This window comes from Aquimarina litoralis (assembly GCF_019295435.1).
Taxonomy (GTDB): Bacteria; Bacteroidota; Bacteroidia; order Flavobacteriales; family Flavobacteriaceae; genus Aquimarina; species Aquimarina litoralis_A.
In genome coordinates, this window is record NZ_WEKL01000003.1 from 115,343 (window position 1) to 213,401 (window position 98,059).

Here is a 98,059-nt window from a genome sequence, read left to right on the forward strand (position 1 = left end):
AGCATTTCCAAAATTATGAAAAGCGTCTTGTGCTATTCCTGTAAAACCAGCTGCTATCGTAAGTATTCCTGTTAGTATTGATCTTAAATTTGACATTTTATTTGGGGTTTTTCCTTTTTCTTTACTGTAAAGATAGTTGAGGGAAAACCGTATTATTAGCTTATCTGGATAGAGCACCAATTACTATCTATGAATGGAAAAATGCTCCTGTTAAACGGTTATTTCACCATTTAACGAAGTAAACATCGACGAATGGTATCGACGAATCGATGAATTTTTTAATACTTAGTTAGCCTGACCGAATATCAACAAGATTTATTTAAGAAAAACATATAAAAGGTTAATAGATAGTATCTTCGTAATTATTCAATCCTAAGGAAATTATTATGGTTATGAAATATCAAATCATTAGACTTATAGTTTTTATTTTTTTTCTAAATCAATCGATTTCTGCACAAGAATCTAATCTTGAAATATTCCAAAATCTTATGAATAAAGAATGGAAAGCAGAAGGGAAATGGGGTAATGGAACCGTTTTCAAGCAAGAAATTATATTCAAGTATGATTTAAACAATACTTTGGTAATAGCTCGATCAAAGGGATTTACAAATCAAGAACAAACTGAATATGGATGGCGGAATCATGGCATACGAAAATTCGATACCAAAAGTAAAACTTTAAGATTTTGGGAGTTTGATATTTTTGGAGGAGTTACAGAAGGAAAAATAATAATCGATGGAAAAAACATACTTTATCAATATCAATACGGAGAGTCATTAGTAACCGATATGTGGGAATATGTCGATGACAACACCTATAATTTTAAAGTAGGATCTTATGAAAATAAGACTTGGAAACAAATATATCTAGAAACCCAGTTTAAAGCCGTTTCCATGTAGCATCTTAATTTTAACAAAAAACCTCTAAACGAATTTACGTTTAAAGGTTTTTTGAAATAATATTTGAAATTTCATTTAGATCGAGGCAGAAATTGTTTCCATTGATCGATCTACCTTTTTAACCAATCCAGACAATACTTTACCCGGTCCAACTTCGGTAAATGAAGTAGCACCGTCTTTCATCATATTTTGTACACTTTGTGTCCATTTTACAGGAGCCGTTAACTGTGCTATCAGATTCTTTTTAATTTCTTCTGGATCCGTTACTGCTGTTGTCGTTACATTCTGATAAATTGGACATTTAGGAGTACTAAATGCTGTAGCCTCAATTGCTGCAGCTAATTCTTCTCTTGCAGGCTCCATTAAAGGTGAGTGAAATGCTCCTCCAACAGGTAATACTAAGGCTCTTCTAGCTCCTTTTTCCTTAAGAATTTCGCAAGCCTTTTCTATAGCTGCCACTTCTCCTGAAATAACTAATTGACCTGGACAATTGTAATTTGCCGCAACTACAATTCCGTCAATTTCTTCACATACTTTTTCTACAACCTCATCCTCTAATCCCAAAACTGCTGCCATTGTAGAAGACTGTAATTCACATGCTTTTTGCATTGCTAACGCTCTTTTTGAAACTAATTGCAATGCGTCTTCAAAATTCAATGCGCCGCTAGCTACTAAAGCAGAAAACTCTCCTAAAGAATGCCCAGCAACCATATCTGGCTGAAAAGTATCACCCAATACTTTGCTAAGAATCACAGAGTGTAAAAATATTGCTGGCTGCGTAACCTTTGTTTCTTTTAACTCTTCCGCAGTACCTTCAAACATGATTTTAGTTATTTCAAAACCTAAAATATCATTGGCTTTATGAAAAAGTTCTTTTGCTACTTCTGAATTTTCATATAAATCCAGTCCCATTCCTGAAAACTGAGCCCCTTGACCTGGAAAAACATATGCGTTCATGTATTGTGTCTTTTAAAATTTTAACAAAAGTAACTATAAAGTTAAAAGTGATTATTATGAAGCTATAGAATTTTAACCAATCTGAAAACGAATATCGAAATGTACCACCATAGACAGGAGGATCTATAATTCCCATTATGACTGAAAGTCTTCTTTTTTTGACATCAATTTTGTTCTTAGCTTTTTGCGCTTGGCTATTAGCTTTTAAAAGCTAATAGCCAAGAACTAATTGCCAACAGCACTCGATAACATTTGTAGAAACTAAAAGTAAAATACACTATAGTGTATAGTTTTAACTATTCCTGAGACCAATAAAACATATAGTAATTATTGATATCTGTTAATAATCTGCTGTACACGATTATAATAGGAACTTCCAAAAATATTAAGATGGACTAATACATAATACAACTGCCAGAGAGACATTCTGTCTTTCCAATTTCCCTGAAGTGGATAGATCTCATTATAAATCAAGAACAATTGTGGGTCAAACCCACCGAACAGATGCATCATAGCAATATCCATTTCTCTAGGAGCGTAAGCTACTGCGGGATCGATCAAAGACGGAAACCCTTTAATACCTATTGTATAATTCCCATTCCAAAGATCTCCATGAATAAGACTTGAGAGTTCATTAGGTATTTCTTTTTCAATATTTTTATAAAAAACATCCAGATTTTGAAAAGAAAAGCCTTTTTGAGAAGCTAAAATAAACTGTGGTTGCAGTCTTTGGGTAATATAGAAATCAACTGATGAGTTACATAACTTATTATACTGCCATAGACTTCCGATATAATTATCACTTTCAAAACCAAAATGAGATGTTGAATTTTGATGCAATGAAGCCAACTGAGATCCAAATATTTCCCAAAAATCTTTATGTTTTTCTTGAGGTTGAATATATTCTAATAATAAAAATGAAGTATCGCTCAAAGCCCCAATTCCTAAAACTTCTGGAATGGTAAATGTTTTTGTGTCTCGAAGCACTTTTAATCCTTGTGCTTCTTTTTCGAACATATCTGGAAAACGTGAAGCACTATTCTTTTTAACAACTACTTGTAGATTAACTGTATCAAGTAAATAAACATCATTAATATCACCACCGGAAAGCGGTTGGCTTTGCTTCACCTTATCATTTAGTAAATCTTCAATGTATTGTATTTGAAGGGCTGATAACAAAAGAGAAATTACTTTTTCCTGTATGTTAAATACGTAAATCCATATTCATGTCGATCATCTGCACTATGTAATTCTTTATTTTCCAAAATCCATAGTCCAGGATCAATTTCTGGAAAAAAAGCATCTGCTTCAAATCTCCCATGAACTCTTGTGAGCTCTATACTATCGGCATACTCCAATCCAATCTTATAAATCTCTCCACCACCAATTATAAATGGTTGAGGATCATCTTTTGCAATTTCTAGCGCTTCATCCATAGAATGCACCACTATAACTCCTTCAGGTTTATATTCTGGATTTCTTGTAATTACTACATGCACACGATTTGGTAATGGTTTCGGAAATGATTCAAACGTCTTTCGTCCCATAATAATATGGTGTCCAGTTGTTAATTGCTTGAAACGTTTAAAATCATTTGGCAAATGCCAGACCAAATCATTGTCTTTGCCTAGTGCATCGTTTTCTCCAGCAGCGGCAATCATTGTAATGTTCTGTTTCTGCTTTTTGACAGGAGTTACTACCTCTTGAGTGGTTTTAGATTGCCCTTGTATGATAAAGTCTTCCTTCTTTTTTAAAAGTTCATCTTTAGGATACATCTTATCAACATCTTTCTGAATTAGTTCTATTTCTGCCTTTTGCTTTGCAATCAAACGCTCCATTTGTCTACTAGTCCAATCCGTACCCATAAATTTATGGAACAACCAAACATTACAAAAGTGCAGAACAAATAAAAATGCCCAACAAATAACCGCTACAACAGACCAATTCAAGCCAAAAAAAGTGATCTCTTTACCAAAACCAATTAAAAAATCGAAGATCAACAAGAATAATACTCCCACTAAAAACACAATAAAATGTTGAAATAGCCTTTTTTTCTGAACAACACGTTTACGAGCATGTTCATATAATTCCCTTTGAACTGGATCAATTTGTGGAGTATCTTTTCTTTTTGAAAACATTTTAATAGTACCTTAGTAATGCTTGATTAATCTCAAAGTAAATATAAAGGTTTTGCTAAAAAGCCCTAAACGAACTTATGAAGAATTTACAAAAAGAATTTCCCGTACTATCTCAAAACACCTACCTTAACACCGCTGCATCAGGATTATTATATGATTCATTACTAGATTATAGACAGGAGCATGATCTTGATTTTTTGATTGGAGGAAGTATGTTTCGAGAAAGGCAAGAACAATTTCTAAATACAGTTAGAAATTCAGTTGCAGATTTTTGTGGTGGTTCATCTGAGAACACTGCCCTAACTCCTAATTTTTCTATTGGGTTCAACACTGTCTTAAACGGTTTAGAAAAGAATAAAAAAGTGTTATTATTAGATGAAGATTATCCCTCAATAAATTTTTCTGTAAAAAATAAGGGATTTAATGTGTACTATGCTAAAGTTAATGCTTCACTAGAACAAAACATTTCAGACGCAATTGCCGAACATTCACCAGACATTTTTGCTTTTAGTTTAGTACAATATATAAGTGGAATTACTATCGATCTAGATTTTTTGAAGGCTCTAAAACTAAAACATCCAAATTTGCTGCTCATTGCAGATGGAACACAATTTTGTGGAACAAAGGTTTTCAATTTTGAAAAATCTGGAATTGATATTTTAGGATGTAGCGGTTATAAATGGTTGCTAGGTGGTTATGGAAACGGCTTTTTAATATTCAAAGAAGGAATTTTAAAAAGTATTACACCTAAAAACTACATAGAAACTGCTACGAATACTTCTTACGACTCTTCGTATACTAATTTAAAAGCAAGATTTGAATGTGGTCATTTGGACACCTACAATTTCGGGAGTTTACAATTTTCACTACAATTTCTGTCTAAAATAGGTCTTTCGAAAATTGAAGACAAAATTACCCAGCTATCGAGCTATGCTAAAAATGAGTTTATGAACTTAGAGCTATTAGATCAAGATGTTATACAAAGAAAAAATCATAGTTCGATTTTCAACATTAAAGGAGATCAAAAATTACATAATACCCTTAAAGAAAAAGATATTATTACCTCTCTCCGAGGAAATGGTATCAGGGTAAGTCTTCATTTTTATAATTCTGTAGATGATTTAAACCAACTTGTTGAAATACTACATCGTTATCGTTAACATTTAATTGTTAATTGTTCATTAAATTATTGAAAATCTGACTCTTTCCACTTTTGTTTTTTAATGTTTTGTATTAATTTAACAGATAATTTTATTAACTAAAGATTAATTATAAACAAGAATTATGGCAATAACCAAACAATATCTAAAGTCAAAACCAATTTGTAAAGTTACTTTTTCTGTTCCTGCAAAAGAAGCTACTAGTGTTTCTGTAGCTGGGGAATTTAACGAGTGGGATACGAAAGCAACAATATTGAAAAAATTAAAAAACGGTACGTTTAAGGGGACTTTAGATCTTCCTAAAGATCAAAAGTTTGAATTTAAATATGTAGTAGATGGAGAGTGGACAAATGAAACGGAAGCTGATGGATATCAGTGGAATGATTTTGCTGCTGCTGAAAATAGCTTACTAGTACTATAATTATAAAACATAAAAATTGAGGTTGTAATTATTCTACAACCTCAATACCTTTCCAAAATGCTACATATCCTTTGATTTGCTTGGCTAAATCACTTGTTTCCGGATAGTACCATGCAGCATCTTTGTTTTCCTTACCATCAACAGATATGGTATAGTAGGATGCTACACCCTTCCAAGGACAGTTAGTATGAGTTTCGCTCGATTTAAAGAACTCTTTTTTTATCGCTTCTGGAGGAAAATAATGATTATTTTCTATCACTTTTGTATCATTGCTTTCTGCAATCACTTGATTATTCCATATAGCTTTCATAATTTTTATTTTTTAATTATTTGTCTATTCTGACTTCTTAAATACATAGTTTTTATAATACTTGTCTTTATCTGAAAAAGCATCTGTAATAACAAATCCTGATTCTTCTGCCAGCCACTTAACTGTATCATCATCATACTTTTGAGAAATTTCTGTGTGAATACTTTCCCAGGCTTCAAATTGAACTTGTAATTCCAAACAATCAATATCTACCGTCTGTTTTTTTGTGCTCACCAAATAACTTTTTGCCGTACCACTTTCTGGATCATATACCTCCCAATGGATAAAAGCGTCTAAATCAAAATTACCTCCAAGCTCTCTATTAATTCTGGTTAAAATATTTTTATTAAATGCAGCTGTTACTCCAGTTTTGTCGTTGTAAGCATCTAAAACTTTCTGCGGATGTTTCTTTTGATCAAATCCAATAAAAACTTCATCATCAGTATTCATTACTGAATTCAATTTTTTCAAAAATTGAATTGCTCTTGGATGCAGTAAATTACCAATATTAGATCCTAATACCATGATTACTTTTTTTCGATCACTGATATGTTTTAATCTATCTAATACTTCAAAATACTCTCCAATCTGACCTTGCACCTGAAGCTCTGACAATTCTGATGCAAGATTATCTACTAATCCATCTATCGCATGTTTACTAATATCAATCGGATGATACGTAACTGGATAGCTCTCTTTTAATAATTCTTTTAGTAGGACTTTGGTTTTTTTTCCATCACCGGCACCAAGTTCGATTAAATCAAAACCTTTCTTACTAGCATCAAAACTCTTTAAAATATTAGTCTTATGTAATTGAAAAATATCATATTCCGCATTTGTAAGATAATACTCAGGTAAGTCCATTATCTTTTGAAAGAGTTTATCTCCTAATTCATCATAAAAAAACTTAGAAGACAGATATTTTGGAAAACTGGTCAATCCTTCATGTACTTCTTTTCCGAAAGTACACATTAGTACATTTTGATCTTTTGAACTCATCTAAAAAAGGGGATTATTTACTTTTTACTAATCGCAATCCATTGAATTGCCATCTTAGCTGTGGGTGAAAAAAATTACGATATGTTGGCCTTGTATGATTTTGTGGAGTTGCAATGGATCCTCCGCGAAGTACTTTTTGATTTACCATAAACTTCCCATTATACTCGCCAAGTGCTCCTGGAGCTTTTGAATAATTAGGGTATGGTAGATAAGCACTCTCAGTCCACTCCCATCGTAATCCCCAATCAAAAAATTTGTGAGCGACTTCCCATTCAAATTCTGTTGGAAGACGTTCTCCTTTCCATTGTGCAAAGGCAAAAGCTTCATAATAAGAAATGTGTGTTACAGGTGCGATTAGGTCAAGTGTTTTCAATCCTTGTAACGTATATTGTTGATACTGACCATCCATTTTATGCCAATATAAGGGACTCTTTATCTGTTTGGAGTTAATCCAATCCCAAGCCTCTGCATGCCATAATAGACTATCCTCATATCCTTTATCTGTAATAAAATCTAAATACTCCTTGTTTGTTACTAAACTATCTGCGATACTGTAAGCTTCTAAAAATACTTTATGTACACCTAACTCATTATCATAACAAAATTCATCTCCTTTATAACCTATCTCATAAATACCTTCATTTATATCATGATAAACATTTGAAGAATTTATATTTGGACTTTCACTAAAGGTATCGCTGTATTTTGGCAATAAAGGGTTGTTCCCTAATATAAATTTAATATCAGTAAGTAATAGCTCCTGATGTTGTTTTTCGTGATGAATACCAATCTCTAGGAGAGATCTCAACTCTTCACTAACATTAATATCTTCTAACAAAACTTGTAGATGATTCGTTACATAGTCCCTATATTCATATACTTCATTCACTGTAGGGCGAGATAGATTTCCTCTATTCGTTCTCACTACACGTTTTCCAATACTTTCATAATAACTATTAAATACGAAAGCGAAATCTTCATGAAATCTCTTATAATCAGTTTTGTATTTAGTAAGAATAAATTCTTCGAAGAACCAAGTAGTATGTCCTAAATGCCATTTCGGAGGAGAGACATCAACTATGGGTTGAACAACATAATCCTCGGTTTGAAGAGGAGAACATATTTCTTCTGTATGAGCTCTTGTCTCTAATAAAGAAGAAAGCAAATTATCAGTAATTACCATAAAAAAGAGTGTATCCGATTTACGAATACACTCAAATTTAATGCTTTTTACGCTGTCATCATTCAACAACGGAGTTAATCCAATGTTAAATAATAGAAGTTTATTTCTGTGGTTTTACAAAAGTAATCGGCACCTCATACGCTATGGCAATTGGTTTTTTACCCCACTTCCCAGGTTTCATTTTAGGAATAGCACGAACTATTCTAACCGCTTCTCTTTGCAAATGCCTATGTCCCCCTTTTACATCAATTACTTCTGCTTTACCTTTATTATTAATAATAAATTCTACTGTAACTGTACCAGCTAAACCATCTTTCAAAGCTTCTTCAGGATATCTAAAATTACTTATAATGTGCTTTCTCAAATTATTATCAAAACACTTTATAGGAGTTTGTCTAGATTTTTCACACTTAGGCCACATCGGTGTAATTCCTTTCTCATTTGCATTTTCTTTGGACAGGATAATATTATCCTGAGCAAAGGCAAAAGTGGAACATAAAATCGTTATAATAAGTAAAAATTTCTTCATAGTATTTCAGTTTAAATTTGGGGGCTAAACTGCAACTGCACCTTTAATATGAGGGTGCGGATTATAGTCTTCCAAAGTGAAGTCATCAAAAACAAAGCCAAAAATATCTTTCACCTCAGGATTGATCTTAATCGTTGGTAATTTTCTTGGTGTTCTTGACAACTGCAATTCTAATTGTTCTTTATGATTATTGTATATATGGGCATCTCCAAAAGTATGAATAAATTCCCCTGCTTCATAACCACAAACCTGTGCCATCATCATAGTAAATAATGCATATGACGCGATATTAAAAGGTACTCCTAAAAATATGTCTGCACTTCTTTGATATAATTGACAAGACAGTTTTCCATCAGCAACATAAAATTGAAAAAATGCATGACAAGGAGGCAAGGCCGCCTTACCATTAGCTACATTTTCAGAAAAAGACTTTGACGTATCTGGCAAGACACTTGGATTCCAAGCAGATACCAACATTCTCCTGCTATTAGGATTGTTTTTCAACGCTTCTACAATTTCCTGTATCTGATCAATTTCATCTCCATTCCAATTTCTCCATTGATACCCATAAACAGGTCCTAGATTACCATGCTCATCTGCCCATTCATTCCAAATACGAACACCATTTTCCTGTAGATACTTAACATTTGTATCTCCATTCAAGAACCATAATAACTCGTATATTATAGATTTTAAGTGTAGTTTTTTGGTGGTAACCATTGGAAAACCTTCACTCAAATCAAAGCGCATTTGATAGCCAAAAACGCTTTTAGTTCCTGTTCCCGTTCTATCACCTTTTTCGTTTCCATTTTCCAGTACATGACGTACCAGATCCAAGTATTGCTTCATATTCCCTTTCTGACTTTCTTTTGAGTTTGTTAAAGTTATACTAATTCCGTCAAATATACGAAAAATAGGTAATGGGAAATCGTTAAATAATCAGATTATGAAATACTTGTAAAAGTTATTCTTGTATTATGGTTTTAACAAAAAAAATGATCTTATTTTAACCAATAATCATTCCTGCTATTGTTGCAGATAAAAGCGAAGCAATTGTACCGCCAATTAGTGCTTTCATTCCGAACTCTGACAATGTTTTTCGTTGTCCAGGAGCAAGGGATCCAATACCACCAATTTGTATTCCTATAGATGCAAAATTCGCAAAACCACACAACATATACGTTGCCATAATTACTGACTTATTATATGTTAAATGAATAGGATTTGTAGGGTTTTTCAAATCTGCTAATTGTATGTAACCCACAAATTCACTAGCAGCGAGTTTTATACCTAGAAGTTGTCCCATCAGCATCATATCTTCTTTTGCTACTCCTATCAACCACATCAATGGTGCAAAAATAGTTCCCAAAATAGATTCTAAAGAAAATCGATCATAAGGTGTGTTTTCCGCTATAAAGGAATTAAAAGTAGTTATTTCTCCAACCCAACCCAAAATTCCATTAAGCATAGCTATCATAGCCACAAATACTAATAACATAGCACCAACATTTGCTGCCAATTTTAATCCCTCAGTCGTACCATTAGAAATAGCATCTAAAACATTAGAACCTATTTTATCTTGAGTGACTTCTATATTTGAATCAAATTCTTCTGTTTGTGGATACAAGATTTTGGATATCACTATTGCTCCTGGAGCTGCCATAACAGAAGCAGCCAACAAATGCTTAGCAAAAACTAACTTCAAAGCTTCATCATCCCCACCAAGAAACCCTATATAAGCCGCTAAGACTCCACCAGCTACTGTTGCCATTCCTCCAACCATAACCAAAAGTATTTCAGAACGATTCATTCTTTCTAAATACGCTTTGATCATTAGTGGTGCCTCTGTTTGACCTAGAAAGATATTTCCAGCAACACTCAAACTCTCAGCTCCTGAAATTCTTAACAACTTGGTAAGAATCCAAGCTAAAAGCTTTACAATTTTTTGAATTATTCCAAGATAAAAAAGTAAAGATGTCAATGCGGAAAAGAAAATAATAGTAGGTAAGACTTGAAAAATGAAAATGAAACCATAAGAGTTAACATCCATAATACCTCCTAATAAAAACTCACTTCCCGCAACTGTATAATTAAGTATTGCTACAAAAATTGCTCCAACAAACTCAAAAGCCGCTTGGACAAAACCAACTTTAAGTACTCCAAACGCCAATAATAGCTGAGCTACCAACCCTATAATTGTTGTTCTCCAGTTAACAGCTTTTCTATTATTACTAAAAAGGTAAGCTATCAATAGCAGAACAATCATACCTAACGCTCCTCTCCAAAGACTTGAAAAGGAAAAACCTTGACTTGCAATAATTTTATCCTTAATAGTTTCCAGTTTGACAAATGTTGGATGCGATTCTGAAATCAAGGAAATTACTTCACCACCCTTTCTAAGAATAAGAGAATTTGACGACTCCTTGATTACCTCGTAATATACATCTACAACTTTAGGGACCTTTTGTTTTAGAACGATTAAATCATTGTTCTGAATCCAATAACCACTTGTAAAAACTCTATTAACCAAAGAACTATAAGTTCCATCATCATTCAACTCTAAGAAATCCTTTCCCCTAATAAATGGTATATTATTGGAAATACTATCTGGATAACTAAAGTATGATTTATAATCAGAAACCTGCCAAAAAGATACTCGTGAAAAAGTCTTTTTATTAGAAACTCCAACAGCATCCTTATGTGTTTGCGCTGAGATTATTGTAAAAGCAAAAAATGATAATAGGAAAGATAGTAATCCTTTTTTCATAAAAATAAAAGTAACATTATAATATTTCGAGATGAAAACAAGTAAAAGTCAATTTACCCTCTTTTTGAAATTTCATCTCTTATTCTAGCAGCTAATTCATAATCTTCGTTAGCCACTGCCTGTTCTAACATACGATTTAGCTCTTCTAAAGACAAGTCCTGATAGCTGGTTTCTTTACCCACCATTTCCACATCATCAGAAACCAGTTCGTCAACCAAAAGGCTTTCTGATGAGCTATCTTCATCATCCTTTTTAGGATTGACTTTCAAATAAATACCTGCTTGATCAAGGATATTTTTATAGGTAAAAATCGGTGCTTGAAAACGAAGTGCCAATGCTATTGCATCGCTAGTTCTGGCGTCGATAATCTCTTCGATTTTATCTCGTTCACAAATGATGCTCGAATAAAAAACACCATCTACCAACTTGTGAATGATCACCTGCTTTACAACCACATCAAATCGATCTGCAAAGTTTTTAAATAAATCGTGAGTTAAAGGTCTAGGAGGTTTGATTTCCTTTTCTAAAGCTATTGCAATAGATTGGGCTTCAAACGCACCAATTACAATCGGCAATTTCCTTTCACCATCTACTTCACTTAAAATTAGTGCATACGCCCCATTTTGGGTTTGACTGTAAGATATTCCTTTTATGTTCAGACGAACTAAACTCATAGTAATTTCAATAAAAAAAAGGCTGTTTGAACAAATGGACTTTTTCCTGAGTTCAAACAGCCCTTGATTGGGCACAATTTATGAAAATTATGCGTTATTCGCCTTAAATTCCTTTAATTTTTCAATTAACTGAGGTACTACCTCAAAGGCATCACCTACAATACCATAATCTGCTGCCTTAAAGAATGGAGCTTCTGGGTCATTATTAATTACTACTTTTATCTTACTAGAATTAATTCCCGCAAGGTGTTGGATTGCTCCAGAAATACCTACCGCAATATATAAGTTTGTAGCTACTGGTTTTCCAGTTTGACCAACATGCTCTCCATGCGGTCTCCACCCCATATCACTAACAGGTTTTGAACAAGCTGTTGCAGCACCAAGTACGTCTGCTAACTCCTCTATCATCCCCCAGTTTTCTGGTCCTTTAAGACCTCTACCTCCAGATACCACAACTTCAGCATCTGCAATAGAAACTTTATCTGTTGCCTTATCCACAGAAGTTACATTAACAGCAAAATCTTCTTCTGATAATGACGGATCAAAACCTTCTCCAGCAGCTGCTCCAGATGCTTCTTTTAAACCAAATGCATTACTAGACAATCCAACAATTTTAACATCTGTTGAAATTTCGGTAATGTTAAATGCTTTATTTGTGAAAGCTGTTCTTTTTACCGTAAAAGGTGAAGCACTTTCCGGCAGTGCTACTACATTAGAAGCATATCCTGCATTAAGATTAACTGCTAAAAGAGATGCTAAAAACTTACTATCAGCACTAGAACTAACTACCACCACCTTTGCAGCTTCCTTTTCAGCAGCTTGCTTTAATGCATCTGCATATGCCTTTGCATTAAAAGTACTTAACTTATCATTTTTAATTTCTAATACTTTATCTACTCCGTATGTTCCTAATTCACTACTATCATCTACATTAACGCTAACAGCAGTCACTGTAGTGCCAAGCATATTAGCCACTTCTTTTGCATACGATGCAACTTCAAAAGCAGCTTTTTTTAATTTTCCTCCTTCGCTTTCTGTATATACTAAAACTGACATATTTATTTTTTTATGTGGAACCTTTATAATAAGGTTTTACTTTAAATTTTTTATATTCTTAGATAGCTTTTGCCTCGTTATGCAATAAATCTACTAATTGCCCTATGTTATCTGGAGAAACCAACGTAACATCTCCTTTTGGTGCAGGTTTCTCAAACTTAACTGCTTTAGTTTCCTGAGTTGCTTCAACTGGCTCAACAACAGTAAGAGGTTTTTTACGTGCCATCATAATTCCTCTCATGTTCGGAATACGAAGATCACTTTCTTCTACTAAACCTTTCTGTCCACCAACAACTAATGGTAATTTTGTTGTAGAAGTTTCTTTTCCTCCATCAATCTCGCGAACAGCAGTAACCGCATCTCCTTCTATTTCCAGACCGATACAAGTATTAATAAAGTTAGCACCTGTAAGAGCGGCTAACATTCCTGGTACCATTCCTCCATTGTAATCTATAGATTCTCTACCTGCAATTACAAGGTCATATCCTCCATCTTGTACAACTTTAGCTAACTGTTTAGCAACATAAAAACCATCTGTAGCTTCAGTATTTACTCGTATCGCATTATCCGCTCCAATAGCTAAAGCTTTTCTTAAAGTAGGTTCTGTTTCTGCTCCTCCAACATTTACAACATCTACAGATGCTCCTTGTTTTTCTTTGAACCACATAGCGCGCGTTAATCCAAACTCATCATTAGGATTAATTACAAACTGTACTCCATTTGTATCAAACTTAGTATCTCCTTCTGTAAAATTAATTTTAGAAGTAGTGTCTGGTACATGGCTAATACATACTAATATTTTCATTTTATATAGGTATTTTTTGAGAATTTAATAATAAAAGCGAAGGTACAAATAAAATGTCGAATTTACTATGCATGCATAATAAATTTTTCAATTTTCTGTATTTGGTAAAGGCTTTTAATTGCTACTTTTGCCTTTCGTGTAGCACAAAAATAATTATTTATAAATGAAAACGATACAATTCAGAGAAGCTATTTGCGAAGCAATGAGCGAAGAAATGAGACGTGACGAATCTATTTATTTAATGGGTGAAGAAGTTGCTGAATATAATGGAGCTTATAAAGCCAGTAAAGGAATGCTTGATGAGTTTGGGCCAGATAGAGTTATAGATACTCCTATCTCTGAACTTGGATTTTCTGGTATTGGAGTTGGAAGTGCCATGAATGGCAACCGACCTATTATTGAATTTATGACATTTAACTTCTCGTTAGTTGGAATTGATCAAATTATAAATAATGCTGCCAAAATGCGTCAAATGAGTGGTGGTCAGTTTAATATCCCAATTGTTTTTAGAGGTCCAACTGCTTCTGCAGGGCAACTAGGAGCCACACATTCGCAAGCTTTCGAAAATTGGTTTGCTAACACACCTGGATTAAAAGTTGTTATCCCATCGAATCCTAAGGATGCGAAAGGATTGCTAAAATCCGCTATCAGAGATGATGATCCTGTTATTTTCATGGAAAGCGAGCAGATGTATGGTGATAAAGGAGAAGTTCCTGAAGGAGAATACACTATTCCTCTTGGAGTTGCCGAAACTAAAAGAGAAGGAAATGATGTAACAATTGTATCTTTTGGTAAAATTATTAAAGAAGCTTATAAAGCTGCCGATGAGTTAGCAAAGGAAAATATCTCTTGTGAGATCATCGATTTAAGAACAGTAAGACCTTTAGATTTAGATGCAATTTTTGTTTCCGTTAAGAAAACTAATCGATTAGTGATCTTAGAAGAAGCTTGGCCTCTTGCTAATATTGCTTCAGAAATCACTTATCAAGTTCAATCGAACATTTTTGATTATTTAGATGCTCCAATTATTAAAATAAACACAGCTGATACTCCTACACCATATTCTCCAGTTTTATTGGAAGAATGGTTACCAAATAGCAACGATGTTGTTAAAGCTGTCAAAAAAGTGATGTATAAGTAAAAAGAACCTTTTTTCTTTGCGATTCGAATTCTGAGTCGCTTTTTATAAATGTTGGCTCGAAATTTGATAAAACAATGTGAGTTTGCACAATCAATGAATAGGGTACTTTGAAATACTAACACAATAATGTCACCGTTGAAATCTTTTGTATACTTGGGTATGCAAAAGATTTTTAAATTTGAAGGGCAAAAGTGGTAGGGTATTTTTTTATTGATGTGTTTTAGATAAAAAAACAACATTTAAAACTGACTGAACAATATAAGATTCAGTACTGGTAAACTTTTAAAAGAAAAAGAGAGTGAAATTTCTTTTCGGTTACGATTATGCCAGTATTTTAGAATTTATGTTTAGTCTGAACTATTTTTAAAAATATTAGATGAGATATTGGGTTTTAGGGTTTTTACTTTTTACATTAAGCAGTTCCTCAATTTTTGCACAGACCAAAGTAAGCGGTCACGTTTACGATAGCAACAAACAAGCAGTTCCATTTGCCAACATTGTTTTTGTTAATTCCACAATAGGTACAATTACCGATGAAAATGGTAAATTCTATATGGAATCGGACCAAAATCATAGTAGTATCAAAGTTTCTTTTATTGGTTTTGAAACTAAGACCATAAAATTATCCAAAAGAACTACCTATAATATGGAAGTTATTTTGGAAGAAGAAGCCGCTTCTCTTGATGAAGTAGTAATCTACAAAGGAAAAACTTCCAAGAAAAATAATCCTGCTATTGATATACTTCGTAAAATTTGGGAAAACAGAAGAGAAAATGGTGTTAAGAAATTCAAACAATACAATTATGACAAGTATGAGAAATTAGAGTTTGATCTTAATACTATTGATAGCGCTTTAGTAAACAGTAGGATTTTTAACGGTATGGAATTCATTTTTGAAGACATTGATACTTCTCGAATTACTGGTAAAACCTACTTACCTATATTCCTTAACGAAGCAATTTCTAAAGTATACGGAGATAATGAAATAAATGAATTGAAGGAAGTCCTCAAAGGAAACAAAAATGCGGGATTTAGTGATAATCAGACATTAATAGCCTTTGTAAAAGATTTGTATTCTGATTATGACATCTACGATAATTATTTAAAATTTTTCGATAAGAGTTTTACTAGTCCATTATCAAGAACCGGGATTAATGTATATAATTATGTTTTAACTGATAGTGCATACATCGGAAACAAATGGTGTTATAATATTGTTTATTATCCAAGACGTAAAAATGAGCTTACATTTAAAGGAGACTTTTGGGTAAATGACACGACTTGGGCAATTAAAGAAATTAATTTAGAGGTAACCAAGAGTGCAAATATCAACTGGGTAAAAGATCTTTATATTGAGCAAGAATTTGATGTACTTAATGATTCGATCTTTTTAATAACAAAAGATTATTTTCAATCTGATTTCGCTTTTAACAAAAAAGAAAAATCAAGAGGGGTTTACGGAAAGAGAACAACGCTATACGACAATTATAAATTCGATCAGAAAAAAGACAGAAAGTTTTATCAAAGTCAGGTAGATCCTTATAATCAAGACATTTATAATCGTGATGATTCTTTCTGGGCGAATGCCAGAATGGAGGATTTAAACAAGGATGAAAAGAAGGTATATAAACTTCTGGACACCCTTAGAACGGTAAAAGCTTTTAAAAGACTGTATAACATAGGAACCATTTTAGCTACAGGTTATGTAGAATTTAATGGATGGGATTTTGGTCCATTATTCTCTACTGTAGGATTTAATGCTATTGAAGGTTTTAGATTAAGAGCTGGAGGTAGAACTTATTTCACTGCAAACGATCGATGGAGAATTGAAGGATATGGAGCTTATGGTCTAAGAGATAATAAATTCAAATATGGAATTTCTGGAAAGTATCTTGTAGACAGAAAATCGCGACTAATTGTTTCTGCTGGTAATCGTAGAGATGTAGAGCAGCTGGGAGCCAGTTTAACCAATACCAATGATGTTGAAGGTAGAAGTTTAGCTTCTTCCTCAATTGTGGCAACAGGAGACAATAATCGTCTTACTTCTATAAATTTATCCGCATTGTCTATGCAAATTGAACCGAGGAAAAATTTCACTATTGGTGTTGCGGGATCCTATAGAACTTTAAAACCTGCGGATAGAGATTTATTTAGCCTAGATTTCTTTGATCCTGATACTGGAGAGGTAAAATCTGAAATTACCCAAGCAGAAATATCTACTACGCTAGCCTATTATCCAGGACGAAAAACTACAGGATATGGAGTAGATAAAATCACTGTTAATGATGGAGATTACGCACAATTATTCCTTAATTATTCTGTTGGTCTTGATCATATTTTGGAAAGTGATTTTGAATATCAGAAATTACAATTTTTCTACCGTCAGCCATGGAATATTGGTGGATTTGGGGTTTTAAATAGCTCTATAGAATTAGGTAAAACATTTGGCGAAGTACCTCTTGGATTGTTAAGTGTCGTTCCTGGTAACCAAACTTATTTATCTATTCAAAATACATTTCCATTACTTAATTTTTATGAATTTGTCACGGATACATATGCTGCTGTGCATATTGAGCATAATTTTAATGGTAGAATCTTCTCCAGAATTCCTTTATTACGAAAGCTTAACCTTAGAGAGTTGGTAGGTGTAAGAGCGGTTTGGGGTGAATTATCTGATGAAAATATTGCCTTAGATGCTTCAGGCTTCTTACAAAATGTTGGAGCTCCAAATGATGAAGCATATTGGGAATATAGTCTTGGCGTTGGAAATATTTTCAAAATATTTAGAATTGATTTTCACTTTAGAGGTAATTATTTCGATAATCCAGATGCTCGTGATTTTGGAGTTACAGGGTCTTTTGGGTTCTATTTTTAGCATCTAATCCCATCATAAACTAAGTTTAAAAACCAAACTAGGCGACATTAATTTATTTTATAAAATTGGAGAATTGGTTTTTACGAAAACCTTTTAGGTTATCTAATCATTAAAAATTAGTAAAAAACAGTGTTATTTTTGGTTATAAATTTTAACCAACCCCTTGTAATACTTATCTTTGCCGCCCATAAAAATGAGAATTAGAATATGAGCGCAGCAACTCGCGAAAGTTTCGATGTACTTATCGAAATACCAAAAGGAAGTCGTAATAAATATGAATACGATTTTGATATAAAGAAAATCCGTTATGATCGTATGATCTTTTCATCTATGATGTACCCAGCTGATTATGGTTTTATTCCAGAAACGATGGCATTAGATGGAGATCCTTTAGATGTACTAGTTTTAGTTACGGAACCTACTTTTCCAGGATGTGTAATTGAAGTAAAACCAATTGGAGTTTTCCATATGACAGATGAAAAAGGTCCTGATGAAAAAATCATTTGTGTACCTGTTGCTGATCCTATAGCAAGTCGTTTGGCAGATCTAAAAGAAATGAACCCGCATTTAATTAAGGAAATAGAGCACTTTTTTCAAGTATACAAAGATCTTGAAGAAAAGAAAGTTGATGTTGGTGGTTGGGGCAATATTGATGAAGCAAAAGAAATCATTAAAGCTTGTGTAAAGCGTTTTGAGGATTTACCAGATAAACCTAAAGGGTTATTTAGYATATACTAAAGTAAGCCTATAAAATACTAAAAAAGCGCAATGTTTATTCTAAAACATTGCGCTTTTTATATTTATATGAATTTACTACATTTAGCGACTAATTAACTAAAAAGACTTTTAATGGAATCAAACATGATCTATATGCCAATTGTTTTGGCAGCACTGGGGCTTATTTATATGCTAATTAAAAAATCTTGGGTAATGAAACAAGATGCTGGAGATGGTAAGATGAAAGAAATTTCAGATCACATCTATGAAGGTGCCTTAGCTTTCCTAAACGCAGAATATAAATTACTTTCGATATTTGTTATAATAGTAAGCATATTGCTTGCCATTGTTTCATTTATAGTTCCTACTACTCATTGGTTAATTGTAATTGCTTTTATTTTCGGAGCTGTTTTCTCTGCTTTTGCCGGTAATATAGGTATGAAAATAGCAACAAAAACAAATGTTAGAACTACGCAAGCTGCACGTACTAGTTTACCAAATGCACTTAAAATATCATTTGGCGGAGGTACGGTAATGGGCCTTGGTGTTGCAGGTTTAGCTGTATTAGGTCTAACCGCTTTCTTTATCATATTTTTTCACTTTTTTATGGGTGGAGAATGGACCAACACTATGGATATGACCGTTGTATTGGAAACATTAGCAGGGTTTTCATTAGGAGCTGAATCTATAGCATTGTTTGCTCGTGTAGGTGGTGGAATTTACACTAAAGCAGCAGACGTTGGGGCAGATCTTGTAGGTAAAGTAGAAGCTGGTATTCCAGAAGACGATCCTCGTAACCCTGCTACGATTGCTGATAATGTTGGAGATAATGTTGGAGATGTTGCCGGAATGGGTGCCGATTTGTTTGGTTCTTACGTAGCTACAGTATTAGCAGCTATGGTATTAGGAAACTATATTATTAAAGATATGGGCGGAAATATCGTTAATGAAGGATTTAATGGTATCGGACCTGTATTATTACCTGTAGCAATTGCTGGCGCTGGAATTATCATTTCCGTGATTGGAACAATGCTGGTAAAAATAAAATCCAATGAAGCCAAAGAAGCTCAAGTAATGGGAGCTCTTAATATAGGAAACTGGACTTCAATTGCACTAGTAGCGATTTCTTGCTTTGCTTTATGTACATATATGCTTCCAGAAACCATGAAAATGGAGTTTTTTGGAGAAGGTCTTGTTGACATTTCTTCGATGCGTGTATTTTATGCTACTTTAGTAGGATTGTTCGTAGGTGGTGTTATCTCAGCAGTTACAGAATATTATACGGGATTAGGAAAAAAACCAATTTTAGAAATTGTTCAAAAATCAAGTACTGGGGCAGGTACTAATATCATTGCTGGATTAGCGACAGGAATGATCTCTACTTTCTCTTCCGTATTATTATTTGCTGGGGCTATATGGGCATCATATGCATTTGCTGGATTCTATGGAGTTGCCATGGCAGCTTCAGCTATGATGGCTACAACTGCAATGCAATTAGCGATTGATGCTTTTGGACCTATTGCTGATAATGCAGGCGGAATTGCTGAAATGAGTGAACAAGAACCTATCGTAAGAGAGCGTACCGACATTTTAGATTCAGTTGGAAATACTACGGCTGCAACAGGAAAAGGTTTTGCTATTGCATCTGCGGCACTAACCTCATTAGCACTATTTGCTGCGTACGTTACCTTTACTGAAATTGATGGAATTAATATTTTCAAAGCACCTGTATTAGCGATGTTATTTATTGGAGGAATGGTACCCGTAGTATTCTCTGCATTAGCAATGAATGCTGTAGGTAAAGCTGCAATGGAAATGGTATATGAAGTTCGTCGCCAGTTCAAAGAAATTGCCGGAATTATGGAAGGAACTGGAAAGCCCGAATATGATAAATGTGTTGCTATATCCACAAAAGCTTCATTAAAAGAAATGATGCTACCAGGATTATTAACTATAGGTTTCCCATTAGCAATAGCTTTTGTTCCGATGATTTTCGGAATGGACCATCAAGCGATCGCAGAAATGTTAGGTGGCTATATGGCTGGAGTAACCGTAAGTGGTGTTTTATGGGCTATTTTCCAAAATAATGCTGGTGGAGCTTGGGATAATGCAAAAAAATCTTTTGAAGCTGGTGTAGAGATTAATGGAGAAATGACGTACAAAGGTTCAGATGCGCACAAAGCTGCTGTAACCGGAGATACTGTAGGAGATCCTTTTAAAGATACTTCAGGACCTTCAATGAATATTTTGATTAAATTAACCTGTCTTATTGGACTTGTTATAGCACCAATTTTAGGTGGTCATACCAGTGAAACTGCAGTAGCAAAACAAAATATAGAAATCATATCTCCAACTGAAAATAATACTACAGATGATATCAAAACTAAAAAATTATCTGATGTATCAGTTGAATCGAATGAAAGAGCTGTTCAATAATTTCAAAAAAAATAGTATCAAAAACCCCGCAAGATAGCGGGGTTTTTATCTTTATTTTAATAGGATTAACTCAATGTTCAAGAAAAAACCGTTACGAATTAATACGTACTTAGGCTATGGAACTAAGTCTAGACTTAGAGCTACAGGAAGAGCATTAGAAGATGAGAATATTGACTTTGATGGAAATACCAAAATATTAAAAACCTTATACAATATCTTTAAACAATTTGAAAGTGATGAGCTCAGAAAGACACCTGTTGAATTAAAACTTTCTAATGGTCAAACATTTAATACAACAACTGATTTAGAAGGTTATTATCATTTTGATGAAGCAATAGACATTGAGAATTTAGTAGATGCTGATAATTGGATTTCCTATATAGTTTCCTACAAGACGGATATTCAAAGGAAAATTATCCAATCAAATATTTTTAACGGTAAGATGTTAATCCCATCAAGTCGTGCTTCCTATGGAATAATCAGCGATATTGATGATACTATTTTACATACTGGTGTGGCTTCATTATTTAAATGGCGTCTTATAGTAAATACTTTTTTTAAAAATTTTGATAGACGACTTCCTTTAGAAGGTACAGTTCAATTTTACAAGAAATTAAAATCTGGTAAAACAAATGAATCTGTAAATCCTTTTTTTTATGTAAGTAATAGTCCTTGGAATTTATACGACTATTTAAGCGCATTTCTAAACATACATGATTTTCCAAAAGGTCCAATTTTATTAAGGGATTTTAGAACACCTTTTGACAAAACACCAAAACCAGTCGCACCTCATAAACACATGGAAATAATCAATCTGCTAGAGCTTTATCCTACACTAAAATTTATCCTAATAGGAGATAGTGGAGAAAAAGATGCAGATATATACACTAGTATTACAAGAAAATATCCTGATAGAATATTAGCTATTTATCTAAGAAGTGTACATCACAAAAGAAAAGAAAAAAGAATTCAAAAAATTATAAGTTCCTTTGATATCACTCCAATACTTCTTGTACGTTCATCTAATGAAGCAGTCGAACATGCTAAAAAACATGGGTTTATAACTTAATTCTTTAAGCTTCTCACCTCTGAAGTAAGTGCCAACATTGCATCCTGCAACTGTTTAATACTTGCTGTATCAGAATTAGCATCAATATTAAAACTAAGTTTACTATTTACTTCCCAAAGCTCCACTATTTGATGTGCATTAATAGAATATGGTAAATAATCAGAATTCAATGAGATTAAAGTCAAAGTCGAAGAATCTTCATTTTTTCTGACCTTCTTAACCACTACACTATCTTGCAAAACAACGACGTACAGTGCATTGCTCCGTAATTCAGAAAGATTATTTACCGCTTTTCCTATAACCCACTCTTTAGGTTCTAAAACAGGTAGCATACTATCACCTTCTACTTGAAAACCTCTATAAGTAGCATTCCTGTATTCGGGAAGTGGTATATCAAATGCTGGTAATTGCTGATACCAATCCACATCCTGTACATTATGTGGATAGCCTGCTGCAGCTTTAACGTTCACGAGAACAATATTTTCATTATTCTCGGAGTCTACCGTTACAATTTTTGGTGCAACATCACCATTATGTAACTGAATTTTCTTCTGATCACTTTCACCAAACAACCAAAGAGGATTTACTCCAAATTCCTGTAGCAATTTAGAAACAACTTTTCCTGAAATTTTAGTTTTCCCTCTTTCAATATCCGCTGTAGAATTCTTAATATCCAAAACTCTGGCAAAACCAGATTGGGTAAAATGATTTTCTTCACGAATAGTTTTAAAGCGTTGAATGGTTTGGTTGGTAATATTATCCATACAACTATAATTTATTTATTAGCATACATTTCTGTTACCAGTATTTGAGGCATTCTTTAACAAATATACTATTTTTTGGAATATTTCCAATTTTAACACAATTTCATTTTCATTTATATGGAATATTTCCATAAATTTGGAAAAATTACTAGTTAACCATTAATCCTATGAGATCACAAATCTTATTACATCAACCAGAATCTGAAAAAACAATACGTTATTCTTTAAATAATTCTATCGCTGTTCGAGAAGAATTATTTAAAAGGCTAACGGAAAAAGAATTCTTCTTTCTTAAGGATTATAAAATCAACAATTATACTTTTGATTTTTATTGTCCAACTTTTAAGATTGCCATTGAGATAGATGGATACGCCCACGAGTTTTCTGATGTGTATAATTTAGATGCTCCAAAAAAATTACATATCCATTCACTAGGAATTACTGTTCTGCGATTTACAGATTATCAAATCTTAGTAGACATTGAAGAGATTTTCAGGGCTATAAAGTATCAGATAAAACTATTCAATTCTACATCATATGTCGTTTGACAGAGTTCGCGAGAAGTTATCGATTCTAGCCGACGCAGCTAAATATGATGTATCCTGTGCGAGTAGTGGTGGAAAACGATCCAATAGTAAAAAAGGTCTTGGAAATAATACTGCTATGGGGATATGCCATAGTTACACTGAAGATGGTAGATGTGTATCATTATTGAAAATTTTATTAACTAATCATTGTATATTCGATTGTGCTTATTGTGTTACTAGAAAAAGTAATGATATAAAAAGAGCAGCTTTTAAAATCCAAGAAGTTGTAGATCTAACTATCAATTTTTACCGGCGTAACTATATCGAAGGTTTATTCTTGAGTTCTGGCATCTTTAAAAACTCCGATTATACAATGGAGAGACTCATCGCTGTAGCAAAAAAATTACGTTTGGAAGAGAATTTTAATGGCTATATTCATCTAAAATCGATACCAGGCACTAGTGATGAATTAATGAGAGAAGCTGGACTCTATGCTGATAGATTAAGTGTTAATATAGAAATTCCCACAGTATCTGGGCTAAAGCTTTTAGCTCCAGACAAAAAACATCAGGATTTTATTCAACCTATGGAGAAGGTTAAAAATGAAATCATACAATACAATGCAGAACGAAAAATAATTAAAAACACTCCAAGGTATGCTCCTGCTGGTCAGAGCACACAAATGATCATTGGAGCTACAGGAGAGAGCGATAGAGATATAATGTACTCTGCCACATATTACTACAAGAAATTTAATATGCGTAGAGTATACTACTCCGGCTATATTCCTATCAGCACAGACAATCGCTTACCATCTTTACAAACCGAAGTTCCCATTCTTAGAGAAAATAGATTGTACCAAACGGATTGGTTACTTAGATTTTATGGATTTTCGGTTAGAGAACTTTTAAATGATGAACATAAAAATCTGGATTTAGATATTGACCCTAAACTGAGTTGGGCGCTGCGAAATCCAAATATCTTTCCGATAGATATTAATAAAGCAGAAAAAAATCTTCTAGCTCGTGTTCCCGGAATTGGTATGCAATCCGTATATAAAATTATTCAAGCCCGAAAATTTAGAAGTTTAAATTGGGAACATCTCAAAGCAATTGGGATTTCTCTGAATAGAGCGAAATATTTTATCACCTGTAACTCGAAAGAAAACTTCCATCAAGATATATCTCCCTTGCAACTAAAAAGTATAATTATGCAAGCTTCTAAAAGTAAGCATCGTAAATATTTCAATAATCAATTGAGTCTTTTTCCATAGATTACACATGAATCCACAAACTATTTTACAATATGATGGCAGTTTTGATGGATTTTTATCTAGTGTATTTCTCGTATACGAGCAAAAAATAAACGCTCCTATTATCCAGAAACAATATGAGCAAAACAATCAATTATTTACTATTTCTGAAATTGTATATACTGATGAAGCAAAGGCAAAACGAGTATGGAGAGGTTTGCAAAAGAAAATTTCAAAATCTCAACAAAAGGTTATTTTTAAGGCTTTTTTAAGCGAAATAAAAGGTGTAGAAAACACCTTGTTATCTTATATTAAAAAAATATTCAAAGAACCAAATAGCAACTATTTGGATTACGGCGATAAAGATATTCTTAAAATTAGTCAAGTTGCTAAAATGGTAGAGAGAGAAAAGCATCGAATGGAAGCATTCGTGAGATTTAAACAAACAAAAGATAATACCTATATAGCCACTGTTGAACCTGACTTTAATGTTTTACCATTGCTAATTCATCACTTTAAGGATAGATATGCTGATCAAAAATGGTTAATCTATGATATAAAACGCGCTTATGGTATTTACTATAATCTTCATAAAGTAGAAATTATAACACTAAATTCCATATCTAAATTAAATCCAAACATTGAAAAAGATACATTTTCAGAACGAGAACTTGATTTTCAACAGCTCTGGAAGTCCTATTTTAATAGCGTTAACATCAAATCTCGAAAAAATTCAAAGCTACATATACAGCACCTTCCCAAACGCTATTGGAAATACTTGATCGAAAAAAACGAATTCTAAAATAAAATGTTAAATTTGACGTTCAATAACCCAATTAACTATATCTATCAATTATGAAAAGATTATTTTTAGGAGCAATTGCTCTAATGTTTGCAGTATCAGTAACTTCTTGTAAGGACACAAAAAAAGCCGAAGAAGCTGTAGAAGAAACTGCTGAGAAAGTAGAAGAAGCTGTAGAAGAAACTGCTGAGAAAGTAGGAGAAGCTGTAGAAGAAGCTGCTGAGAAAGTAGAAGAAGCTGCTAGTGGAATTCCTAGTTTTAGTGACGAAGCTATTCAGGAGTATGTAAACTCTTATGAAGAGTATGTTGCTGAATACAAGAAAATTGTAGAAAGTAAAGACATGACTGCTTTTGCTGGACTTAGCACAAAAGGTCAGGAACTTGCTACTAAAGCTCAGGAAATCTCTGGAAAATTAACTGGAGATGATGCTAAAAAGTGGACTGATTATATGACTGCAAAATCTAAAGAAATGCAGGAATTAGCTGCTAAAATGACTCAGCAGTAATAGTTCTAAAAATTTATAAAAAGCTATCTTCTAAAAAGAAGATAGCTTTTTTTTTAATCCATCCAAACCACCTTTTCATCAATATTTGTACGTTTAGAACTGATGTCATCCTCTTTGTCGTAATTTCCAACGTATAGAAAACCCAGACATTTTTCTCCTTCTTCCAAATCAAAAAATTCTCCCATATACTGTATTAAAGCAGGGCTACTCCAGTAACACCCAATGCTATTAGCAGCACAAGTTAGCCACATATTTTGTACTGCCATTGCTGTAGATGCAATTTCTTCCCATTCAGGAACTCTTTCCTTTTGATCCCTTTGCATGCATATGACTATAATTGCACTAGCTAAAGAACAGTTATTTTTAATCTTTTTATGCTTAAAAGGAGAAAAGCTTTCTTCAGGAGTAATATCAGTATACGTATCAGATAAAAAAACACCTAAACGATCCTTTGCTTCTCCTCTAACTACCTTAAACCTCCAAGGTTCTGTTAATCGATGCGTAGGAGCCCAATTTGCATTTTCTAATAACCTCTTTATAAACTCTTTAGAGACCGGTTGATCATTATATTGAGCTGGAAAAACGGATCTTCGTTCTCTTATTAATTGGTTTAAATACTCTTTATCCATTAATTTTATCTTTTTTATGTAAAGTTATTATTATTATTGAGACGAATTGAAATAAATACCAAGTTATAAATTTTGAATTTCCAAGTTCGTCTTCATACTTCAGAACAGTTAGATAACCTATCCCTATCCGGCATTATTTTATATAAAACATTAGGAAGTCTTAGATTAGTTAACACCTTGTTTGGCAATCATAGACAACTAACAAGAGCTGTATTGGATTACTGTTCGCAAAAGTCTGAGACCGAGTTTTTAAAAATAGTTGATTTAGGTTGTGGAGGTGGAGATAGTGCATTTAAAATTTACAATCGTCTGAACGAAGAAGGCATAAAGGTATCTATACTTGGAATTGATGGTAATCAAGAAAGTATTAAGTATGCAAATTCCAAATATGGATCACATGAACATATTAATTTTAAAACTGCCGACGTACTTGATAATTCATTTGTAATTCCTGATTGTGATATTATTGTAAGTAGCCATTTTATATATCATTTTAAGGATGATGAATTGGTTAATTTTATTCAAAAAGTACAGCAAAAAGGAATTAAGCATCTTATCTTTAGCGAACTAAAAAGAAGCAAAATTGCTTATTTATTATTTAAGATATCAAGTTTTATCTTACCCATCTCTGATATGGCTAAAAAAGATGGACTAATTGCCATAAGAAGAGCATTTACAGAAGAAGAACTTGATTCTATTTTAAATAAAGCTAGAGTAAAACGTTTCAAAATTTATAAAAAATTCTGGTTTAGAACATTAACAAAAATTGATTTATACTAATGAAAGAACTCTTCGTTAATAGTATTCATAAAATAAAAACAACACCAAAAACCTTACTAACAACCTATATAATGGTTTATTTTTTATGGGGATTAGGAATGAATGCTTTTGGCGCTGAAATGGAAATAGCAAGATTCACATATTGGTGGCAAGTGATTAGTTGTTATATTTTGTATATGATACCGATTTCTATTTTACTTAAAGACTACAATTTTTTTAATCAGTATGCATACGGATTGGTGGCTATGGGAATATTAGAATTTTTAGGTTACTGGTTACAAACTTCCTATGTGTATCCGAATAATATTTTAGATAAATTATTCAACCCGCAAAATTTTAGCTTGGGAATGGCCTTATTTTTTGCTTTGTATTTTCCTGCAGGAAATTGGCTAGTCCATAAAATTCATGGTATGATTTTCAAAAAACAGGTAAAGATTACTTCTTAATAAGAATAAATTGTTGTTTTCCTTGTTTTTTAACTCTGTATTTTTCTTGAATATCATCAGCTCCTTTTAGATCCAATGAGTCTTTGACATAGGATATCCAATCTTGTCGGTGTACGATTACGTTATCTAACACTATATCTGTTAAATTTGCATCCTCCAATTTGGTTCCCCACAACGTCGCCTCTGTTAAATCGGCTTCAGTTAGGTTTGCTCCAAACAATTTTGCATTAGTTAGATCTGCACTTAATAATTCGGAATATTTTAGATTTGATTCTGTCATATTTGCTCTTTTTAATATAGCATCTGAAAGATTTATCTTTTCCAAATTTGCTGACACTAACTCACTTCTTTCCATATTGGCAGCAGGCAGATTCACTTCGGATAAATTGGAATGACTTAAATTGATGTATTTTAGATTTACTCCTCTTCCTAAGAATATATCTTTGAAATATGTATAACTAAAATCAGAAGCATCCAAAATTTCTCTATATGATTGATCAGCAAGATTACTTCTTATCAAGCTAAATAATAACTGTCCTTTCTCTGGGCTTATTTTTTCATCTATCAATTCTCCGTCTTCTTCATATTTATATGGTTTCATCGCTCTAGTCAAACTCGCTATCCGCGCTTCTAAAACCGGACTAATGTTTCGTTCGCTAGATCCTTTATACTTTAATTCCTCACTTAAATCAGACAACAAATTATCCATAATAAACACTAATGAAGATCTCCTTTCGGCCTCTATTAAAGCATTTTGATTTCCTACCAAAGTATTTTGATTGATCACCAACCAAGTTTGGAACATCAATATAATCGAAGGAATCAAAGTAATTAATACACCAAATAAGCCAATCCGTGTTATTCGCCAAATGATATTAGAAGAAACGTCAGAAACTGTATCAACTGAGACTGAACTTGTTTCTTTATATTCATGGATTGCATTGTTAATACTTTTTTTAAGTCGAACTCCTAACAGAGGAACGCTAGATTTCTTAAGTAACCAAAAACCAACACTTTTTTTCTTTTCTCTTCTCTTTTTGATTTGATCTAGTTGATCCTGAAGAATTTTATTTTCTTTTTCTAACTGTTCAATTCGCTCTAGTTCGGACACTTTATTTCGGAGTTTGGATTATCAGTTTTCAATATATTAAAGTTATTCGATTCATTCCAAATAAAAAAGAAAGCCTTTTTATAAAAAAGGCTTTCCAAATCTAACATAATAAAATATAGTCCAAAACTATACCCTTACTTCATGTAGTTAGTGATATCATCTGAAATACTTTGTATTAAAGAAGCTTGCTCTTTTTCTTCTACTTGATTAATAATTTTAGCTAATAGTAATACATAACTTTTTACATATTCACATTTATCATCATCATTTACATACTCCTTCCCTTCTATAACGATAAAAGTAATTAGGTTACGTATAACCTGTCTTAAATCCGAAATATTCAACTCCTCGCTCATACGCTATATACATTTGCAGCTAAAACCTTTAATGAAAATAGTATTCTAATTAGCTAAAAATGAATATGTAGCTTCTTAAAAAAAGAAGATTTCCGATAAAAAACACTTTTTATCGATTTGAGTAATTAAGCATCATAATTTAAAAATGAATCCTAAAATTTTAGAAATTCGATTAAAGAGAAAGTAATTTATTCTATTTAATAAATTACAGCTAGGTTTACTATCAATTTTATTCATGTTTTTGACTTTCTTCTTATCTATCCATCAATAATTAAGTTCAAAATCAACAGTCAAAAAATTTTATAAAGGATATTTTTGTCCTTTATAAAAATATTATATAGTTTTGTATCAAACTTTATAGTATGTTTTCAAAATCTTGTGAATATGGTCTTAGAGCTATTATTTTTATAGCTCAACAAACTTCTCAAAATAATAAGGTTAGTTTGAACATTATTTCCGAAGAAATAAATTCACCACAAGCTTTTACCGCTAAAGTTTTGCAACAACTCACTAAAAACAACTTAGTAAAATCTATTAAAGGTCCTTATGGAGGTTTTGTTATAGAAGAAGAAAATATGGATACTAAACTTAGTGAAGTTGTAAGAGTATTGGATGGTGACTCGATATATACAGGATGTGGTTTGGGATTAAAGCAATGCGATGCTAATTCTCCTTGTCCTCTACATCACAGATTCGTAGCAATACGAAATGATCTTAGAAATATGCTTGAAAACACATCATTAAAAAGTTTGGCAAATGATCTAAATGCTGACCTAGCTATTTTGAAAAGATAAAAAATTTAATATAATAAAGGATAAAAAGATCCTTTAATCTTTTATGAAAAAAAATTATATAAATACCACTATCGCAATTACCTTTATTTGGATAGGTTTTATTGGTGCAATAAGTTTCATGGAGGCTTGGTTAAAATTTCAAGCTCCTGGTGTTACCAAAGAGATTGGTTTAAGTATTGGAAAATTAGTCTTTGGAGCCTTAAATACTATTGAAATTGCATTTGGACTAACACTACTATTCTTCCTCTTAACTAGAGCTAAGAAAATCGAAACACTTCTCATCATACTATCAATACCACTTTCTATTGTAATTGTTCAAACCGTATGGTTATTACCGGCACTAGATCAAAGAGCTGAAGATATTATTCAAGGAAAAGAAGTAACTAAAAGCTTATTGCATTTGTGGTATGTGCTATTGGAAATTATAAAAGTGATCGGTCTGATTATTTACGGAATTAAGAACCTTAGAAAACCCAAAAGAAATGAAGAATCCTTTACAGGTAACGATAATTGACTCGTTCAAAGAGGTTCATAAAATCAATTTTAAGCGCTATGAATATCCTAATCTTATGGAATTGATTATCGATAATTATTGCGAAGAAATCGGTGACTGCGGTGGGAGAGGAATGTGTAAAACCTGTTTTGTAAAACTGGTTAAAAACCCTAATAAAGAAGATAAAGATTCACTTAAGATCAATTTCACACAGGATCCCAATACAATGGACTACTTACTTGCTTGTCAAATCATAGTAGACGATTGTATCAATGAAATGACCTTTAAAATTTTAAATGATAATTAATATGAATGTAGCCTCACTAACCAAAGATGTGGTGTACAAAGAAAATAAACCCGCCATCACAGTTTTACTAAAAACCAAAAACATTAAAGAAGTAAGAATTGCAATGAAAAAAGGGCAATCAATGAAAGAACATAAAGCACCTTTTCCGATAGTGATTGCTGTATTTGAAGGTGTATTAAATCTTGGTGTTAATGGAAAAAAAACAATCCTCAAAAAAGGAGACTTAATAGCCTTAGATGCAAACATCCCTCATGATTTAAGCTGTATTAAGGATTGTATCATTCGTTTATCGATATCCACAGCAGATAGTATTGAAAGAGTCAAAAGTATAGCATAAATAATATTATAAAAAGTAACTAATGAAAAATATTTGGATTGGATTTATCAGTGTTGTAACACTCTCATTTATTGCACTAATATGGGTAGGAACAGAAATTTATCAAACCCAACCACCTATTCCTGACAAAGTGATTGTAAAAGAAACCCAAGAAATCGTATTGACCAAGCAAGATATACAAGAAGGACAAAATGTTTGGGAATCTATAGGAGGTATGGAAGTAGGGTCAATTTGGGGACACGGAAGTTATGTAGCTCCTGATTGGACAGCTGATTGGATTCATAAAGAAGCTGTGTATATGCTAGATGCTTGGGCTCAAGAAGAGTTTAAAGATCTTTATGAAAACTTAGACAACGAGAAAAAAGCTGCTTTAAAAGCTCGATTAATAAGTCATGTTAGAACTAATACATTTAATCCATCAGAGAATAGTATTACAATATCATTAGCAAAATATGACGCCTTTAAAAATAATAGTTCTCATTATGCTTCAATTTTTTCTAAAGGGCATGAGCAATATGCTATTCAAGAAGGTGCTCTAATCGATGTTAAAAAGCTAGATCAACTCAATGCATTCTTATTTTGGACCTCATGGGCTGCTAGTACTAACAGACCAAATAAAGATTACACCTATACTTCTAATTGGCCACATGAACCTTTGATAGACAATACCATTACACCAGATTCACAAATTTGGTCTGGTTTCTCTATCATTTTACTGTTACTATTTATTGGAATACTAGTGTATTACTATGTAAGAAATCATGAGAAAGGAGAAGCTATTAAACATCCTGAAAAAGATCCTTTAAAAAGTATAAACCTATACGCATCCCAAAAGGCAGTTTTGAAGTATTTTATCATTATTTCATTGCTTATAGGATTACAAATCATCTTAGGAATTCTTACTGTGCATTATACCGTAGAAGGACAGGCATTTTTTGGATTTGATTTGGCAAGTATTTTACCTTATTCCATAACTAGAACATGGCATACTCAATTAGCGGTATTCTGGATAGCAGCAACTTGGTTAGCCACAGGTTTATTTCTAGCTCCAATGATTAGTGGTAAAGAGATGAAATACCAGGTTTTTGGGATTAACTTTCTTTTTATCGCTCTTTTAATAATAGTTCTTGGCTCATTACTCGGAGAATGGTTAGGAGTGCATCAGTTTTTAGACACTACAACCAACTTTTTCTTTGGTCACCAAGGATATGAGTACATGGATTTAGGGAGGTTTTGGCAGATATTTCTCGGTATTGGTTTGGTGCTCTGGGTATTTATGGTCGGTAGACATATCGTATATGGTATCAATAGAAAAGATGACTCTAAACATCTATTAATTATACTTCTTGTATCTGTAATGGCGATAGGAATGTTCTTCTTTTCAGGATTAATGTACGGAGAGAATAGCAGTCTGCCAGTAATCAATTACTGGAGATGGTGGCTGGTACATCTTTGGGTTGAAGGCTTTTTTGAAGTATTCGCTACAGTAATTATTGCATTTATTTTCTTGCGAATGAAAATTTTATCTGCAAAAACTGCCGGTAAAGCTTCTATTGCTTCGGCAACCATATTCTTAGCAGGAGGAATTATAGGAACACTTCATCACCTGTATTATTCTGGCACACCTGTACAAGCCATCGCCCTCGGAGCAACATTCAGTGCCTTAGAAGTTGTGCCATTAACTCTAATGGGGTTTGAGATTCGTGAGCACTGGAACCTTCTGAAATCAACAACATGGATGCAAAAGTATAAATGGCCAATATTTTTCTTTATTGCTGTAGCCTTTTGGAATATGCTAGGTGCAGGAGTATTTGGTTTTTTAATCAATCCACCAATTGCGCTATACTACATTCAGGGATTAAACACTACGGCTGTTCATGCACATACTGCCTTATTTGGTGTATATGGAATGCTAGGAATGGGGTTTATTATTATTTGTTTACGATTTTATTCTGACAGATCCTGGGATTCTCCAAAACTAAAAAGAGCATTCTGGTTCTTGAATATAGGGTTAATTGCAATGGTAGTTCTAAGCTTATTACCAGTGGGCATAATTCAAGCATATACTTCTATAACAAAAGGCTACTCTTTCGCTAGAGATGCAGAACTATTGTATTCTCCAACAGTACAAACGCTTAAATGGCTTCGCATGATTGGAGATATTCTATTTTCAATAGGAATCTTCTATTTCTGCTGGTTTGCTATACAAGAAACGTGGTATTGTATAAAAGGAAAAAGAAAAACCATTAAAACATCAGCTTATAACACTAATAGCAATTTTAAAGCTTCTTTAAAAGCAGAAACGAAATGAGAGAAATAAAAAGTAGAGATGATGTTTTTGTATTGGTATCTAGCTTCTATAAAAACATAAGACAGGATGAAACCTTAGGTCCCATATTCAATGCACATATACAGGAAAAACAGTGGCCTGAGCATATCGAAAAACTTACTGATTTCTGGGTAACAGCATTATTTGGAAAGGTTTGTTATAAAGGAAATCCTGCAAAAGCCCATAAAAAAGTAGATCATAATCTGAATCATTCTATCAATCAAATTCACTTCGGGAAATGGTTACAGCTTTGGTTTTATACCATTGATAAATTTTATGAAGGAGCCATAGCTCAAAGAGCTAAGGATGCTGCTCGTAAAATGGCTACTAGTCAGTACTTATCCATCTGGAAAAACAGACCCCATCAAATAGAAATTAATAATTAATACATAATCCGAAGTCCAGTTGAAACTCCTTACTGAGCGGACTTCCATAAAAATAGAATTATGAAAATTTATCAAAATTATTTAGAAGAATATACAAAAGGAATTATTGGCTATTCTCCAATAGCAATTATTGGTCAAAGCTGCCTGGGATCGGTTGCAGCAATGTTTATTTTAATGAATGGAAATTCTACCATTCAAATGATACAGCTATTTATCATAACCATATTATGTATGTTTTTTAATGGTGCTATTTTATCACAACAAAAACCAAGAATAAGCTTTAACCTACTAATCCTAAGCACGGTATTTAGTATACTTTTTGTGGTTTTAAATCTGTTATAATCGATGTTCAACCAGCATACGAATTAAGTCAATTTAAAAAATTATAAATCAAAAAAGTAAAACAACTATGGAACAAAAAGAAATATGGCTTCCAAGCTTAATAACTGCTACCCCTCAAGAAGGTTTTGAACTAGCAATACAACTTTCTAGAAAAGGAGTTAAGTCTACACAACCTGATATAGAAGTTTTAAAAAGATTACGAAAAGATTATGCTAACAATGCATCGAGTCTAACCGCAGCTTCTCAAGTAATCGCCATAAATTTCCAAACAATTTCTGCGGCGAATAATTATTGGAAATAAGATAAATAAAGTAGTTTATGATCATAAAAAAAAGAGTCTGGAATAATATCCTATTCCAGACTCGTATCTAAACACCTACTTAAAACTACAAAAGGAGCTTGATTTCGTTGAGTTAATTAATTATTATTCTTTTATGACTTTGAGATTTGTTCTTATTCCAAGTTGTAATAAGATATACACCTCTTTCTACTCCTTGTAAATTCAAAGTAAATTCTGAAGTGTCATTATTTTGAACTGGTGTTGTTTTAATAATTCTTCCATTCAGATCTGTAACTCGTATCCTGATGATATCATCGTTCTTAATATACATCAATCCGTTATTTGGGTTTGGATATACTTTAACTGGTTTGGAGTCAGCATCATCCTCAATAAAATCAGAAGATCTTTGTGTATTCAAACCAAGAATGGTATTTAGGTTACTACTACCATGAATCCATCCGGATTGTGTTATTTGATTTACCCAATTATTTTCGATAGTATTATTCACCTGAATTCTGGTATCTCCCCAATATCCTTGTTCATATGGAGCATCCCAAAGACCTTGAGAATCCCAATCAGCATTTATATAGGTAATTGCTTTGATCACATCATCATTATTATTGATAAAATCAAAATAAGGCACATACCATTCATTCCAAATCTGAGAACCTGTTTTATTAAGAGTTCCTTGAGCTTCACTACCATCCCAAACCCTACTTATATTAGAGTTCGTTAATTGTTGATTGTCATATCCCTGATTCGCCGCTTCAGCAATCATAACAGCTTTTCCTCTTTCTCTTGCAAGACTTACCAATTCATTTGCCAGTGATAATTGCGTTGAAGGAGTATTATTATTCACAGTAGCTGTTTCATTGGGTCTTAAGAACCAAGACATTCCAAACCAATCCACATAGTTATCTCCAGGATAATAATTTAACAGATTTTCTATTCCTCCATCTAATATATCATCTATTGGAGATGTGGATGATTGCCATACATAAGCTACATTGGTTACTCCTTCTGCTCTTAAGATATCTACAATTCTTCTATATGCATTAATATAAATAGGTCCTGAATAGCCATTCCAATTCCCATCAAACTCATATCCTACTCTAAGATAAAAAGCAGTTGTATTTAATGCTTTGAAAAAATCTGCCATTTGTCGTATTTCGGCATCTCTACCTCCACCAGCAATATTATCTGTTTCTCCAACTAAGTATAAACCAATCTGAACAGCGGAGTCAGAAAATCCTACTGCCGCGCTATGCGCATTTAAAGGACCTCCACCCCAATCGATATCAACACCCAAGGGTTGATCACCTTGAGTCCATCCAAGAGCACCATTATTTCCTGATAGTAACACATTCGCTAAGTTTACATAGGTAGCAATACCAGTTGGTGTTGGACAATTTTGACAATCACTTATATAATCCGATACCGACAGTAAATCTTGACCAATAAAAATCATTTTTTCGCCAGTACTTGGCTCTAAATAGCTTCCCGTCGTACCTCCTGGAGGATTCGAACTACCTGCTGAAATCGTAACTGAATTTAAGCTTTGAGCACACTCATTATTACCCCATCTTACAAAAGTGTTATAAGTTCCAGGAACAAGATTTGACACTGTAGTAGCATTACTATTATCCGGAACATTATATGGGTATGTATTTCCTCCATCGATACTAAACTCAATATTGCTTCTGTTCGGATTATCATTAAAGTTGAAAGTAATACTTCCATCATTTGCTCCTTGCTGAGTTTCATTGGTTGATGACACTGTAGCTGATGGTATATCTCCATTACCACAAGGTTCATTTCCTGTATCTCCATCCTCAAAAATCCTTACATTTCTGAAGAAACTTGTATTTCCAGAACCATTATCGTTATCATTTACTAATACAAGGTTCATATTGGTACCTGTATAATAATCTCCTACACGAATACTAAAAGACTGATATCCGGATTGTGTATAGTCAAAATCTCTGTTCCCCCAATTTTGTGTACCATGCAATTGGAAAATTTGGGTAGCAGACAAATTCTCATCGCTATCAAAACCAATACCATGAATTTCACCTTGTGAAGTACTTTGAAATTCGAATTCAATAACCGTATTTGCTGTTATATTATATGAGGTATTGGTTTGTCTCCAAGTATTATCAGTTAGTACTGCAGTAAATCCATTATTCTGGATATTGATATTTGAYGCATTATCCTGATTACTAAAAGATGAAGTACCTGTTTGATTAAAGTTAATACAGTCATCGCAATTGGATCCTCCACTATCATTACCAGCAGCTATAGTAATTTGTTGTAAACTTCTAGCACATTCGTCATTACCCCACCTTACAAAAGTAGAATAGCTTCCTGGAGCGAGATTTGATACAGTGGTAGATCCACTATTATCTGGAACATTATAGGGATACGTATTACCACCATCGATACTAAACTCAATATTAGATCGATTATTGGCATCTGAAAAAGTAAAAGTAATACTACCATCATTTGCTCCTTGAGAACTTTCATCTGTTTTAGCTACTGAGGCATTTGGAATATCGTTTCCTGTACAAGGCTCGGTTCCGCTTCCACCATCATTGTCGATAAAGTTTAAATAATCAACATTTAATGCTTGATCACCTCCTCCTTGATTAATAATTTGGAATGAAGCTCCTGCAGCTACATTCACGTCAATAGATGTTGTAGTATACGATCCTACCCAAGCTCCGTTCGAACTGAAATTTAGTGTTCCAACATCTTGTCCATTTACTAACACCGATATTCCTCCAGAATTTTGTGAGGCATAGATCACTTCAACTTTTTGTGCTTTTGGTGCATTATTTATGGTAAATCCATTTCCATTTTGATCTAGAAAAGCAACTCCTTGTCCGCCACTGGCTGGTCCATCATTATAGTACTGAGCCTGACCAGAAAGACTTCCAGTTTCAGCTTCTATTTTTGTGGTTGTTTCTTCACCACCAGTATCACAAGGTGTGCAACTTCCTCCACAATCGATTCCTGTTTCGTCTCCGTTTTGGATACCATCTGTGCAAGTTGGATCTGGTGGAGGATTATTGGTAATCCCTAAATCATTTAGTAGATTAGGACCTCCATGTAAAAAGTTACCATTATTGATATAATTAATCCAGTTAGTCGTAATCAATTGATCTGTTTCAATTCTAGTATCTCCCCAATGAACTCCTGAGTTTGCCCATAAAGGTTGTGATTGCCAATCTGCATTAATCCAAGCCACAGCTCTAATAACATCTCTGTTATCATCAATAAACGGAATGAATTGATCTCTAAAAAACTGATCCCATATGCCTTGACTTCCAAGAGTAGTAACTCCACCGAAATGATAGGTTCCCTGATCAAATTCATAATATTGAGCAGAAGCTTCTGCCACCATCATAGGTTTATTCTTATTTCTGGCAAATTCTAATGCGTATTCTAAATTTGCTGCATTAAAATCCTGTGAATAAAAGAAAAAAGATAATCCTACATAGTCTACATAGGCATCTCCAGGATAATATCCATCAATAATGTTTGGTGCATTTTCTCCCCAAGTGGCAGACTGCCATACATAAGCAACATTGGTTACTCCTTTTCCATTCAGATAATCTACAATATATCGGTAACCTGCCTTATATCTGTTTTGATCATATCCGTTCCATGGACCATCAAATTCATATCCGATTCTTAGATAAATTGGTCGTGGACTATTTCGCATAGCAAAATCCGCGAACTTATCTAATTCATCATTATGAAGACCATTTACCAATTCAGTAAGTCCATTTGGATGATCTTCTCCTTGACCATCCGCTTCTTCTCTCATCCAAAATCCAACAGAGAGTCCAGAATTTGGATATCGATTCATGGCTTCMTGTAATCCAATATCACCTGCATCATAATTGGTAATATCATTTAACCCTGCCATGGTATACAGATCCGTATACATAGTTACTCCTGCTGGAGTAGGAAACTGACCCGAATTTACATATCCTTGAACAGAACCTAAATCCTGACCAATAATTAACAGGGTTTTTCCATCTACAGGAGCAAATTTTCCGGGTATTGTATTTTGTGAAAATAATGAGGCATACCCTATAACAGATATAAGTAATAGCAATATGCGGTTTGTGTTAAATGTGAGCATAATAATTGTGTTAAATTAAGGGCAATACAATCATCTTGTGATTTTATTGACATATTATCAAAATTATTAACGCTTTATTACAAATCCATAAATACTACTACTCAGACAATACAAATTAACTACAGTTTTACTACGCAAATCATTCTAGGTAAGATTTACATTTTTATTTTGCACTAATTGTATTTAAAATTTAATGATATAGTCCGTCAAATTGGTGGTTGTGTCCAATTCCATTTTTTTCCTGATTCTAAAACGTAAAGATTCAATTCCTCGGTAAGAGATCCCCATCAAAGGAGCAATTTCTTTACTTGATAAATTCAATTTCAAATATGCACATAATCTTATTTCTCTGTGATTAAGATCAGGATATGTTTCTCTTAGACGCTGTAATGAATTATCATGGATTTGGTTAAAATGAGTTTCAAAATTTTTCCAATTATTATCTCCTTTAATTTGGTCGTCTAGAGATTTTATTATTTTTCTTAGTTGCTTTCTATTTTCTCCTTCAGAAGTGGCATACACCTGATCAATAGTCTTTTTGAGTTGTAATAAATGATTGTCTATTTGCACGATTTGCATAGCAGAAGATGCTAGTTCTTTGTTTTGACCTTCTAGATTTTGCTTTAGAAGTTTATTATCTCTCTTTATTTTATCATTCTTTTCTTTGAGTCTTTTTTCTTCAAACTTTACTTGCTGTAACTCCATCTCTTTCTGATGAGCTATTTTCAACTTTTGAATACCTTTTTTCCTTTGTTCATTCTTAATACGAAGTATAGAATACAAGACCAATAACACAAACAAAATATACACAACCCACATTGGAGAGGATTTATACCAAGGAGGTTTAATGACAAACTTATATTGTGCTTCATCTCCTATTTTTCCATAAATATTTTTAGCTCTTACTTTGAAGATATAAGAACCGTAAGGTAAAAAATTATATTCTTTTTGTGTTTCTGGACTCCAACTGGACCAATCCTCTTCCAAACCTTCTAAATAGGTTTGATATTGTAATGAACTAGGGTGTTCATAAAATGGCGCTGCATATGAAAAATTTAGTTTATTCAAACGGAATGGAATAGGTTTCAAAACACTATCTTTCTGAATATCCGTAATATAATTCTTCACATTCCCGTATACAATAGAATCCTTTATTTTGACATTTTTCAATAAGGTCTTGAACTTAGAATCATAGTTTAATTTCACATCTTTATTGTATATGATTACACCATTTTTTGATGTAAAACCTAAGTCTCCATTTTTAAATTTTATTATTTTTTCAAAAGCTGGTATCAGCTGATTTTTTAATCGTTGAAAAGGTTCTCGTATGATGGTATAGTTCCCAGTTGGATCAAAATCTATGATTCCAATATCATCATCTCTGTCATACCCTTGAATAAAAAGAATTTTAGTATCAGAAATCTTCTTTAATCTTCTTATTAATTGCTGATCCGTAAGAATACTTTCATACTTATCATTTATCATCATAGAATCTAGCTGTTTATTATATTCATAGATACCTGATTGAGTTCCGAATAGTTGTTTTTCTGTACTTACCTCATCTAGTAAATTAATAAATAGATTACTAGGAAATCCTTTTTGTTGGTCGTAGAAATTGATTTCTAAGGCTTCTTCATAGGTAGTATTTAGTTTTAATTTATAAATACCTTTATATCCATGAGATATCCATACTGTATAGTTATCATCAATAGTTACTTCTCTAGCTACGTCATCAAATCCTTTAATTTTATGTTTTAAAATCCAATTTCCTTCGATTTTTTCATAAACCACTAAACCTGAATAGGTTCCCTGTAACAAAAGATTTTTTTGATTTGGTATTTCAACAAAGTTCCATCCGCCCGGAATATTACTTATGGTAGTAACTTTTCCATTTTTAATACTATAAGATCCGTCATGTCCTCCTACTAACAATTGCTCATCAACAATTGACAAATCCCAAATCTGTCCTTGAATTTCAGATTTTTTCTTAAAACGATCAGTAATTTGCGGTAGCGGCCAAGGACTATAATAAACACCATTAGAAGTAGCTACATATAAGGTATCTTTATGATTTTTTATATCATAGGTGGTTCCATAAATTCCATCATCTTCAGAAAGTGTATAAAAAGGTGAATTTAATTCTAAATAACTAATACTCCCATCCAAAGTTGCCCAAAGATTGTTTGTTTTATCTAGAAATAAATCGATTACATTATTTCCTAATAATTTATTATCTCTATCAAGTTTTTGTAAAATTTCTCCAGACCTATTCAAAAAGAGAATTCCGTTATTTGTAGTACCTATACAATAGATGCCATTATTCAATAATATCGCCTTAGATATATTCAAATTTTCCAATCCATACTTCTCATTTGCTCCCCAAGGAAATAACGTATTATTTCTAATTAAAAAACCACCTTTTTTTTGTGTAAAAACTAAAACAGTATCTGCATCATAAGGAAGCATATGCTTAATAGCATAACTGGCATATACGTTTTGAGAAAAAACATGTTCAATTTCATAATCTATTAATTTCCTGATGTTATTTTCATTATCAATAAAATAGAGCATGTTATTAATCTTATAACCATTTTTTGCTCCATATGGATTAGGAATACATTGAATACTATTATTTAAGGTATTGAATTTTATAAAAAGTGTATTTGTACAGAAATAAACTTCATCCCTGATTTTAAAGATTCCCCAAACGAGAGAAAAATTTGTACAATTCTTGGCTAAAAGTTGATTTAATGATCTATAGTAAGCCTGATCAAATGAATTTTTTTCTACAAATCCGATTTCGTTATTACCACCAATATATATTCTAGAATCATCTGCTAATATGGAGCTAATATGTGATCTATTATTGGGTTGCAATAGTATATCCCAAGAAGTACCATCATATTCTAATAAACCATATTCATTGGCAAAATATAAAGTCCCTTGTTTAGTTTGAGTAATATCATATGTTTTAGGGGCAGCATTACCTATATTCTTGCTAGAGTAATTTCTAATTTGGGTAATTTTTTTCCATTCATTCTGAGTAGTTCCTTGCCAAGGCAAAAAAAAGGATATGAAGAAAAGTGTAAAATATGTTTTATAGCAGAACATTTGTTTTGAGGTCTTTTGTTTTTGAGGATAAAATATTTTCAGGGATACAAAATTCTGAATAACGCTCTTAAATAATTAAAATTATATTAAAATACTAAAACGTATCCTAAGAAGAAAAGATTTTACCGCCCAAACCAAAAAACAATATACGGAAAAACCATTAAAACGTTAAAGCTACTATAAATACTTAATGTTTTGCACTTTAAAATTCAACGCAAACGTTTGAGTAAATTCGAATAAAAGATTCATAATTAGTGGCACTTAACCAAACCAACGACAGTTATCCACTGATCATATTTCAATATATCTTCTGTATTACTTATGGTTCAAGTAATTTGGTTTATGAAATAAGTAAAACAACTTATTCTCTTGATAATAAAGAACATAATTTTGTACTAAATCATTAAAACTTAAAACTATGTTCGGAAAAATGATCTCAGATATGATGGTAAAACCTGGTAAATCACCAGTGTTTGAAACACCGGAAAAATATAATCTTGATTTTGAAGATGTAACCTTTGTGGCATCCGATGGTATTACACTTTCGGGATGGTTGATAAAAGGAGGAACAGACAAAGTAATTATCCAATCCCATTTTGGTGTTCAATGTTCTCGTTGTGGATTTACGCAAGAAGGAAAAGGAATGATGAAAAATGTATTGTGGACTAGCGATATTCACTTCTTGGATCAAGCAAAATATTTAGTGGAAGCTGGATATTCAGTTTTAATGTATGACATGCGAAATCATGGCAATAGCGAACAAAATGGTTGGGTAACTTGGGGATTAGAAGAAAGAAAAGATGTAGTTGCCGCTTTAAATTATATATCTAATCATAAGGATTATCAAAATGCAAATATCGGATTACTATCCATATGCATGGGGCAAGGCGCAAGTACCTTCGCTTTCGGGATGGAAGATATGAAACAGTTTTCTAACCTAAAAACTATGATTTCGATTCAACCTCTTACCTATGATTATTTTGTAAAAGCAATGGGATTACCCAGTTTTTTAATAAAATCAGGAAATACCTACAATAAACAAAAACGCAATATTTCGCTAGATGGAGATTCCTTTTTACCCTACGTAAAAGATATTTCAGTGCCAACATTGGTCATACAAAACAATAACGACCCTATGACGAATATGGGGATGGTACAGCAATATTATGATAGCCTAACTGTAGAAAAAGAAATGTTATTTCWTGATTTAAAGAAAAAAAGAGGAGCAACCTATGCTTGGTTAGGCAAAAATCCTGAGCCAATCATTAATTGGTTCGATAAATTTTTGAAACTATAAAAGAGCAAATTAATACCTTCAAGAACAATGAATGAAGATAATTTATGGCTTCCGTCATTGATTACAAACAATCCTCAAGAAGGGTTTGAGCTTGCTATTAAATTATCCCAGATGGGTATAAAAGCTAGTAACTCCAACAACGAATTATTTAAAAATACAGAATTAAATTACTACCCCAATGTGATTAGAGCATCAAACCTTTCACAACTAATAGCGCTTAGCTTTCATACCATTGCTTTAGCGAACAATTATTGGAAATAATCTTTTTACCAAAGAGCATTTAACGATATTAATAGTGATGATTGTATAAGGTTTTTGATATTATTACTAAATTTAAATACCCTCTCATATTGCCTTATTTTCCAAATTAGAAATGATAAAAATTTAGATTAAATAGACATTCGAAAATTTATTGTACATACGAAAGGAACACCTTCCTAATTTAAAGAATAGAACTGTTTTTTTTTAAGAAAACAGGTAAGAAATAATAACATATTTGACAACTATAAATTAGTATTGCACATTTATTAATAATTATTTTAATCAAATTGGCAGTAGAATAACTAAACATTAAAACTTATGTTCAATTCAAAAATTTTGATAGTTATAATAGTACTATTAGCTATCCTTATTATCTTATATTTCACTGGTAAAAAGTCAGTACATCATGAAATTACTATCAATGCAAATCCAGAAAAAGTTTGGACAGTATTGACAAATACTAATGATTATGATATGTGGAATCCAGTAATGAAATTGTTAGAAGGTGAAATAAAAGAAGGTAACAAAGTGAAATATCAATTTACCCAAGACACCAATACTATAAGTCAAATTCCTTCTACAGTAAAAAAAATAATTCCAAAAGAGTTACTTAACCAAGCTGGAGGCATGCCTTTGATATTAACATTCGATCATAAATACATTTTAGAATCATCTCTAGAAGGAACCAAGCTAATCATTCATGAGGATTATAGAGGTATAGGAGTTAATTTCTGGAATCCAAAACCAGTCGAAGAAGCGTATACAAGGCTTAATAAAGCTATTAAACAAAGAGTAGAATCATTATATTAGTAGTTATGCAAGAGATTATAAAAATTGAGTCTATAAGCCAAGTACACGACTTTTTTCAACTACCTAAACCGAAACATCCACTGGTGTCTGTGTTACCTATTACAGATGAAATGACCAATTATGATTATGGGGACTACTCTTATACTTTTGGGTTTTATCAAATAAGTTTGAAGAAAGGAATTTCGGGTTCTCTTACCTACGGAAGAAATTCGTATGATTTCCAAGAAGGTACTATGATTTTTATGAAGCCTAATCAAGTAATTAGAATAGAAAATAATCAAGAATATAAAGGAGCTTCAGGATGGACTTTGCTTTTTCATCCAGATTTAATTAGAAAATCTGAGTTAGGAAGAATTATAAACTCATACTCTTATTTTAGTTATGAAACTAATGAAGCACTTCATTTATCAGATATTGAAAATAAATCACTTACTGAATTAGTTTCTAAAATTGAAAAAGAATACAATCAAAATATAGATAAACATAGTCAAGAATTAATTATAGCAAATATCGATTTGTTACTTAAATATTGTAAACGTTATTATGATAGACAGTTCTATACCAGAACTAATATTAACAGAGATTTCGTGACTGTTTTCGAAAATATAATGAACGATTACTTTAGTTCTGAAAAAGCTAGAGAACTTGGGGTATTAACCGTAAGTTATTGCGCAAAACAAATGAATATGTCTGCTAATTATCTAGGAGATTTAATACGAAATGAAACCGGGACAAGTGCCAAAGAATACATCCAAAATTTTTTAATAGAAAACGCTAAAACAAAAATATTAAGCTCTAACAAGCCTATAAGTCAAATAGCATATAATTTTGGATTTGAGTATCCTCAAAGTTTTAATAAACTATTTAAAGCTAAAACAGGGCTTACACCTACACTCTATAGAAATCTTAATTAGTACTAATTTACTTTAGATTCATGATATATTTCTTCGGTGTGATTCCAAATTTCTTTCTGAATGCTGTAATGAAATGACTTGAAGTACTATACCCTATTTCCAATGCTACTTCCTGAATTGTAAGATTATTTCTTTTTAACAATTGCATTGCTTGCATCATCTTGTAATGACGTAAGTAATCATACAAAGTGTATCCATATACTTCTTTAAAACCTTTTTGAAGCTTTGAAAATGGCAGCAATACAATTTTAGATAACTCAACTAAACTAGGAGGTTCACTGATGTTATTTTCTAATATCTCCTTTGCATTTTTTAATTTTTCAAGATTCTCTCTACATTTGAAATATGTACAAACGTTGTTTTCTTTACTCATAAATTGATGAATAAAAACACATAATAATTCATACGCTTTAGCTCTAATATAAATGCCGTTTTTATTTTGAGTTAAACTCTGGACAATTTGAGAAAGAATCACGCAATTTACGGGTGAAGTTTTTCCAGAAAAAAAAACATCTTTTTCAATAGGTTGATTTGCAAAACCCCTTGTTAGTGCTTTTCCCTCGGCAAATATTCTATGAAGTTTATGATGATTTATAGATAATATAATAATTCTTGTATTTTTATGAATAGCTACATCTAAAAGCCCCATATTACATATCAAAAAAGTACCTTTTAATAATTCCACATTTGATCTATTGTTTGCACTCACTTTACAACTTCCTGCATCACAGAAGTGAAGATGTATGCTGTTTTTAGTGTTATTTTGAAAGGAAAAAGACTCTGGTATTGTATTCTTATTTTCGTAAACCATTAATTCAAAACCTTCTTCTATTTTTATTTTATTTTTAGGCAAATGGGGAGTACTCCTAATGACATTTAGGTCCGATACATCACTTCTCATAATAACTAAAGATTTGAAAAAAAAGAGATTATCCGAAACATATTATTTTCCGATAATCTCTTTATTGATTTAGAACACTTAAAGCGTTCTTATGAATTTAATGAGTTTTGCTTTATCACTTCCACTCAATGCATTGTACTGAGAACGAGAATCGCTTGCCTCTCCTCCATGTGCCTGAATCGCAGCTTCTAACGTTGTCGCTCTACCGTCATGCATAAGAATCAAAGCTTTTCCGTTTCTTTCTAGAAGATCCATATTTCTTCCTAGACCCCATAAAGGTGGAGTTCGGTAAGGCTCGTCTGTAACAGTATGCATTTTCATATCGGTGTATGGTCTAATCACTAGATTACGGAATTTTGCCGGTGCAGAGTTACTTGTTTTTTGTGTAGGTTGATGACAAGTAGTACAGGATACTTCTCTAAAAATCCGATCCCCATCTACTACATCAGGATCTAAATAAGCAGCTGCATTTCTGTTAGGAACCGTTAAAAATTCAGTATAAGCTACTAATAAATCGAAATCATTTCCGATTGACGAAGCATTAACGCCATGATCATTGGCTAAAGCATTGCTCACTTGATCTCTAACCGTAGTTACATCTCCGTTCCAAGTAAGACCTGCCTCTGCTCCTTCTATGTATTGTAACAATCCAGTTCCATATACAGGTGGTGGCACTCTCATTTCTCCATCACCCGTTAGTTCAACTTGAGAACCTCGACCATCTCTAAAGTGACAATCTTGACAAGCTTTATCCCCAATTTTAGCAGATCCAAAGTTTGGTCTTGCCTGCACAACTTCAAATTGATCCTGTAATCCATGAAATAAATGATGTCCTTCCAAAAAGTCATCAACATCTTGAGCAGAAGTCAGTGTTGTTAAATGTTGCGTGAAAATAGCATCCATTTCTAGATCTACATGTGATCCAGAAGTAGAAAACTCCATTGTAGTAGATGCTTTACCTGCCATAGTTAATCTTGGATCTCCAAGAGAACTATCAAATCCTTTTCCAACTACTATATGCTGAAATGTATTATAAATCTGAGAACTAATCTGAGCCCCAGAACCAATGGTAATTTCATAGGTAATTACATTTCCATAGTCAAAATTGGTTCCGCAACAAGTATTTGTATTATAGACATATGCAGGGTTAGCATTTCTGATAAGTCCATTATCAAGAGCTTCAAATCTTAAGATATTAGGCAAATCTGCATTAATAGTAGTTCCACTTCCTCCAGTAGATACCGAAGTAGTATATCGATCCAGTGCTCTTACTCTTCCGGCATTGTTTTGAGAATTAAATATAAGCTCAGTATTACCATCATGTGCTCTTGGATGTCTAAAACGCATCCAATTGGCTGAATTACTTGTAATTTGACCTTGATTTGCTGGGTTTATTCTGTCATTTGGATTACGCTYATCATATTCAAACAAAGTAGAATACACCATTTGTGTTCCAAGGTCATCAGTTGGCAGACCTGCTTTTTTATACCTGAAGAAATAATAAAACTTATCATAACAATTCCCAGGTATTTCCACGGTCATTTGCCCATAATCAGTAATGGTCATTTCTGCTTCATAAAATTCTACTTGATTACAAGAACAAACAAACGTCCAGTCTGGATCTCCAAAGCCTGTGAGTACAGATCCTACACCTCCAACGTATTGAGAGGCATGAAATTGTAATTGAAGTAACGAACCGGCTCTTACGGATACATTTCTTCCGGCAATGTCATGAACCCAACCAAAATCACCTGGTGTACGACCATTTATAGGTGTTTTGAGGGCACTCATTAAATGTWTAGCATCAGGTGCTTTTGGTAATCTATCCACATTAGCTATTCTCCAAGATCCAAGATTATGTCCATCCGTATCTCCTGGAGCATTATCTCCACTATAAAAATACAGCTTTTCCCCATCTAAAGTTGCATGGAATTTTGGTGTACAATCGATTTCTCCAAACGGAACAGCTCCAACCGTATTTGTTATTCCTCCTGGATTATTTACTAGATCTGGGTCATCTACTAATACTGGTGGCCAATTATCCAAACAATCTCCTGTACATCCTCCAGATGTGGTATACATTGAAAAACCAGGTTTTTCCGATCCAGAAGCACCAATTAAGAATGCTCCTAATTGTGTGTTACTACCAACCGCCAAAACAGGATCAGGTAACGCAACTGGAGGATTATCTCCACCACCTGTTCCAGTAGTACAAGGTGTACTATCCACTCCTTGACCCAATTGAACTTGAATACTATGTATACACTGTCCCGTAGCATAGTTATCACCTTGAATTCTCACTTCTAGCGTATAGGTCTGTCCTGGTGTTAAACCATTAAATTGTGCTTCTCTCCTTCCTTTCTCATTATTAAGGACCACGTTTCCTCCTTGTCCATTTAAATTTATAACAAAGAAGCTAGGGTTATGTGATACGTCTTGATGATAAGCCACACCATCGGAGTTTAATCCCATTATAAAGTTATCCCCTTCAGTTCCCGGATCTGGGTTCGTATCATCACAGGGATCTGAATCATTTCCAGCACTAATCGTTATATTTTGCAGGAATGTAGGACATTCATTATTTCCCCATCTTGCATAGGTTTGATAGGTTCCAGGCGCGAGATCATTTACAGTTATAGATCCGCTGTCATCTGGAACATTATACGGATAGGTATTACCGCCATCTATACTAAATTCTATGTTGGTTCTTGAACCTCCATTATTAGCATCATCTTCAAAATTAAATGTGATGCTACCATCATTAACATTTGGAGCAGTTTCATCTGTCTTAGTAACATTTGCCGTTGGAATATCTGTACCAGAACATGGTTCAGGATCATCTTGATTAGTTACCAAATGCCATACTTCATTTACATTATCTCCATTAGTATCTCCTGGATTATTATCATTTGCATAGAAGTAAAGAGGTTGGTTATCATAAGTTACTTGTAGTGTTCCGTCACATCTAGCTGACAGTCCAAAACCATCAATAAAAGTATTATTTACTTGATTCGTAATAATCAGATCTTCTGGGGTTTCTACAGTAACTGGTGGCCATGTCGTGGCGCAACCATCGTAACAATCACTAAAAGGTAATGTGGGATTATCATTATCGAAAGTATATATGCTAAATCCCGGTTGACTCGAATCTTCTCCTCCAATTAGAAAAGTTCCCTTCTCCGAATTATTTGCCAATGCTATAACAGGACCTGAAACAGGTGGAGGATTGTCGTCGCAAGGCTCGCAATTAGGACCTCCACAATCGATATCTGTTTCACCATTGTTTAATATTCCATCGTCGCAGGTAGGATCTGGATCTTGTCCTTCTCCGATAAATGTAAGTTCATCTACATTCATAGCAGCATCACCATTCTGATAGATGATCTCAAAAGTAGCTCCTTGAGGAACATTTACTTCAATAGTTGATGTGGTATAATTTCCAACCCAACTCCCGTTAGAAGAAAAGCTAATGTTACCAGCATCATTTCCATTCACAAAGACTGATAACGTTCCAGATTGTTGGGAAGCATATTTGATAACTACAGAACTAGCACTAGGAACTCCTTCTAATCTGAAACCAGCATTTACAGAACTTATATAGGCAACTCCTTGACCATTTGCTGCACTTCCATCATTATAATATTGCGCGCTTCCTAGCAAACTCCCAGATTCTGCTTGTATAGTAGTTTCACTATCTCCACCGTCGGTAGTACAAGGAAGGCAATTAGGCCCTCCGCAATCAACCTCGGTCTCTCCGTTATTCAAGATACCATCATCACAAGTTTCTACTGGCGGGGTATCACATGGAGCACAATTAGGACCGCCACAGTCTATTTCTGTCTCACCGTTATTTAAGATCCCATCATCACAAGTAGGATCAGGATTATTATCTCCAGCTTGTTGTGCGGTTACCGTAAAAATATCAGAAATATACTGTCCTCCAATTGAAGAACTGATTTTAATCTGGATCTGGTAGGTCTCACCAACGGAAGCACTAACCTGTCTTTCCCAACGATTTGTTGAAGTATTAAGCTCACCAGAAATACAAGCGTTATTTAAACAAAGAAAATTAAAGCCATTTGTCCATTCAGGTTGGTTTTCAAAATATAACGTAGCCACGCCACCGTCTATCTCAATACCACTATTGGTAGTATCACTTTGGGCATAAAAAGTAATTGGAAATATTAAAAGAATTAAAGTTATTATTGTTTTTTTTAGCAGGTTTCCCTTCCTAAAAATATCGTATATATGAGTTTGATTATATAAAGACATACTCATGAAGTTAAAATTGTTGTAAGAGTAATGAAAGAGAGTATTTATTTTAATTTAGGACATACTAAATTTATTGAATCCTAAAAATCAAAAAACACAAAAAGGCTATAAACACTATCTTTCTTAGTAATATATACAACTAAAAAAGATAGTGTATTGAATGGTCTTAAAAGTTGTTGCGATAGTCTTAAAGAAATGATTTTTCTGGCTATCCTAACACTATTTATTTGTAAAAAGTAATTTCTTAGTTACTTTCTCATTACGTTTATAATCGTAATACACTAAGAAATATAGACCAGATTCAAGATCTAATTGTATATCTAAGTGATTAGATTGGTTATTTTTAAGATCTACGGATTTTACCATAGCTCCCAACTGGTTATAAATTTTAATTTGACCAGACATTTGCATGGAAGAAACTATAGATACATTACCGTCTAAAATTGGGTTTTTCTGAACCGTAAGAGTGAGTCCTTCGTCTGATTTGATATCTTCTTCATTAGGATTTAATCTATTCTCTTCACATTGATCAGCCTGTTGTTGATTTTCCCAGCATATACCACATCCTTCTATTGGTCTACATGGAGGACATGCAACTGTGGCATTTACACTAACTTGAGCAGAGATACCCAAAGAAAACATTAAAAATAAAAGGGTTATTATATGTAGCTTTTTCATGATTTATATGTTTTAATAATAAAACCAGGTTGGTTATATAATGAGAACAGTAACCTGGTTTTATTAATGTTGGTTAAAGAGTTTTTAAGAATTTAATTAGATTATCTTTCTGTTGCTGGCTCAGATTATTATAAGCAGCTCTTGAGCCACTTGCTTCTCCTCCATGAGCTCGTATTGCTCCTTCAAGGGTTGTAGCTCTACCATCATGCATTAGGATTAATGCTTTTCCATTTCTTTCTAGAAGATCTATGTTTCTTCCCAGTCCCCATAATGGTGGTGTTCGATATGGTTCATCGGTAACAGTATGCATTTTCATATCCGTATATGGTCTTATGGTAAGGTTTCGAAATTCAGCAGGAGCAGAACTACTTGTTCGCTGTGTTGGAGCATGACAACTTGCACAACCAATTCTATTAAATGTCTTGTCTCCTTCTGCTACTCCAGGTATATCATAAGCACCAGGACTTCTTGTTGGTACGGTTAAGAATTCTGTATACGCAACGAGTTGTCTTAAATCTTTTGCAGATAAATCGGTATCAGGGTTTACACCATGATCGGCTATTAGGGCATTTCGAACTTGATCTTCTACTGTGTTTACATCTCCATTCCAAGTTAAACCAACTTCGGCACCAGAAATATGCTGTAGAATACCTACTCCATATACAGGAGGAGGAACCCTCATCTCTCCATCACGAGTTCTTTCAAGCTTTGAACCTCTACCATCTCTAAAGTGACATTCTTGGCAATTCGTTGTCCCTATATTGATCTCTCCAAGTATATTTCCTGGATCATTTCCATTTCTTCTGTGACGAACTCCATGGAATAAATGATGCCCTTCTAGGAAATCATCTACATCATCTTCACTAGTTAAGGTAATAATGTGCTGTGTAAATATAGCATCTGCTTCCTCCCTCACATGAGATCCAAATCCAGGCAGCACCATATATGTACTAGCTCTACCAGCTAAGGACAATCTAGGATCACCCAGCGTATTCAATCCTTCACCGACTACATAGTTTTGGAATGTATTATATGTCTGAGCTCCACTACCACCTGTTACCGCAGTAATTTCGTAAGTAACTATATTACCATAACCCCATTTACCTGAATCTTCTCCAGCGCTTTTTGCATAGGTTGGAGGAGAAGAATCTCCTTTTTCCATATAGTCAATACGCACCACAGCTGCATTATCTACATCTCCATGAGGATGYACAGAGTTTGCGTCACCTCTTGTTAATCTTGGATTTATAATTAATCCACTAGCAGCATCTGTGAATGTCGTATTAAATCGATCTAAGTTTCTTAATAGATCAGAATTATGTTGCGCATCGAAAACCGCTTCGGTTATACCATCTTGAGCATGTGGATGTCTAAAACGCATCCAATTTGCTCCTTCTCTCGTAATTGTTGGTCTATTATCTGGATCGATTCTTTGACCAGCAGTTGTAAACAAACCTGAGTATACATAGATATCACCAGGATCATTGGTAGTGTTTCCTTGCTTTTTATATCTAAAGAAATAATAGAAATCTCCAGCATTTCTACATTGACTTGGAACCGCTACTCCACCACCTACATTTACTCCAAAAAATTCTACTTGGTTACATGAACAGAAGAATTCAAAATCAGGATTTCCACCAGACTGAATCTGAACAACATTTCCTATTCGAACACTTACTGTACTTAAATCAGTGGCAAGATCAAAAGCAAAACCTTGTGCTGCATCCGATCCAATAATTGGAGTGGGTAGTGCAGGTCTAGGATAATTCACTAATGGAATATCACCACAAGGATCATCTGGACAAGGTGCACAATTAGGACCTCCACAATCTACTCTTTCTTCACCTTGATTAAGGATACCATCACTACATGTTGGAGCTGGTCCTCCTTCTAGAATTTTATATTCTCCTAAAAATATTGGACATTCATTATTACCCCATCTTACCCAAATATTATAAATAGCGGGAGAAATATTATCTATGGTAAAAGAACCAGCATTATCTGGTGTGGTATATGGATAACTATTTCCATTATCGATACTAAATTCTAGATTGCTTCGATCCGCCACATTATCGAAAGTAAACTTGATAGTTCCATCATTTAGATCTTCTACAGTTTCATTAGTAACAGAAACTACAGCGTTAGGGTTTGGAGTACCATTACATACTTCATCACAACCAATGGTACAATTACTTCCTCCACAATCTACTCCTTCTTCGTCTCCATTTTGTATTCCGTCATCACACGTTGGACATACACCACAATCAGGACCTCCACAATCTATTCCTGTTTCGTTTCCATTTTGAACTCCATCAGTACACGTTGCCACAAAATAACAACGATCATCTCCAGCTGTAACTGTAAATGTAGTATTTGGTCCTCCTTGTATTCCAAGTTCATATGTTTCGCCAATAGTTATATTGATGACTCTTTGGTAGTATCCATTTTCTAGTTTATCTGGAGCTACACAACCATTAAATCCTGGACCCGTACACATATAAAGTACCTGACCTAATTCTTCTCTTGAATAAATAACACCTTGTCCATCTACAATCGTAAGTCCATAATCACCGCATGTACCTCCATCAGCAGGAGGATTCGTTTCACATGGTTCACAGTTTGGACCTCCGCAATCGATTTCAGTTTCCCCATTATTAAGGATTCCATCATCACATGTAGGCTCTGGATCACTTTGAGTGGTTATCAAATGCCATACTCCACCTACATTATCTCCATTGGTATCTCCTGGATTATTGTCATTTGCATAAAAATATAAGGGTTGGTTATCATAAGTTACTTGTAGTGTTCCGTCACATCTAGCTGACAGTCCAAAACCAGCTGTAAAAGTATCGCTTACTTGATTCGTAATAATAAGATCTTCCAGATTCTCTATAGTAACTGGTGGCCATGTTACTGCACAATTATCATAACAATCACTAAAAGGTAGTGTAGGATTATCATTGTCGAAAGTATATATACTAAATCCTGATTGACTTGCGTCTTCTCCTCCGATTAGAAAAGTTCCTTTATCTGAGTTACTAGTTAAGGCAATAATGGGTTCTGAGACAGGCGGTGGGGGATTATCCTTCCACGGATCACATGTTGGATCTGGATTTTGCCCTTCGCCTATAAAGGTAAGCTCATCTACATTCATAGCAGCATCACCATTCTGAAAGATGATCTCAAAAGAAGCTCCTTGAGGAACATTTACTTCAATAGTTGCTGTAGTATAATTCCCAACCCAACTCCCGTTAGAAGAAAAATTAAGGTTGCCAGCATCATTCCCATTAACAAAAACTGACAACGTTCCAGATTGTTGGGAAGCATATTTTATCACTACCGAACTAGCTGTAGGAACACCTTCTAGCCTAAAACCTGCATTTACAGAACTAATATAAGCTACTCCTTGTCCATTGGCAGCACTTGTATCATCATAATATTGTGCACTTCCTAACAAACTACCGGACTCAGCTTGTATGGTCGTTTCGCTATCACCACCATCACTAGTACAAGGATTACAATTCGGACCTCCACAGTCAATTTCTGTCTCACCGTTATTTAAAATCCCATCATCGCAAGTAGGATCAGGATTATCATCCCCTGCTTGTTGTGCGGTTACTGTAAAAATATCAGAAATATACTGCCCTCCTACAGAAGAGCTTATTTTAATCTGTATTTGATAAGTCTCCCCAACAGATGCACTGACTTGTCTTTCCCAGCGATTAGTAGTAGTGTTTAGTTCTCCTGATACACAAGCATCATTCAAACAAAGAAAATTAAAGCCATTTGTCCATTCTGGCTGGTTTTCAAAATATAATATAGCAACGCTACCATTTACCTCAATACCACTATTAGTAGTATCGCTTTGAGAATAGAAGGTTATGGAATAGAACAAACAACAAAATAAAAGAAGATGTTGCTTGAGTTTTGATCTAGAAAAAGAGTCGAGAAACAACTCTTTAAACATCGTAAAATGGTGTGGTTTTTTACTTGTCATGTCTTAGTTGATTTGTGTAATATTTGATTTTTATAAACCTTAAGTGGTTTATTTTCAATTTTTTAACAAATTTAGTTCGGTATCTGTAAATTCAGGAAATTATCAACACTTCAAAGACTTGTATGAACTACGTTTTCACTACGCAAACGTTTGAAAAAAGGTTAAATTACCACTCTAATAAGCTCTCAGGGTTTTTAAAGCAAATTGTTCTCTGTACTTTAGAACTGTGTTTCATTCTTCGCACAATTCACAAAGCATCATTTTTATATTATATAAATCAAATAACTTATGAGGGTTTTTCTTTTAGTAATTTTTTCTGTAGTTTTAATCTGTTGTCAAAAGCAAAGGGAATATGAAATTATTGAGAACAACATAGATCTTAGAAATAATGATTACATGAACAGTTTTGGTATCTATTCTTTAGAAGATGAAAATTTACCATCTCATGAAGAAGTTGATTCTTTATTTAAGTCAATTCTACCAAATTATAACAAATACAATTATAGAAATGAAAGAAGGTCTGAATCTGGATATTACATTGAATCATTAAATACTCTCAGCGGAATATTAACCCCTCCAAGTATATCATACTTACAAACATATGGATATGGGCTCACGGACAGTGAAAAACAACGGTTACAACAATGTAAAAACATCTATGCCATTACAACATATGGAGGAAAAAAAGATGCAATAAAGGAGCAAAAAGAAGTTTATGAATTATTGCTTCAGTTAGCAGAAAATAAAAAATACATATTAGTTGATTTTGGAACCTTAGAATATTTTAATCCTAATAGTTGGATACAAAAAAGAATTAAACCATTTATGAGTAAAACCCCTAATATTGCAAGTCAAATCCGAATAAAAATCAGCCAAAGAACTGAAACCAATACTTGTAGAGCAGTGACTTTTGGAATGGAAAAATTTTGTTTGCCAGATATTACTATTCCAGATTTTTCTTGTAACAATAAAGCTGATATAAAAACAATTCTTGAATTGATATCTCAAAAATTATCTGAAAATTCATTTATATCAAGTGACTCTACTCTTAGTATAACTCCGAAAGATATTCGTAATACTCATTTTAATTCTCTTATTAAAAAAAGACTAGCTGTAGACTTACTCAACATCAAACTATCAGCGATCAAACCAATAAAAGGTGATAAAAACAACAATCAATATAGAATAGATTTTGTAAATCCTGAATTGATAAATCAACTATTAAAGGATAACGAAATACAGTACATTAATCACACTAATGAGATTTTAAGATTAAGTAATGAGGCAAAAAAAAGGTTACCAGATCTAAAAATAGCATTCAATAATCACCAACTAATAGATGATTTCCTATTGGTAAAAGCACCTTTTCAGCATAATGAGACAAAAGAATGGATGTGGGTCGAAGTCACAAAATGGGATAACATGACCATTATCGGAAAACTCTATAATTCATCTAATACGGTAGAACATTTAAAAAATGGTGTGCTTGTTTCTGTAAATCAAAAAGATATTTTTGATTATATCATTAAAAAAGAAGATGGAAGTTTTGAGGGAAATGAAACTGAAAAACTAATTAGAGCGAAATAAAAAACGAACCTCATAAGTTGGATTAGTCATATATATCAAAAAACTTTGAATACATACTCCTTAAGATTAAGTTTGACTTTTGATATTTATCTTAAAATCCATTACAAACTTGCTAGACTTTTGTTAAAGGCTTTCTCCTTTAGATAGGGGACTAATTTATCATATAAAGGAATGAAAACCTTTTCCTTTATATTCTCTGCATCTTGTGAATAATAGACTTTATTTACTTCATATCTTGCACTACCCAATAATTGATGCATATGTAACATTTTAAAATCTACAACTTCCTTTATATTATTACCTAAACCTTCACACCCAAATACTCCAGGAGAATTTGGAACAGCTACCAATATTTGATACGCCTTTTCATCTTCAATTATCAGATCATATAACACTTGAAGAAATACTTGCTCGTATAAATCACCAGCTCCCAAACTCCAATCTGTTTTCGGTTCTTCCTCTTTTGCTAAAGTACCAAGCGAAAATGCTTCTTTTGGATCCACTCCTAAAATTCTGAAAGCTTCGTCTAAATTTCCTTTTTGACCTCCAAAACTTTTAATGATTTTATTAATTTCCTGTTTTTCTATATCGCTTAATATGTTTGGTACCATATGTTCATAACCTAACAACAATAGAACTTCTCTCATTTCTTTATATAACGAAGGAGTCTTTTTCTTTATTCTTGTATATACTCCTCTGGCAGTTGCAGTTCCCATAGCCATATTGGATACTAGTAACTCAGCTCCGAATGCATGGTCTGCAATTCGTCTGATACCACCAGAAGTTAAGGGTTGATCTGACCATTTTAAAAAATCAAATCGATCAGAATAGGTATTTCCTTCTATAATTTCCTTCATTCTAACAACATGTCGATATGATAATGCTTCACCATTAGGGCCAGCAGCTTCATTATCTCCAAAAACTCCAGGCCAATCCATATTAGATCCCCAAACGGGTCTAGGATTATCTCCATGACATCTAATACAAGAAGAAGGGTTTCTATGAAGTTGTGGTTTTTCGGCTGTAAAATCAAACTGTGAAAACTCCCAAAATCCTGAATCTTCATTCAATTCTGCACAATCCAAGAGATCATATTTTGGATCATCAGGTTTGGTACTAATATTCATCAAAAATGTACCATCAGATCCAAATAAAACTATTCTTGGAAAACGTAAATTGGATTGTCCTTCTCCCTTTGTATGTTCTACCAGAGAAAAATTATTTTTAAAATGTGACGGTAGATGATTTAGTAAATCTGTCATCAAAGAAATTTCATTTTCTTGAATAAATTTCATTACACCATCAATGCTCATTTCCGGTTCTCCAACTTTAGTCATTGGATTCAAACTTTCTAAATTAACTATTACATCATTAACTTCTTGAGGACATAGTATTTTCCCTTTTACGATTCCACCAGTACTTACATATTCCTTTTCCTGAACAGCTAGATCTTGATATACCTTTTGATCACTTTTAGACCCACACCCTAAAAATATTACCGATACTAATGTTATAAATAACAGACGAAATGAAGATTTCATAAACCTAATTTTTTAACAAAAAAACATGTTTTTGTCTATAAAAAGCATCGAAAATCATCAAATACCTGAAATGCGTGGTAAAAGTGTAGTGTCGAAGTACTATAAAAGTGTCGTGCTGTAATAGTAAAACCTTCTTTAATAACGAAATTAGCTCAAACGTTTGAGATAAGATATTTCAACACAAACTCGAAGTAAACTTTAACTAATTATCAAATTCAAAAACTAATGAAAAGAGTATTTAAATTGTTTTTATTCTCAGTAATGTTGGTTGGTCTTACGATTTCTTGTGAAAATGAAGAATTCGGAGTTACGGCATCATCTGTACCCAAAATTATTGATGAAAACGGAAAAGCAGCATGTCCTTCATCTCACCCTTACGAAGCTTGTGGAGCTTGTTGGGTAGATGCCAATCAAGCACAATCTGGAGGTTGTACAGATACCAACGGAAATGATGGTGGAAACAATGGAGGTGGAAATAACGGCGATAGTCAAAATAACTGCCCTTCTTCTCACCCTTATTCTGCGTGTGGTCAATGTTGGACGGATGCAAATCAAGCTCAATCTGGAGGTTGCAACGACGGAGGAAATGGAGATAATGGAGATGGAAATGACGGCGACGGGAACAATGGTGATGGAAATAACGATGGTGGTACACCATGTGGAAATTTCATTTATAACCCGAATAATACAGCCTGCGTAACTTCTGTAGCTAATGGAAGTGGATGTATGAATAGTGATGGATTATTTGTTAGCTCAAGAGGTGTTGTTAGTAATCCATGCAACACGGTAGAAGCTGTTTTAGATATTGAAAGAAATTTAGGTATCAATATCGATGATCAGTTTATCGCTCAAAGTGGGTATCAAGGGTCTGTTCCATCCATTAACCCTACAATGACCAAAAGTGATTTCTTAATTTATATGAAAGAATTATTAAAAGGAATCAACATTGATGGTAAATCCGGTGATGAATTCGCAACTGAATTTACAAACCTTTTGGATACAAATAATGATGGGATTTTGACTAGAAACGAAGCGAGTCAGGCAAAAGGTTCGGATCCTCGTCAAGTATTAAATCTTGAACCAATTTTCACTATTAATGGTGGATTGGCTACTGATGATGTTCTTGCATATGTAGGATTATATTTGGGTGATGGAGCATTAGACAAATATGCTGGTGATTTACCACAAATAGTTCAAGATAATATGGCAAAATTCACAAGAACGTGGCAACCTGGTGTTAACGCTTCTTCTAGAAGGTATGACTCCAAATAAATAAGATCATTTAGCTTATTTTTTATAGATCAATCCTTATCTAAAGGATACTAATATTGAATATGTACTGGTTTGAAATTTTCAAACCAGTACATATTAGTTTATATAAATTACAAACAACTAATACAGCTGATGAGCAAAAAGAAAAGAATAACATTAAAAGATATTGCTAATGAGTTTAATGTTTCTATAGCTACAGTTTCCAAAGCTCTAAATGACAGTCATGAAATAAGCAGTAAAACAAAGCTTAAAATACAAGAATACGCTCAGGAGCATCATTATAAACCAAATAGCTTAGCATTAAATCTCAAAAACCGTAAAACAAAAACGATAGGTGTTATCATACCTAATTTTCTCAATCATTTCTTTACTAAGGTTTTCGTTGGAATTGAAAAAATAGCAACTCAGAAGGGATATAACTTGATCACTTGCATTTCAAACGAGTCTTATGAAAAAGAGGTGAGTGCTATGGAATTGCTTAAAAATTCAGCTCTGGACGGATTTATCCTCTCCATTGCAGAGGAAACACAGATTAAACAGAATTTTGATCATTTTCAAAATACAATAAATCAAGGTATTCCTATTGTAATGTTTGATCGTGTTACTGAAGAAATAGAATGTGATAAGGTAATTGTTAATGATAAAGAAGGTGCTTATAATGCTACTAAATATTTTATCGAAACTGGATGTAAAAACATTGCTTTAGTTTCTAATATACATAACACTAGCGTTGGTAAATTACGTCTAGAAGGGTATAAAAAAGCATTAAACGAAGCTGGAATCCTGATTGATGATGCGTTAATTCTAAAAGTTGATGAATTCAATAATATCGATACCTCCCTTAAAATTTTGTTAGGATCTAGAAAAGTAGATGCCATGCTATGTCTAGAAGAAGATTCTGCTGTCAATACACTACGAATAGTTCAATCACAAGGATACAAAGTTCCGGATGACATTTCTATCATTGGATTTACCAATGGAGTTCTGCCTAGGCATGTAACTCCTGCTATAACAACGATTAGTCAACATGGAATATACCTGGGAGAAACTGCTACAAGAATGTTAATAGATAAATTAGAAAACGAGGATTCTGAAACATCTCATACTACAAAAGTCATTAAAACTAACTTGATAGAAAGAAATACCACTTTGCCTATTCATTACTAATCAATACTACTAAATTTAAAAGTCATACTATTATCGTATAATTCTCCTGCTTTTAACTGGACAGATGGGAAATTCCATTTATTTGGCGCATCTGAATAATTCTGCATTTCAAAACAAATAGCCGGAAATTTTCCATATGACACATTGTTTCCGTAGTAGTTCCCTTCTGGTAATTTCTTAGGAGTAAACAGCACTATTCCTGGTTGATTACTAAAAAACTCCATTTTAATTTTAGTTTTTGGAGATATTAGTACTCCTTTTGAGTTCATATTTTCATCAAAAATAAGCGTATCATCTATAGTTCCTTTATATTCTAAAAACTCTAAACATTTTGAATTAGTAAAGTCTAATTTTGTCTCCTCTACTGGTTTTAAAATACCTGTTGGCAGCAATTTATCATCTACTTCTAAATAATGGCTACAATGCAACAGCAATTCATGATTTAGAATATCATCTGAACCATTTAAATTATAGTATGCATGGTTTGTTAGGTTCACGAAAGTGTCTTCAGTCGAAGTTGCGTCATATCGTATCTTTAATTCATTAGTATCGGTAAGTTGATATGTAACTTTCACCCTTAAACTGCCGGGATATCCCTCTTCTAAATGCTCACTAAGATAGGATAATGAAACCGATAGTGAATCTTCGTTTATATACTCGATATCCCAAACTTTTTCATCAAAACCTTGCTTCCCGCCATGTAAATGAACGCCTTCTTCCTGGTACAAAGGATACTCTAAGCAATTCATGGTAAATTTTCCTCCAGAAATTCTTCCGGCATATCTTCCTATTGAAGCTCCTAAAAACCTAGACTCCTTATTTTTTGATTTCTCTATATATTGTTCCAAAGAATCAAAACCAACAATCACATTGATCATATTACCTAAGTGATCTGGCACTTCTAAACTCATTATAGTGGCACCATAATTAGCAATTCTCAATTTCATTCCACTACCATTGGATAAAGAAAGAACAAACAGCTCTTTGTTTCCATGAAATCCAACAGATTTTTGTTTTATGTTTCTTTTTAATGTTTCCATCAATTATTTATTTATAGTTTTCCATAATTGATCGTATAAATCTGGAGATGATTTAATATACTTTGGATCCGAAGTTACTTCTACCCATCTCTTACTTATCGTATCGCTAAGCTGTAACCTCGCATCAATTCTTTTAAAGGTAGGATTATCAACCCACATAGGGTGAGAATCCCAATGACAATTGATATAATGAACAGCCTTAACTACATCTGGATTCTCATCAATTGTTTTAAAAAATGGAACAAACCATTCTTGCCAAGCTTCTTCTGCCTGTTCTGGATTACTAAGTTGAGTTTCCTTTGTATTCCCCGTATTTTTATCAAAATCAGGACTTGTTATTGTCGGTGATGCTTCTGCAATAAAAACGGGTTTTCCTTTTTTTCTGGCAAAATCTATCATTTTTTGATCTGCCCATCTATTAAAAAATGAAAAGCCTAACCAATCTACATATTCATCACCAGGATACCAAGATTCTAAATCCCCTTCATTAGGAGACATAAATCCTGTTGACTGCCATACAAATGCAGTATTTTTCACTCCTTTATCTCTAAGCATAGTGACCATTCGGATATAGGCTTTTTTTGTAGCTTCTTTATCATAATGATTCCAAGGTTCTCCATCAAACTCATATGCTATTCTCAAAAAAACTGGCCTTTTCCCAAGAGACAATAAAAAATCAGCTAGTTTATGAATATAGGCATCATGAGTTCCGTCTGCTACTTTTTCTTCATGATTTACAAACTGAAGTCCAATCGCCAAAACCATATTATCATAATCGTCATCAGCCAATTGTAAACTTGCATTGTAATCATTATCACCCCAATCGTGCGTCTCATATATTCCATCTAATCCTTCCTGAACTCTACCAAATGAATTTTCTCCTGGATTTATATTCGTATACGTTGTCCAACCTGCAGGTTTATCAAAATGATCTAAATACCCATCATTATATTTTTCTAATCCACCAACAGCTTCTAGCTCCTGCCCTACAAATAGCAATACTTTACCATCTTGTGGTTCAAACTTAGCTAAGGCTTTTTCTTGTTTTACTTCTGCTTTTTCAACTTCTTTTTCTGAAACTTCTTCAACCTTTTTTGAGTTTTCATTGTCCTTACATCCCCATATAAGAAACATAACAGTCATTATACCTAAAATTTTTCTATACATCTTTTATATTTTTAATTAATCTCTTTATAGTCAAACCAATCGAAATCAGCATGCTTTTTGTTACTTGCTAGATCTTGGCAGCAAATTCCAACAAACATTCCTGTAAATGCCGGACGATAACGTTCGTCTCGCTCTCTTACATAATCATCGGATAATATGCTCGCATCCAAAACCTCTCCAATTGGAGAAAAAGTACTTTCTTGATCCGTGCTGTAGTAAAATTGAAGTTCTTCATGATTCAAAACTCCTTTTAACACAATAGCAGTTTCTCCTGTGATATCTACTTCTTTCTGTTCGGTCATGGCAAAATGATCCGAAGAAATAATTCTTAATATCTTTACAGTTCCTTCATAATTAGAAGTCACATGTAAATAGTGATAGTGTCCTGTGTTATAGTAAAAAACCAATCCCGCCATCTCATGGATGTTATTTGGATCAAACTCTAATGAGGTACTAGCTTCAATTACAAAATGTTGCACTCTCCTCGCAATTAATGCCTGCGTATGCGTAGACGAAAGACTTTCTTTTCCTTTTAATCTTATATATCCTTTTCGATCCGTTAAAGAACACCAATCTTCTGTTCTGGGAATTCGTAGTGATTGAAAATCTATAGATAAGTTATCAGACTCAAAATCATATCTTTTATTATTATCCCCAATTATCGAATCCTTTTTATCCAATCCCGGAATTTCCAATCTTGGTAGTCTGGAATCGCTTTTTAAATAAGGCCAATCATTATCCCAAAAAAGTTCTTCAATCGCTGTTTCTCTTCCTAGAATACATCTTCCTCTTTCTTTTAAAGGTCGACCTACTAAAAACGTAACAAACCACCTTCCATCTTCAGTTTCAACGATATCTCCATGACCTGCTTTTTGCAGTTTATAAGGTTTGCAGTGTGATGAAGAAACGATAGAAGTATTAGGATGCAATTCATATGGTCCCAATATTGATTTAGAACGAGCAATAGAGACCGCATGATTGTATTCTGTACCGCCTTCTGCTAAAATCAGATAGTAAAACCCATCCTTTTTAAAAATATGGGGTCCTTCGGTACAGCCTAAATATGATCCTTTGTGTATATAATGCACATCTCCAATCAATTGTTTCTTCTGAGGATCATATTCCTGTAACTCTATCCCACCAAACATTTTATTAGCCCGATGATCTAATAACATATTTAAGAAGTATTTCTTTCCATCATCATCATGAAATAAAGATCCATCAAAACCTCTAGAAGACAGATAAATTGGTTCTGACCACTCTCCTTGAACATCTGTAGTTGTAATCAGATAATTTGGTGTGTCTTTCCATACGCCATCAAAAGATTTTACATTAGAATATACTAGGTAAAAAACACCATTATCATATGATAAACATGGCGCCCATACTCCACATGAATCTGGGACACCTTTCATATCTAATTGAGAAATACGATTGATAGGTTGCGCTATTACTTTCCAATTTTTAAGATCCTTGGAATGATGTATTTGTACTCCTGGAAACCATTCAAAGGTTGATGTCGCGATATAATAATCGTCTCCTACTCGAATTATTGAAGGATCTGGATTAAAACCTTTTAAAATTGGATTCTGAATAAGATTCATATATTATTCTTAGTTTTTTACAAGTTCTTTTTCGATTTGTTCAAGTGATTTTCCTTTGGTTTCTGGCAAATATTTAAAGAGCACTACAAAACCTATCAAAGCCAACGCTCCAAAAATGAAATATGAGGTACTACTACCAAGTGTCTCAATTTCCCAGTTAAATGTTCTTTGTACTATCCAACTTGTGAAAGAGTTCACAAAACCTACAAAAGCGATCATTAAGCTTCTAACTCTATTCGGGAATAACTCCGATAACAATACCCACATCACAGGTCCTAATGAAAAGGCAAAGGATGCCACAAAAGTGAGTATCCCTATTAAAATTAAAATGGGATTCAGATTTCCAGCTAATTCGATAATCTCACCTTGTTTGTTAGCCAAAACTTGCTCTCCCAAAGCACTTTTTAAGGCTTCCTTAAAGTCTACATCATTTTGAAAAACAATATTTTCGACACTTCTAAACTTTGTAGCATCTACCCCTTCAATCTTAGCAATATCTTCTGTAGTAAGTTCATAAGTTGCTTTTGCAAACCCATAAGATGTAAGAAACATACCTGCTGCTGCTCCAATTAGACCGATTAACATTAGAGGTTTTCTTCCCATTCGGTCGATCAAAATCATTGCTAATACAGTAAATACGATATTAATCACACCGACCAAAACTGAGGATGCAAAAGCGGCATCAGTACCTATTCCTGATTGTTTAAAAATGGATGTAGAATAGAAAAAAATCGCGTTGATTCCAGTTATCATTTGAATCACACCTACAAACAATCCTAAAAAAAGAACAAACCTCAATGATTTTTTAAATATTTCGGAAATGGAAACTTTCTCCTTTTTACTACTTGCATTCAGATTCTCTTGAATCAACTGTTCTTCTTCTTTCGCTTTCGCATTCCCGTGAAGTTTTTGAAGCACTTCAAACGCTTCAGAATTTTTACCTTTAACGTATAACCATCTTGGGCTTTTAGGAACTAAAAAAAGTAAAAAGAAATAGATAACAGCTGGAATCAATTCTAAGCCAAACATCCATCTCCAGACATTCTCTTGATTTATATTTTCATTGGTATTTGCTACATCCGCAATGGACTGCTGTAAAAAATAACCTGTAAAATATGCAACGGAAAGACCAATTACAATATTCAATTGTTGTACAGATACCAACTTTCCTCTATTTTTTGCAGTAGAAACTTCTGCTATGTACATAGGTGCAAGAATTAATGCTGCACCGAAAGCTGCGCCTCCAATAAATCTGGCCCACCAAAGTATCCAATAGGATGTTGCATAAGCTGATAAAAATGCTGATAATGCATATACGAAAGCTACGGCAATCAGAACTTTCTTTCTTCCTATTTTATCACTTATCCAACCTGCAATTAACATTGCAAACATCGCTGCAAACGTAGGAGCTGCGTTAATACTCGCCACCTGATCTCCAGAAAAGCCAAAATAAGGACCAAAAAACTCTTGAGCTCCTGATATGATAGCAGCATCAAAACCAAACAAAAAGCCTCCTAAAGACACTACAAAGGCAATAAAAATAGATTTTCTTGACATTCTTTTATATTCTAATTATTGGAAAACTTTAATCCCGTTTGTTTTCTAACTTCATCAACAATAGTTATTAGATTTAGACTATCATCATGAGACCATAAATTGCTTTCAATTTTATGATCTAAAATGCATTGATGACATTCTTCTATTTCATATGAAAACCCTTTACCAACTGTTGGAAACTGATAATCCACTTCATGGTTATTTTTTATAACTGTATATGATTGGGTTTCATGCCAAATAGCATTTAATCTTATTCTCCCGTTTTCGCCACTTATCAGAGCCTTCATATCAGACGGAGAAATAAAACTACTGTGTAACACAGCTTGTGCTGTATCATAGTGTAAAATCATGGATGTTTGTTGATCTGCTCCGGATTCATAAAAGTTAGCTGCCGCAAGGATCTTTTTAGGCATACCTAAAACCAGATAACTTAAAAATAAAGGGTAAACTCCCATATCCATTAAAGAACCGCCTCCTAATCTTGTATCAATCATTCTTCCTTCTGCTATTCCTATATTGAAACCAAAGTCTGCATTGATATATTTTATTGCTCCTATTTCTCCGCTTCTTATTTTTACTAATGCTTCTCTTACAGAAGGGTTAAAACGTGTCCAAAAAGCTTCCATAAAAAACTTATTATTTGCTCTGGATGCTTCTACCATTTGTAAGGTTTGTTCTTTATTAAGTGCCACTGGCTTTTCGCATAGTACATGTTTACCAGCATTTAGTGATTTGATAGTTAAATCCGCATGAGAGCTATGCGGAGTAGCGATATAAATGATATCTAATTCATTATCATTAATTACTTGATCATAGCTATTGTAAGCTCTTTTAGCACCATATTTTTGTGAAAAATCCAAGGCTTTTTCGGTATTCCGAGATCCTACAGCAGATAATTCGGCATTCGGGATCAACGCTAAATCCTTTGCAAATTGATGCGCGATATTGCCTAAACCAATGATTCCCCACTTAATCTTATTCATTGTATTCATCTTATTAATTTGCTACTAAAAAAGGTATATTACCTCCTCCTGCTTTTCCTTTTCCGTCATAGACATATGCAAAAATTCTGTACTCACCTTCTTCTGGTGTTATAAATGTAAAAGCATCATCATTCTCGATAATTTTTACATCTACTGTTGCGGGTTCAATTTCTTTTTCTCCTCCTTGACTACGTATATCAACTTCTTTAGAAATAACCCATTTATAAGTCAATGTATCTCCATCATGATCATAAGCGTAGACTTTTGAGGTATATTTCTGATTTGGTTTTAGTTTTATATTTTGAACAGATTTTTTACCGTTTAGCATTATCGAATCAACTCTAGGCGCTCTATTTTTCGGATAGTTCCCGGTCCATAGTTTTGTTAGATTATCGATTGTTTCTGTTTGGCTTCCATCTTTATGAAACATGCCATACCATGTTGGTGTTCTCTCTTGTTTTTGCCCCCATTCAAAAGCAAATCCTCCAAGGCATTTTCCTGATGTGTTTCCAATTAGTCCTTTTTCCATTCTATTCAGGATACCATCGGCTTTTGGACCACTAACTTCTTCTATTTCTCTATTCCAATCTGTTTTTGGCATTTCCCAGAATCCTCTAGGTCCGAATTCTGTAATCATATATGGCTTAGAAATTCCTGTATTTTTCATTAGTTCTTCAACTCGTTCTAAGTCACCATACACTTGTACTGAAATTATATCCAATTGTGGTAAACGTTTCAAAGCCACTTCTAAATGATCTTCTATAACTCCAGCAAAGGTAGTAGTAACAGGATGATAAAGATCTTCTTTATGGATATAATCTACCATTTCGGATACGGCGTCATATACTTTTGGATTTACTTTTTTAAGAGATCCATCTTCATTAAACAGTAAGTTCAACTCATTTCCCAAAACCCAACACAGAACATTTGGATGATCTTTATATTTTTTTACAATGCTTTTTACTTTTTTCAACTGTTTTGCTACAGCTTCCTCATCATTATAATCAAATCCCCATAATTCTTTCCCTAGACTAATCCCTAAAGCCACCATAAAACCATATTTTTTAGCTGCTTCCAGTTCTTTTTCTACATTTTTTGTTCCCCAAGTCCTAAATGCATTTCCTCCTGCTTGGTGCAATGCCTCAAAATCATGACCATCTACATAATTAATCCCAACACCTTTAAGGTCGAATTTTTTGTCATTCACATAAAACTTATAAACTCCTTCTATCTGTTTTACCACAACTTTTGAAGCTTCTTGAGCTTTTATTTTACCATTGTTCTGAAATAATGAAAAACAGATAAAAAAAGTAAGAGTCATGATTTTAGTATAAGATTTCATAACCATTATTTTCTTTCTTTTAAAACTTCACTAGTGGAAAACTTGTACAACATATTGCGATACACACATATGTCAGTGATATCCTCAGGTGTGCCTTTAGGTATCGCTCTGAAGTTTGATGAAATTCTATCTTTTTTAACAGGCATTACCTTATGCCAACAATGTCCGTGTAGGAAAATTACTGTCCCTTTTTTAGGTCTAAAAACCAATTGTCCATTTAAATCTTCATTGGGTATTCCTACAGACAATATTCCTTCTTTATGTGTTTCGGGAAAAATGGCAATTTCACCTCCAGTACTATCGTCTATATCATGTGTATACACTAATCGATTTAAGTTATATTTAGTTTTATCTTCGGGAGGGCAATCCTGATGCCATGCCTGACCTTTGCTTCCTGCTTTAGAAAACATCATCATACAATACAAATTTTCCCAACCACCATTTAAAATATGATCTGTAATGGTATTGAAACGTTCATCTTTATCAATATCATCAAAATATGGTTTATTTTCTCTGTAGGGGAACCAGGGAATTACTTCTACTGAAGATTTTTGGATAAACTCATCAGTATGTTCCCAATTCGGATTTAAACCGTAGTGATCCAATATTACATCATTGTATCTATCCATTAGTTCTGGTTCAAAGAAGTTTTCTATGACAACAAAACCATTTTCCCAAAATTGGGTTACTATATTTCCATAGTCCATACTACTTAGTTTATATAATTAAACATTCATTGATTGTGCATCAGCTAAAAACTTTTCTAAACCGCTATCGGTTAGTGGATGTCTTAATAATCCTTCGATTGCACTTAATGGGCCGGTCATTACATCTGCACCAATTTTTGCACAATTCACTACGTGCATGGTATGCCTAACGGATGCAGCTAGTATCTGGGTCTTTACATTATAATTATGATATATTTTACGAATCTCATCAATGAGTAATAATCCATCTGTAGAGATATCATCAAGTCTTCCTATAAATGGAGAAACATAGGTAGCTCCTGCTTTTGCAGCTAGAAGTGCTTGACCACTCGAAAAAACTAATGTACAATTGGTTTTAATTCCACGATCCGTAAAATATTTAATAGCTTTTACCCCATCCTTTATCATTGGTATTTTCACAACAATTTGTGGATGTAATTTTGCAAGTTCTTCACCTTCCATAATCATCTCCTCAAAAGAAGTTCCAATTACTTCAGCAGAAACATCACCATCCACGATTTCACAAATCTTGAGATAATGATTCAGAATATTTTCCTTTCCTGTAATCCCTTCTTTTGCCATTAATGATGGATTGGTAGTTACACCATCTAGCACTCCTAACTCCTGTGCTTCTTTAATTTCATCTAAATTTGCTGTATCTATGAAAAATTTCATTTGTTTCTTTTTTTATCCTACGAAATAGGATAGTATGGTTATTACAATGAGCACCATCACTACTGAAAGGACAATATCAGATAGTGCAATACTTTGTTTATTGTCTAATTTTTGTTCTTTGGTTAATGTTCCAAATGACAAGCCCTTAATTGCTGCATAATCTGGAGGGTTGGTAAGTAAACTTACGGTTATACATATTATCACAGAAATTAGGAACATAAAGATGGCCATATGTGCAAAGTTTATAGTAGCAAAACTTAATAGAATTCCTGATAAACTATCCTGAAATATTTCTGCACATATCCTAAGTGCTGCTACAAAAAGACCTGAAAATAAGGTGACAATGGCAGCTTTAGAATTAACTCGTTTCCATAAAATCCCTAATAGAAAAACCGCGGTTATTGGTGGCGCAATGTATGATTGCACACTTTGTAAATATTTATATAAAGTTCCTCCTCCAATTTTTTCCATAATTGGGATCCACAAAATGCCAAGAAATACAACAATGGCAGTTGCGACTTTACCGATATTTAGTAACTTTTTTTCTGGTGTTGTTGGTTTTAGTTTTTTATAGATATCAATCGTAAAAATGGTAGAGCATGAGTTAAAAACGGAAGCGAGTGAACTCATCAATGCAGCCATTAAACCTCCTGCCACCAAACCTTTAAGACCAACAGGTAGAAGTGTCTTTACTAATACAGGAAAAACCTCATCGCTTTTTTCATAAGTAAGCACTCCTTCTTTTGCTAAAGCAAAAGCTATGATTCCAGGAATTAGAAATATGAAAATTGGCAAAAGCTTAAGATATGCTCCAAACATTGCTCCTCTTCGTCCTATAGTGATATTATTGGCTGCCAATGTTCGCTGGACTATATATTGATCCGTACACCAATACCATATCCCGACAATGGTTCCTCCGAATAACAATCCTGTCCAAGGGAAATCTGGGTCAGAAATTGGTCTCCACATATTAAAATGATTACTCCCTGCTATTTCTTTAAGGTTTTGCCAACCACCCACTTCTTGTAATCCTAGATATGTGATAATAAGGGATCCAACAATTAAAATTACGGTTTGTAAAGTTTCGGTGTAAATCACCGCTTTCATTCCTCCAATTACTGTATACAAACCAGTAAAAACAACAATACCAATTGCTCCATACCAAAAGTCAATTCCTAATAACTGAGAAACTACAATACCTCCTGCATATATAGTTACAGAAATTTTGGTAATAACATAACCCAATAAAGAGAATACCGATAAAAACCATCTTGACCTACTATCGAATCTCTTCTCTAGAAACTCTGGCATGGTAAAAGCTTTACTTCTAAAATAAAATGGGAGAAATAACCAACCCAAAAGCAAAACAATCCAAGCGTGTAATTCATAATGCGCCATGGGCATACCAGATTCGGCCCCAGTTCCTGCTAATCCTACCACATGTTCCGAACCAATATTAGAGGCAAAAATAGAGGCGCCTATTACAAACCAACCTACATTTCTGCCTGCCAGAAAATAATCTTCAGTGTTTTTATTTTTTTGCAACACGACCCACACAGCCACGGCGATCAAAGCCGCAAAATATAATGCTAACACCCACCAATCTTCTGTTTCTAATATTGAACTCATAACTTTAGTTAGATATATTGGTTAAGGATATTTTCAAAAAGTTCTTGTTTACCACTTTGTAGTTCAAGCTCACCAGTTTCTTGAGCTATTTTATAAAGGTCTTCCAAATTCAATTTCCCAGCTTCAAAGGCCTTTCCTTGATCTGAATGGAAGGATTCATATCGTTTCTCGCGTAGCTTTTCATACGGAGATGATGTTATAATTTTATTAGCTGTGATTAAGGCTCGAGCAAAAACATCTGCACCACCAATATGCGCAAGAAATATATCTTCAAGGTCCGTTGAATTCCTTCGGATTTTTGCATCAAAGTTTACTCCTCCTCCTTGTAATCCTCCTGATTTTAGAAACACAAGCATTGCTTCTGTTACTTCTAAAATATTATTTGGGAATTGATCTGTATCCCAACCATTTTGATAATCACCTCTATTGGCGTCAATACTGCCTAACATTCCTGCTCCAGCTGCAACTTCTAGTTCATGCTGAAACGTATGTTGTGCCAATGTAGCATGATTTACCTCTATGTTGATTTTAAAATCATTTTCTAATCCATATTCTTTTAAAAACCCAATTGAAGTTGCAGTATCAAAATCATACTGATGTTTGGTAGGTTCCATAGGCTTTGGTTCTATGAAAAAAGTTCCTTTAAAACCTTGACTTCTTGCATAATCTCTAGCCATCGTTAAGAACTGTCCCATATGATCTAGTTCTCGTTTCATATCTGTATTTAGAAGAGACATATATCCTTCTCTTCCTCCCCAGAAAACGTAATTTTCTCCATCGAGAGCAATGGTAGCATCTAATGCTAATTTCACTTGCCCGCCAGCTCTGGCTACCACATTAAAATCAGGATTGGTAGCTGCTCCATTCATATAACGAGGGTTTGAAAAACAATTTGCAGTTCCCCATAAAAGCTTAATACCTGTATCTTGTTTTTTTTGCCGAATATAATCTACAATAGTGGCTAATCTTTTTTCTGATTCTGCAAAAGAATTTCCCTCTTGAACCAGATCATAATCATGAAAACAGAAATAATCAAATCCCATTTTTGAGATAAACTCAAAAGCAGCATCTGCTTTATCTTTTGCGGCTTGAATTGGATCCGAAGAGGTATCCCAATCAAATTTATGTGTTCCAGGACCAAAAGGATCTGCTCCTAATCCACAGAACGTATGCCAATAAGCAACTGCAAATTTGAAATGCTCTCTCAACGTCTTACCTGCAACTATTCTATCTGCATCGTAGTATTTAAAAGCTAATGGGTTATCAGATTCTGGACCTTCATACTTAATACTATCTATTCCTTTAAAATATTCTTTACCTATTAATACGGCCATTTTTTATTACTTGTTTATTAAAATTCTATTCAATTCTTTCTTCCAATTAGCATATGCTTCTTTATAATCGTCTCTATTTTGCAATGGGTGATAGGTCATCACATGATCATTTTTAGTAATCATAGTCCCGAAATCCTCAAAAGTACCATCACTTAACCCTGCTGCTCTTGCAGCACCAATTGCCCCTGTAGTATTATAAATTTCAATTTCTTGGTTGATTAGCGTAGCTACGGTATTTGAAAATATCTCTGAACGAAACAGATTGTCATTCCCAGCTCTAATAACTTTAATATCCGCATTGTCATTTTTTAGAATTTCCAAACCATAAATGAATGAAAATGCAATACCTTCAAGAGCCGCTCTAAAAATATGAGAACGTGTATGTTTGTTTAGATTTAAATTACAGATATGAGTTCCTAGAGTTCTATTGTTAAACATTCTTTCTGCACCATTCCCAAAGGGAATTAATTGTAAGTCATTAGAACCCACCTGTATTTTAGATGCATGAGAATTCATAGTTTGGTACGAATTCGTTTCTAAATTTAAATTATTCTTTAACCAACGATATTGAATTCCAGCTCCATTGATACATAACAACTTACCAATACTTGAGTGTTCTGGGGTATGATTTACATGTGCGAAATTGTTAATTTTCACCCCTTCTTTAGCTTCTAAATCATCGGTTATTGCATATAAAACTCCGGAAGTACCACCTGTAGCGGCGACTTCACCTGGATTAAATACATTCAATGACAAAGCGTTATTAGGTTGATCTCCTGCTCTATATAAAACAGGGATTCCAGCCTTTAATCCACTCTCTTTAGCTCCAGTTTCCGAAAGTATACTTTGTTTGGAAAAAGTTGGAACAGCATCAGGAATTATATTAGGATCTATCTCATAATGTTCCAATAACCAATCCGCTGGAGTTCCTTCCTTAAAATCCCATAAAGTACCTTCTGATAATCCAGAAATGGTAGTGTTCAAAACTCCCGAAAACTTAAATGCAATATAATCTCCTGGCAAAAGGAATTTATAGATTTTAGCAAAATTCTCAGGCTCGTTATCCCGTACCCATTTTAGCTTAGACGCGGTAAAATTGGCAGGTGAATTCAGTAAATGATTTAAACATCTATCCTCTCCTAAAGTTTTAAGAGCTTGTTCTCCAATTTTCACTGCTCGACTATCGCACCATATAATAGAATCACGAATTAAATTAAGGTCATGATCTACAAGCACCAAACCATGCATTTGATACGCTATCCCGATGCCTTTAATCTGATCTGAAGTAATTGAATTCTCTTTTACTAATCTTTTAGACGCAGCACATACATATTGCCACCATAACTCAGGATCTTGTTCTGCCCAATCTCTTTGGATAGCTATGATATTCATTTCTTCTTCGGGTTCGCTTAAAGACGCCACAGACTTGCCTGTATTTGCATCAACCAATGCTGCTTTTACCGAAGAACTTCCTATGTCAAATCCTATATAGTACATGCGTTATTTTATTTCCAATACAAAAGTTCTATTTCTCTAGAAGAAACGAAACTGATTTGTTAAGTATCACCGAAAACTAGGTATATTAGTTTTCGTAATTTATAGCAGATTTAAGCTCATATAAACAGAAATACTTTCAAAAAATATCCATCTTTTAAGCGAAACCAAAGAGTTTTCAAAATCCACTTTTTATATTTTTATTTTGATCTTGTTAATTTTGTTGATAGACTCTGATGTAATCAATAATTAGATAATCGGGATACTCTGAAACTAATGGATTTGCTAGTAGATTTCCTGCTTTCGACATATTCATCAACAAATAAAATTCGTCATTAAAAGGATACGGTTGTCCATTCGCTTGAACCTCTTGAGGAGTAAATGAACAGGATTAGTTCCATCATCCCCTGATGAACAGGAGATAATGATAACTAAACCTATGAACATAATTATGATAGACTTCATAAACCTCATACCATGAGCAAAATTTTATTAAAATTTGAGCCTTTCACATCTTTTACATAAAAGGGACAAAATCTTTTACAAAAAATTCTCCTGCATCTGGATGCCCGCTACCACCAAATCGCAACGTAAAATTATCGTAAGTTGTGCTGGCAGGTAATAATATGCCTGTATCTATTGCTGCTGCATTAGAACCGTCAAATTCTAAGGTAACCCAAGTATCAAACTCAGTTACGGTTTGTTCTATAAAGGTCCATCTTTGCCAGAAATTACCATCTACATTATCATGCAAAATCAATTCTACTGTTGGGGTAAGAGATCCAGAGAAATCATTACTGGATGGGATGTATACATCTACTCTAAACTTATTGTATACAGAAAAATCTATTGGTTCGGCTTGCGGTTGAAATTTAAAATCTTCAAAGCCTCCGAATGGACCATTTTCTGGCCTGTATATTCTAGCAACACCATTTTCACTTCCTGCAGGATCAGCAACTCCATAAGTGGGTTGTACTCCTTGAACTGAAGTTTCATTTGGTATCAAATTCATACCAGAAGAAGCGTCTCCTGTTTCAAAAGTGTAGAAATATGGCAATCCGCTTCCTGCTAAAGCATCTGCTCTTGGAGTTCCTGGAGCTACAAAACTATCAACAACTACAAAATCTCTTACAAAAAACTCTCCTGGAGCAGTATGTGCACTTCCTCCAAAACGTAAAGTCATATTATCATATGTTGTGCTGGATGGCAATAGCACTCCAGTATCCGCAGCAGCTGCATTTTCTCCATCAAATCTTATAGTTATCCATTGATCAAAATCACTAGGATCAATAGTTATAGGAATCACCGTCCAACGTTGCCAAAAATTACCATCCACATTATCATGCAGAATTAGTTCCACTGTTGGTTCTAAAGTTCCACTAAAATCATTACTTGAAGGAATATAAACATCCAAGGTAAATCTGTGATATTCTGAAAAATTAATTGGTGCTGATTGTGGTTGAAATTTAAAATCTTCAAATCCTCCAAATGGACCATTTTCAGGTCTTAAAATCTGACCTACTACTTCATCTCCACCTGCTGGATCAGCCACTCCAAAATTAAAAGTGACTCCTTGGCTTGCAGGATCCAATGGTTCTAAATTTCTACCTGCCAAACCATCATTGGTCTCAAAAGTATAGAAATAYGGTGATGACCCCATATTTAATATATCAGCTCTAGGAGTTGATATACATTCTGTACAAGGTCCACCGCAGTCTATTCCTTCTTCTCCTTGATTCTGGATTCCATCACTACATGAAGGACATGCTACACCACTACTTCCTCCACAATCTACTCCGGTTTCGTCAAGATTTTGAATTCCATCACTATGGGATGGTAAAATTTCAAAATTGAAAGGATCATCTTCTTCGCAAGATGCGCTTATTAGCAGTAAACCTACTACCAAAAAGACGTACTTAATTATATATTTTAATTGAATACTATTTTTCATTTTTTTGGATCTTTATTAATAACCTGGGTTTTGAGTAAGCATTCCTTCAGGATACGTATCTATTTCCTGTTGTGGAATAGGCAACAATAGGTCTCTTGGAGCTGAAAAATCTGTTTTTCCAATTGCGTTAAGTGCTGGTGCAATTACTCCTCCACCATCTGTTCTATCCCAACGTACTAAATCAGTAAAACGATTCCATCCTTCTGTAGCTAATTCTCTACGTCTTTCATCTCTTACTCCTTGCATAGTATAGGCAGGAGCTGCCGGATTTCCTGATCCATAGGCTCTATCCATTACTTCTTGAAATGATGCGGCACCATTTCCGCCACCACCCATAATGGATGCTTCGGCATGCATTAATAAAACATCTGCATATCGTATGACTTTTTCATTTAAAGGAGATTGAAACTCTGTAAGTAAATCCTGAACTTCCTCAAAAGTTAAAAAGTACTTTCTAGCACCTGTATTCACTCCTATTGCATAGCCAAAACTATTAGGTACAGGATCCCAACCTAACGCTTCTAGACCTGGTGAATTAGTAGGTTGCCCTGGAAGTAAGAATGTTGCAGCTTTTCTTTGATCACTATCATCAAAAAAATCAACCAACGTTTGTCTAGGAATAAAATTATTGAAAGATTGATATCCAGTTAAGAAAGGGAAACTCCATTTCCAAGATCCAGAACCTTCCTGTGTTTGTTGTGAATTATTAAAATCATTTGCATCCAGTCCATCTACATAGTTAATTTCAAAAACAGACTCTACTCCAAACTCGTTAGTTTGTATAAAATTATCTCCAAAATTAGCTTCAAGACTATATACACCTTGATTGATTACTTCTTCTGCAGAAGAAACCGCATCACCCCACTTGTCTTGATATAAATATACTTTTGTAAGTAAGCCTAATGCTGCTCCAGAAGTAGCAGAACCTTCAACTCTTTCTCCTCCTTTATTAGGTAAAGTATTCGCTGCATTTCGTAGATCTTCTTCTATAAAAGCATATACCTCAGCTTCCGTAGATCTTGGTTTAAACTGTTCCTGATCTGCAGAAGTTATCGCCTTATCAAATAGAGGCACTCCACCAAAAAGCCGTACAAGTTCAAAATAGTAAAATCCTCTTAAAAATTTCGCTTCAGCAATAATCTGATCTTGTAGTCCAGGAGTTTCAAAATTTTCAAAACCTTCTGCTAATTCTATTGTAAAATTAGCCCTTGCTACTCCTTGATACCACTTGCTCCATACAGATGCCACTGACGGCAATGTAGGACCGATAGTATTAAATTGATCATATTGGGCTCCTATCTGCCAGAAGGCTGCTGATTGAGAATGTAAATCATCCGCTCTTACTCCTTGCTGCATCAGTGGAAAAGTTTGATTTCCCGCAACGTTTTGCCATTGTAATGCATCATATGCCGCATTAAGACTTGATACTACGTCCTGTTCGGTATTAAAAGCTGTATCTGCAACAATTTCCGTTATAGGAACTTTGTCTAATATTTCATCTGAGCAAGATGACATTAACGCCAATCCTCCAGCTAATGAAAGCAGAAACTTTTTTGATATATAATTTAATATTTTCATAGTTCTTAGAAATTAAAATTAAAGCCCATTAAGAAATTACGTGATTGCGGAAAGAATCCTTGGTCTATACCGATATTTAATGGAGTACCAAGGTTATTTTGTCCTATTTCAGGATCCAATCCATCATATTCTGTTAAGAAGAATAAATTCTGACCCGAAACATAAATCCTTATACTTTCAGCACCAATTGAGCTAGAAGCTACTTCTGGTAGGGTATATCCAATGGTCACATTTTTAAGTTTTAAATATGTTCCATCCTTAACATGAAAATCCGAAATTAACTGTTCACCATTAGTAGAAGTAGTGGCAGCTACATTCCTAGGAGCATCCGCAGCAAGATATGATGAAGGTCTATTGGTTCCTACAGCATCGTATCGTATTGTGGCATCAAAAATATCGTTACCAGCAGTTCCTGACATAAAAGTTGAAAAATCAAATCCTTTATATTCGAATCCAAAATTGAAACCAAAAGTAGCGTCTGGATTAGGATCTCCAATAATTGTTCTATCCCCTGCATCTGGAGTCAATTGGTTATTACCGCTATTATCTAAATCAGCAAAAAGCAAGTTTCCATTGGCATCAACACCTTCTACCACAAAACCAAAGAAGCTTGCGATCGGGTCTCCAACACGTGTTCTAGAAGCGAATCCCTGAAACTGTGGTTGTATTGGAGCGCTATCGATAAATGAAGTTTCTCCTAAACTAGTAACTTCATTTTTATTTAACCCAAGATTAACACTTGCATTCCAACTAAAACCACTCTCATAATTATCTCTCCAAGAAAGAATAAATTCAAAACCTCTATTCTCTATATCCCCTGTATTTTCCACAGAAGGTTGTAAACCTGAGGTTAAAGGAGTAGTAGCTTGCAATAATATATCACTAGTCTTTTTCGTATAATAATCTACGGTAAAACCTAATCTATCCCTAAATGCATTAATATCTAACCCAACATTAAACTGAGTAATTTCTTCCCACTTCAAATCAGGATTTGCTAATCCTGTCAATACAATTCCTTGTTGTCCAGCATAGCTTACCTGAGTATTCACGGAAGATAAATACGCTAAAGCTCTTGGAGAACCGTCATTTCCACTGATACCCCAACTACCTCGTACCTTCAATAAATTTATAATTTCACTATCTACTAAAAAGTTCTCCTCGGAAATTACCCAACCAGCAGATACTGCAGGGAACCAACCGGATCTTTTATTTGGCCCAAAATTAGAGGACTTATCATTTCTAATAACAGCACTAAATAGATATCTTTGATTATAGTCGTAGTCGAGTTTTCCAAAATAAGATTCGAGTCCTATAGCAGAAGAAATTCCTGGAGTTATGATTGCATCTGTACTATCTTCGGATAGAGAGAAGTTTACACTATCAAAATCGTTTACTAAAAATTGACCAGGATCTCTCACAACAGCACCTCCATCAAATCTCGTTTCTACCACTTCATATCCTCCTAAAATATTAAGGTTATGATCAGATGTCTCTGCTAATTTTCCAAAAAAGTATTCCACTGTTCCTCCATACTGTCTGTTTCTAGTTTTGTTTAACACTTCCTGGTAGAAAACTCCAGTAGTCGTATCATATTCTTGATCCAATTGCTGGATAAGTGGCTGGAAAGATCTATTAAAAATAGCATTACTGTAAATACCATAAGAACCTTTAATTTTAAGATTGTCTATTGGTTCCCAACCTAAAGAAGCTGATAAATTAAGAACATCCTGATCCGTTTGAGAATCCAATAGTGCAAGAGAAAATAAAGGGTTTTGCACAGCTCCTAAACTATTTAAAGGCACTCCATTTACCGTTGGACTACTATTTTGAAGACCAGGGTTAAAGAAATTACCTTGTTCATCAAATGCTGGATAAATTGGAGGAAGCGCATTAATAAAACTACTTAAACCAACACCGGCTCCTCCATTGTTTTGAACTACATTAAAACGTTCTTGATTCTGAAATTGTGCAACTAAGCTAAAATCAATATTTTCTGTAATATCACCACTAAGAGTACCTCTTATATTTCGTCTATTAAACTCTGCTTTATCATCTCCTCCTAATATTCCTTCCTGACCAAAATAACCTCCAGAAACAGAATATTTTATTTTTTCACTACCTCCTACAACGGAAGCATAAATATCCTGAATGGGTGCATCATCAAATAGCACATCGTACCAATCAGTGTCTGGTAACAAGGCACGCTCTGCATCTGAGAACGCTCCTCTGAATCCTGTTGCCAAATTTGCTCCTGCAGCTGTAACACCAGCATTGTAATACTCGACATATTCATCTCTATTCATTAAATCTGGTTTGTTTGCTAGACTCTGAATACCATAATATCCGTTGATGGTTACCTGTGGCTTTGAAGATGCTCTCTTCCCTCTAAGTGTCTCCACCAAAATAACCCCATTACCTCCTCTAGAACCATAAATAGCACTTGACGCTGCATCCTTTAATACCGTTTGTGATTTGATATCATTAGGATTTAAAAATGTAAGATTAGGAACTTGAACCCCATCCACAATGTATAAAGGAGCTGAACCATTCGGAGTACCAACACCTCTTACTCTTACGGTCTGAGGAGATCCCGGTGACCCAGAGTTTTGCTGAACCACAACTCCCGGTACTGTTCCTTGTAATGCTGCTTCCGCCTGAGATATTGGCAATTGCTTTATTACATCTGGATCTATCGTAGCTATTGAGGTGGTTACCGATTTCTTATTCTGCACCTGTCCATAAGCCAAAACCACAACCTGATCTAATGCTTCAGCATCTGATTTTAAAGAAACATTAATAACTTCTTGTCCTAATACTTGAATTTCTTGGGTCTGAAACCCTAAGAAGCTGAATACCAGAATAGCATCTTGAGTTACATTTGTAACCGCGTATTTACCGTCAAAATCTGTAGAGGTACCATTAGTCGTTCCTTTAACAATTACGTTAACCCCTGGAACTGGAATGCCGTCCTCTCCAGTAACTGTACCCGAAACACTTTGTGAATAAGTGTTACTTACCATCATAAAGATCCCTATAAAAAGAATCCTCAGTAAGTTATTTTTCATACTGACTTAATTTTTGTTGATTATTCATTTTTGTTTGTTCGCGAATTCGTGTTTCTAAAGTACTTGTTACCCGAAAGCGTTCAAAAAAAACAGTATCAAATGGGATTTGTTAATATTTATTTACAAAACGTAAACAAAAGGTTAACAAAATCACAACTATTTGAAAATCAGTATTTTAAATCACATTCTAAATCAACAATAAATATATCGCAAACGTTTAAGTAAATTTTTAAGCTTTTTTTAATTTTAGATTTAGAAAATTGAACAATTAACAAATTGAAAAAAAATTACCAAGACTATTTTGCTTGCAAAAAAGAGTAAGAATCGAAGTTAAGTTAAGACGAAGTTAATATTCATAAAGTAGAAAACCTTTTCATAAAAATGAAGTTCTGAGCCTTTCCTTATTCAAAAATTAATAGATTAAATACTTTATGACATTTTCAGACAAGTTATTTCATATCCTACAACGTACCTTTATAACATGAAAGATTATACAATGAAATATATCCAATCTGGAGATTTAATAATAGCTGTTTCTTGCGAAGCAACTTCAAACAAAATTACAGAGGTATATAGTCCAAGTACTTTATTATTATATACGCAAATAGGAACCTTACATGTGCAGATTGGTGATAAGAAATTCGATATCCGAAAAGGTCAATTTGCGCTTCTAAGAAAATACACTGAAGCGAAACTGTATAAGACATTGGATGAAGAAATGGGTTTTGCAAAAACGTATGGTTTTGGACTTACAAATGACTTTATAGAAAGAGTAATTCATGAAATTGCTTTACCCAAAATAAAGAGTACTACAGAAGCTTTTTTTGATGTTCCGAATACTCAAAAGCTTAACTCACTTATGCTCTCATTAATAGAATACATAGACAATGGAGAAGAAATCGATATTGATACTATAGAAAGTAAGACTTTGGAAGCATTAAGAGCGATAGCCGAAGCTAATACAGATCTTCTGAAAATATTTAAAGAGTTTTCCAACAATGAAAGAGTAAGTATTGAAAAAATTATGAAGCATAATTTTTTATACAATATACCATTAGAAACAATCGCCAAACAATCCGGAAGAAGCTTATCTACTTTTCATAGAGAATTTAAAACTATTTTTAACGAAACACCTCATCGTTGGATCATGAAACAGCGATTATACCATGCTCGAAACCTAATGAAAGTAGAAAGAATGAAACCGTCAAATGTATATCTAGAATCTGGTTTCGAAGATTTAGCTCATTTTAGCAAATCCTTTAAAAAACAATTCAATATTACTCCATCAGAATTCTATAATTCCCTGTAGTTCAAGTCAAAAAATGACATTTTTAGACAAGTATTTTCGTTTTATTTTAAATAATTTTAATAAAAATTACTTGAAAACATATTTAGAATCTTTATGAATAGAGACTCTATCTTTTAAGCATAACGAAAAAAGAGTACATTAAAGAACCTTTGAATCATTCATTTTAAAACGCTTAACTCATTAAACAAATAACAAAATGAAGAAAACTTCAATTGCCTATCTTATACCTATACTTATGATTACAGGTATATTAATAGCTTCTAATTTTAAAAAACCTCCAAAATACATTTCTGTTTCTTCGAACGATTTTGTCAAAGAAAGTTCTTCTGATGAAAACTATAAGAAAATGATGGACGTTTTGGTAAGTCCTCGTTGTATCAATTGTCATCCTAATGATAATATTCCAAAACAAGGAGATGATGGACATCCTCATTATTTTGGAATGTCAAGAGGAGATAACAATCTAGGATATCAAGCTACTAAATGTACCACTTGTCATCAATCAGAAAACAACGATTATTCAGGTGTTCCCGGAGCACCAGAATGGAGTTTAGCTCCTGCTAGTATGATGTGGGAAGGTTTATCTAGAAAAGAAATTGCCGAATCGATGCTTGATCCAGAACGCAACGGAGGCAGAAATCACGAAGAATTAATGCATCATTTAACCGAACATGCCTTAGTTCTTTGGGCTTGGGAACCAGGAGTTAGAGCAGATGGTACTCCACGAAAATTACCACCTGTTCCTTTAGATGAATATATCAAAGCAGTAAAAGAATGGTTTGAAGATGGTGCAATAATCCCTGCCAAATAATTACTAACAACTAAAATTAATATTTATGAAAATAGCATTTACTATTAACGGAAATCTACAAACCGTTGACATAGAAGATGGTAACACACCTTTATTATGGGTAATACGAGATATGTTAGACCTAAAAGGGACTAAATTTGGTTGTGGTAAAGCAGCATGTGGAGCATGTACCATTATGGTTGAAAATGAAGAAGTACGTTCTTGCTCGTACGCTGTTAAATTTGCTGAAGGAAAAAAAATTACTACTATAGAAGGTTTAGGAACACCAGAAAATCCACATCCAGTTCAACAAGCGTGGATTGAAGAAGTAGTACCACAATGTGGTTATTGTCAACCTGGATTTATGATGGCTACAGCAGCATTGTTAGAAAAAGTTCCTAATCCTACAGATGAAGACATTGACCAAAATATCATAAACATTTGTCGTTGTGCTACCTATTACAGAATGCGAAAAGCGATCCATCGCGCTGCCGAACTAAAAAATAACTCCAATAGCTAAAATTACGATTATGAGTAAAAAAGAAAAAAAATCAAAAGGAATCTCTCGTCGTAAATTTTTAGTTCGAGGAGGTCTAGGCACTTTGGGAGTCTTGGCAGTGGGTACTTATGCATTTAGAAACCCTTTACGTCGTTCAATGCTTGAAATGGCGGAGACTATGGCTCCATCATATATGGGAAGCGGAACAGAGCCCAATCTTTGGTTTGAATTAACTAAAGAAAATAAAGTGATTTTTCATTCCCCTAAAGTTGAAATGGGACAAGGTTCATTTACCAGTTTTGCACAAATGATAGCAGATGAAATGGATCTAGATATTAACCAGATTGAAGTTATTGGTGCTGCTACAAAAACAGGAGTTATTGATATGATGAGCACAGGAGGAAGTTTATCTGTTGGAGGATTATGGCAACCACTCCGTGAGTTATCTGCAACCATGAGGGAAATGTTAAAAATAGAAGCTGCGAAAAAATTAAATGTGGATGTTTCCAATTTAACCACTAAAAAAGGAATCATTTCTGGAAAAGGAAAAACAATAACCTATGCTGAAGTTGCTAATGATATTACTGAATGGGATATCCCGGATACACCAGAATTAAAACCAATGAAAGACTATAAATTCATTGGAAAACCTGTGAAGCGTATTGATTTAAGCGCCAAAGTATTTGGTGATCCTATTTTTGGTTTGGACGCGGAAATGTCGGATATGCTCCATGCAGCTATCATCAGACCCAGTGTTGTTGGAGCGAAATTTAAAAATGCAGATGTTAGTAAAGCAGAAAAAATGCCTGGAGTGATTAAAGTCGTTCAGATGGATGATTGGGTAGGAGTTGTTGCAAAATCATACGCCCAAGCTTTGGCTGCTAAATATAAAATCGACGTAGAATGGACTATTGAAAAACGTTATACAGAAGAAGATTTGCGCAATATGCTACAAGTAGGTAAAGGAAATCAAAGTATTACCCAAAAAGCTGGAGAAGCACTAAACTCAGATGATAGTGATGTTATCTCAATGGAATTCACTAGTCCTATAGGTGCTCACGCCCAAATAGAACCTAATGGGGCTGTTGCAGATTATAATAACGGAGATATTACGATTATCCTTTCTACACAAGTTCCTGGCGCTACTCAAAAAGTGGTTGCCGAAGCTTTTGATGTTGATGCAGAAAAAGTAAATATTATACCTACCTATTTAGGAGGTGGGTTTGGAAGAAGATTAAATACAAATCATGCTGTACAAGCTGTTCAATTATCGAAAGAAGTTGGTAAACCGATAAAGTATATTTTTACAAGAAAGGAAGAATTTCAACATGATCTATTCCGACCACCTACACATCATATAATGAAAGGCAAGCTAAATCGGGACGGTTATTTACATTCCTTAGAACATCATTATGCGAGTGGAGATGTAGCGGTTAATGCTTTGATTATGCCTGGATTTTTAACATCAGCACTCGGTACAGATATAGGAGCTATGCGTGGAGGACAAATCATGTATGATAAAATACCAAACCATAGAGCAATACAATGGCACACTACCTTGCCCTTTGCTACTAGCTGGTGGAGAAGTTTAGGTTTATTAGCGAATACTTTTGCGATTGAAAGTTTTATAGATGAAATGGCCATTAGTGCGGATAAAAATCCTATCGATTTCCGCTTAGCAAGTATCACTAATGAAGGTAACAAGAAACGATTATACGACGTTATAAAATTAGCTGCAGAAAAAGGCAAGTATAATGACAAACCCGTTAATGGCCGTGCTATGGGTTTTGCGGCGTCTACTGATGCAAATTCACCAGCAGCACATGTAGTAGAGGTTTCTATAGAGAATAACAACATAAAGGTACATAAAGTAACTTGTGCATTTGATTGTGGAGTGGTTGTAAACCCTGATCAGGTAAAAGCACAATGTGAAGGTTCTATCATTATGGGAATGAGTGGTGCTATGTTTGAAAAAATGACCTTAGAAAATGGTGAATTGACTCCTACGATTTATGGCCCTTATGATATGGCATTAATGAAACATGCTCCAAAAGAAATTGATATACATTTTATTCAAGGAGCGGACATTCCATTACCTGTTGGAGAACCTCCAATGGGTCCGATCGGTGCTGCGGTTGCAAATGCAGTTCGTAGATTAACTGGAAAACGATTAACAGATTTACCTTTAAAGCTAACCTAAAATAAAATATATCAACGTATTTATAAGGCATCGTTCTATTTTTAAATTGTTTTGGTGCCTGTTTACTTTTTGATAAGAAACTACCAAAAACAAAGAAACCTCTTGAATAATCAAGAGGTTTTCTTCTGTACTCGGGACGGGACTTGAACCCGTACGAACTAATGTTCATTGGATTTTAAGTCCAACGTGTCTACCAATTCCACCACCCGAGCGTGATATATATTTTCTCAGAGCGAAAGACGGGATTTGAACCCGCGACCCTCACCTTGGCAAGGTGATGCTCTACCCCTGAGCTACTTTCGCAGTTTTTAAGAACTTCGCAATTCGTTATTGCGGATGCAAATTTAAAACATTTCTTATAATACCAAAGCCTTTTTTAAAAAAAGAATAAAATTTTATTTTAACTAACAATATTTCAACACAATAAGATCAAATCTTTCTTTCAATAATCAGATCCCGTTTTTCAACGGAATTTGTTACACTAGCTGTTTTAAAAAAGTTGTTTCTCCAATTTTCCAAAACAAAGTCTCACTAAACCTGAGAAGCTTTCTTCCTGGTTAACATACGTTTAATCTCATTTAATTTCATCAAAGCTTCTACCGGAGTAAGGGTATCAATGTCAATATTTACAATTTCCTCTTTAATTTCTTCTAATAATGGATCGTCTAAATTGAAAAAACTCAATTGCAATTCATCTTCTTCCTGAATCCCTTTTATTTTATCAGTAAGCTCTTCACTACTATGAGATTTTTCCAACTTTTTAAGCATTTTATTTGCTCTATGTAATACCTGCTGAGGCATTCCAGCCATTTTAGCTACATGAATTCCGAAACTATGTTCACTTCCTCCTGGAACCAGTTTTCTAAGAAAAAGAACATTATCTTTTAATTCTTTGACCGCTACATTATAATTTTTGATTCGATGAAAGGTATCACACATCTCATTTAATTCATGATAATGTGTTGCAAATAGGGTTTTTGGTTTCGCAGGATGCTCATGAAGAAATTCACTTATTGCCCAAGCGATAGAAATTCCATCATAGGTACTTGTACCACGACCAATTTCGTCTAATAGCACCAAGCTCCTATCCGATATATTATTCAAAATATTCGCAGTTTCATTCATTTCTACCATAAAAGTAGATTCTCCCATCGAGATATTATCACTTGCTCCTACTCTCGTAAATATTTTATCTACCACACCTATTTTGGCTTCGTCCGCTGGGACAAAACTTCCCATTTGAGCTAATAGGACAATTAATGCTGTTTGTCTTAAAATAGCTGATTTACCACTCATATTAGGACCTGTGATCATAATCATTTGCTGATTTTCTCTATTTAGAGAAACATCATTGGCTATATATTGTTCTCCTGGTGGTAATTGCTTTTCAATTACAGGATGTCGACCATTTTTAATTTCAAGAGTAAAAGAATCATCGATAATCGGACGCTTATATGAATTTTCATTTGCTAATTGCGCATAGGAACATAAACAGTCTAATTGACCAATCAAACTAGCATTTAATTGTACTGGTTTTATGTATTCGTTCATCCATACAATTAAGTCACCAAACAATTGTTGCTCTAATAGTAGAATTTTTTCTTCTGCTCCTAAAATTTTGGCTTCATATTCTTTTAGTTCTTCAGTGATATATCGCTCTGCACTCACCAAAGTTTGTTTACGAATCCAATTCTCAGGAACTTTATCTTTATGCGTGTTACGTACTTCAATATAATAACCAAAAACATTATTGGAAGCTATTTTAAGAGATGTAATACCCGTAGCTTCAGTTTCTCGCTCCAACATTTTATCTAGATAATCCTTTCCAGAAAAAGCAATGGAACGAAGCTCATCTAACTCATCCAAATAACCATCCGCAATTGTATTTCCTTTTAAAATATTTACAGGAGCATCTTCATTAAGTGTTTCTTTGATCTTATTTCGTAATAACTCGCAATCATGCAAGGTATCTCCTATTACCTTTAAAGCTTCATTTTTACTATTGGTAGCTTGAGCCTTTATTGGTACAATAGCTTCCAATGAGTTTTTTAATTGGATTATTTCTCTAGGATTTACTTTTCCAGTGGCAACTTTAGAAATCAGACGTTCTATATCACCAATCTGTTTAATCTGATGTTGAATTTTCTGATGTAAATCTGCATTATCTAAAAAATATTGAACCACTTCATGCCTTTTATGAATGTTCGCAATATTCTTTAGCGGTAACGCTAACCATCTCTTTAGCGTTCGACCTCCCATAGGTGAAATGGTCTTGTCTATGACATCAATTAAAGTAACTGCATTGACTGCATTAGGATTATATAATTCTAAATTACGAATTGTAAAACGATCCATCCAGATATATTCATCCTCCGCAATTCTCTGAATAGAAGTAATATGTTGTAATTTATGATGCTGCGTTTCACCCAAATAATGAAGAATTACACCAGCAGCGATAACTCCTTCTTGTAAATGATCTACTCCAAACCCTTTAAGCGATGTTGTTCCAAAATGTGTTTGCAGCGTTTCGTTGGCATAATCAGTTTTAAAAACCCAATCCTCTAGAAAAAAAGTATGAAAATCACTTCCAAAATCGTTTTGAAAGGATAGTTTTTTAGGTTTTGGAATTAAAACTTCACTTGGATTAAAGTTTCGCAAAAGTTTATCCATTTGCGCAAGATCTCCTTGAGCTGTTAAAAATTCTCCTGTAGAAACATCTAAAAAGGCAACACCTAATTCTTTCTTTCCATAATGCAAAGCACATAAAAAGTTATTAGTTTTACTTTGCAACACCTCATCATTCAATGCAACACCTGGAGTCACTAGTTCTGTAACTCCTCTTTTTACAATGGTCTTAGTTTGTTTAGGGTCTTCTAATTGATCACAAATTGCTACCCTTTCTCCTGCCTTTACTAATTTTGGTAAATATGTATTCAAGGAATGATGAGGGAACCCTGCTAATGCAGTTTCATGCTCACTACCGTTTCCTCTTTTCGTTAATACAATATTCAGTATTGCCGCCGTCTTAATAGCATCTTCTCCAAATGTCTCATAAAAATCACCTACTCTAAATAACAACAATGCATCAGGATACTTTGCCTTGATCGCATTATATTGCTTCATCAAAGGGGTTACTTTCTTTTCTTTCTTTGCTTTTTTTGCTGCCAAAGGGATATGATTTTGTGTAACGGCTAAAGTAGGTATTCTCTATTTTTTTTTGAAAATAAGCCTACAGGAGTTATTCATTTTTATTCACAATCTTCTTTCCTTGATGAATGATATAAATCAAATAATGAATAAATCATATTTTTGCTGCAATGGAAAAGAATCGAAAACTCAAAAACAGTGAACTAGACCGCAAAACGGTTACTGAATTCAAAGACGCAAAGAAAACTCCACTAATTATCATTTTAGACAACATTAGAAGTCTTAATAATATAGGGTCTGTTTTCAGGACAGCTGATGCCTTTTTAATTGAAAAAATATATCTCTGTGGTATTACAGCAACTCCTCCGCATAAAGATATTCAAAAAACTGCTCTAGGAGCTACAGACACAGTTGAATGGGAACATAAAAAAAGTACACTTGAATTAGTTGATCAACTGCAACAAGAAAATGTGCAAATTCTATCTATAGAACAAGCCGAAAATGCGGTAATGCTAAATGAATTTCATCCTCAACCTGATCAAAAATATGCCATCATTTTTGGCAATGAAGTAAAAGGGGTACAACAAGATGTTGTTTCTAAAAGTGATATAGTCCTAGAAATTCCTCAATATGGCACCAAACATTCTCTAAATATATCTGTAAGTGCTGGCGTGGTAGTTTGGGATCTATTTACTAAAACAACATCAAGTTGACATCCATATTTAGGAAGCAACTAACTGATTTAGAACCCAAATATAATCTTCTCGGTTTTTCACAAAATCTTTTTCAGAGATATCAATAATTTTCACATTAAGTTCTGGCTGAGCTTTGATAAACTGCAAATATCCTTGATTGATCTTATTTAGATATTCTGCTGGAATTTTCTGTTCGTAATCTCTTCCTCTTTTTTTGATATTTTCTAAAAGACGTTCTGTGTTTTGATATAGATAGACATACAATCCAGGTTTTGGTAAATCTCTATACATAATATCAAAAACCTTCTTGTACAATTTATATTCATCCTCTTGCAATGTGACCTGAGCAAATATCAAAGATTTAAAAACGTCATAATCACTCACTACAAAATCTTTAAACAGATCTAACTGACCGATATCATCCTGCAGACGTTGATATCTATCTGCTAAAAATGACATTTCCAGAGGAAAAGCATAGCGTTCCATATCTTCGTAGAACTTTGGTAAAAATGGATTGTCTGCAAAACGTTCTAAAACTAATTTTGCATTCAATTCTTCGGAAATCAAATGTGCTAAACTTGTTTTTCCAGCTCCAATATTCCCTTCAATTGTAAGATATTGAACACTTGATAAAGAAAATTTTTCTTTCGGATTTAAAATTCTCTCATTGACTTTAACAACTTTTGAAACATCTGAAGTGCTCTGTAATAACTCACCTACTGTTCGTTTTTCTATAGGATGTACTTCATCTTTAGCGATCTCTTCCAAAGGTATTAAAACGAACTTCCTATCCTGCATGGAAGGATGTGGAACCATTAATCTTTCAGTGTTACTAACACCTTCTGAAGAGAAAATAATATCCAAATCAATAGTTCTTGCTTCATATTCATCAGAGTTATTTCTATTTCTGCCTAATGAGGTTTCTATTGCCAAGAGCTTTTCTAAAACTTCCGAAGTGCTATATGAAGTTTTTATCAGAATACATGCATTATAAAAATCATCGCTATTAAAGCCCCAAGCTGGAGTTTGATACACACTAGAAACTTCGACAATATCTCCTAGCGCATTATACATAGCATTTACTGCCTTTTGAAGATATTCTAATCGATCTCCTATATTACTTCCTAAAGAAATATGTATACGATGCTGTGTTTTCAAATTTGTTTTTTTTATTCTAGTCAGAACTCCGTACTTTTAAGAGCAAATTAAGGAAAACAAAACCACTTCACCTTATTTTTGTGCGGAGTATTATGAACTATTTTTATTTTGAATTCAACTTCCCTAAATCTTAAAGACAAAACAACAGCGTATCGAATTTATCTTGTTCTTGGAGCTTTATTTATCTCCTCGCTTGTTGTATGTAATCTTATTTTTCAGAAATTCTTTCAATGGGATTTTTTTGGAGTATACACCTTTACCATAAGTGTAGGTCTTATACCCTATCCTTTAACCTTTCTTATTACAGATATCGTAAGTGAAATCTATGGAAAGAAAAAAGCAAATCTTATGGTTACTGCCGGTATTTTTGCTTCTATTTTTTCTCTTTTAATTATTTATGCTGCAGCCTCTGTGAATGCCTATATAGATCCCGGAACGGATCCAAACATTCAGGTAGACAATGATACTTTTAATCTCGTTTTCGGTAAAAGCCTTATTTCCGTATTTGCTTCTATGACTGCGTATCTTTTTGCGCAGTATATCGATATAAAGGTTTTTCACTTTTGGAAACGAGTTACCAAAGGAAAACATCTTTGGATACGAAATAATTTTTCTACCTTCCTTTCACAGTTCATTGATAGTGTAACTATTATTTCACTTTTATGTCTTAACGGAATTTTTTCGTGGGATAATTTTGTCCCTTTTGTAATGAGTGGTTTTCTGTTTAAAGTAATTGTTGCTACTATTGACACTCCACTATTATATTTGACAGTTTTTGGACTTAGAAAAAGGTTTCAATTACAACCAGGTGAAGAGTTAAACTTAGATTATTAAAATCTAACAAATAGTTAACTCTTACATCGCAACATTATAACCTGTTAAATCGTTACTTTACGTAAAAGCATTAAAAATGATCAAGAAGGTCCTCAAAATATTCGGTATAATCATTCTAATTTTAGTAATAGCTCTTATATCCATCCCATTATTATTTGGAGGAACGATAAAAGATAAAATTCGCTACTTAGCTAATGAACATGTAAATGCAAAAGTTGATTTTGCAGATGTAGATATTAGTTTGATCAGAAGTTTTCCAAAGGCCTCTGTAATTATTGATGAGCTTTCTATTATCAACTTTGCTCCTTTTGAAGGTGATACTTTGGCATATGCCAAAAAAATATCTTTAGACATGTCTATCAAAGAATTGTTTAAAGATGCATCAGATCCGATTAGTGTACAAAAGTTTATCATTGATGAAGCTAATATTGCTATTAAAACAGACTCTTTAGAAAATTCGAACTTCGATATTGTAAAAGCTTCAGAAAAAGAAGAAACTGTAAAAGAGGAAGAAAGTAGTTCTTTTACATTTGAATTAGAACATTATGAAATAAATAACAGTAAACTTCTATATCAAAACGACCTAAGCAAAATCGCTTTATTGATGACTAATGTAAACCATAGTGGAGATGGAGCTTTGTCTGGAGAAAAAATTCTATTAGATACAAAATCTAACTCTGAAGTTTCTTTCAGTTTGGACAACATCAAATATCTAAACAAAAATGCCTTACAGTTAGAAGCAGAATTAGAATTGGATCTAGAAAATCAGCGATATGCGTTTAAAGAAAATAAAGCCTTAGTAAATCAACTCCCTTTAGAATTTAAGGGGTTCGTACAACTATTCGAAGCATATACAGATGTCGATATTAGCTTTGAAACCCCAACGTCTGATTTCAAAAACTTTCTTGCCGTTATTCCAGAAGTATACGCCAAGAATTTAGATGGAGTACAAACTACTGGAGAGTTTTCTATAAACGGAATGATTAAAGGAAAATCTGATGATACTTATATCCCTAAAATGGATATCAAAATTGCTTCAGACAATGCTTCTTTTAAATACCCAGATTTACCAAAGAGTGTTCAAAACATCACTATCGATACTCAAATTAAAAATGATACTGGTTTAGCTGATGACATATATATCAACATAAACAATCTTACATTTAGAATTGATCAGGATACTTTTGCTGCCAAAGGAAGCTTGAAAAATATCACTTCAAATATGCTTGTCGATATGGCTGTGAAAGGAACTTTAAATCTTGCTAATTTGGATAAGGCCTATCCAATGGAACTAGAACAACAACTTAACGGAATATTGAAGGCTAATGTAAATACTAATTTTGATATGCAATCTTTAGAGAAAGAGCAATATCAAAATGTAAAAAGTTCTGGAACTATTAGTCTAGACAAATTCACATATGCTTCTGCAGAATTGCCAAATGAAATAAAAATTGAAAATGCCAATGTCAATTTCCAACCAGAAACCATAACCTTGGATAAGATGCAGGTAACCACAGGAAAATCTGATCTTACTGCTGAAGGAAGTATACAAAATCTAATGGGTTTCTTGTTTTCAAAACAAGATCTTAAAGGAAATTTTGATGTAAATTCTGAAGTTTTTGCAGTGAATGATTTTATGGTAGCTGGAACTGAAACTATAGAACAAGAAACTTCTGAAACACAAACTGATGAAGCACTTAAAATTCCGTCCTTTATAGATGCTACTTTAAATTTCAATGCCAATAAAGTAATTTATGATAATTTGGAATTAAAAAATACTAAAGGAAGCGTAAAAATAAGTGATGAAACTGCTTATTTACAAAATGTAACATCCAATATTTTTGACGGTGGAATTGCTTTTAACGGGAAAGTGTCTACTAAAACCGACACTCCTAATTTTGGAATGAATTTAGATCTAAGCAAAATCAATATTGCTAAGTCTTTCGCTAGCCTGGAATTATTACAAGGCTTAGCACCTATTGCTAAGGCCTTAACAGGAGCATTGACAACACAAATCAAACTTAACGGGAACCTAAGTAACGATCTTACTCCAGTCCTTAATTCTTTAAAAGGAAATGCGCTAGCAGAAATACTCAACGCCAAAGTAAACACTTCACAAACTCCTTTATTATCGAATTTAGATAATCAATTGAACTTTGTGGATTTAAATAAATTGAATTTAAAAGATATTAAAACATCTCTAAATTTTGATGACGGTAAGATCAATGTAAAACCTTTTGATTTTGATATCGAAGGAATTAAAATAACTGCAGGAGGAAGCCATAGCTTTGATATGAATATGAATTACAACGTATCCCTCGATGTACCCGCGAAATACCTTGGAAATGAAGTAGGTGGATTGATTTCTCAACTAAGCGCTCAGGAAACCAATGAGATGAAAGTTGCTCTTCCTATTGGAATCTCCGGGAATTTCTCAAATCCAAAAATTAATCTGAATACTGGAAAAGCCGTAAAACAGCTTACACAACAGATAATAGAAAAACAAAAAGACAAAGCTAAAGACAAAATTGTAGGTGAAGGAACAAAAGTGTTAACCGATTTACTTGGAGGTTCAGGAAAAAAAGAAGATTCTACCAAAACAACAACCGATAAACCTGAAGATAAACTAAAAGATGCTGCCAAAGATATTTTAGGAGGTTTTCTGGGCAAGAAAAAGAAAAAAGACACTACTAAAACAAAAAACTAGGTCTATAATAACTAAATAGTTATAGCTCTTTTTTAACATTTTATTAATTAATACAAGGTTACACTCAGTAATGTGTAAAAATATACAGCTTATCAGAGCATATGCAATAATTAATTTTTTTTCCGTTTATTTCTTAGTACTTTAGTTCTGGGAAACTTCAAAAAAAGCATTGGGTTTTAATTGGATATATGAAATATTATAAACCTTTAAAAAAACCGTCTTATCGAAACTTCACAGATAACATCTATTAGTTTATATATTAATTTTTCAAAAAAAATAATCGTAAACTGAGTATTAAATTTATTAAAACTAGATTAACTATTTAGTAAAGTTAGATCTTACACGTCTACTGCTTATAGTTATAATTTTACCCTAAAATTAATCCCCACCCAAAAGTTATGAAACTAGTTATTTTCCCTATTGTATTTCTTTTATTTATTCCATCTTTATTACAATCTCAAAACTCTCTAAACGAAAGTTCTATGGGATGGACAAAAGGATGGACAAATTTTGATCCAAATCATGAAGCATATCCGAACCCTGATCGGGATATCCCAAATATTATAGATAAAGACACTCATTTATCCAATGAATCTGTATATCTTCTTTCAGGAAATGTTTATGTAATTAATGGAGCTACATTGAGTATTGAAGAAGGTACCATAATAAGATGTGACACAGAGACTCCAACAAGTTTAGTTGTTTCAAAAGGATCTAAATTAATTGCCAGAGGACTAAAAGGACAACCTATTGTATTTACATCAGACAAATCTCCAAAATCCCGAAAAGCTGGTGATTGGGGAGGAATTGTTATTGCAGGATCAGCAACCATAAACTCTCCTGCATCTTCAGGTGTTCTAGAAGGTAACTTCTTACCTCAGTACTCACTATATGGTGGAGAAAATGATGATGAAATGACTGCGATAATGACCTATGTTAGAATTGAATACGCCGGTAGAAAAATTAATCAATCTAAAGAACTTAATGGCTTATCTTTATACGCGGTTGGTAAAAAATCAATTTTAAATAATATAATGATTAGCCATTCTGCAGATGATTCTTTTGAGTTTTTCGGAGGAACACTAAACATCAATAATTTGGTTTCTTATAAGGCAAAAGATGATGATTATGATTTTACTCTAGGATATAGAGGTGAACTATATAATATTGTAGCAGTAAGACATCCTTATATTTCAGACATTAGCGGTTCTTATGCTATTGAAATCGATGGTTATGATAAAAAGGCTGGACTTACCTCCAAAAAATTATCTACCGTAAAAATCCAAGAAGCCACTTTGATAAATCTTTCGGATCAAACAAATTACCAACATACTCATGCTGCAATTTCTTCAAAAAATTTAGCACAATTAAACTTTTCGGACTCCAGAATATCTGGTTTTTCTAATGTTGTTAAATTCGATAACTCCTACACATCTTATAGTAATCTTCAGGAATCATTTTCTTTAGAAAATAGTATTTTTAATGTTCATGATACTAATGTAGTTTCACGTTTTTCCGAAACATCAGATGTTCAAAAATTATTAAAATATAACATGTTTACCACTCAGTTTAAAAGTGTAACCGATCTATTTGAAGATCCTCTAAACAAAAAGAACCCAATATTCACCTTAAAACAATCCCGTGATAGTTATACCGTTATGCAGTAAATTTTTAAATTTACGCTAACTAATTAAAATTCTGACAATGAAACCGATTACTGTAGTATTTTTCTTCTTTTTTGTAGCAACCGCAAGTTTTGGACAAACAAAAAACAACATTTTGTTTGATCAAAGTACCTTAATTAAAAAATTTCACACAATTGATCAATTAGAAGGTCTAAAAAAAGGAGAGCTTGTAAAACTATATATAGAGAGAGCAAATGAAGTTATAACTGTCTTACCATATATTGCTTTATCCAATGAAGCAAATGTAAGTCTATCTGATATTGGAATTAAAGAGAATTCTGATAATTTAAAGCTTTTAAAAAAGCACCATGAAACTACTACCGAAGCATTTGAAAGCACCAGTAATCTAATAACGGAGTTTATACCATATGCAGACACTGAAAAAATAATATGGTCTATTCTTTATTATGAAGAAATGATCAAAAAAATTCGAATTGGAGTCAACGGGAATTTTTAAAAAAAGATCTATTTAAATAAAAAACAGCCATAAAGGCTGTTTTTTTTGTTCTTATTGCTACCTATTAACCTATACAGGCATTAATAGACAACTTCCTTATACATTTAAAAATCAGTTTTATAACAATTTTATCATTTGAAATATCAAAAAAATGTTAATAAATCACTTTTCATGTAATCTTTCTCCTATAAGGACGAACTAAATGATGTTACCAATTTATAAATCACAATTTATAATACACAAATTATCAATATTAGTTTAATGAAAGTAGAACTTAAAATAAGAGTTATGAAGACAAGAGATTTACTAAGTTTATTTTTATTTACTGTAATTACAATTACAGCGTTCTCCCAAGACAATTTTAATATAAATAACACCAAATGGATGAAGGATTGGACAAATTTTTCTCCAAATAAAACGAACTACTCTGATTATGAAGAGCAATTGCCTAACATTATCAATAAGGACACTTATTTAAGAAGTGACATTGTATATTTCATTTCTGGAGATGTTTATGTAACAGATGACGCTACGTTAACTATCCAAGAAGGAACGCTTATAAAAGCGGATACAGAAACAAATACCAACCTGATCGTAACAAGAGGATCAAAACTTATTGCCGATGGAACTAAAGCGTCACCAATCATTTTTACTTCTAATAAGTCTAGCAATTCGCGAAAAAGCGGTGATTGGGGAGGAATTACAATCATAGGTTCTGGAAAATCTAACACTATAGAAGGTGAAGGTACCATTAAAGGGAAATTCAATCCACTATATACCATATTTGGTGGAAATGAAATTCATGAAGAAACAACCATTTTAAGATATGTAAGAATAGAATATGCAGGTAAATCTACCAATGGTCTTTCTCTATACGCATTAGGAGATACATCTATTGTCGAAAATATTATGATCAGCTATTCTGCAGATGATTCTTTTGAATGGCATGGTGGAGCATCCACCTCCAGAAATCTGATTTCTTATAAAGCAAATGATGATGATTTTGATTTTACACAAGGATATCGAGGTGAACTTATAAATATTCTTGCCGTTAAACACCCATACATAACAAGCAACAATGGATCCTATGCTATAGAAGTTGATGGTTACAATAAAAATATTGGTTTTGATAACTCAAAGATTCTATCAAGCATCGATATAACTGGAGCAACTTTAATCAGCTTGGTGGATGACAGTAATTATACACACACTAGAGCTGCTATCTCCATAAATAATTTAGGCGAGCTCTATTTAAACAATTCGCATATATCTGGTTTCTCTGATGTTGTTCAGTTGGACAAAACATTTTCAACCTTAAGAATGATAGAAACTGCATTCAAACTTGATAACAGCTTCTTTAATGTTCATAGAGAGGGAGTTGTAACATATAACAATATCGAGAACGACACTTTTAACTTATTAAAATACAACAGATTTACAAAGACATTCAAACAACCTGAAGAAATTTTTAATGCACCTTTTGATCGTTCAAACCCAGACTTTTCACTAAAAAATTCTTTAAATAACTATATGGTAGTTCAATAAGGAGTACCCCTAACAAACCAATAACCATGAAAAAAACAATCATAATATTCGTAATACTTTTATCAGTAATGAGTTCTTTAAATGCTCAGGTCAAAAAGAAAGGCATTCTTTTTGACAATAGTAAAATGATTAATAGATTTCATACAATAGACGAACTACAAGGTCTTAACAAAGGAGAATTAATCGAATTATACTTAGAAAGAACTAGAGAAATATTCGTCGTGCTACCCTATTTATCCTTATCTAATAAGCCAGGAACTAGTCTTAGTGATATTGGTATCAAAGAAGATTCTGATAATTTAAAAGTGGTAGAAAAAAATAACGAAATAGCTGATAGAGCATTCGTTTATACCACAAATACCATAAAAGAAC

80 protein-coding genes and 2 tRNA genes (1 of these 82 only partly in view) are annotated in these 98,059 nt (G+C 33.5%); 40 read left to right on the forward strand and 42 right to left on the reverse strand.

The window, feature by feature from the left end; genetic code table 11:
• Positions 1-96, reverse strand: partial view of a gliding motility-associated C-terminal domain-containing protein gene (locus GBO31_RS02650; RefSeq protein WP_219006763.1) — the 5' end (the start) only. Its footprint begins 1,065 nt before the window's first position; only the first 96 of its 1,161 coding nucleotides appear in the window; its start codon is at positions 94-96; its stop codon lies off the left edge, out of view.
• 296 nt (positions 97-392) lie between these two features.
• Between GBO31_RS02650 and GBO31_RS02655 the strand changes: the two genes are divergently transcribed.
• A complete protein-coding gene (locus GBO31_RS02655; protein WP_219006764.1) occupies positions 393-899 on the forward strand; it encodes a hypothetical protein in 507 nt (168 codons plus the stop codon).
• Positions 900-974: 75 nt separating this feature from the next.
• Here GBO31_RS02655 and fabD read toward each other — a convergent pair whose 3' ends face one another.
• From fabD to GBO31_RS02670, 3 genes are all read right to left on the reverse strand, one after another.
• Positions 975-1,856, reverse strand: coding sequence for an ACP S-malonyltransferase (gene fabD, locus GBO31_RS02660; RefSeq protein WP_219006765.1), 882 nt, complete (start codon positions 1,854-1,856; stop codon positions 975-977).
• A gap of 327 nt (positions 1,857-2,183) precedes the next feature.
• Positions 2,184-3,035 (reverse strand): fructosamine kinase family protein, encoded by an 852-nt coding sequence (locus tag GBO31_RS02665; protein WP_219006766.1) that lies wholly within the window; start codon positions 3,033-3,035, stop codon positions 2,184-2,186.
• Positions 3,036-3,043: 8 nt separating this feature from the next.
• The gene (locus GBO31_RS02670; protein WP_219006767.1) at positions 3,044-3,994 is read right to left on the reverse strand and encodes a dihydrofolate reductase; all 951 of its coding nucleotides are present in this window, start codon (positions 3,992-3,994) and stop codon (positions 3,044-3,046) included.
• Between the two features lie 77 nt (positions 3,995-4,071).
• Here GBO31_RS02670 and GBO31_RS02675 point away from each other — a divergent pair, with 77 nt between their 5' ends.
• Both GBO31_RS02675 and GBO31_RS02680 read left to right on the forward strand, forming a co-directional pair.
• The gene (locus tag GBO31_RS02675; RefSeq protein WP_219006768.1) at positions 4,072-5,154 is read left to right on the forward strand and encodes an aminotransferase class V-fold PLP-dependent enzyme; all 1,083 of its coding nucleotides are present in this window, start codon (positions 4,072-4,074) and stop codon (positions 5,152-5,154) included.
• 124 nt (positions 5,155-5,278) lie between these two features.
• Entirely contained in the window at positions 5,279-5,575 is a 297-nt protein-coding gene (locus GBO31_RS02680; RefSeq protein ID WP_219006769.1) for an isoamylase early set domain-containing protein, read from the forward strand.
• A gap of 28 nt (positions 5,576-5,603) precedes the next feature.
• On the opposite strand, the gene GBO31_RS02685 is transcribed toward GBO31_RS02680, so the two are convergent.
• The 9 genes from GBO31_RS02685 to GBO31_RS02725 all read right to left on the reverse strand — a co-directional run bounded on the left by GBO31_RS02685 (position 5,604) and on the right by GBO31_RS02725 (position 13,898).
• Positions 5,604-5,885, reverse strand: a complete 282-nt coding sequence (locus GBO31_RS02685; RefSeq protein ID WP_219006770.1) for a DUF427 domain-containing protein — start codon at positions 5,883-5,885, stop codon at positions 5,604-5,606.
• Positions 5,886-5,909: 24 nt separating this feature from the next.
• On the reverse strand, positions 5,910-6,884 hold the full coding sequence (locus tag GBO31_RS02690; RefSeq protein ID WP_219006771.1) for an L-histidine N(alpha)-methyltransferase: 975 nt from the start codon (positions 6,882-6,884) through the stop codon (positions 5,910-5,912).
• 13 nt (positions 6,885-6,897) lie between these two features.
• Positions 6,898-8,067, reverse strand: coding sequence for an ergothioneine biosynthesis protein EgtB (gene egtB / locus GBO31_RS02695; RefSeq protein WP_219006772.1), 1,170 nt, complete (start codon positions 8,065-8,067; stop codon positions 6,898-6,900).
• A gap of 100 nt (positions 8,068-8,167) precedes the next feature.
• Positions 8,168-8,596 carry an energy transducer TonB gene (locus GBO31_RS02700; protein ID WP_219006773.1) on the reverse strand — a complete coding sequence of 143 codons (429 nt, stop codon included), beginning with the start codon at positions 8,594-8,596 and terminating at the stop codon, positions 8,168-8,170.
• 24 nt (positions 8,597-8,620) lie between these two features.
• Positions 8,621-9,445 (reverse strand): thymidylate synthase, encoded by an 825-nt coding sequence (locus GBO31_RS02705; RefSeq protein ID WP_219006774.1) that lies wholly within the window; start codon positions 9,443-9,445, stop codon positions 8,621-8,623.
• Between the two features lie 157 nt (positions 9,446-9,602).
• Entirely contained in the window at positions 9,603-11,363 is a 1,761-nt protein-coding gene (locus GBO31_RS02710; protein ID WP_246615751.1) for a NupC/NupG family nucleoside CNT transporter, read from the reverse strand.
• Between the two features lie 53 nt (positions 11,364-11,416).
• On the reverse strand, positions 11,417-12,037 hold the full coding sequence (locus GBO31_RS02715) for a bifunctional nuclease family protein (RefSeq protein WP_219006775.1): 621 nt from the start codon (positions 12,035-12,037) through the stop codon (positions 11,417-11,419).
• A gap of 87 nt (positions 12,038-12,124) precedes the next feature.
• The gene (locus GBO31_RS02720; protein ID WP_219006776.1) at positions 12,125-13,093 is read right to left on the reverse strand and encodes an electron transfer flavoprotein subunit alpha/FixB family protein; all 969 of its coding nucleotides are present in this window, start codon (positions 13,091-13,093) and stop codon (positions 12,125-12,127) included.
• A gap of 58 nt (positions 13,094-13,151) precedes the next feature.
• A complete protein-coding gene (locus GBO31_RS02725; RefSeq protein WP_219006777.1) occupies positions 13,152-13,898 on the reverse strand; it encodes an electron transfer flavoprotein subunit beta/FixA family protein in 747 nt (248 codons plus the stop codon).
• A gap of 163 nt (positions 13,899-14,061) precedes the next feature.
• On the opposite strand from GBO31_RS02725, the gene GBO31_RS02730 reads away from it, so the two are divergent.
• The 5 genes from GBO31_RS02730 to GBO31_RS02750 all read left to right on the forward strand — a co-directional run bounded on the left by GBO31_RS02730 (position 14,062) and on the right by GBO31_RS02750 (position 22,136).
• Positions 14,062-15,039, forward strand: coding sequence for a pyruvate dehydrogenase complex E1 component subunit beta (locus GBO31_RS02730; protein WP_219006778.1), 978 nt, complete (start codon positions 14,062-14,064; stop codon positions 15,037-15,039).
• Between the two features lie 376 nt (positions 15,040-15,415).
• Positions 15,416-17,914, forward strand: a complete 2,499-nt coding sequence (locus tag GBO31_RS02735) for a DUF5686 and carboxypeptidase-like regulatory domain-containing protein (protein ID WP_219006779.1) — start codon at positions 15,416-15,418, stop codon at positions 17,912-17,914.
• Positions 17,915-18,121: 207 nt separating this feature from the next.
• Positions 18,122-18,652, forward strand: a complete 531-nt coding sequence (locus GBO31_RS02740; protein ID WP_219006780.1) for an inorganic diphosphatase — start codon at positions 18,122-18,124, stop codon at positions 18,650-18,652.
• A gap of 111 nt (positions 18,653-18,763) precedes the next feature.
• Positions 18,764-21,067: a sodium-translocating pyrophosphatase gene (locus GBO31_RS02745; protein WP_219006781.1), complete on the forward strand. Its 2,304-nt coding sequence runs from the start codon at positions 18,764-18,766 to the stop codon at positions 21,065-21,067.
• Between the two features lie 73 nt (positions 21,068-21,140).
• On the forward strand, positions 21,141-22,136 hold the full coding sequence (locus GBO31_RS02750) for an App1 family protein (protein ID WP_219006782.1): 996 nt from the start codon (positions 21,141-21,143) through the stop codon (positions 22,134-22,136).
• On the opposite strand, the gene GBO31_RS02755 is transcribed toward GBO31_RS02750, so the two are convergent.
• Complete coding sequence (locus GBO31_RS02755; protein WP_219006783.1) at positions 22,133-22,900, reverse strand: XRE family transcriptional regulator; 768 nt, start codon at positions 22,898-22,900, stop codon at positions 22,133-22,135. The two genes, GBO31_RS02750 and GBO31_RS02755, sit on opposite strands and share 4 nt — an antisense overlap.
• Positions 22,901-23,067: 167 nt before the next feature.
• Between GBO31_RS02755 and GBO31_RS02760 the strand changes: the two genes are divergently transcribed.
• The 4 genes from GBO31_RS02760 to GBO31_RS02775 are packed head-to-tail and all read left to right on the forward strand — an operon-like array spanning position 23,068 to position 25,987.
• Complete coding sequence (locus GBO31_RS02760; protein WP_219006784.1) at positions 23,068-23,448, forward strand: DUF559 domain-containing protein; 381 nt, start codon at positions 23,068-23,070, stop codon at positions 23,446-23,448.
• On the forward strand, positions 23,438-24,700 hold the full coding sequence (locus tag GBO31_RS02765) for a putative DNA modification/repair radical SAM protein (protein ID WP_219006785.1): 1,263 nt from the start codon (positions 23,438-23,440) through the stop codon (positions 24,698-24,700). The genes GBO31_RS02760 and GBO31_RS02765 overlap by 11 nt, the downstream gene beginning before the upstream one ends.
• 7 nt (positions 24,701-24,707) lie before the next feature.
• On the forward strand, positions 24,708-25,481 hold the full coding sequence (locus tag GBO31_RS02770) for a TIGR03915 family putative DNA repair protein (protein ID WP_219006786.1): 774 nt from the start codon (positions 24,708-24,710) through the stop codon (positions 25,479-25,481).
• Positions 25,482-25,534: 53 nt separating this feature from the next.
• Positions 25,535-25,987 carry a hypothetical protein gene (locus GBO31_RS02775; RefSeq protein ID WP_219006787.1) on the forward strand — a complete coding sequence of 151 codons (453 nt, stop codon included), beginning with the start codon at positions 25,535-25,537 and terminating at the stop codon, positions 25,985-25,987.
• A gap of 53 nt (positions 25,988-26,040) precedes the next feature.
• Here GBO31_RS02775 and GBO31_RS02780 read toward each other — a convergent pair whose 3' ends face one another.
• Positions 26,041-26,616 carry a nitroreductase family protein gene (locus GBO31_RS02780; protein ID WP_219006788.1) on the reverse strand — a complete coding sequence of 192 codons (576 nt, stop codon included), beginning with the start codon at positions 26,614-26,616 and terminating at the stop codon, positions 26,041-26,043.
• A 72-nt stretch (positions 26,617-26,688) separates the two neighbouring features.
• Between GBO31_RS02780 and GBO31_RS02785 the strand changes: the two genes are divergently transcribed.
• Positions 26,689-27,396, forward strand: a complete 708-nt coding sequence (locus GBO31_RS02785; protein WP_219006789.1) for a methyltransferase domain-containing protein — start codon at positions 26,689-26,691, stop codon at positions 27,394-27,396.
• Positions 27,396-27,842, forward strand: a complete 447-nt coding sequence (locus tag GBO31_RS02790; protein ID WP_219006790.1) for a hypothetical protein — start codon at positions 27,396-27,398, stop codon at positions 27,840-27,842. The genes GBO31_RS02785 and GBO31_RS02790 overlap by 1 nt, the downstream gene beginning before the upstream one ends.
• On the opposite strand, the gene GBO31_RS27285 is transcribed toward GBO31_RS02790, so the two are convergent.
• Together GBO31_RS27285 and GBO31_RS02800 are read right to left on the reverse strand one after the other, a co-directional pair.
• Positions 27,832-28,953, reverse strand: coding sequence for a pentapeptide repeat-containing protein (locus GBO31_RS27285; RefSeq protein WP_219006791.1), 1,122 nt, complete (start codon positions 28,951-28,953; stop codon positions 27,832-27,834). The genes GBO31_RS02790 and GBO31_RS27285 overlap by 11 nt on opposite strands.
• 134 nt (positions 28,954-29,087) lie before the next feature.
• Positions 29,088-29,309: a hypothetical protein gene (locus tag GBO31_RS02800; protein WP_219006792.1), complete on the reverse strand. Its 222-nt coding sequence runs from the start codon at positions 29,307-29,309 to the stop codon at positions 29,088-29,090.
• 362 nt (positions 29,310-29,671) lie between these two features.
• Here GBO31_RS02800 and GBO31_RS02805 point away from each other — a divergent pair, with 362 nt between their 5' ends.
• From GBO31_RS02805 to GBO31_RS02840, 8 genes are all read left to right on the forward strand, one after another.
• Positions 29,672-30,103 (forward strand): RrF2 family transcriptional regulator, encoded by a 432-nt coding sequence (locus tag GBO31_RS02805; RefSeq protein ID WP_219006793.1) that lies wholly within the window; start codon positions 29,672-29,674, stop codon positions 30,101-30,103.
• Between the two features lie 43 nt (positions 30,104-30,146).
• Positions 30,147-30,617 carry a hypothetical protein gene (locus GBO31_RS02810; RefSeq protein ID WP_219006794.1) on the forward strand — a complete coding sequence of 157 codons (471 nt, stop codon included), beginning with the start codon at positions 30,147-30,149 and terminating at the stop codon, positions 30,615-30,617.
• The gene (locus tag GBO31_RS02815) at positions 30,586-30,903 is read left to right on the forward strand and encodes a 2Fe-2S iron-sulfur cluster-binding protein (RefSeq protein WP_219006795.1); all 318 of its coding nucleotides are present in this window, start codon (positions 30,586-30,588) and stop codon (positions 30,901-30,903) included. Before GBO31_RS02810 ends, GBO31_RS02815 begins: the two co-directional genes overlap by 32 nt.
• Position 30,904: 1 nt before the next feature.
• The gene (locus tag GBO31_RS02820; protein ID WP_219006796.1) at positions 30,905-31,240 is read left to right on the forward strand and encodes a cupin domain-containing protein; all 336 of its coding nucleotides are present in this window, start codon (positions 30,905-30,907) and stop codon (positions 31,238-31,240) included.
• Positions 31,241-31,262: 22 nt separating this feature from the next.
• On the forward strand, positions 31,263-33,551 hold the full coding sequence (locus tag GBO31_RS02825) for a nitric-oxide reductase large subunit (protein WP_219006797.1): 2,289 nt from the start codon (positions 31,263-31,265) through the stop codon (positions 33,549-33,551).
• Entirely contained in the window at positions 33,548-33,955 is a 408-nt protein-coding gene (locus GBO31_RS02830; protein WP_219006798.1) for a group III truncated hemoglobin, read from the forward strand. The genes GBO31_RS02825 and GBO31_RS02830 overlap by 4 nt, the downstream gene beginning before the upstream one ends.
• 60 nt (positions 33,956-34,015) lie before the next feature.
• The gene (locus tag GBO31_RS02835) at positions 34,016-34,297 is read left to right on the forward strand and encodes a hypothetical protein (protein WP_219006799.1); all 282 of its coding nucleotides are present in this window, start codon (positions 34,016-34,018) and stop codon (positions 34,295-34,297) included.
• Positions 34,298-34,364: 67 nt separating this feature from the next.
• Positions 34,365-34,598, forward strand: coding sequence for a hexameric tyrosine-coordinated heme protein (locus GBO31_RS02840; protein ID WP_219006800.1), 234 nt, complete (start codon positions 34,365-34,367; stop codon positions 34,596-34,598).
• A gap of 112 nt (positions 34,599-34,710) precedes the next feature.
• Here the strand turns inward: GBO31_RS02840 and GBO31_RS02845 are convergent, their stop codons facing one another.
• Positions 34,711-38,727: a T9SS type A sorting domain-containing protein gene (locus GBO31_RS02845; RefSeq protein WP_219006801.1), complete on the reverse strand. Its 4,017-nt coding sequence runs from the start codon at positions 38,725-38,727 to the stop codon at positions 34,711-34,713.
• A 183-nt stretch (positions 38,728-38,910) separates the two neighbouring features.
• Complete coding sequence (locus GBO31_RS02850) at positions 38,911-41,838, reverse strand: triple tyrosine motif-containing protein (protein WP_219006802.1); 2,928 nt, start codon at positions 41,836-41,838, stop codon at positions 38,911-38,913.
• A 418-nt stretch (positions 41,839-42,256) separates the two neighbouring features.
• Here GBO31_RS02850 and GBO31_RS02855 point away from each other — a divergent pair, with 418 nt between their 5' ends.
• The 4 genes from GBO31_RS02855 to GBO31_RS02870 all read left to right on the forward strand — a co-directional run bounded on the left by GBO31_RS02855 (position 42,257) and on the right by GBO31_RS02870 (position 45,120).
• Positions 42,257-43,135, forward strand: coding sequence for an alpha/beta hydrolase family protein (locus tag GBO31_RS02855; protein WP_219006803.1), 879 nt, complete (start codon positions 42,257-42,259; stop codon positions 43,133-43,135).
• 27 nt (positions 43,136-43,162) lie between these two features.
• On the forward strand, positions 43,163-43,396 hold the full coding sequence (locus tag GBO31_RS02860) for a hexameric tyrosine-coordinated heme protein (protein WP_219006804.1): 234 nt from the start codon (positions 43,163-43,165) through the stop codon (positions 43,394-43,396).
• 318 nt (positions 43,397-43,714) lie between these two features.
• Positions 43,715-44,206, forward strand: a complete 492-nt coding sequence (locus GBO31_RS02865; RefSeq protein WP_219006805.1) for an SRPBCC domain-containing protein — start codon at positions 43,715-43,717, stop codon at positions 44,204-44,206.
• Between the two features lie 5 nt (positions 44,207-44,211).
• On the forward strand, positions 44,212-45,120 hold the full coding sequence (locus GBO31_RS02870; protein ID WP_219006806.1) for a helix-turn-helix domain-containing protein: 909 nt from the start codon (positions 44,212-44,214) through the stop codon (positions 45,118-45,120).
• Between the two features lie 7 nt (positions 45,121-45,127).
• On the opposite strand, the gene GBO31_RS02875 is transcribed toward GBO31_RS02870, so the two are convergent.
• The 4 genes from GBO31_RS02875 to GBO31_RS02890 form a co-directional block, all read right to left on the reverse strand.
• The gene (locus GBO31_RS02875; RefSeq protein ID WP_219006807.1) at positions 45,128-46,021 is read right to left on the reverse strand and encodes a helix-turn-helix transcriptional regulator; all 894 of its coding nucleotides are present in this window, start codon (positions 46,019-46,021) and stop codon (positions 45,128-45,130) included.
• A gap of 78 nt (positions 46,022-46,099) precedes the next feature.
• Entirely contained in the window at positions 46,100-50,293 is a 4,194-nt protein-coding gene (locus tag GBO31_RS02880) for a di-heme oxidoredictase family protein (protein ID WP_219006808.1), read from the reverse strand.
• Between the two features lie 219 nt (positions 50,294-50,512).
• On the reverse strand, positions 50,513-50,971 hold the full coding sequence (locus GBO31_RS02885) for a T9SS type A sorting domain-containing protein (protein WP_219006809.1): 459 nt from the start codon (positions 50,969-50,971) through the stop codon (positions 50,513-50,515).
• 73 nt (positions 50,972-51,044) lie between these two features.
• Positions 51,045-54,968 carry a di-heme oxidoredictase family protein gene (locus tag GBO31_RS02890; protein ID WP_219006810.1) on the reverse strand — a complete coding sequence of 1,308 codons (3,924 nt, stop codon included), beginning with the start codon at positions 54,966-54,968 and terminating at the stop codon, positions 51,045-51,047.
• Between the two features lie 288 nt (positions 54,969-55,256).
• On the opposite strand from GBO31_RS02890, the gene GBO31_RS02895 reads away from it, so the two are divergent.
• Complete coding sequence (locus GBO31_RS02895) at positions 55,257-56,555, forward strand: DUF2314 domain-containing protein (protein ID WP_219006811.1); 1,299 nt, start codon at positions 55,257-55,259, stop codon at positions 56,553-56,555.
• Positions 56,556-56,656: 101 nt separating this feature from the next.
• On the opposite strand, the gene GBO31_RS02900 is transcribed toward GBO31_RS02895, so the two are convergent.
• Positions 56,657-58,096: a hypothetical protein gene (locus tag GBO31_RS02900; protein ID WP_219006812.1), complete on the reverse strand. Its 1,440-nt coding sequence runs from the start codon at positions 58,094-58,096 to the stop codon at positions 56,657-56,659.
• Positions 58,097-58,321: 225 nt separating this feature from the next.
• On the opposite strand from GBO31_RS02900, the gene GBO31_RS02905 reads away from it, so the two are divergent.
• Both GBO31_RS02905 and GBO31_RS02910 read left to right on the forward strand, forming a co-directional pair.
• Positions 58,322-59,368 carry a hypothetical protein gene (locus GBO31_RS02905; protein WP_219006813.1) on the forward strand — a complete coding sequence of 349 codons (1,047 nt, stop codon included), beginning with the start codon at positions 58,322-58,324 and terminating at the stop codon, positions 59,366-59,368.
• 132 nt (positions 59,369-59,500) lie between these two features.
• Positions 59,501-60,535, forward strand: a complete 1,035-nt coding sequence (locus GBO31_RS02910; protein ID WP_219006814.1) for a LacI family DNA-binding transcriptional regulator — start codon at positions 59,501-59,503, stop codon at positions 60,533-60,535.
• Here GBO31_RS02910 and GBO31_RS02915 read toward each other — a convergent pair.
• The 14 genes from GBO31_RS02915 to GBO31_RS02980 form a co-directional block, all read right to left on the reverse strand.
• Positions 60,532-61,575: an aldose epimerase family protein gene (locus tag GBO31_RS02915; protein WP_219006815.1), complete on the reverse strand. Its 1,044-nt coding sequence runs from the start codon at positions 61,573-61,575 to the stop codon at positions 60,532-60,534. The two genes, GBO31_RS02910 and GBO31_RS02915, sit on opposite strands and share 4 nt — an antisense overlap.
• Before the next feature lie 3 nt (positions 61,576-61,578).
• Complete coding sequence (locus tag GBO31_RS02920) at positions 61,579-62,742, reverse strand: glycoside hydrolase family 26 protein (RefSeq protein WP_246615752.1); 1,164 nt, start codon at positions 62,740-62,742, stop codon at positions 61,579-61,581.
• A gap of 11 nt (positions 62,743-62,753) precedes the next feature.
• Positions 62,754-64,346 (reverse strand): glycoside hydrolase family 43 protein, encoded by a 1,593-nt coding sequence (locus GBO31_RS02925; protein ID WP_219006816.1) that lies wholly within the window; start codon positions 64,344-64,346, stop codon positions 62,754-62,756.
• A gap of 9 nt (positions 64,347-64,355) precedes the next feature.
• A complete protein-coding gene (locus tag GBO31_RS02930; RefSeq protein ID WP_219006817.1) occupies positions 64,356-65,903 on the reverse strand; it encodes a sugar porter family MFS transporter in 1,548 nt (515 codons plus the stop codon).
• An 11-nt stretch (positions 65,904-65,914) separates the two neighbouring features.
• The gene (locus GBO31_RS02935; protein WP_219006818.1) at positions 65,915-66,886 is read right to left on the reverse strand and encodes a Gfo/Idh/MocA family protein; all 972 of its coding nucleotides are present in this window, start codon (positions 66,884-66,886) and stop codon (positions 65,915-65,917) included.
• 13 nt (positions 66,887-66,899) lie between these two features.
• A complete protein-coding gene (locus GBO31_RS02940; protein ID WP_219006819.1) occupies positions 66,900-68,228 on the reverse strand; it encodes a glycoside hydrolase family 2 TIM barrel-domain containing protein in 1,329 nt (442 codons plus the stop codon).
• 5 nt (positions 68,229-68,233) lie between these two features.
• Positions 68,234-68,935 (reverse strand): phytanoyl-CoA dioxygenase family protein, encoded by a 702-nt coding sequence (locus GBO31_RS02945; RefSeq protein WP_219006820.1) that lies wholly within the window; start codon positions 68,933-68,935, stop codon positions 68,234-68,236.
• A gap of 18 nt (positions 68,936-68,953) precedes the next feature.
• Complete coding sequence (gene fsa, locus GBO31_RS02950; RefSeq protein WP_219006821.1) at positions 68,954-69,610, reverse strand: fructose-6-phosphate aldolase; 657 nt, start codon at positions 69,608-69,610, stop codon at positions 68,954-68,956.
• Between the two features lie 12 nt (positions 69,611-69,622).
• Positions 69,623-71,239, reverse strand: coding sequence for a sodium:solute symporter (locus tag GBO31_RS02955; protein ID WP_219006822.1), 1,617 nt, complete (start codon positions 71,237-71,239; stop codon positions 69,623-69,625).
• Between the two features lie 8 nt (positions 71,240-71,247).
• The gene (gene xylA, locus GBO31_RS02960; RefSeq protein WP_219006823.1) at positions 71,248-72,573 is read right to left on the reverse strand and encodes a xylose isomerase; all 1,326 of its coding nucleotides are present in this window, start codon (positions 72,571-72,573) and stop codon (positions 71,248-71,250) included.
• Between the two features lie 6 nt (positions 72,574-72,579).
• Positions 72,580-74,070: a xylulokinase gene (locus GBO31_RS02965; RefSeq protein ID WP_219006824.1), complete on the reverse strand. Its 1,491-nt coding sequence runs from the start codon at positions 74,068-74,070 to the stop codon at positions 72,580-72,582.
• A 514-nt stretch (positions 74,071-74,584) separates the two neighbouring features.
• Positions 74,585-76,018 (reverse strand): hypothetical protein, encoded by a 1,434-nt coding sequence (locus GBO31_RS02970; protein WP_219006825.1) that lies wholly within the window; start codon positions 76,016-76,018, stop codon positions 74,585-74,587.
• 15 nt (positions 76,019-76,033) lie between these two features.
• Positions 76,034-77,596, reverse strand: a complete 1,563-nt coding sequence (locus tag GBO31_RS02975; protein ID WP_219006826.1) for a RagB/SusD family nutrient uptake outer membrane protein — start codon at positions 77,594-77,596, stop codon at positions 76,034-76,036.
• Positions 77,597-77,601: 5 nt separating this feature from the next.
• Entirely contained in the window at positions 77,602-80,661 is a 3,060-nt protein-coding gene (locus GBO31_RS02980) for a SusC/RagA family TonB-linked outer membrane protein (protein ID WP_219006827.1), read from the reverse strand.
• Between the two features lie 481 nt (positions 80,662-81,142).
• On the opposite strand from GBO31_RS02980, the gene GBO31_RS02985 reads away from it, so the two are divergent.
• The 4 genes from GBO31_RS02985 to GBO31_RS03000 all read left to right on the forward strand — a co-directional run bounded on the left by GBO31_RS02985 (position 81,143) and on the right by GBO31_RS03000 (position 85,459).
• Positions 81,143-81,970, forward strand: coding sequence for a helix-turn-helix domain-containing protein (locus GBO31_RS02985; RefSeq protein ID WP_219006828.1), 828 nt, complete (start codon positions 81,143-81,145; stop codon positions 81,968-81,970).
• Positions 81,971-82,166: 196 nt separating this feature from the next.
• On the forward strand, positions 82,167-82,781 hold the full coding sequence (locus GBO31_RS02990; RefSeq protein ID WP_219006829.1) for a hypothetical protein: 615 nt from the start codon (positions 82,167-82,169) through the stop codon (positions 82,779-82,781).
• Positions 82,782-82,806: 25 nt separating this feature from the next.
• Positions 82,807-83,280 (forward strand): (2Fe-2S)-binding protein, encoded by a 474-nt coding sequence (locus GBO31_RS02995; protein ID WP_219006830.1) that lies wholly within the window; start codon positions 82,807-82,809, stop codon positions 83,278-83,280.
• A 10-nt stretch (positions 83,281-83,290) separates the two neighbouring features.
• Positions 83,291-85,459, forward strand: a complete 2,169-nt coding sequence (locus GBO31_RS03000; protein WP_219006831.1) for a xanthine dehydrogenase family protein molybdopterin-binding subunit — start codon at positions 83,291-83,293, stop codon at positions 85,457-85,459.
• A 128-nt stretch (positions 85,460-85,587) separates the two neighbouring features.
• On the opposite strand, the gene GBO31_RS03005 is transcribed toward GBO31_RS03000, so the two are convergent.
• The 3 genes from GBO31_RS03005 to mutS form a co-directional block, all read right to left on the reverse strand.
• Positions 85,588-85,671: transfer RNA gene (locus GBO31_RS03005), tRNA-Leu, on the reverse strand.
• 19 nt (positions 85,672-85,690) lie between these two features.
• A tRNA-Gly gene (locus GBO31_RS03010) sits at positions 85,691-85,762 on the reverse strand.
• 228 nt (positions 85,763-85,990) lie between these two features.
• Positions 85,991-88,582: a DNA mismatch repair protein MutS gene (gene mutS, locus GBO31_RS03015; protein ID WP_219006846.1), complete on the reverse strand. Its 2,592-nt coding sequence runs from the start codon at positions 88,580-88,582 to the stop codon at positions 85,991-85,993.
• A 194-nt stretch (positions 88,583-88,776) separates the two neighbouring features.
• Here mutS and GBO31_RS03020 point away from each other — a divergent pair, with 194 nt between their 5' ends.
• A complete protein-coding gene (locus tag GBO31_RS03020; RefSeq protein ID WP_219006832.1) occupies positions 88,777-89,319 on the forward strand; it encodes an RNA methyltransferase in 543 nt (180 codons plus the stop codon).
• A gap of 9 nt (positions 89,320-89,328) precedes the next feature.
• Here GBO31_RS03020 and folK read toward each other — a convergent pair whose 3' ends face one another.
• A complete protein-coding gene (gene folK / locus GBO31_RS03025; RefSeq protein WP_219006833.1) occupies positions 89,329-90,459 on the reverse strand; it encodes a 2-amino-4-hydroxy-6-hydroxymethyldihydropteridine diphosphokinase in 1,131 nt (376 codons plus the stop codon).
• A 108-nt stretch (positions 90,460-90,567) separates the two neighbouring features.
• On the opposite strand from folK, the gene GBO31_RS03030 reads away from it, so the two are divergent.
• The 6 genes from GBO31_RS03030 to GBO31_RS03055 all read left to right on the forward strand — a co-directional run.
• Positions 90,568-91,293 carry a queuosine precursor transporter gene (locus tag GBO31_RS03030; RefSeq protein ID WP_219006834.1) on the forward strand — a complete coding sequence of 242 codons (726 nt, stop codon included), beginning with the start codon at positions 90,568-90,570 and terminating at the stop codon, positions 91,291-91,293.
• Between the two features lie 76 nt (positions 91,294-91,369).
• Positions 91,370-94,000, forward strand: a complete 2,631-nt coding sequence (locus GBO31_RS03035) for an AsmA-like C-terminal region-containing protein (protein WP_246615753.1) — start codon at positions 91,370-91,372, stop codon at positions 93,998-94,000.
• Between the two features lie 398 nt (positions 94,001-94,398).
• Positions 94,399-95,667, forward strand: a complete 1,269-nt coding sequence (locus GBO31_RS03040) for a hypothetical protein (RefSeq protein WP_219006835.1) — start codon at positions 94,399-94,401, stop codon at positions 95,665-95,667.
• 37 nt (positions 95,668-95,704) lie between these two features.
• Complete coding sequence (locus tag GBO31_RS03045; RefSeq protein ID WP_219006836.1) at positions 95,705-96,142, forward strand: hypothetical protein; 438 nt, start codon at positions 95,705-95,707, stop codon at positions 96,140-96,142.
• 288 nt (positions 96,143-96,430) lie between these two features.
• Positions 96,431-97,687 (forward strand): hypothetical protein, encoded by a 1,257-nt coding sequence (locus GBO31_RS03050; RefSeq protein WP_219006837.1) that lies wholly within the window; start codon positions 96,431-96,433, stop codon positions 97,685-97,687.
• Positions 97,688-97,713: 26 nt separating this feature from the next.
• Positions 97,714-98,059, forward strand: a 346-nt coding sequence (locus GBO31_RS03055; RefSeq protein ID WP_219006838.1) for a hypothetical protein, incomplete at its 3' end; no start/stop codon positions are given.

Bases quoted from the DNA above. Each gene is read 5' to 3' on its own strand.
- GBO31_RS02655 (WP_219006764.1), top strand. From the start codon at position 393: ATGAAATATCAAATCATTAGACTTATAGTTTTTATTTTTTTTCTAAAT.
- fabD (WP_219006765.1), bottom strand. From the start codon at position 1,856: ATGAACGCATATGTTTTTCCAGGTCAAGGGGCTCAGTTTTCAGGAATG.
- GBO31_RS02670 (WP_219006767.1), bottom strand. From the start codon at position 3,994: ATGTTTTCAAAAAGAAAAGATACTCCACAAATTGATCCAGTTCAAAGG.
- GBO31_RS02675 (WP_219006768.1), top strand. From the start codon at position 4,072: ATGAAGAATTTACAAAAAGAATTTCCCGTACTATCTCAAAACACCTAC.
- GBO31_RS02680 (WP_219006769.1), top strand. From the start codon at position 5,279: ATGGCAATAACCAAACAATATCTAAAGTCAAAACCAATTTGTAAAGTT.
- GBO31_RS02685 (WP_219006770.1), bottom strand. From the start codon at position 5,885: ATGAAAGCTATATGGAATAATCAAGTGATTGCAGAAAGCAATGATACA.
- GBO31_RS02690 (WP_219006771.1), bottom strand. From the start codon at position 6,884: ATGAGTTCAAAAGATCAAAATGTACTAATGTGTACTTTCGGAAAAGAA.
- egtB (WP_219006772.1), bottom strand. From the start codon at position 8,067: ATGGTAATTACTGATAATTTGCTTTCTTCTTTATTAGAGACAAGAGCT.
- GBO31_RS02700 (WP_219006773.1), bottom strand. From the start codon at position 8,596: ATGAAGAAATTTTTACTTATTATAACGATTTTATGTTCCACTTTTGCC.
- GBO31_RS02705 (WP_219006774.1), bottom strand. From the start codon at position 9,445: ATGAAGCAATACTTGGATCTGGTACGTCATGTACTGGAAAATGGAAAC.
- GBO31_RS02710 (WP_246615751.1), bottom strand. From the start codon at position 11,363: ATGAAAAAAGGATTACTATCTTTCCTATTATCATTTTTTGCTTTTACA.
- GBO31_RS02715 (WP_219006775.1), bottom strand. From the start codon at position 12,037: ATGAGTTTAGTTCGTCTGAACATAAAAGGAATATCTTACAGTCAAACC.
- GBO31_RS02720 (WP_219006776.1), bottom strand. From the start codon at position 13,093: ATGTCAGTTTTAGTATATACAGAAAGCGAAGGAGGAAAATTAAAAAAA.
- GBO31_RS02725 (WP_219006777.1), bottom strand. From the start codon at position 13,898: ATGAAAATATTAGTATGTATTAGCCATGTACCAGACACTACTTCTAAA.
- GBO31_RS02730 (WP_219006778.1), top strand. From the start codon at position 14,062: ATGAAAACGATACAATTCAGAGAAGCTATTTGCGAAGCAATGAGCGAA.
- GBO31_RS02735 (WP_219006779.1), top strand. From the start codon at position 15,416: ATGAGATATTGGGTTTTAGGGTTTTTACTTTTTACATTAAGCAGTTCC.
- GBO31_RS02745 (WP_219006781.1), top strand. From the start codon at position 18,764: ATGGAATCAAACATGATCTATATGCCAATTGTTTTGGCAGCACTGGGG.
- GBO31_RS02750 (WP_219006782.1), top strand. From the start codon at position 21,141: ATGTTCAAGAAAAAACCGTTACGAATTAATACGTACTTAGGCTATGGA.
- GBO31_RS02755 (WP_219006783.1), bottom strand. From the start codon at position 22,900: ATGGATAATATTACCAACCAAACCATTCAACGCTTTAAAACTATTCGT.
- GBO31_RS02760 (WP_219006784.1), top strand. From the start codon at position 23,068: ATGAGATCACAAATCTTATTACATCAACCAGAATCTGAAAAAACAATA.
- GBO31_RS02765 (WP_219006785.1), top strand. From the start codon at position 23,438: ATGTCGTTTGACAGAGTTCGCGAGAAGTTATCGATTCTAGCCGACGCA.
- GBO31_RS02770 (WP_219006786.1), top strand. From the start codon at position 24,708: ATGAATCCACAAACTATTTTACAATATGATGGCAGTTTTGATGGATTT.
- GBO31_RS02775 (WP_219006787.1), top strand. From the start codon at position 25,535: ATGAAAAGATTATTTTTAGGAGCAATTGCTCTAATGTTTGCAGTATCA.
- GBO31_RS02780 (WP_219006788.1), bottom strand. From the start codon at position 26,616: ATGGATAAAGAGTATTTAAACCAATTAATAAGAGAACGAAGATCCGTT.
- GBO31_RS02790 (WP_219006790.1), top strand. From the start codon at position 27,396: ATGAAAGAACTCTTCGTTAATAGTATTCATAAAATAAAAACAACACCA.
- GBO31_RS02800 (WP_219006792.1), bottom strand. From the start codon at position 29,309: ATGAGCGAGGAGTTGAATATTTCGGATTTAAGACAGGTTATACGTAAC.
- GBO31_RS02805 (WP_219006793.1), top strand. From the start codon at position 29,672: ATGTTTTCAAAATCTTGTGAATATGGTCTTAGAGCTATTATTTTTATA.
- GBO31_RS02810 (WP_219006794.1), top strand. From the start codon at position 30,147: ATGAAAAAAAATTATATAAATACCACTATCGCAATTACCTTTATTTGG.
- GBO31_RS02815 (WP_219006795.1), top strand. From the start codon at position 30,586: ATGAAGAATCCTTTACAGGTAACGATAATTGACTCGTTCAAAGAGGTT.
- GBO31_RS02820 (WP_219006796.1), top strand. From the start codon at position 30,905: ATGAATGTAGCCTCACTAACCAAAGATGTGGTGTACAAAGAAAATAAA.
- GBO31_RS02825 (WP_219006797.1), top strand. From the start codon at position 31,263: ATGAAAAATATTTGGATTGGATTTATCAGTGTTGTAACACTCTCATTT.
- GBO31_RS02830 (WP_219006798.1), top strand. From the start codon at position 33,548: ATGAGAGAAATAAAAAGTAGAGATGATGTTTTTGTATTGGTATCTAGC.
- GBO31_RS02835 (WP_219006799.1), top strand. From the start codon at position 34,016: ATGAAAATTTATCAAAATTATTTAGAAGAATATACAAAAGGAATTATT.
- GBO31_RS02840 (WP_219006800.1), top strand. From the start codon at position 34,365: ATGGAACAAAAAGAAATATGGCTTCCAAGCTTAATAACTGCTACCCCT.
- GBO31_RS02850 (WP_219006802.1), bottom strand. From the start codon at position 41,838: ATGTTCTGCTATAAAACATATTTTACACTTTTCTTCATATCCTTTTTT.
- GBO31_RS02860 (WP_219006804.1), top strand. From the start codon at position 43,163: ATGAATGAAGATAATTTATGGCTTCCGTCATTGATTACAAACAATCCT.
- GBO31_RS02865 (WP_219006805.1), top strand. From the start codon at position 43,715: ATGTTCAATTCAAAAATTTTGATAGTTATAATAGTACTATTAGCTATC.
- GBO31_RS02870 (WP_219006806.1), top strand. From the start codon at position 44,212: ATGCAAGAGATTATAAAAATTGAGTCTATAAGCCAAGTACACGACTTT.
- GBO31_RS02875 (WP_219006807.1), bottom strand. From the start codon at position 46,021: ATGAGAAGTGATGTATCGGACCTAAATGTCATTAGGAGTACTCCCCAT.
- GBO31_RS02885 (WP_219006809.1), bottom strand. From the start codon at position 50,971: ATGAAAAAGCTACATATAATAACCCTTTTATTTTTAATGTTTTCTTTG.
- GBO31_RS02895 (WP_219006811.1), top strand. From the start codon at position 55,257: ATGAGGGTTTTTCTTTTAGTAATTTTTTCTGTAGTTTTAATCTGTTGT.
- GBO31_RS02900 (WP_219006812.1), bottom strand. From the start codon at position 58,096: ATGAAATCTTCATTTCGTCTGTTATTTATAACATTAGTATCGGTAATA.
- GBO31_RS02905 (WP_219006813.1), top strand. From the start codon at position 58,322: ATGAAAAGAGTATTTAAATTGTTTTTATTCTCAGTAATGTTGGTTGGT.
- GBO31_RS02910 (WP_219006814.1), top strand. From the start codon at position 59,501: ATGAGCAAAAAGAAAAGAATAACATTAAAAGATATTGCTAATGAGTTT.
- GBO31_RS02915 (WP_219006815.1), bottom strand. From the start codon at position 61,575: ATGGAAACATTAAAAAGAAACATAAAACAAAAATCTGTTGGATTTCAT.
- GBO31_RS02920 (WP_246615752.1), bottom strand. From the start codon at position 62,742: ATGTATAGAAAAATTTTAGGTATAATGACTGTTATGTTTCTTATATGG.
- GBO31_RS02925 (WP_219006816.1), bottom strand. From the start codon at position 64,346: ATGAATCTTATTCAGAATCCAATTTTAAAAGGTTTTAATCCAGATCCT.
- GBO31_RS02930 (WP_219006817.1), bottom strand. From the start codon at position 65,903: ATGTCAAGAAAATCTATTTTTATTGCCTTTGTAGTGTCTTTAGGAGGC.
- GBO31_RS02935 (WP_219006818.1), bottom strand. From the start codon at position 66,886: ATGAATAAGATTAAGTGGGGAATCATTGGTTTAGGCAATATCGCGCAT.
- GBO31_RS02940 (WP_219006819.1), bottom strand. From the start codon at position 68,228: ATGAAATCTTATACTAAAATCATGACTCTTACTTTTTTTATCTGTTTT.
- GBO31_RS02945 (WP_219006820.1), bottom strand. From the start codon at position 68,935: ATGGACTATGGAAATATAGTAACCCAATTTTGGGAAAATGGTTTTGTT.
- fsa (WP_219006821.1), bottom strand. From the start codon at position 69,610: ATGAAATTTTTCATAGATACAGCAAATTTAGATGAAATTAAAGAAGCA.
- GBO31_RS02955 (WP_219006822.1), bottom strand. From the start codon at position 71,239: ATGAGTTCAATATTAGAAACAGAAGATTGGTGGGTGTTAGCATTATAT.
- xylA (WP_219006823.1), bottom strand. From the start codon at position 72,573: ATGGCCGTATTAATAGGTAAAGAATATTTTAAAGGAATAGATAGTATT.
- GBO31_RS02965 (WP_219006824.1), bottom strand. From the start codon at position 74,070: ATGTACTATATAGGATTTGACATAGGAAGTTCTTCGGTAAAAGCAGCA.
- GBO31_RS02975 (WP_219006826.1), bottom strand. From the start codon at position 77,596: ATGAAAATATTAAATTATATATCAAAAAAGTTTCTGCTTTCATTAGCT.
- GBO31_RS02980 (WP_219006827.1), bottom strand. From the start codon at position 80,661: ATGAAAAATAACTTACTGAGGATTCTTTTTATAGGGATCTTTATGATG.
- GBO31_RS02985 (WP_219006828.1), top strand. From the start codon at position 81,143: ATGAAAGATTATACAATGAAATATATCCAATCTGGAGATTTAATAATA.
- GBO31_RS02990 (WP_219006829.1), top strand. From the start codon at position 82,167: ATGAAGAAAACTTCAATTGCCTATCTTATACCTATACTTATGATTACA.
- GBO31_RS02995 (WP_219006830.1), top strand. From the start codon at position 82,807: ATGAAAATAGCATTTACTATTAACGGAAATCTACAAACCGTTGACATA.
- GBO31_RS03000 (WP_219006831.1), top strand. From the start codon at position 83,291: ATGAGTAAAAAAGAAAAAAAATCAAAAGGAATCTCTCGTCGTAAATTT.
- mutS (WP_219006846.1), bottom strand. From the start codon at position 88,582: ATGAAGCAATATAATGCGATCAAGGCAAAGTATCCTGATGCATTGTTG.
- GBO31_RS03020 (WP_219006832.1), top strand. From the start codon at position 88,777: ATGGAAAAGAATCGAAAACTCAAAAACAGTGAACTAGACCGCAAAACG.
- GBO31_RS03035 (WP_246615753.1), top strand. From the start codon at position 91,370: ATGATCAAGAAGGTCCTCAAAATATTCGGTATAATCATTCTAATTTTA.
- GBO31_RS03040 (WP_219006835.1), top strand. From the start codon at position 94,399: ATGAAACTAGTTATTTTCCCTATTGTATTTCTTTTATTTATTCCATCT.
- GBO31_RS03045 (WP_219006836.1), top strand. From the start codon at position 95,705: ATGAAACCGATTACTGTAGTATTTTTCTTCTTTTTTGTAGCAACCGCA.
- GBO31_RS03050 (WP_219006837.1), top strand. From the start codon at position 96,431: ATGAAGACAAGAGATTTACTAAGTTTATTTTTATTTACTGTAATTACA.